This is a genomic window from Allobosea sp., assembly GCF_051860145.1.
GTDB lineage: Bacteria > Pseudomonadota > Alphaproteobacteria > Rhizobiales > Beijerinckiaceae > Allobosea.
Genome location: NZ_JBHYEM010000001.1, coordinates 454,325 through 568,264, shown reverse-complemented (window position 1 = coordinate 568,264; position 113,940 = coordinate 454,325). Strand labels below are relative to the sequence as shown.

The 113,940-nt window shown below is 66.6% G+C and carries 98 protein-coding genes, 1 tRNA gene and 1 pseudogene (2 of these 100 only partly in view); 34 read left to right on the top strand and 66 right to left on the bottom strand.

The annotated features are described in order from the left end of the window. The 6 genes in view from ACTIF2_RS02605 to ACTIF2_RS02580 are tightly spaced (at most 46 nt apart) and all read right to left on the bottom strand, a layout consistent with a single transcriptional unit that may run on beyond the window. On the bottom strand, positions 1–486 hold the 5' portion of the coding sequence (locus ACTIF2_RS02605) for an ABC transporter permease (protein WP_439495455.1). 483 nt of this gene lie to the left of the window's left edge; only the first 486 of its 969 coding nucleotides appear in the window; the start codon lies at positions 484–486; its stop codon lies beyond the left edge, outside the window. 46 nt (positions 487–532) lie between these two features. Further along, the gene (locus tag ACTIF2_RS02600) at positions 533–2,110 is read right to left on the bottom strand and encodes an ABC transporter substrate-binding protein (RefSeq protein WP_439495454.1); all 1,578 of its coding nucleotides are present in this window, start codon (positions 2,108–2,110) and stop codon (positions 533–535) included. Between the two features lie 43 nt (positions 2,111–2,153). Next, the gene (gene ggt, locus ACTIF2_RS02595) at positions 2,154–3,761 is read right to left on the bottom strand and encodes a gamma-glutamyltransferase (protein WP_439495453.1); all 1,608 of its coding nucleotides are present in this window, start codon (positions 3,759–3,761) and stop codon (positions 2,154–2,156) included. A 13-nt stretch (positions 3,762–3,774) separates the two neighbouring features. Next, a complete protein-coding gene (locus ACTIF2_RS02590) occupies positions 3,775–5,178 on the bottom strand; it encodes a dipeptidase (RefSeq protein ID WP_439495452.1) in 1,404 nt (467 codons plus the stop codon). Beyond that, positions 5,175–5,555 carry an AtuA-related protein gene (locus tag ACTIF2_RS02585; RefSeq protein ID WP_439495451.1) on the bottom strand — a complete coding sequence of 127 codons (381 nt, stop codon included), beginning with the start codon at positions 5,553–5,555 and terminating at the stop codon, positions 5,175–5,177. Before ACTIF2_RS02585 ends, ACTIF2_RS02590 begins: the two co-directional genes overlap by 4 nt. Further along, positions 5,552–6,928 carry an acyclic terpene utilization AtuA family protein gene (locus ACTIF2_RS02580; RefSeq protein ID WP_439495450.1) on the bottom strand — a complete coding sequence of 459 codons (1,377 nt, stop codon included), beginning with the start codon at positions 6,926–6,928 and terminating at the stop codon, positions 5,552–5,554. The genes ACTIF2_RS02585 and ACTIF2_RS02580 overlap by 4 nt, the downstream gene beginning before the upstream one ends. Before the next feature lie 141 nt (positions 6,929–7,069). Between ACTIF2_RS02580 and ACTIF2_RS02575 the strand changes: the two genes are divergently transcribed. Then, entirely contained in the window at positions 7,070–7,972 is a 903-nt protein-coding gene (locus tag ACTIF2_RS02575; RefSeq protein WP_439495449.1) for a LysR family transcriptional regulator, read from the top strand. A 61-nt stretch (positions 7,973–8,033) separates the two neighbouring features. Here ACTIF2_RS02575 and ACTIF2_RS02570 read toward each other — a convergent pair whose 3' ends face one another. Genes ACTIF2_RS02570 through ACTIF2_RS02535 form a run of 8 tightly spaced genes read right to left on the bottom strand, consistent with a single transcriptional unit; the run spans position 8,034 to position 14,920 of the window. Then, entirely contained in the window at positions 8,034–8,855 is an 822-nt protein-coding gene (locus tag ACTIF2_RS02570) for a polysaccharide deacetylase family protein (RefSeq protein ID WP_439495448.1), read from the bottom strand. A gap of 14 nt (positions 8,856–8,869) precedes the next feature. Continuing rightward, positions 8,870–9,622: an SDR family NAD(P)-dependent oxidoreductase gene (locus tag ACTIF2_RS02565; RefSeq protein WP_439495447.1), complete on the bottom strand. Its 753-nt coding sequence runs from the start codon at positions 9,620–9,622 to the stop codon at positions 8,870–8,872. Next, positions 9,615–10,391, bottom strand: coding sequence for an SDR family NAD(P)-dependent oxidoreductase (locus ACTIF2_RS02560; RefSeq protein WP_439495446.1), 777 nt, complete (start codon positions 10,389–10,391; stop codon positions 9,615–9,617). Before ACTIF2_RS02560 ends, ACTIF2_RS02565 begins: the two co-directional genes overlap by 8 nt. A 47-nt stretch (positions 10,392–10,438) precedes the next feature. Further along, positions 10,439–11,155 (bottom strand): ABC transporter ATP-binding protein, encoded by a 717-nt coding sequence (locus tag ACTIF2_RS02555; RefSeq protein ID WP_439495445.1) that lies wholly within the window; start codon positions 11,153–11,155, stop codon positions 10,439–10,441. Beyond that, on the bottom strand, positions 11,142–11,927 hold the full coding sequence (locus tag ACTIF2_RS02550; RefSeq protein ID WP_439495444.1) for an ABC transporter ATP-binding protein: 786 nt from the start codon (positions 11,925–11,927) through the stop codon (positions 11,142–11,144). The genes ACTIF2_RS02555 and ACTIF2_RS02550 overlap by 14 nt, the downstream gene beginning before the upstream one ends. Beyond that, a complete protein-coding gene (locus ACTIF2_RS02545; RefSeq protein WP_439495443.1) occupies positions 11,924–12,859 on the bottom strand; it encodes a branched-chain amino acid ABC transporter permease in 936 nt (311 codons plus the stop codon). Before ACTIF2_RS02545 ends, ACTIF2_RS02550 begins: the two co-directional genes overlap by 4 nt. Next, positions 12,856–13,746 carry a branched-chain amino acid ABC transporter permease gene (locus ACTIF2_RS02540; protein WP_439495442.1) on the bottom strand — a complete coding sequence of 297 codons (891 nt, stop codon included), beginning with the start codon at positions 13,744–13,746 and terminating at the stop codon, positions 12,856–12,858. The genes ACTIF2_RS02545 and ACTIF2_RS02540 overlap by 4 nt, the downstream gene beginning before the upstream one ends. Before the next feature lie 22 nt (positions 13,747–13,768). After that, positions 13,769–14,920: an ABC transporter substrate-binding protein gene (locus ACTIF2_RS02535; RefSeq protein WP_439495441.1), complete on the bottom strand. Its 1,152-nt coding sequence runs from the start codon at positions 14,918–14,920 to the stop codon at positions 13,769–13,771. 319 nt (positions 14,921–15,239) lie between these two features. Here ACTIF2_RS02535 and ACTIF2_RS02530 point away from each other — a divergent pair, with 319 nt between their 5' ends. Both ACTIF2_RS02530 and ACTIF2_RS02525 read left to right on the top strand, forming a co-directional pair. Further along, positions 15,240–17,579, top strand: a complete 2,340-nt coding sequence (locus tag ACTIF2_RS02530; RefSeq protein WP_439495440.1) for a penicillin acylase family protein — start codon at positions 15,240–15,242, stop codon at positions 17,577–17,579. 29 nt (positions 17,580–17,608) lie between these two features. Continuing rightward, on the top strand, positions 17,609–18,712 hold the full coding sequence (locus ACTIF2_RS02525; protein ID WP_439495439.1) for an NADH:flavin oxidoreductase/NADH oxidase: 1,104 nt from the start codon (positions 17,609–17,611) through the stop codon (positions 18,710–18,712). Between the two features lie 15 nt (positions 18,713–18,727). On the opposite strand, the gene ACTIF2_RS02520 is transcribed toward ACTIF2_RS02525, so the two are convergent. The 5 genes from ACTIF2_RS02520 to ACTIF2_RS02500 all read right to left on the bottom strand — a co-directional run bounded on the left by ACTIF2_RS02520 (position 18,728) and on the right by ACTIF2_RS02500 (position 23,640). Then, positions 18,728–19,504, bottom strand: a complete 777-nt coding sequence (locus ACTIF2_RS02520) for an IclR family transcriptional regulator (RefSeq protein ID WP_439495438.1) — start codon at positions 19,502–19,504, stop codon at positions 18,728–18,730. Between the two features lie 152 nt (positions 19,505–19,656). Next, positions 19,657–20,925, bottom strand: coding sequence for an NAD(P)/FAD-dependent oxidoreductase (locus tag ACTIF2_RS02515; RefSeq protein WP_439495437.1), 1,269 nt, complete (start codon positions 20,923–20,925; stop codon positions 19,657–19,659). A gap of 21 nt (positions 20,926–20,946) precedes the next feature. After that, positions 20,947–21,270: a 2Fe-2S iron-sulfur cluster-binding protein gene (locus tag ACTIF2_RS02510; protein WP_439495436.1), complete on the bottom strand. Its 324-nt coding sequence runs from the start codon at positions 21,268–21,270 to the stop codon at positions 20,947–20,949. Between the two features lie 36 nt (positions 21,271–21,306). After that, entirely contained in the window at positions 21,307–22,530 is a 1,224-nt protein-coding gene (locus tag ACTIF2_RS02505) for a cytochrome P450 (protein WP_439495435.1), read from the bottom strand. 237 nt (positions 22,531–22,767) lie between these two features. Continuing rightward, positions 22,768–23,640, bottom strand: coding sequence for a tetratricopeptide repeat protein (locus ACTIF2_RS02500; RefSeq protein ID WP_439495434.1), 873 nt, complete (start codon positions 23,638–23,640; stop codon positions 22,768–22,770). Positions 23,641–23,765: 125 nt separating this feature from the next. Between ACTIF2_RS02500 and ACTIF2_RS02495 the strand changes: the two genes are divergently transcribed. From ACTIF2_RS02495 to ACTIF2_RS02470, 6 genes are all read left to right on the top strand, one after another. Further along, positions 23,766–25,151 (top strand): leucyl aminopeptidase family protein, encoded by a 1,386-nt coding sequence (locus ACTIF2_RS02495; RefSeq protein ID WP_439495433.1) that lies wholly within the window; start codon positions 23,766–23,768, stop codon positions 25,149–25,151. An 81-nt stretch (positions 25,152–25,232) separates the two neighbouring features. After that, positions 25,233–25,586 carry a MarR family transcriptional regulator gene (locus ACTIF2_RS02490; RefSeq protein ID WP_439495432.1) on the top strand — a complete coding sequence of 118 codons (354 nt, stop codon included), beginning with the start codon at positions 25,233–25,235 and terminating at the stop codon, positions 25,584–25,586. A 5-nt stretch (positions 25,587–25,591) separates the two neighbouring features. Beyond that, the gene (locus tag ACTIF2_RS02485) at positions 25,592–25,945 is read left to right on the top strand and encodes a hypothetical protein (RefSeq protein ID WP_439495431.1); all 354 of its coding nucleotides are present in this window, start codon (positions 25,592–25,594) and stop codon (positions 25,943–25,945) included. An 80-nt stretch (positions 25,946–26,025) separates the two neighbouring features. Next, the gene (locus ACTIF2_RS02480; protein WP_439495430.1) at positions 26,026–26,880 is read left to right on the top strand and encodes a C40 family peptidase; all 855 of its coding nucleotides are present in this window, start codon (positions 26,026–26,028) and stop codon (positions 26,878–26,880) included. A gap of 68 nt (positions 26,881–26,948) precedes the next feature. Then, a complete protein-coding gene (locus ACTIF2_RS02475) occupies positions 26,949–27,206 on the top strand; it encodes a type II toxin-antitoxin system ParD family antitoxin (RefSeq protein ID WP_439495429.1) in 258 nt (85 codons plus the stop codon). After that, positions 27,196–27,483 carry a type II toxin-antitoxin system RelE/ParE family toxin gene (locus ACTIF2_RS02470; RefSeq protein ID WP_439495428.1) on the top strand — a complete coding sequence of 96 codons (288 nt, stop codon included), beginning with the start codon at positions 27,196–27,198 and terminating at the stop codon, positions 27,481–27,483. The genes ACTIF2_RS02475 and ACTIF2_RS02470 overlap by 11 nt, the downstream gene beginning before the upstream one ends. A 3-nt stretch (positions 27,484–27,486) precedes the next feature. On the opposite strand, the gene mutS is transcribed toward ACTIF2_RS02470, so the two are convergent. Beyond that, entirely contained in the window at positions 27,487–30,243 is a 2,757-nt protein-coding gene (gene mutS, locus ACTIF2_RS02465) for a DNA mismatch repair protein MutS (protein ID WP_439495427.1), read from the bottom strand. Between the two features lie 103 nt (positions 30,244–30,346). On the opposite strand from mutS, the gene ACTIF2_RS02460 reads away from it, so the two are divergent. Then, positions 30,347–32,179, top strand: coding sequence for a methyl-accepting chemotaxis protein (locus tag ACTIF2_RS02460; protein ID WP_439495426.1), 1,833 nt, complete (start codon positions 30,347–30,349; stop codon positions 32,177–32,179). A 150-nt stretch (positions 32,180–32,329) separates the two neighbouring features. Further along, positions 32,330–34,615: an NADP-dependent malic enzyme gene (locus tag ACTIF2_RS02455; protein ID WP_439495425.1), complete on the top strand. Its 2,286-nt coding sequence runs from the start codon at positions 32,330–32,332 to the stop codon at positions 34,613–34,615. Between the two features lie 149 nt (positions 34,616–34,764). Here ACTIF2_RS02455 and ACTIF2_RS02450 read toward each other — a convergent pair whose 3' ends face one another. Beyond that, complete coding sequence (locus ACTIF2_RS02450; RefSeq protein ID WP_439495424.1) at positions 34,765–35,067, bottom strand: plasmid stabilization protein; 303 nt, start codon at positions 35,065–35,067, stop codon at positions 34,765–34,767. A 221-nt stretch (positions 35,068–35,288) separates the two neighbouring features. Here ACTIF2_RS02450 and ACTIF2_RS02445 point away from each other — a divergent pair, with 221 nt between their 5' ends. Continuing rightward, entirely contained in the window at positions 35,289–36,350 is a 1,062-nt protein-coding gene (locus ACTIF2_RS02445; protein WP_439495423.1) for a class I SAM-dependent methyltransferase, read from the top strand. Positions 36,351–36,368: 18 nt separating this feature from the next. Here the strand turns inward: ACTIF2_RS02445 and ACTIF2_RS02440 are convergent, their stop codons facing one another. The 5 genes from ACTIF2_RS02440 to ACTIF2_RS02420 all read right to left on the bottom strand — a co-directional run bounded on the left by ACTIF2_RS02440 (position 36,369) and on the right by ACTIF2_RS02420 (position 41,085). Next, positions 36,369–36,575: a hypothetical protein gene (locus ACTIF2_RS02440; RefSeq protein ID WP_439495422.1), complete on the bottom strand. Its 207-nt coding sequence runs from the start codon at positions 36,573–36,575 to the stop codon at positions 36,369–36,371. A 77-nt stretch (positions 36,576–36,652) separates the two neighbouring features. Beyond that, positions 36,653–37,711, bottom strand: a complete 1,059-nt coding sequence (locus ACTIF2_RS02435) for an HlyD family secretion protein (RefSeq protein WP_439495421.1) — start codon at positions 37,709–37,711, stop codon at positions 36,653–36,655. A gap of 14 nt (positions 37,712–37,725) precedes the next feature. Then, positions 37,726–39,357, bottom strand: a complete 1,632-nt coding sequence (locus ACTIF2_RS02430; protein ID WP_439495420.1) for an MFS transporter — start codon at positions 39,355–39,357, stop codon at positions 37,726–37,728. Beyond that, positions 39,354–39,812, bottom strand: a complete 459-nt coding sequence (locus tag ACTIF2_RS02425) for a MarR family winged helix-turn-helix transcriptional regulator (protein WP_439495419.1) — start codon at positions 39,810–39,812, stop codon at positions 39,354–39,356. Before ACTIF2_RS02425 ends, ACTIF2_RS02430 begins: the two co-directional genes overlap by 4 nt. 127 nt (positions 39,813–39,939) lie before the next feature. Beyond that, positions 39,940–41,085 carry an amidohydrolase gene (locus ACTIF2_RS02420; protein ID WP_439495418.1) on the bottom strand — a complete coding sequence of 382 codons (1,146 nt, stop codon included), beginning with the start codon at positions 41,083–41,085 and terminating at the stop codon, positions 39,940–39,942. Positions 41,086–41,339: 254 nt separating this feature from the next. On the opposite strand from ACTIF2_RS02420, the gene ACTIF2_RS02415 reads away from it, so the two are divergent. The 8 genes from ACTIF2_RS02415 (at position 41,340) to ACTIF2_RS02380 (ending at position 49,445) form a co-directional block, all read left to right on the top strand. Continuing rightward, entirely contained in the window at positions 41,340–42,473 is a 1,134-nt protein-coding gene (locus ACTIF2_RS02415) for a mandelate racemase/muconate lactonizing enzyme family protein (protein WP_439495417.1), read from the top strand. Beyond that, complete coding sequence (locus ACTIF2_RS02410; RefSeq protein WP_439495416.1) at positions 42,460–43,506, top strand: ABC transporter ATP-binding protein; 1,047 nt, start codon at positions 42,460–42,462, stop codon at positions 43,504–43,506. The genes ACTIF2_RS02415 and ACTIF2_RS02410 overlap by 14 nt, the downstream gene beginning before the upstream one ends. Continuing rightward, positions 43,503–44,489 (top strand): ABC transporter ATP-binding protein, encoded by a 987-nt coding sequence (locus ACTIF2_RS02405; RefSeq protein WP_439495415.1) that lies wholly within the window; start codon positions 43,503–43,505, stop codon positions 44,487–44,489. Before ACTIF2_RS02410 ends, ACTIF2_RS02405 begins: the two co-directional genes overlap by 4 nt. Beyond that, positions 44,470–45,447, top strand: coding sequence for an NAD-dependent epimerase/dehydratase family protein (locus tag ACTIF2_RS02400; protein WP_439495414.1), 978 nt, complete (start codon positions 44,470–44,472; stop codon positions 45,445–45,447). Before ACTIF2_RS02405 ends, ACTIF2_RS02400 begins: the two co-directional genes overlap by 20 nt. Continuing rightward, positions 45,440–45,898, top strand: coding sequence for a RidA family protein (locus tag ACTIF2_RS02395; protein WP_439495413.1), 459 nt, complete (start codon positions 45,440–45,442; stop codon positions 45,896–45,898). Before ACTIF2_RS02400 ends, ACTIF2_RS02395 begins: the two co-directional genes overlap by 8 nt. Positions 45,899–45,941: 43 nt before the next feature. Further along, entirely contained in the window at positions 45,942–47,534 is a 1,593-nt protein-coding gene (locus ACTIF2_RS02390; RefSeq protein ID WP_439495412.1) for an ABC transporter substrate-binding protein, read from the top strand. 98 nt (positions 47,535–47,632) lie between these two features. Continuing rightward, positions 47,633–48,577 carry an ABC transporter permease gene (locus ACTIF2_RS02385; RefSeq protein ID WP_439495411.1) on the top strand — a complete coding sequence of 315 codons (945 nt, stop codon included), beginning with the start codon at positions 47,633–47,635 and terminating at the stop codon, positions 48,575–48,577. Between the two features lie 7 nt (positions 48,578–48,584). Beyond that, complete coding sequence (locus ACTIF2_RS02380; RefSeq protein WP_439495410.1) at positions 48,585–49,445, top strand: ABC transporter permease; 861 nt, start codon at positions 48,585–48,587, stop codon at positions 49,443–49,445. Between the two features lie 18 nt (positions 49,446–49,463). Here the strand turns inward: ACTIF2_RS02380 and ACTIF2_RS02375 are convergent, their stop codons facing one another. Continuing rightward, positions 49,464–50,183, bottom strand: coding sequence for a FadR/GntR family transcriptional regulator (locus tag ACTIF2_RS02375; protein ID WP_439495409.1), 720 nt, complete (start codon positions 50,181–50,183; stop codon positions 49,464–49,466). Between the two features lie 175 nt (positions 50,184–50,358). Between ACTIF2_RS02375 and ACTIF2_RS02370 the strand changes: the two genes are divergently transcribed. From ACTIF2_RS02370 to ACTIF2_RS02355, 4 genes are all read left to right on the top strand, one after another. Beyond that, positions 50,359–52,053: a thiamine pyrophosphate-binding protein gene (locus ACTIF2_RS02370; RefSeq protein WP_439495408.1), complete on the top strand. Its 1,695-nt coding sequence runs from the start codon at positions 50,359–50,361 to the stop codon at positions 52,051–52,053. A 36-nt stretch (positions 52,054–52,089) separates the two neighbouring features. Next, the gene (locus ACTIF2_RS02365) at positions 52,090–52,968 is read left to right on the top strand and encodes an alpha/beta hydrolase (protein ID WP_439495407.1); all 879 of its coding nucleotides are present in this window, start codon (positions 52,090–52,092) and stop codon (positions 52,966–52,968) included. 52 nt (positions 52,969–53,020) lie between these two features. Further along, positions 53,021–53,644: a hypothetical protein gene (locus ACTIF2_RS02360; RefSeq protein ID WP_439495406.1), complete on the top strand. Its 624-nt coding sequence runs from the start codon at positions 53,021–53,023 to the stop codon at positions 53,642–53,644. Between the two features lie 138 nt (positions 53,645–53,782). After that, complete coding sequence (locus ACTIF2_RS02355; protein WP_439495405.1) at positions 53,783–54,097, top strand: hypothetical protein; 315 nt, start codon at positions 53,783–53,785, stop codon at positions 54,095–54,097. A gap of 73 nt (positions 54,098–54,170) precedes the next feature. Here the strand turns inward: ACTIF2_RS02355 and ACTIF2_RS02350 are convergent, their stop codons facing one another. From ACTIF2_RS02350 to ACTIF2_RS02335, 4 genes are all read right to left on the bottom strand, one after another. After that, positions 54,171–55,448 carry a TRAP transporter large permease gene (locus tag ACTIF2_RS02350; protein WP_439495404.1) on the bottom strand — a complete coding sequence of 426 codons (1,278 nt, stop codon included), beginning with the start codon at positions 55,446–55,448 and terminating at the stop codon, positions 54,171–54,173. Between the two features lie 136 nt (positions 55,449–55,584). Continuing rightward, positions 55,585–56,097 (bottom strand): TRAP transporter small permease, encoded by a 513-nt coding sequence (locus tag ACTIF2_RS02345; protein WP_439495403.1) that lies wholly within the window; start codon positions 56,095–56,097, stop codon positions 55,585–55,587. After that, positions 56,094–57,080, bottom strand: a complete 987-nt coding sequence (locus ACTIF2_RS02340) for a TRAP transporter substrate-binding protein (protein ID WP_439495402.1) — start codon at positions 57,078–57,080, stop codon at positions 56,094–56,096. The genes ACTIF2_RS02345 and ACTIF2_RS02340 overlap by 4 nt, the downstream gene beginning before the upstream one ends. A 47-nt stretch (positions 57,081–57,127) precedes the next feature. After that, positions 57,128–58,279: a mandelate racemase/muconate lactonizing enzyme family protein gene (locus tag ACTIF2_RS02335; RefSeq protein WP_439495401.1), complete on the bottom strand. Its 1,152-nt coding sequence runs from the start codon at positions 58,277–58,279 to the stop codon at positions 57,128–57,130. A gap of 108 nt (positions 58,280–58,387) precedes the next feature. Between ACTIF2_RS02335 and ACTIF2_RS02330 the strand changes: the two genes are divergently transcribed. Further along, positions 58,388–59,296 carry a LysR family transcriptional regulator gene (locus ACTIF2_RS02330; RefSeq protein ID WP_439495400.1) on the top strand — a complete coding sequence of 303 codons (909 nt, stop codon included), beginning with the start codon at positions 58,388–58,390 and terminating at the stop codon, positions 59,294–59,296. 5 nt (positions 59,297–59,301) lie between these two features. Here ACTIF2_RS02330 and ACTIF2_RS02325 read toward each other — a convergent pair whose 3' ends face one another. The 3 genes from ACTIF2_RS02325 to ACTIF2_RS02315 form a co-directional block, all read right to left on the bottom strand. After that, positions 59,302–60,111, bottom strand: coding sequence for an enoyl-CoA hydratase (locus ACTIF2_RS02325; protein WP_439495399.1), 810 nt, complete (start codon positions 60,109–60,111; stop codon positions 59,302–59,304). Positions 60,112–60,125: 14 nt separating this feature from the next. Then, the gene (locus ACTIF2_RS02320) at positions 60,126–60,911 is read right to left on the bottom strand and encodes an enoyl-CoA hydratase (RefSeq protein WP_439495398.1); all 786 of its coding nucleotides are present in this window, start codon (positions 60,909–60,911) and stop codon (positions 60,126–60,128) included. Between the two features lie 93 nt (positions 60,912–61,004). Next, a complete protein-coding gene (locus ACTIF2_RS02315) occupies positions 61,005–62,201 on the bottom strand; it encodes a CaiB/BaiF CoA transferase family protein (protein ID WP_439495397.1) in 1,197 nt (398 codons plus the stop codon). Positions 62,202–62,300: 99 nt separating this feature from the next. Here ACTIF2_RS02315 and ACTIF2_RS02310 point away from each other — a divergent pair, with 99 nt between their 5' ends. The 4 genes from ACTIF2_RS02310 to ACTIF2_RS02295 all read left to right on the top strand — a co-directional run bounded on the left by ACTIF2_RS02310 (position 62,301) and on the right by ACTIF2_RS02295 (position 66,131). Continuing rightward, positions 62,301–62,993 (top strand): FCD domain-containing protein, encoded by a 693-nt coding sequence (locus ACTIF2_RS02310; protein ID WP_439495396.1) that lies wholly within the window; start codon positions 62,301–62,303, stop codon positions 62,991–62,993. Between the two features lie 61 nt (positions 62,994–63,054). Next, complete coding sequence (locus ACTIF2_RS02305) at positions 63,055–64,023, top strand: Bug family tripartite tricarboxylate transporter substrate binding protein (protein WP_439495395.1); 969 nt, start codon at positions 63,055–63,057, stop codon at positions 64,021–64,023. Positions 64,024–64,109: 86 nt separating this feature from the next. Continuing rightward, positions 64,110–64,574 carry a tripartite tricarboxylate transporter TctB family protein gene (locus ACTIF2_RS02300; protein ID WP_439495394.1) on the top strand — a complete coding sequence of 155 codons (465 nt, stop codon included), beginning with the start codon at positions 64,110–64,112 and terminating at the stop codon, positions 64,572–64,574. A 51-nt stretch (positions 64,575–64,625) separates the two neighbouring features. Further along, entirely contained in the window at positions 64,626–66,131 is a 1,506-nt protein-coding gene (locus ACTIF2_RS02295) for a tripartite tricarboxylate transporter permease (RefSeq protein ID WP_439495393.1), read from the top strand. Between the two features lie 85 nt (positions 66,132–66,216). On the opposite strand, the gene ACTIF2_RS02290 is transcribed toward ACTIF2_RS02295, so the two are convergent. Further along, positions 66,217–67,140, bottom strand: coding sequence for a CobW family GTP-binding protein (locus ACTIF2_RS02290; RefSeq protein WP_439495392.1), 924 nt, complete (start codon positions 67,138–67,140; stop codon positions 66,217–66,219). A 4-nt stretch (positions 67,141–67,144) separates the two neighbouring features. Then, a complete protein-coding gene (locus ACTIF2_RS02285) occupies positions 67,145–68,638 on the bottom strand; it encodes an amidohydrolase family protein (RefSeq protein ID WP_439495391.1) in 1,494 nt (497 codons plus the stop codon). Positions 68,639–69,007: 369 nt separating this feature from the next. On the opposite strand from ACTIF2_RS02285, the gene ACTIF2_RS02280 reads away from it, so the two are divergent. Continuing rightward, a tRNA-Arg gene (locus tag ACTIF2_RS02280) sits at positions 69,008–69,084 on the top strand. Positions 69,085–69,490: 406 nt separating this feature from the next. Here the strand turns inward: ACTIF2_RS02280 and ACTIF2_RS02275 are convergent. From ACTIF2_RS02275 to ACTIF2_RS02190, 18 genes are all read right to left on the bottom strand, one after another. After that, positions 69,491–71,512 (bottom strand): hypothetical protein, encoded by a 2,022-nt coding sequence (locus ACTIF2_RS02275; protein ID WP_439495390.1) that lies wholly within the window; start codon positions 71,510–71,512, stop codon positions 69,491–69,493. Next, a complete protein-coding gene (locus tag ACTIF2_RS02270; protein WP_439495389.1) occupies positions 71,460–73,430 on the bottom strand; it encodes a hypothetical protein in 1,971 nt (656 codons plus the stop codon). The genes ACTIF2_RS02275 and ACTIF2_RS02270 overlap by 53 nt, the downstream gene beginning before the upstream one ends. Next, positions 73,427–74,107, bottom strand: a complete 681-nt coding sequence (locus ACTIF2_RS02265) for a hypothetical protein (RefSeq protein WP_439495388.1) — start codon at positions 74,105–74,107, stop codon at positions 73,427–73,429. Before ACTIF2_RS02265 ends, ACTIF2_RS02270 begins: the two co-directional genes overlap by 4 nt. 276 nt (positions 74,108–74,383) lie before the next feature. Continuing rightward, positions 74,384–75,055 carry a hypothetical protein gene (locus ACTIF2_RS02260; RefSeq protein WP_439495387.1) on the bottom strand — a complete coding sequence of 224 codons (672 nt, stop codon included), beginning with the start codon at positions 75,053–75,055 and terminating at the stop codon, positions 74,384–74,386. A gap of 11 nt (positions 75,056–75,066) precedes the next feature. Next, positions 75,067–75,210, bottom strand: coding sequence for a hypothetical protein (locus ACTIF2_RS02255; RefSeq protein WP_175506986.1), 144 nt, complete (start codon positions 75,208–75,210; stop codon positions 75,067–75,069). A gap of 464 nt (positions 75,211–75,674) precedes the next feature. Beyond that, the gene (locus ACTIF2_RS02250) at positions 75,675–76,196 is read right to left on the bottom strand and encodes a phospholipase D-like domain-containing protein (protein WP_439495386.1); all 522 of its coding nucleotides are present in this window, start codon (positions 76,194–76,196) and stop codon (positions 75,675–75,677) included. A gap of 83 nt (positions 76,197–76,279) precedes the next feature. Next, the gene (locus ACTIF2_RS02245) at positions 76,280–78,526 is read right to left on the bottom strand and encodes a hypothetical protein (RefSeq protein WP_439495385.1); all 2,247 of its coding nucleotides are present in this window, start codon (positions 78,524–78,526) and stop codon (positions 76,280–76,282) included. After that, a complete protein-coding gene (locus ACTIF2_RS02240) occupies positions 78,523–82,881 on the bottom strand; it encodes a helicase-related protein (RefSeq protein WP_439495384.1) in 4,359 nt (1,452 codons plus the stop codon). The genes ACTIF2_RS02245 and ACTIF2_RS02240 overlap by 4 nt, the downstream gene beginning before the upstream one ends. After that, entirely contained in the window at positions 82,878–85,631 is a 2,754-nt protein-coding gene (locus ACTIF2_RS02235) for a hypothetical protein (RefSeq protein ID WP_439495383.1), read from the bottom strand. The genes ACTIF2_RS02240 and ACTIF2_RS02235 overlap by 4 nt, the downstream gene beginning before the upstream one ends. After that, positions 85,621–87,138 (bottom strand): N-6 DNA methylase, encoded by a 1,518-nt coding sequence (locus ACTIF2_RS02230; RefSeq protein WP_439495382.1) that lies wholly within the window; start codon positions 87,136–87,138, stop codon positions 85,621–85,623. The genes ACTIF2_RS02235 and ACTIF2_RS02230 overlap by 11 nt, the downstream gene beginning before the upstream one ends. Positions 87,139–87,402: 264 nt before the next feature. Further along, positions 87,403–88,737 (bottom strand): tyrosine-type recombinase/integrase, encoded by a 1,335-nt coding sequence (locus ACTIF2_RS02225; protein ID WP_439495381.1) that lies wholly within the window; start codon positions 88,735–88,737, stop codon positions 87,403–87,405. 99 nt (positions 88,738–88,836) lie between these two features. After that, entirely contained in the window at positions 88,837–89,157 is a 321-nt protein-coding gene (locus ACTIF2_RS02220) for a hypothetical protein (RefSeq protein ID WP_439495380.1), read from the bottom strand. An 81-nt stretch (positions 89,158–89,238) separates the two neighbouring features. Continuing rightward, entirely contained in the window at positions 89,239–90,291 is a 1,053-nt protein-coding gene (locus ACTIF2_RS02215; protein WP_439495379.1) for an NAD/NADP octopine/nopaline dehydrogenase family protein, read from the bottom strand. Between the two features lie 13 nt (positions 90,292–90,304). Beyond that, entirely contained in the window at positions 90,305–91,426 is a 1,122-nt protein-coding gene (locus ACTIF2_RS02210) for an NAD(P)/FAD-dependent oxidoreductase (protein ID WP_439495378.1), read from the bottom strand. Between the two features lie 40 nt (positions 91,427–91,466). Then, positions 91,467–92,261 carry an ABC transporter permease gene (locus ACTIF2_RS02205; protein WP_439495377.1) on the bottom strand — a complete coding sequence of 265 codons (795 nt, stop codon included), beginning with the start codon at positions 92,259–92,261 and terminating at the stop codon, positions 91,467–91,469. Next, positions 92,258–93,121, bottom strand: coding sequence for an ABC transporter permease (locus tag ACTIF2_RS02200; RefSeq protein WP_439495376.1), 864 nt, complete (start codon positions 93,119–93,121; stop codon positions 92,258–92,260). The genes ACTIF2_RS02205 and ACTIF2_RS02200 overlap by 4 nt, the downstream gene beginning before the upstream one ends. Beyond that, positions 93,114–94,187 (bottom strand): ABC transporter ATP-binding protein, encoded by a 1,074-nt coding sequence (locus ACTIF2_RS02195; RefSeq protein WP_439495375.1) that lies wholly within the window; start codon positions 94,185–94,187, stop codon positions 93,114–93,116. Before ACTIF2_RS02195 ends, ACTIF2_RS02200 begins: the two co-directional genes overlap by 8 nt. A gap of 75 nt (positions 94,188–94,262) precedes the next feature. Continuing rightward, positions 94,263–95,306, bottom strand: coding sequence for an ABC transporter substrate-binding protein (locus tag ACTIF2_RS02190; protein WP_439495374.1), 1,044 nt, complete (start codon positions 95,304–95,306; stop codon positions 94,263–94,265). Between the two features lie 193 nt (positions 95,307–95,499). Between ACTIF2_RS02190 and ACTIF2_RS02185 the strand changes: the two genes are divergently transcribed. Next, the gene (locus tag ACTIF2_RS02185; RefSeq protein ID WP_439495373.1) at positions 95,500–96,405 is read left to right on the top strand and encodes a LysR substrate-binding domain-containing protein; all 906 of its coding nucleotides are present in this window, start codon (positions 95,500–95,502) and stop codon (positions 96,403–96,405) included. A 36-nt stretch (positions 96,406–96,441) separates the two neighbouring features. Here the strand turns inward: ACTIF2_RS02185 and ACTIF2_RS02180 are convergent, their stop codons facing one another. Genes ACTIF2_RS02180 through ACTIF2_RS02150 form a run of 7 tightly spaced genes read right to left on the bottom strand, consistent with a single transcriptional unit; the run spans position 96,442 to position 103,933 of the window. Further along, entirely contained in the window at positions 96,442–97,812 is a 1,371-nt protein-coding gene (locus ACTIF2_RS02180; protein ID WP_439495372.1) for an FAD/NAD(P)-dependent oxidoreductase, read from the bottom strand. After that, positions 97,809–98,099 (bottom strand): (2Fe-2S)-binding protein, encoded by a 291-nt coding sequence (locus tag ACTIF2_RS02175; protein WP_439495371.1) that lies wholly within the window; start codon positions 98,097–98,099, stop codon positions 97,809–97,811. The genes ACTIF2_RS02180 and ACTIF2_RS02175 overlap by 4 nt, the downstream gene beginning before the upstream one ends. A gap of 4 nt (positions 98,100–98,103) precedes the next feature. Then, the gene (locus ACTIF2_RS02170) at positions 98,104–99,024 is read right to left on the bottom strand and encodes a 2-hydroxyacid dehydrogenase (RefSeq protein WP_439495370.1); all 921 of its coding nucleotides are present in this window, start codon (positions 99,022–99,024) and stop codon (positions 98,104–98,106) included. Beyond that, a complete protein-coding gene (locus tag ACTIF2_RS02165; RefSeq protein WP_439495369.1) occupies positions 99,021–100,133 on the bottom strand; it encodes an NAD(P)/FAD-dependent oxidoreductase in 1,113 nt (370 codons plus the stop codon). Before ACTIF2_RS02165 ends, ACTIF2_RS02170 begins: the two co-directional genes overlap by 4 nt. 8 nt (positions 100,134–100,141) lie before the next feature. After that, positions 100,142–101,713 (bottom strand): FAD-dependent oxidoreductase, encoded by a 1,572-nt coding sequence (locus ACTIF2_RS02160; protein WP_439495368.1) that lies wholly within the window; start codon positions 101,711–101,713, stop codon positions 100,142–100,144. Positions 101,714–101,718: 5 nt separating this feature from the next. Then, entirely contained in the window at positions 101,719–103,278 is a 1,560-nt protein-coding gene (locus ACTIF2_RS02155) for an ABC transporter substrate-binding protein (RefSeq protein ID WP_439495367.1), read from the bottom strand. Positions 103,279–103,327: 49 nt separating this feature from the next. Beyond that, on the bottom strand, positions 103,328–103,933 hold the full coding sequence (locus ACTIF2_RS02150; RefSeq protein ID WP_439495366.1) for a helix-turn-helix domain-containing protein: 606 nt from the start codon (positions 103,931–103,933) through the stop codon (positions 103,328–103,330). Positions 103,934–104,116: 183 nt separating this feature from the next. Here ACTIF2_RS02150 and ACTIF2_RS02145 point away from each other — a divergent pair, with 183 nt between their 5' ends. The 3 genes from ACTIF2_RS02145 to ACTIF2_RS02135 are packed head-to-tail and all read left to right on the top strand — an operon-like array spanning position 104,117 to position 107,287. Then, positions 104,117–105,058 carry an ABC transporter permease gene (locus tag ACTIF2_RS02145; protein WP_439495365.1) on the top strand — a complete coding sequence of 314 codons (942 nt, stop codon included), beginning with the start codon at positions 104,117–104,119 and terminating at the stop codon, positions 105,056–105,058. Beyond that, positions 105,055–105,924 carry an ABC transporter permease gene (locus ACTIF2_RS02140; RefSeq protein WP_439495364.1) on the top strand — a complete coding sequence of 290 codons (870 nt, stop codon included), beginning with the start codon at positions 105,055–105,057 and terminating at the stop codon, positions 105,922–105,924. Before ACTIF2_RS02145 ends, ACTIF2_RS02140 begins: the two co-directional genes overlap by 4 nt. Positions 105,925–105,937: 13 nt before the next feature. Continuing rightward, positions 105,938–107,287 (top strand): MmgE/PrpD family protein, encoded by a 1,350-nt coding sequence (locus ACTIF2_RS02135; RefSeq protein WP_439495363.1) that lies wholly within the window; start codon positions 105,938–105,940, stop codon positions 107,285–107,287. A gap of 283 nt (positions 107,288–107,570) precedes the next feature. On the opposite strand, the gene ACTIF2_RS02130 is transcribed toward ACTIF2_RS02135, so the two are convergent. The 5 genes and pseudogenes from ACTIF2_RS02130 to ACTIF2_RS02110 all read right to left on the bottom strand — a co-directional run. Further along, positions 107,571–109,403 (bottom strand): ABC transporter ATP-binding protein, encoded by a 1,833-nt coding sequence (locus ACTIF2_RS02130; RefSeq protein ID WP_439495602.1) that lies wholly within the window; start codon positions 109,401–109,403, stop codon positions 107,571–107,573. Between the two features lie 90 nt (positions 109,404–109,493). Beyond that, positions 109,494–110,165, bottom strand: a pseudogene (locus ACTIF2_RS02125) (ABC transporter permease); the annotation flags it as partial. Between the two features lie 143 nt (positions 110,166–110,308). Continuing rightward, positions 110,309–111,262 carry an ABC transporter permease gene (locus tag ACTIF2_RS02120; protein ID WP_439495362.1) on the bottom strand — a complete coding sequence of 318 codons (954 nt, stop codon included), beginning with the start codon at positions 111,260–111,262 and terminating at the stop codon, positions 110,309–110,311. 35 nt (positions 111,263–111,297) lie between these two features. Next, positions 111,298–112,863, bottom strand: coding sequence for an ABC transporter substrate-binding protein (locus tag ACTIF2_RS02115; RefSeq protein WP_439495361.1), 1,566 nt, complete (start codon positions 112,861–112,863; stop codon positions 111,298–111,300). 142 nt (positions 112,864–113,005) lie between these two features. Continuing rightward, positions 113,006–113,940: the 3' portion of a hydantoinase B/oxoprolinase family protein gene (locus ACTIF2_RS02110; protein ID WP_439495360.1), read on the bottom strand. Its footprint extends 826 nt past the window's final position; only the last 935 of its 1,761 coding nucleotides appear in the window; its start codon lies off the right edge, out of view — the gene reads right to left on this strand; it ends in the stop codon at positions 113,006–113,008.

The window sequence follows — 113,940 nt, the reverse complement described above, 5'->3', positions numbered from 1 at the left end:
CGGTAGCCAGCCCAGTTGGACGGAGAACAGCATGATCATCACGAGGCCGACCCAGAAGGTCGGAAGCGAGAATCCGAGGATGGAGCCCGCCATCAGGGCCTTGGCGGTGGCAGAGTTGGGCCTGACCCCGGCATAGAGACCGAGCGGGAGACCGATCAGCACGGCCAGCAGCATGGCGGCGACGGCCAGTTCCAGAGTCGCCGGCATGCGCTGCAGGATGACGGACAGCGCCGGCTCGCTGAACACGAAGCTCCGCCCGAGATCACCGCGCAACGCGCCTGCCAGGAACGAGGCGTATTGCTCCCAGAGCGGGCGATCGAGGCCGAACGCGGCAATGACGCGCAGGCGCTCCTCGTAAGTGGCGTCCGGGGGCAGGAGTACTGCTACCGGGTCACCGATCACGTTCACGCCGATGAAGACGATGACGGTCATTGCGAGCACGACCGCCACCGCCTGGGCCACACGCTTGGCAAGCCAGCTGATCATGGGACTTTCCTGTCAGCGGCGGGCTCCGGGGAGCCCGCCGGCGATGTCACTTTGCGGGATGCGCATCCATGGCCAGCGTGCGTTCGTCACGGCGGGCGTCGATGCTGATGCCTTTGCGCGTCACCCAGGCATTGTCGAGGACGTAGAGCGGGATGATCGGCAAGGTGCGGGCGAAGGTTTCCGTCGCAGCGACGAACAGCGCCTCGCGCTTGTCGTCGTCGATGGTCGCGAGAGCGTCCACGATCTGCTTGTCGAGGGCCGGGTCGCTGTAGCGGCCATAGTTGAAGACGCCGAGACCGCGAGACGGGGTGTTGGTGGCGACGACGTTCGACAGGAGATAGCCGGCCTCGCCCGTCGGGCTGCCCCAACCCCAGAGGCCGATGCCGAATTCCTGCTTGCCGCCGCGGCTGGCATAGGAGCTCCAGGGCAGTGTTTCGACCGCCGTCTTCACGCCGATGCGCGTCCACATCTGCGCGATCGCCTGCGTCGTCGCTGCGTCATTCGGATAGCGGTCGTTCGGCGAGAACAATGTCACCTTGAAGCCGTCGGGGAAGCCGGCTTCTGCGAGCAGCGCCTTGGCCTTGTTCGGGTCGTAAGCCGGGACCGGGACGTTCTTGGCGTAGGAATAGGTGCCGGGCGGCAGCCACTGTCCCGTGGGGCGAGCCGTCTTCTGCATGATGCGGTCGGCCAGGCCCTCCCGGTTGATGGCGATGGAAAGCGCCTGCCTGACCTTGACGTCCTGGAGCGGGTTCTTCGTGAAGGGCTTGCCGTCATTCGTCGTCACCGTCACGGCGACCGGTTCCTGCGAATTCAGGGCGAGATAGATGACGCGCAGGCCGTCGGTCGCCGAGACGCTGACCCGCTGGTCGGCTCTCAGCTTCTCAAGGTCGCCGGCCGGCGGCGTGTCGATGACGTCCACGTCGCCCGCCAGGACCGAGGCCACGCGCGCGCCGGCATTGGTGATCATCCGCAGCGTGACCTTATCCCAGGGCTGCTTCGGCCCCCACCAGGCATCGTTGCGCGTGAGCTCGACGCGATCGCCCGGCGTGTAGCTGACGAACTTGTACGGCCCGGTGCCGATCACGGCCTTTCCGGTGTTGTAGCCCTCCGTCGTCGCCCCTTCGCCGACATGGCGCGAGATGATCGGCACGAAGGCGAGCTCCCGCGGCAGGTTCGGGGCGGGTTCGCCGGTGTCGATGCGCAGGGTCAGCGGATCGACCACCTCGACCTTCTTCACCGCCCGCAGGAAGCCACCGAATCCGCCGGGGCTGTTCGGCACGTTGCGGGCGCGCTCATAGGTGAAGGCGACATCGTCCGCCGTGAACGGCTTGCCGTCGTGCCAGGTCACGCCCGGCCGCAGCTTGAACTCCCAGACGGTGTCGGAGACGGTCTTCCAGCTCAGGGCGAGGCCGGGCTTCAGGCTGACATCCGGCGCGCGGTCGACGAGACGGTCGAAGACATGCATCGCGACCGAGTGGTTCGGCGTCGCGTTGTAGAAATGCGGGTCCATCGAGGTGAAGGCGCCGCCGATGGCGATCCGCAGCGGCTCTGCCTGAGCCAGGCCCAAGCCTGATCCCGACCAGACGACGCCGGCGACGAGCAGCCCGCGCATGAAGTGTTTCATCGGTTATCCCCTTCCGTTTTCTAGGATTTCACGGTCGCCGGGCTCAGCCCCGGAGCCACATGCCGTCGCGTTGCGGATCGGCACCGGCCGACAGCCGCCCGCCGTCATTCAAAACGGCGTGCAGGGCCGCGAAGGCGAAGCCCTGATAGGAGCGGGCCACGCGATAGCCGTCGCGCTCCAGTTCGGCGGCGACGTAGCGCGGAATGCGGTTGGAGATGTCGATCGTGTTGCTCGTCACGCTGATCCGTGGCGCGGCGACGGCCTCGAAGATTGCCATGCCGAAATCGACGACATTGCTGATGCCCTGCGCCATCGCCGGCAGGATCGCCGTGCCGCCGGGCGCTCCGATGACGATGAAGGTCCGGTCGTCCCGGAAGACGATGCTCGGCATCTGCGAGCTCGTCCGGCCCTTGTTGGGCGCCAGCGATCCGGGTCGGCCGGGCCGTGGATCGAAGGCGCTCATCAGGCCGTTATACATGAAGCCGAGGCCGTCGCTGATGACGCCGCTCGGGATGTTCAGCGTGTGGGTGAGGGTGACGGCGTTCCCGTCCTTGTCGATGACGCAGACCTGCGTCGTGTCCTTGGGCTCCTGCTTCAGCGTCATGCGCTCCAGGGACGCTTTCTCCCCGCGCCGGATGCTGGCGGCGAGCGATGCCGCATAGTCCTTGGACAGAAGCCTATCAACCGGCACCTCGACGAAGTCGGGATCACCGATATGCGTGTCCTTGTCGATGGTGACGCGCTTCAGCGCCTCGGTGAGGATCCGGAGATGCTCGGCTCCATTGTGCTCCAGCGCGCCGATGTCGAAGCCTTCGAGCACATGCAATAGCTGGATCAGCGAAACGCCGCCGCCGGGCGGGCGGACGCTGGCGATCCGGTGATCCCGGTAGCTGCCCCAGACGGGTGCGGAGCGCCGCAGCTCGTATTGCGCCAGATCGTCATAGGAGAGCAGGCCGCCATGGGCTGCCATGTCGGCTGCGATCTGCTCGGCGATCTCGCCGCGGTAGAAGATCTCGGGCCCGGCCGCGGCGATGCGTTCGAGCGTACGGGCGAGATCGGGATTGGCGACGATGTCGCCCGGCCGCTTCAGGCTGCCGTCCTTGCGGTAGTAGATCTCGCGTCCCGTCGCGCTGAAACGCAGCAGCTTCTCGTTTGGCACGCGACCCATGGCCGACTGGTCGAGCGTCATGTAGTAGTGCATGTACGGGCGGATCATGAAGCCGTCCCGTGCATGGGCGATGGCCGGCTGCATGATGTCGACGAGGTCCATCGTGCCGTAGTCGGCCAGTGCCGTCGTGTATCCCTTCAGATTCCCGGGCGATCCGACGGCCTGATAACCGATCTCGTTGACCTGCCCCTCGACGACGAAGGAAAAGCCGTCCGGCGCCTCGCCCAGGACCTTGTCGGCCCACATGTCGGCGCGAACGGCACGCGGGCTGCGCGCGTAGAATTCCAGCACCTCATGCACGCCGCGGCGCGGCATATAGATCTGCATGGAGCCGTAGCCGGCGATGCCGGTCATTTGCGGATCGACGACGCTCTGCACGAAGGCGCAGGCGATCGCGGCATCGATGGCGTTGCCGCCCCGGCGGAGAACCAGTGCTCCCGCTTCGACGGCCTCGGGCTGTGCGGCGACGATCATTCCGGCCATGGCTGCGATCTCCTCATCCGGCCTGTTGGCGGAATGCCGAGGGGCCGAATTGCGCCAGTTCCTGAAGCAGCATCGGCCAGGCCTGCAGGCCCAGCGCGATCGACGGGATGTGGAAGAACTCGTTGGGCGCGTGGACATCCTCGTCCGGCAGGTTGAAGCCGAACATCAGCGTGTCGAGATCCAGCATCTCCTTGAAGATGGCCGTGATCGGCACGGTCGCGCCGAGCCGTACATGGACGGGCTCCTGCCCCGATGTCTTTCGCAGCACGGTGGCCGCGGCTTGCACGAGAGGATGGTCCGCCGCCAGCGTGGACGCGGGCGAGCCGCCGCCGATCGCCTCGAACCCGATCCGAACACCCGGCCGTGCCACGGCAAGGATGTGATCCTTGAGGGCCTGACTGGCCTGTTCGGGATCCTGTCCCGGCGCCAGGCGGATGGTGATCTTGGCGCGGGCCTCGTCCGGGATGACCGTCTTGGAGCCCGCTCCCGTATAGCCGCCCCACATGCCGTTGACGTCGATCGCGGGGCGCAGCGTCAGCCGCTCGCGGATGCTGTAGCCCGGCTCGCCGGCGGCGATGCCGCCCACATCCGCGACGAAGGCCGCCTCGTCGAATGGCAACGCCGCCGTATCGCGCCGGTCGCGCTCCGACAGGGGGCGGACGGCGTCCATCAGGGCCGGGATGGCGATAGCGCCTTGCGCGTCGTGGATGGAGGCGACGATGGCCGCAAGCTCATGCAGCGCATTGCGGACGGAGCCGCCATAGCGGCCGGAATGCAGCTCCTTCTCCGCCGTCCGGACGACGAGCTCGAGCTTGGTCAGGCCGCGCGCGCCGACATTGATCGTCGGCACGGTTGGGCTCGCCCGGCCGCCATCGGCGGAGATCATCGCATCCGCTCGAAGGAGATCGCCATAGCGACGGACGATCTCATGCAGGCTCGGGCTGCCGGTTTCCTCTTCGCCCTCGATGAACAGCTTGATGTTGACCGGGCAGCGCCCATGCACGGCGAGGAAGGCCGCGACGGTCTCGATCGCGATCGTGGTCGAGCCCTTCACATCCGAGGCGCCGCGGGCATAGAGCCGCCCGTCGCGGATCGTCGGCTCGAAGGGGGGCGATTTCCACAGCGGCAGCGGATCCGGCGGCTGCACGTCGTAATGACCGTAGACGATGACGGTCGGCGCATCCGGCGCGCCGAGCCAGGCACCATAGACTGCCGGCTGTCCGCCGCCATCGAGAAGCTGGACGTCGGTCAGGCCGATGCCCTTCAACCAGTCGAGAAGGAAGGCGCGCGTATCCGCCATGCCTTGGGAATAGGCCGGATCGGTACTTACGCTCGGCAGCCTCAGGAAGGCGTCGAGCCGGTCCATCACGGCGGCGTGACGGTGCTTCAGATAGTCGACGACAGGTTCGGCGCTCATGGCGAGCCTCCGGGCATGAGTTCGTGAGAGCGCTTTTCAGCCGGTTCCAGCGCGTCGGCCGGGATCCCGATGGCGGCGGAGAGCAGCAGGAAGGAGAGCGTCTTGCCGTGGCCATCGAGCCCGAGGCTACCGTTGACGCCGCCATCGAGAACCTCGTCGAGCACGAAGTTGAAAGCGTGCAGCTTCGGCAGCTCGTAGCGCCTGACGGCCGTGGGCCTGCGCTCACGGAAGACGCCCGCCACGAAGTCTTCCGTCAGCCGCTCGCGCAAGGGCTCGAAAAATCGCGGCTCGCGGCAGATGACTGCGATGTTGAGCCGGTTGCCCTTGTCGCCGGATCGGGCATGGGCGAGTTGGTAGAGCGAAACAGCGCTGGTCATGCCGTCTCCAGAAGCGAGATCTGCGGGGTGACGAGCTTGCGGTCCACCAGGCAGGACGCGCTGCGCAGCCGCGGGGTCAGGTGCTTGCGAACGCCGCCGCCACCGGCGGGGCCGGCGCAATACAGCGCCTCGACTTCGTCGAGCAGGTATGTTGCCGCAGCCCGGTCGGCCGTCTCCGCCGCGAAACGGACGCGCAGGTCGCCGTCCCCGAAATTCGGGATTTCGGCGTTCAGCAACGAGCCGGCCGTATCGCCAAAGACACTGACGACCCCGATGACATCGGCACGCACCTGCAGGGACGGGTGAAGACGGGCGACGCGCTTCACCACCGTGTCGATGGCCAGGGCGGCGCGGGATTTCGCGTTGGGGCCGGCATAGGAAATCTCGGCTTCGGCCAGCAGGCCACCGTCGAAGCAGATCGTCGCCTTCAGCGTCTCGGGCCGGGCGCGGCCCCGCGCTCCGCTCACCTTGATGCGGTCGGGGCCTATTTCTGCGAGTTCGACCTGCGTCAGATCGAGGATCGCGTCGGGCGTCAGATAAGCCGAGGGATCGTGGATCTCATAGAGGATCTGCTCGGTGACCGTCCGGCGGTCGACGAGCCCGCCCGTCCCAGCCGGCTTGGTGATGATGAAGGTGCCGTCGGGATCGACCTCGGCGATCGGGTAGCCGAGCACGTCCATACCCGGCACGTCCTTGACGCCGGGATCGGCGAAATAGCCGCCCGTCACTTGCGATCCGCACTCGAGGAGATGGCCTGCGAGGATCCCGGCTGCCAACCTGTCCCAGTCGTCATCCGCCCAGCCGAAGCTGTATTTGAGCGGGCCGAGCACCAGGGCCGGATCGGCGACGCGTCCCGTCACGACGACGTCGGCCCCTTCGTTCAGTGCCGCGGCAATCGCATCGGCACCCAGATAGGCATTCGCCGAAATGACGGCGGGTTCGCCCTGCAGCAAGGAACCATCCGTCTCGAGGCGGGCAAAATCGGCCGCCGTCATCATGTCCCGCAGGTCGTCGCCTGCGACCACGGCGATCTTCAGATCGGAGCAGCCGAGTTCAGCAGCCCAGGCCCTTATCTTGGCGGCCGCGCCGAACGGGTTCGCTCCGCCGAAATTCCCGATGATTTTGATGCCCGCAGCCGCGCATGGCGCCAGCGCCGGCCAGAGCAGGCGTCTCAGGGTCGGAACTTCGCCACGCGACGGATCTGCCAGGCGGTCGAGCTGCGCAAGGGCAAGGGTGCGTTCCGCCAGTGTCTCGAAAATCAGGAAGCGTGGTCCGTCATGATGCGCGAGCGCTTCAATCAGAGGACCCGAAGCGTCGGGGCGATCGCCCGCGAAGCCGGCCGCTGCTCCGATCCAAACCTGCTTTGCCACCACTGCGTTCCGCCCTGCCCGCGCAATTCATGGTGCGCGACCGAGGTAACAAACGCCCAGGAGTTAAAATGTCAAATAATGGCTATTAATTTATACATAGGGTTGGTTTATGAAGCTTGCGTACATTTTGCGGCGGCTCCCGTCATGAACCTGACCCTGCGCCAACTCGAGATCCTCGTCGCCATCGGCGATACCCTGAGCCTGACGGCCGCCGGAGAGCGGCTCGGCGTCTCGCAACCCTCTGTCAGCGAAACATTGAGACGCGTCGAGGGCGAGCTTGGCTGCAAATTGGTTGATCGGACGACGCGACAGCTTGCCCTGACCTATGAAGGTCAGCATGTCGTGGCCAGCGCGCGCGAGGCGATGCGAAGCCTGGCAGGAACATTCGAGGCCATCGCGAGACGAGGCGACGGAGTGCACGGCCGCCTGGCCATAGCCGCCCTCCCTTCCGTCGTCTGCACCCTGCTTCCGCCGGTGCTGCGCGCGTTCCGTGAACGCTATCCGGGCATCGAGGTCGCGGTGCGCGATAGCTTGCAGGACCGGGCGATGACGATGCTGGAAGATGGAAGCGCCGATCTCGTCATTGCCGGCCGGCCGGCAGGGCAGGGCTCGTTCGTTTTCGAAGAGATTGCGAGCGATCAGCTCACGCTGGTCGTGTCGCGCCGGCATCCACTGTCCGGGCGCAGCAGCGTCGATTGGAGCGAGCTGGCGCAGTTCGACTTCATTGCGATGTCACCGTCGTCCTCTGTCCGGCGTCTCACCGATGCCGGCTTCATCCACGCCAACCTGCCGACCGCGCCGACCTATGAGGTCGATCAGATTTCCTGCGCCGCGGCGCTGGCTGCAGCCGGTCTCGGGGTGACGGCGCTGCCGACGATGACCTTCGCCATGTTCAGCGATGACGAATTGGCCCTGATCCCCCTGGCTGCGCCGACGATCCAGCGCAGCATCGGCATGGCTTGGTTGAAGGATCGCCCCCTCTCGGCAAGCGCGATCAAATTCGTCGCTGTCTTGCGCTCGGCCTGCGCTGACCTTCCGGGCAAATGACCCGATATCTGCGCGAGGCCGCCATCGTGCTCTCGTGCGCCGGCACTGCGCCGCAAAAGGCCTACTCGTATGCGCTGGACCAGGCTTCCGCGACCTCCGTGCCGGTGGCAAACCAGACGTCCGGAAACGTACGAATGAAAGCGATCAGCTCGCGGATGAGCGCGATGCGGCTTGGCCGGCCGCCGAATTGCGGGTGGAAGATGATGTCGTACAGCCCGCCCCAGCGATAGATTTCGCGGAACTCGGCCTTGTAGATCGAGAGCAGGTGCTCGTTGGTGCAGATCGTGCGCGGCGTCTTGGCCGAGAACATCGCATAAGGCGCGTCGTCCAGGCTCCAGTGCCAGGGCAGCTCGATCGGACCCTTGGATCCGTCCTCGAGCACATGGCGGTAGGGGTTGATGTCGTCCATCAGCGAGGAATCGTAGAGGAAGCCGTGCTTCTGCAGCAGCTTGAACAGGCCGGTCGAGACCTCTCCGGCCGGCGAGCGGTAGCCCTTGGGAACGACGCCGACGGTCCGCTTGAGCGCTTCGAGCCCCTTCTCCATCTCCTCGACTTCGCCGGCCGGATCGTCGCTGACCCATTTGTGCGAATAGGAGTGGTGGCCGACCTCATGGCCGTCCTTCAGGATCATCTCGACGCGACCGGTGTGGTTCTCCGCCGTCCAGCCGGGAACGAAGAAGGTCGCCTTGATCTCCTCGTCGCGCAGGGTGTCGAGGATCTTTGGCACACCGACCTTCGCGCCATAGACGCCCTGGCTCAACACGCCGGGACGCGTCGCATTCTCCGGATCGCGCGAGGTCCAGAGCGTCTGGGCATCGAAGTCGAAGGTCAGCATCACGGCGCAGCGGGCGCCGTTCGGCCATTTGACGCTCATGTCGTGCATTTGCATTCTCCTGTTCAAAGCTTGCCATGGCGCGCGGCCAGATAGCCGCCATCGACCGGCAGCACCACACCGGTCACGAAGGCTGCGTCGTCCGAAGCCAGGAAGGCGACCGGCCCGGCGACGTCCGCCGGCTCCCCCATGCGCTCGAGCGGGATCGGCTCGACCACGACGCGCATGTAGAACGGGTTCTCCCGGTGGGCGATCGTCATCGGCGTCTGGATGACGCCGGGCGCCACCGCATTGACGCGGATGCCGTCCGGGCCAAGTTCGCCGGCGAGCTGCCTCGTGAACTGGGCCACGCCCGCCTTTGCGACGGCATAGGCGGTGGTGCCGGGATAACCGGCGAGACCAAAGGTCGAGGAGACGTTGACGATCCGCCCTCCCGGGCGCGGCAGATGCGGCGATATCTCCCTCGTCACCCGCAGCACTGCCGACAGGTTGGTGTCGATCAAGCGCTCGATCAGGGCGTCGTCGGAATCGGCCAGGCGCTTCGAGCCGCCGATGCCGGCATTGTTGACGAGGATGTCGATCCGGCCAAAGGCGGCCAGCGCCGCCTGCGCGATCGTCTCGCCGGCCCCGCGCGCGACGACATCGCAGACCAGGCTCTTCTGGCCCAGTCGCGTCGCCGTGTCGGCGACATCCCTTAGCAGGTCGACGAGCAGGACCTTCGCGCCCTCGGCGACGAAACGCGTCGCGATCGCCTCGCCGATCCCGCGCGCCGCGCCGGTGACGATCGCGACCTGTCCGGTGAAGCGCTTCTCAGGCAACGCGGCCTCCATCGACAGGCAGTGCGACGCCGGTGGTGAAGCCGGCCTGGTCGCTGAGGAGATACATCACGGCGCCGGCGACCTCTTCCGGCGTGCCGAAGCGGTTCATCGGGTGACGCGACTTCTGGAAGGCGGCGCGCGCCGCCTGCGCATCTGCATCGCCGGCCTGCGCGATGGCGCGGTCGTTCATCGGGCTGTCGATCGTGCCGGGACAGACGCAATTGACGCGGATGTTCTCGGTGGCGTGGTTCAGCGCCAGGCTCTTGGTCAGCAGCGTCACCGCGCCCTTGCTCGCCGAATAGGCGGACAGCACGGCCGAGCCCTGCAGGCCCGCCGTCGAGGAGAACAGCACGACGGAGCCGCGCCCGAGCGAGCGCATCTGCGGAATGAAATATTTCGCCGCGAGCCAGCTGCCCTTGACGTTGACGTCGAAGACGAGATCCCATTCCTCCTCGGTCACGTCGATGGCGAGCTTGGAGGGGCCGACGAGGCCGGCCGCCGCGACCAGCAGCTCGACCGGCCCGAGCTCGGCGAGTGCCTTCGCCGCGGCCCGTTCGACATCGGAGGCGCTGGCGGCATTGCCGGCAACCGTGATCGAGCCGGGGCAGAGGCCGGCGGTGACGGCAAGGCCCGCCGCGTCGCGATCGAACAGCAGGAGTTTCGCACCTTCCTTCGCCAGCGCAGCGGCGCTTGCACGCCCCAGCGCGCCGGCCGCGCCCGTCACCGCCGCTACGCGGTCCTTGAACCGTCCTGTTGCCCGTGCGCTCATGATCTTGACCTCGTGGGTGATGGCGGGAACGGCACGGCTCGCAGGCGCTAGTGCTCGCTTCCGCCGAGGTAGAATTCCTGGAGCTCTTCCATGGCGACGCCGTCCCCGACCTCGCGCTCATAGGCGATGCGCCCGCCGCGGATGACGTAGATGTGGTCGGCGATGTCGAGGGCCATGCCGACATTCTGCTCGACCAGCAGGAGCGTCAGGCCGAGATCGCGCAGGCCGAGAATGGCCTCGGCGATCTCCTCGACGATGCGCGGGGCCAATGCGGCCGAGGGCTCGTCGAGCAGCAGCACGGAAGGCCGCGCCATCAGCGAGCGGCCGATCGAGAGCATCTGGCGCTCGCCGCCCGAGAGCATGCCGGCATTGACCTTGCGCCGCTCGCGCAGACGCTTGAAGCGCACGTAGACGGCCTCGAGGTCCTGCGCGATGCCGGCGCGGTCGGAGCGTCGATGATAGGCGCCCATCAGGAGGTTCTCCTCGACGCTCATCGCGGCGAAGACCTCCTTGCCCTGCGGCACGAGCGAGAGCCCCAGCGCCGAGCGCTTCTCGGGTGGAACGTCGTTGACGACCTGGCCGTTGAGCTCGACCTTGCCCTCCTGCACGCTAACGAGACCGACGCAGGCCTTCAGCGTGGTCGATTTGCCGGTGCCGTTGCCGCCGAGCAGGGCGACGAGGCCGCCGCTCGGCACCGTGAGGCTGACGCCGTGCAGGATGCGGGTGCGGCCATAGCCGGCGACGATGTTCTCAAGCCTGAGCACGGCGCTTCCATCCCGATCCGATATAGGCCTCCACCACGACCGGGTCCTTCACCACCGCATCGGGCACGCCTTCGGCGATCTTCTTGCCCGAATCCAGCACGACGACGCGGTCGCAAAGGTCCCGCACCACGCGCATCACGTGCTCGACGAGCAGGATCGAGATGCCGAACTCGTCGCACAGGCGCCGTATCAGGGCGATCAGCTTGTCGACATTGGGGGGCGAGAGGCCGGCGGCCGGCTCGTCGAGCACGAGCAGCGTCGGTTCGCTCATCAGCCCGCGCGCGATCTCGACCATGCGCTGCTGGCCGATCGACATGGCGGTGACGGGGCGCTCCGCGAAATCCTGCAGGTCGAACAAGGCGAGCAGCTCGCGCGCCTTGGCGCGGGCGCGGGCGTCGTCCGCCCGTGCCGGAGCGCGGCCGAGGAAGGAATCGAGCACGCTCGTCTTCATCCGCATGTTGCTGGCGAGTACGAGATTCTGCTCGACGCTGAGCGAGTGGAACAGGCGCAGCATCTGGAAGGAACGGGCCATGCCCGCCCGGGCCCGCCTGTGCAGCGCCATGCGCGAGATGTCGGTGCCGTTGAAGGCGAGCCTGCCCTCGTCGGCCATCATCTCGCCGGAGACGAGATTGACCATGGTCGACTTGCCGGAGCCGTTCGGGCCGATCAGCCCGACGATCTGTCCCTTCTCGACCGCAAGGTCGACCGCATCGACAGCCACCACGCCGCCGAAGCGCTTGGTGATGCCCCTGGCCTCGATGATCCTGCTCATCGGGCGGCCCTCTTGCGCAGCCGGCCGATCACACCCTCCGGCATCAGCGTGATGGCGAGCACGAGCAGGACACCGTAGATCAGCATCTTGTATTCGGCGAACTTGCCCAGCAGTTCGGGCACCAGCACGAGGAAGACGGCGCCGAGGATCGGTCCGACGAAGGTCCCGCGCCCGCCGAGCACCATCATCGCAACCACGGTGGCGGAGATCCAGATCGTATAGTCGTCCGGCGTGACGCCGCGCAGGGCGTGAGCGGTCAGCACGCCGGCCACGCCGGCGAGCGCGGCCGAGGCGATAAAGGCGGAGAGCTTGCCGCGGGTGGTGTCGATACCGACCGCGGCAGCCAGCGTCTCGTCGTCGCGGATCGCGACCCATTCGGAGCCGAGCCGGGAATGGACGAGGCGCCAGGCGACGAGCAGGCAGACCACCGAAACCGCCAGGGTCAGCCAGTAATAGGAGCGCAGCGAGCCGATCTCGATCGTGACGATGCCGAAGAGGTTCAGCGGCGCCGGATTGGCCAGGCTCAGGCCCACCTGCCCGCCGGTGAAGCTCGTCCATTGTGAGATTGTCAAATAGACGATGGTCTGGAAGGCGATGGTCACGATGGCGAGGAAATGCCCCTTGAGCCGGAGCGCCGGAATGCCGAGCAGCAGGCCGAACAGCCCCGCGACGAAGGCGCCGGCCGGCAGGTTGAGCCAGATCGAGCTGCCCAGGTCGCGGTTCAGGATCGCCGCAGTGTAGGCGCCGAGCCCGTAGAAGGCGCCGGTGGCGAAGGAGAACTGGCCGCAATAGCCGGCGACCAGGTCGAGACCGACGGCGAGGATGACGAAGAACAGCATCATCATCAGCACGTTCGTCTCGTAGCCACCGAGCATGAAGGGCGCGAAGGCGAGCGCGACCGTGACGCAAAGACCGACGAGATAAGGCTTCATGAGCGCTCGGCCGCCTTGCCGAAGAGACCCTGCGGCCTGAACAGCAGCACGAGGATGACGATGACGAAGCCGACGATGTCGCGCATGCCGTTGGCGAGATAGGCCGAGGTCAGGGACTCGGTGATGCCGAGCAGAAGGCCGGCGACGGCCGCGCCGGCGACACTACCCATGCCGCCGAGGATGACGACGGTGAAGGCCTTGAGCGCAATCATGTTGCCGACGACCGGATAGACGAAGAAAATCGAGGACATCAGCATGCCGGCGATGCCGGCGAGCCCTGCGCCGACCATGAAGGTCACCACCGCGACCGATTGGACGCGCACGCCGCAGAGCCGCGCGACGGTGGGGTGCTGGGCCATGGCGCGCAGGCTGCGGCCGGTCCAGGTGTATTTCAGCACCACGTAGAGCACGCCGATCAGGATCACCATGGTGAGCGGGATCAGCGTGCGCTGCTGCGGCAGGAAGACGGGCCCGAAATCGGTGGGGATCGAGGACAGGATCGGGATACGCGAGACGTCGAGGTTGAGCCGCTGCGGCTGTGGTCCCATCACCACCAGCGCGGCGTTCTGCAGTGCGACCGCGAGCCCGAAGGAGGAGATGATCGAGTTCGTCGCATCGTGGCTCTTGAGCGGCTTGTGCAGGATCGCCTCGGCCAGGAGCCCGACGACCGCGGCGGCGGCGAGGACCAGCGCGATCGCGGCGAACACCGGAAGCTTGAGCAGCGTGATCGCAAGAATCCCGGCATAGCCGCCGATCATGTAGAACTCGCCATGGGCGAAGTTCACCACGCCGAGGATGCCGAAGATCAGTGTCAGCCCGACCGCGACGAGCACATAGGTCGAGCCCGTTACGACGCCGTTCGCGACGTATTGAAGAAACAGATCCATGATCGCGTCCGGCCGAGCAGGTTCAGAGGTCGAGCCGGCGCTTGCCGTCCTTGATGACTGCGATGAAGTTCAGGAACTTGACGCTGCCCTTCTCGTCGAAGGCTGCGGTCGTGCCCGCCGGCCCCTGCACGATCGGGAAGTCCTTCATCCCGCCCTTCAGCATCTTCTGGATCTCGAGCCCATCCGGCTTGCCGGCGCGGCGCATCGCTTCGATTGCGATGTTCGTCGAGTCGTAGCCGAGCGAGGAGAAGGTGTTGGCGTCGAAGTCGTGCTGCTTGCGCCAGCGCTCTGCAAAGGCTTTGCCGACGGGATTGGGCGTTGAGGCTTCGTACAGGCTGGCGACCGCGAAGCCCTCCGAGGCCGGGCCTGCGAGCTTGATGAAATCGTCCGACAGCATCGAGCCGGAACCGACGAACTGGGCCTTGAGGCCGATCTCGGCTGCCTGGCGCAGGATGTTGGCGCCGTCTCCCGCCCAGCCGCCGATATAGACCGCCTCGGGCTTGAGGCCACGCAGCCGCGTCAGCATCGAGGAAAAGTCCTGCTCGCCGGCGTTGAAGCCGTCTTTCGAGACGATCTGGCCGCCGACGGCGCTCACCACGCGCGTGACCTGTTCGGCGAGGGTGACGCCGTAATTGGTGTTGTCGTGGATGATCGAGACCTTGGTCTTCTTGAACTTCTCGACGATCGCCCTGGCGGTATCCTCGCCCTGCGCGTTGCTGTCGGGCCAGGAGCGGAAGAACCAGGGGTCGCCGGGCGTATTCTGGTCGGTGGCGCCGGCGCCGGTCGAGCCGCCCGAAAGCATCGGCACCTTGTATTCGGCGGCGACTTTCGAGGCGGCGATCGCGACCGCGGAAGCGTAGGTGCCGATGATGAAGGGCACCTTCTCGCGCTCGATCAGGCGGCGCACCGCGGTTACGCCCTTGGTCGAGTTGCTTTCGTCATCCTCCACGACGAGCTCGAGCTTGCGGCCGAAGACGCCGCCCTTCTCGTTCCACTCGGCGACGGCGAACCGGAGGCCCTGGACGATCTGGCGGCCCTCGATGCTCGCCGGGCCGGAGAAGGGCAGCATGCCGCCGATCTTCAACGGTTCGTTGCTCTGCGCGCGGACGATTGCGGGCATGGCAACGGTGGTGCCCATCGCGGCGAGGATTTGACGGCGAGACAACAGCGTCATGATGCAACCCCAAAAGATCGTATCGAACAACGATACTTCTATATCGATAATGTTACGGCTGCCCCGGCCCTGTCAAATGCCGAATGAGGCCCGGGAGCAAAAAAACTCTCCATGGCGCCCAATCTGGCGGCAGCGAACCTCGCCCTTGCCAAATCGCGAGGGAACGCTTCATAAAAGGGATAATCGAGACGATCGTATTGATATACAATACGACACGCCACTATTCGGCCCAGCCTGACGACAGCGCCAGAGGTAGAATTCAATGAACCAGCAGAATCCCGCCGCGGTTCGGGAAGAGATTTCCGTCGAAGGCCTTGGAATGGCCGCGGAGATCGTCATCGACCGTTGGGGCGTTCCCCATCTGCGGGCGGAGTGCAAGGCAGACCTCTTCTTCCTGCAGGGCTTCAACGCTGCACGCGACCGGCTCTGGCAGATCGACCTCTGGCGCAAGCGTGGCCTTGGTCTGCTGGCTCGCGATTTCGGGCCCGGTTACCTCGCCCAGGACCGAGCCTGCCGTGCCTTCCTCTTCCGCGGCGACATGGACAAGGAATGGATCTGCTATGCGCCGGATACGCAGGAGATCGCGACCGCCTTCGTCCGCGGCATCAACGCTTATGTCGAACTGACCGAGCGCGAGCCGGAGCGGCTGCCGCCCGAGTTCGGGATCCTCGGTACGAAGCCGGACGCCTGGGCGCCGGAAGACGTCGTCCGCATCCGCAGCCATGCCTTGACCCGCAACGCGCTGTCCGAAGTGCTGAGGGCGCAGGTCGCGCCGCGCGCCGGAGACGACGCCGATCTGTTGCGCAAATTTCTCGAGCCGGCGCATCGACCGCAGGCCGCTGACGGCATCGACCCGGCCGAGATCCCGCTGGCAGTGCTCGACCTGTTCAAGCTCGCGACCGCGCCGGTGACGTTCGCGGCCGATCGGCTCGACGCCACGATCGGGCAGGCGGAGGGCTGGACGAAGATCAATGACCTGCAGGCGGTCGTCATGGATTCGGAGTGGATCGGTTCGAACAACTGGGCCGTCGCCCCGCATCGCACCGGCACGGGGCGGGCCCTGATGGCGTCCGATCCGCATCGCAACCATTCCGTTCCGGCGCTGCGCTACATCGTCCATCTGACCGCGCCCGGCATCGACGCGATCGGGGCGGGCGAGCCTTGCCTGCCGGGGATTTCCGTCGGGCATAACGACAGGATCGCCTTCTCGCAGACGATCTTCGGTTCGGACCAGGAGGACATCTACGTCTATGAGCTCGATCCCGCCGACCATGGCCGCTATCGCTTCGGCGAAGGCTGGCGCGCGTTCGACGTCCGCGAGGAGCGCTTCGCGGTCAGGGGGGCATCCGATCAGGTCAAGGCGCAGCTCTATTCGCATCACGGCCCGGTGCTCCATGTGGATGCCGTTCGGAACAGGGCCTACGGCATCCGCTCGGTCTGGTTCGAGCCGGGCAGCTCGGCCTATCTGGCGGGGCTCAGCTCGATGCGCGCCGGGAATCCCGATGAATTTCGCGACGCGATAGCGCGCTTCGCCACCCCCTCGCTCAATCATCTCTACGCCGATGTCGACGGCACGATCGCCTGGCTGCCTTTCGGCATGACGCCGAAGCGCCGGAACTGGGACGGGCTTCTGCCCGCGCCGGGTGACGGCCGCTACGAGTGGAACGGCTTCTTCTCGCTCGACGAAATGCCTTCGAAGGTCAATCCGCCCGAAGGTTTCGTCTATTCGGCGAATGAGGCGAACGTTCCGGCGGAGTGGCGCGGCGAGGATGTCGAGATTGGCTATGAATGGCTGGAGAAGAGCCGCGCGCTGCGCATCGCCCAGGTCCTCGAGCGGGACGACAAGCACGGCATCGCTGCGGCGGCCGCGCTTCAGACGGATGTCTTTTCCTGGCCGGCCCTGCGCTTGCGTCCGTTGGTCGAGGCATTGGCCTCGGCGTCCGGCAGCGCGGGCAAGGCGCGCGACCTGCTGCTCGGCTGGGATTGCGAGCTGAAGGCCGATTCGGCGGCCGGCGCGCTGAGCGAGCTCTGGTTCGCGCTGCACCTGAAGCCTGCGCTTTTCGAGCTGCTGGTACCGGACGCCGGCCTGCGCGCGCTGCTTGCGCCGGGCGATGTCGAGGGCATCCTGACGGCGCTCGCGAATCCGGACGGGCGCTTCGGCCCAAAGCCGCGAGAGGCTCGTGATGCGCTGCTGCTGAAGACGCTTGCCGGCGCCTGGGACGACGCTTGCCAAAGGCTCGGTAGCGAGCCCGGGACCTGGAGCTGGGGAGCCCTGCACCATGGCTTCTTCGAGCACGCGCTGTCGCCGGTCGTCGCCCCTGATCAGCGGGACGTGATCGATGTCGGCCCGCTGCCCAAGGGCGGCAGCGCGTCGACCGTGATGCATGCCGCTTATCGGCCGCAGGATTTCCGCGTTGTCACGGGCGCGTCCGTCCGCCTGCTGATGGATGTCGGCAATTGGGACGAGAGCCTGTGCATCAACGCGCCGGGCCAGTCTGGTGACAGCCGCTCGCCGCACTACAGCGATCTCGCGCCGCTCTGGGCGCGTGGAGAGTATGTGCCCTTGCTCTATTCGCGCGACGCGGTGGACGGTGCCGCAATGCGTCGCATTACGCTGCGCCCCACCGGCCGCGACCGGCTGCGCGATGCCGCCGAATGACCAAGCCCCTCCAAAACGATGGATTTGCCATGGCTGCAAAGCTCTTCGAGCCGATTTCACTCGGCCCGCATCGGTTCGCCAACCGTATCGCGGTGGCGCCGATGGCCCAGTACAGCGCCGTTGATGGGGCTGCGACCGACTGGCATCTGATCCATTGGGGCGGGCTTGCCTCTTCCGGCGCCGGGCTCGTCATGATCGAGGCGACGGCGGTCAGTGCGGATGGGCGGGGGACGCCCGGCGACTTGTGCCTGTACGACGACTCGCATGAGGCCGCGCTGAAGCGGGTCGTCGCTGCGGTTTGCACCCAGCTTCCCGCACGCTTCGGTATCCAGCTTTGCCATGCGGGCCGGAAAGGTTCCACGGATGTGCACTGGCTCGGCGGCAGGCCGCTTCCGCGCGCGAATGGCGGCTGGCGCATCGTCGCGCCATCGGCCATTGGCTTTGGCGACTGGCCGGCGCCGGAGGCGATGACCGTTGCCGAGATCGCGCAGCTTGTGGCCGATTTTGCGAAAGCGGCTGCTCGCGCCGCACGCTCCGGCATCGAGGTGATCGAGCTTCACGCCGCTCACGGCTACTTGCTCCATAGCTTTCTGTCGCCGCTCTCGAACCAGAGGACCGACGACTATGGCGGCTCCCTCGTCAATCGCATGCGCCTGCCGCTCGACGTCTTCGACGCGGTGCAAAAGGCGGCTCCCGACGTCACCTTGGGGGTGCGGCTGACCGGTTCGGACTGGATCGAAGGCGGCATCTCGCCAGGCGAGGCGATCGCCTTCGCGACCGCGCTGGCCGAACGGGGCTGCCATTATGTCGATGTCTCCTCCGGAGGGCTCGACCCGCGCCAGAAGATCAGTGTCGGTCCGGGGTACCAGCTCGATTTCGCCGCCGCGGTAAAGCGCGCGGCCGGCATTCCGGTCCGGGCCGTCGGCTTGATCGTCAATGCGCGACAGGCCGAGGACGCCATCGCGGGCGGCAAGGCCGATCTCATCGCGATCGGCCGCAGCCTGCTCGCCAATCCGCGCTGGGTCTGGCAAGCCGCCGCTGAACTCGGGGCGGCCATCGAATTGCCGCCGCCCTATGCCCGCGCCGGTCAGGGTGTCTGGCCGGGCTGGAAGCTGCTCGCCGAGGGCGCATGAGACGAGAACGCGCGCTCAGCCGCTGAGCGCGCGCGCCGCCTCCACCGCCAGCGGCGCAAGTCGCTGGCGGAAATCGGAAATCGTCCATTCGCTCAACGAACCGGCGATATGGACGGCGCCAACGGGCCTCTTGTTGAGGTCGAGCACCGACGCCGCGACCACGATCTCGCCGATCAACGCCTCCTCGGCCGCATAGGAATACTCGTTGGCGCGCGCCTCGTGGATCTTCTCCCAGATCAGCGGGATGTCGGTCAGCGTCTTGCGCGTCAGCGGAATCCGGTCGGACCGCGTGAGAATGTCGTCGACCTCGTCGTCGGGCAAATGGGCGAGACAGGCCCTGCCGCCCGACGAAACGAATGTCGGAATCCGGCGGCCGGGCAAGGTCGCGTAGAAGGTCTCGCGTTTGCTCTGCAGGCGGATCGCGTAGACCGTGCTTGTATCGTCCAGCAGGCTGAGGTCGACGCGCTCGCCGGTGCGCTTGCGCAGCTCGTTCAGCATCGGCGTCGCCCGCTCGACGAGCGGGTTGGATCGCAGATAGTCGAAGGAACGGTCGAGCAGGCGCTTGCCGAGCGTCAATCCGCCGCCTTCGCCCTTTTCGAGATAGCCGCGCGCCAGCAATGTCTGCCCGATGCGTTGCGCCGCGCTCTTGTTGAGGCCCGCCGTCGCCGCGATCTCGCCGAGCGATTTCGGGCGCGGGCTGTCGGCGAAAGCCTCCAGCACATCGAGCGCGCGCGCGACCGACTGGAGGAAGAGGCGCTCGTCAATTCCGGCAATTGCAGAAGGCTTGCTCATTGGTTCGGACATGGGCCTTTGGATAGCGTGCATGCTCGGCGGTAGCGACCACCGCTCGCGTCACGGGGAGCGCTGTCGCGCGGTCAATACAACAATACGCTCATATTGAAAGTGGCAAGCCTTGGCTGGCGCGGATAAGGGCATCGGCTGCTTCAGGCGGGCGCCGGCCCGCAGGTTGCGAGAGCCTTGAGATCGAAGCTTGCAGCCTCGACCTCGGCGAAGGTCATTGGCCCGGGTCTCGCCAGGATCCGCCGCGCCAGCATGGTGTCGGCGGGACGATTGACCGACTCGACGCCGACGAAGACGTCGTTCCGGAACGCCAATAAGGACAGCCGGCGTTCGTCTCGCGAGCCGATCTCGACAGTCCGGTCGGCGCCTGCGACAAGCCCCGCCATTTGCAGCTTCAGGGCGCCCTGGTCTGACCAGAACCACGGCACCGCGCGATAGGGGCGGGGCCTGCCGGCGAGCCTCGCGGCGACGGCGCGGCCCTGATCGATGGCGTTCTGCACCGATTCGATGCGTGTCCGGCAGGCGGCGAAGACGTTGGGATGGCTGGCGCAGTCCCCGATCGCGGAAATCGCCGGATCGGCGGTCTGCAGCATTTCGTCCACGACGATGCCCATCTCCACCGGAAGCCCGGCCGCGGCGGCGAGTTCGTCGTTGGCGACGCCGCCGATGCCGATCAGGACGAGGTCGGCCGGCAGCATTCGGCCGTCATCCAGGTGGACGCGCGCGACCTTGCCGTCCTCACCCTCGAGGCGCGCCACCCGCGCCTTCAGATGCATCGCGACGCCCGCCTGCTCATGCCAGCGCCGGAACAATTCCGACATCGCCGGGCTGACGGCGCGCGCCATCGGCCGTTCGGCCGCTTCGACGACGTCGACCGCCAGGCCGGCCTTGGCTGCGACCGCCGCGAATTCCAGTCCGACGAAACCGGCCCCGATTATCACCGCCCTACGGGCCTGCGTCATCCGGCTGGCGAGGACGGCGGCGTCGGCGATGCTGCGCAGATAGACGACATTGTCCAAGTCCGCCCCCGCGCCGGCCCAGCGCCGTGCGCGAGCCCCCGTCGCCAGGACGAGATGGCCATAGGAATGGTGTTGTCCGTCCGCGAAGAGGAGCGTCCGCTGCGCGCGTTCGATCGCGACCGCGCGCGCATCGCACAGCATGTCGATCCGCAGGTCTTCGAGCAGTTTCCTCGGGCGTAGAACGAGACTTTCCGCCGATGCCGTGCCCATGAGGTAGCCCTTCGACAGCGGCGGGCGCTGGTAAGGCAGGACGGGCTCCTCGCCGATCAGCCGGATCGAGCCGTCGAAGCCCTCCTCCCGCAGCGAGACCGCGGCCTGAAGCCCGGCCTGGCCCGCGCCGAGGATCAGGATGTCGCTATAGCCGCCGGAGCCGGCGAGGGGGGCTCGCATCATGGTTTCGGGTCACCCGGCGGTTCAGATCTGCGCTTCGGGCAGGTGCAGCACCAGCCCGTCGAGAGCGCCCTCGATCGGTATCTGACAGGAGAGCCGGGAATTTTCCTGGCGCTTGACTGCGGTGGCGTCGAGGAGGTCGTTCTCGGCCTCGCTCATCGCAGGCAGTCGATGGAGCCATTCCGGCTCGACGAAGACATGGCAGGTCGCGCAGGTCAGTGAGCCGCCGCACTCGCCGAGGATTCCGTTGACCCGATGCCCCACGGCCGCGAGCATCGCGCTTTCCGCGCTGCCCGCTTCGACGTTGATGCGCTCGCCGTCGGCGCGAATGAAGGTGATGGTTGTCATGGCGGGTGCCTGAGGCCGTCGTTTTCGTCGCGGCTGCTACGCCCGGGTGACGGCGAGCGGCAGCGTTGCGAGGCTGCGGAGATTGTTGTTGAGCGCGCGGGTCGGCTCGCCGGTGAGTTCGAGCTTGGAGACGCGCGAGACGAGCGCCTTGAGCAGCACTTCTCCCTCGAGCCGGGCGATCATCTGGCCGATGCACATGTGCACGCCCGTGCCCAGCGCCAGATGCCCCATGGTCTGCCGCGTGACGTCGAAGCGGTCGGGATTTTCCCATCGCTCCGGATCGCGGTTGGCGGAGGCGAGGATGATCAGGATCTTGGAGTCGTTCTCGACCGTGACCCCGTCGATCTCGACCTCGCGCATCGTTTGCCGGCAGACGTTCTGGATCGGTGTCTCCAGCCGCATCGCCTCGTCGAGCGCGCCCCTGATCCGGGCAGGATCCTCGCGCAGCAACTGCCATTGCGCGGGATCCTTCGCGAGGTACCACAGCGCTGCGGAGATCATGCTGGAGGTGGTGTCCAGCCCGCCGCGCAGGAATGAGCGAACCAGCAGCGGCGCCGTTTCCGGCTCGATCTCGCCGGCATCCGCCGCCTGGAATATCTTCTCGCCGAAGCCGCCGGGCAGCATCGCCTCGCGCTTCATGCTGTCGAGATACCAGTCCCAGATCGAGTCGGCCTTGCGCTGCGTCGCCTCGTAGCGCTCGTTCCGAGGCCCCTGTCCGTCGAAGTTGAGCGCGCCGAGCAGGAACAGGTTTTCGCGGCGCTGCGGAGAATCCGCCAAGCCGAGCGCGGTTGGAAAGGTGGTCGCGACGAATGTCTCGGCGAAGTCTCGCACCCCGCAGAACGAGCCTCGCGCCGCAACCTCGTCCGCGAGACGCTCGGCCTCGATCTCGAAATCCTGGCGCCACTGCCGGATCACGGCAGGCGACAGGATGCGCTGCAGCGCGGTGCGGACCTGCGTGTGCTGCGGCGGATCGACCTCGACGATCGGGCTGCCCGGCCGCCATGCGCCCGGCTTGCGGATATCGGCAAGGCCGGAGCCGCCGGTCGAGGAGAAGCTCTCCCAATCCTTGAGCACCGGCATGATGTCCTTGTGCCGGCCCATCACGTGGACGCCGTACTTCGACAACCACCCGACCGGTCCTGCAGCCCGCAGCGCGGCATGCATCTCGAAGGGATTTTCCAGAACCTCGTCCGCATAGGGGTCGAGATCGAGCACGGGTGCCGTCCGTCCGGAGGCTTGGGTGGAAGCGAGATCGGACATGGAGCTTCCTTCTCGGCGGGCTAGAGACTACGGATGAAGGGCGTATCGTTTGTCGATACGATGATATCGATAAGAATGCGGGCGCCATTGTCGGCTGTCAATGCGGGATCGCGCATCGGCTTCGAAAATGCGGCCCTGCTCCACGCGTCGAAGCGAAAAGGGCCGAAGCGGCTGCTTCTGCCCTTTTCATTCGGATGTGCCTGGCCGCTCGGGCCAGGTCTGCGCAGACGCTGCGCTTTATCCTTGTGGAGGGTCCTGCGGCGGAGTGGCGGCCGGGCGGGACGCGACGGCCTTGCCCTTGTTGCCCTTGAGCATGTCCCAGCTATTGGTCTGGCTGACGCTGCGTTTCAGATAGGCGATGGTCGCTGCCGCCTCGGTCGGTCCCTGGTCCTGCCGAGCCAGTTGCTCGGCTTCGCCGAACCGGCCTTGCAGGCCGAGGATCAGCACCAGGTTCTGCCGGACCCGCGCATCCGCGCGCCCCGAGTTCGTTGCTTCGCGCAACACCTTCTCGGCCTCGGGCAGGCGCTTGGAGAGCGCGAGCGAGAGGCCGAGATTGGACATCACGGTCGGTTCGCCCGGCGCCAGCCTGAGTGCGGTCTCGTAGATCTTCTGGGCGCGGGCATGCTCGCCGAGTTGGTCGGCGACGGTGCCTTGCGCGGAGAGGATGCGCCAGTCCGGGCGCTCCGGCGAATGTGCGCGCGCCAGCACCTCGTCGGCCTCCTTCAGCCGGCCGTTATCGGCGAGCGAGCGGCCATAGGCGCCGAGCATCTCGCGATCCTCGCTATGGGTGAGGACGGCGTTCTGCAGCACGGCGAGCGCCTGCGCGTTCTGGTCGAGCGCGCGCAGCGCGCGGGCATAATAGAAGGCGGCGTTGCGGTCCTTCTGGTTCGCATCGTAGCGCTTGCCCCATTGGTCGGCCTCGCTGCGCCATTGCGCCGGGCCGCGCGGCTGGCTCACTGCGGGCTTGCCGATCGAGCCGGTGATGTCGCCGAGCCCGCCGCTGCTCTGGCAGCCGGCAAGGGCCAGCGCTCCGAGACAGATCGCGGCAAGAAGTGCGGGACGGAGCGCCACGCCGGGGCGGGCGGGGCGCGGTGTCAGGCAGTGAGACATGGGCCGGATCGCCTCGCTCCATTGGAAAACCTGGTCGCTCCGGTGATAAAACGTTAACCCTAATGCTTCCTTAACCGGCCGCTTCCAGCCGGCTTTCCCACTCCCTCCTGAACGGGTCTTCCACCGTGCACAGCTTGCTCCTTGCCTCCGCGCCTGCCGCCATTCCGATCCATGTGGTCTCGAAGACGGGATGGCCGGCGCTGGCGGAGCGGCTGGCGCCCGAGGCCGGGCGATTTGCCTCGGCGCAGGGCTTCGCGGCACGGCCCGGGCAGCATCTCGTCCTGCCCGATGCCTCGGGCGCGCTCGCTGCCGTCCTGCTCGGCGTCGAGCCCGCCAGCGCGCGCCGGCGCGACCCCTTTGCGCCCGGCCGGCTCGCCGCCCTGCTGCCCGAGGGCGATTACAGGCTCGAGGGCGAGATCGACGATTTCGGCCTCGCCGCGCTCGGCTGGCTGCTCCAGGCCTACCGCTTCGAGCGCTATCGCAAGCCGCAGCCCGCCAGGGCGCGCCTCCTCCTGCCGGAGGGCATCGATGGCGAGGAGCTGAGCGTTCTCGCGAGTTCGGTCGCTCTTGCCCGCGACCTCGTCAACACGCCGGCCAGCGATCTCGGCCCGGCCGAGATCGAGGCCGCGATCCGCCAGCTCGGCCAGGATTGCGGCGCGACCGTCGTCAGTATCGTCGGCGACGACCTGCTCGAGCGCGGCTTCCCGATGGTTCATGCCGTCGGCCGCGCCTCGCCGCGCGCGCCGCGCCTGATCGATCTGGTCTGGGGCGACCCGTCCCATCCCAAGGTCACACTGGTCGGCAAGGGCGTCGCCTTCGACACCGGCGGGCTCAACCTCAAGACCGATGCCGGCATGCTGCTGATGAAGAAGGATATGGGCGGCGCGGCGGCGGCGATTGCCGCGGCGCGCATGATCATGCTGGGCAAGCTGCCGGTGCGGCTGCGCCTCATCGTGCCGGCGGTCGAGAACGCCGTCTCGGGCGCCTCCTTCCGTCCGGGTGACGTGCTGGCGAGCCGCAAGGGTCTCAATGTCGAGATCGGCAATACGGATGCCGAGGGACGCCTCGTCCTGGCCGACGCGCTGGCCTTGGCCGACGAGGAAGCGCCGGAGCTGCTGATCGACTACGCCACCTTGACCGGCGCCGCCCGCGTCGCGCTCGGTCCCGACCTGCCACCTTTCTATACCCATGACGAGGGACTGGCCGCCGAGATCGCTCGTCAGGCCATGGCGGTGAACGACCCTGTCTGGCGCATGCCGCTCTGGCCCGCCTATGACGGACTGCTCGATTCCAAGGTCGCCGACCTCAACCATGTCTCCGGCGGCTCCTTCGCCGGCTCGGTCACGGCAGCGCTCTTCCTCAACCGCTTCGTCGAGAAAAGCGCCTCCTACGCCCATTTCGACATCTATGCCTGGAATCCGACAGCCAAGCCGGGCCGGCCCGAAGGCGGCGAATGCCAGGCCGCCCGGCTGACCTACGCGCTCGTCAGGCAGCTTTACCCTGTCGGTTAAGCGTCTTGCGCGAAGGCGATTGCGCAGTTCGAGCGCGGCGATAATGATACGGACCCGTAACGATCGGGGTCGGTTTCAGTCATGGCGTTGGAGATCAGGCCCTCGCAGGCGCTCAGGCTCTGGCGGCAGGTGCATCTCGACCTGGTGCGCGACGGGCAGGCCGATCTCTCGGCCCGCCAGACCGCGATCCTGCTGACGATCTATCTCGAACTGCCGCCCCATACCGTGCGCGGCCTCGCCCAGCAGCTCGGCGTCACCAAGCCGGTGATCACCCGGGCGCTGGACACCATGGGCAAGCTCGGCCTCGTCACCCGCCGGCGCGACGAGTTCGACAAGCGCAATGTCGTGATCCAGCGCACCGTGGCAGGCGCGCTGGCGGTGGAGCGGCTGGCGGATATGATCACGCAGCACACGCGCGAACTGAGCGGAATCTAACGACCATGTCACTTGCCGATCTCACGCCGCGCGAATGGATCACTGTGGCCGCTGTTGTTGCTGCCGCCGTGGCTCTGCTGACGACCGTCCCGTGGCAGTATCAGCATTCGGCTTGCACCACGAAGGTCGTCGAGACGCGAACGGCCCTGGCGCGGTCGAACGACGAGATGCAAGCAGCCGAGGCGGCAGGCCAGACCGCAAAATGCTCCGCTTGGCGAAAGCGTGCCGATATCCTCAAGGAGGTCGCCGTCGTCGCCGGCACATGCGGCCCGCCTCAGCAGACCAGAGGTGCGGCGCGACCACAGTTCGACTCGGAGCTGGGTTTCTATCGACGCCTCGTCGCGGAGCAGTGCGGCTGACCGCAGGGACCTGCGAAGAGAGCCCAAGGGTCGCCCAAAACCACGCAGGATTTCCGGCCCGGATAGGTTAGGTTGCCGCCATGAGCACGATTCTCGACCGCCGCCTGACCCCCGCCCGTCCCGACCTTGCCGCCCGCCATCTGATCGGACAGGTCGAGGCGCGCGCCTTCGCAGACCCGGTGGCGATGCGCGTTGTCGCGCCCTCGGCGCCGTTGCGCCGCGAGCCGCGCCCGGACGCTGCGCTCGACACCGAAGCGCTCGCCGGCGAAAGCGTGCAGATCTACGAGCAGCATGAAGGCTGGGCCTGGGGCCAGCTCACCAGCGACGGCTATGTCGGCTACCTGCCCGACGACGCCCTGCGGCTCGATGCGCCCGCCCCGACGCATCGCGTCTCGGCGCTGCGGAGCTTCGTCTATCCCGGCGCCTCGATCAAACTGCCGCCGCTCGCCGCGCTCTCGCTTGGCGCCGGCGTGGCCGTGGCTGGCGAAGCCGGCGATTTTCTCGTGCTCGCCGATGGCGGTCATGTCTTCGCGCCGCATCTTAAGCCCCTCGACAAGGTCGAGGCCGATTTCGTCGCCGTCGCCGAGCGCTTCGAGCACGTGCCCTATCTCTGGGGCGGCAAGACCAGCCTCGGGCTCGACTGCTCGGGCCTGACCCAATTGGCGCTCGCCGCCGCCGGCATCGCCTCGCCGCGTGATTCCGACATGCTGGAGGCGATCGGCGCGCCTGTCGGGTTCGACGACAGTCTCGCCGGGCTAAAGCGCGGCGATCTCGTCTTCTGGAAGGGCCATGTCGGGATCATGACCGACGCCGAAACCCTGCTGCACGCCACGGCCTATACGATGAGCGTGTTCCGCGAGCCGCTGCGCGCGGCGCGCGACCGCATCCAGGCGAAGAGTTTTGGCGCGATCACGAGCATCCGCCGGCCGGTCTGAAAGCGGGCTCTCGTCCAATGGCAATCTTTGTCAAATTATGTCATGCTATCGCGTGAAAGGAATGCGCGATGGCGACGATGAACGTGTCCTTGCCGGGCCCGATGAAGGACTGGGTCGAAGAGCAGACGAAAGGCGGCCGATATGGCAATGCCAGCGACTATGTGCGCGATCTGATCCGCCGCGACCAGGATCGGCAGGGGAAGATTGCCGAGTTTCAGCGGCTGGTCGACGACGGGCGGGCAAGCGGTATCAGTACGCGAACACTGACCGAGATCAGGGAGGCGGCGCGCAAGCGAGCGCGGGAACTGGGCGTCGATGGCGCTTAGGCTGACGGCCGCCGCGGATCGCGACCTGGAGGACATCTACGTTTATGGGGCGCTGGGCTTTGGGCTCACCCAGGCCGAACGCTATGTCGACGGCCTTTACGGGTGTCTCGAATTGCTCGCCACGGCGCCGCGCATGGGGCGCGAGCGAACCGAAATCGTCAAGCCCGTATGGGTCCACCCGCACCGAAGCCATCTCGTGGTCTACGAGATCAAAGGCGGCGACGTGCTGGTGCTGCGCATCCTGCACCAGCGCAGCGATTGGGAGCATGCGCTCTGAGGCTCACGCCAACCCCTTCAGCCGATACAGCGCCTCCAGCGCGGCGCGCGGCGTCATCTCGTCGAGGTCGAGTTCCGCGAACGCCTCGCGCAAGGCGTCCGGCGCTTCGGGTTCGGCGGCGGCGGCGGCAGGGGCCGCGCGCCTGACGGGCGCGGCGAACAGCGGCAGGTCGTCGACCAGCGAGGCCACGGGCTTTTCGCGCTCGGTCTTTTCCAGCTCGGTGAGGATCGCGCGCGCGCGCTCGACCACCGCCGGCGGCAGGCCGGCGAGCTTGGCGACCTGGATGCCGTAGGAGCGGTCGGCCGCGCCGGGCACGACCTCATGCAGGAAGACCACCTCGCCATTCCATTCGGTGACGCGCACGGTGGCATTGGCGACGCGCGCCAGCCGGTCCCCGAGCGCGGTCAGCTCGTGATAGTGCGTCGCGAACAGCGAGCGGCAGCGATTGACCTCGTGCAGGTGCTCGATCGCCGCCCAGGCGATCGAGAGCCCGTCGAAGGTCGCCGTGCCGCGGCCGATCTCGTCGAGGATGACGAGCGCGCGCGGACCGGCCTGGTTGAGGATGGCGGCGGTCTCGACCATCTCGACCATGAAGGTCGAGCGCCCGCGTGCCAGGTCGTCGGCCGCGCCGACGCGCGAGAACAGCCGGTCGACGATGCCGATATGGGCGCTCGCTGCGGGCACATAGGAACCCATTTGCGCCAGCACTGCGATCAGTGCGTTCTGGCGCAGGAAGGTCGATTTACCGGCCATGTTCGGGCCGGTGATCAGGCAGATGCGGCCGCCGTCAGTCGCGGCGCCCGGCGCCGAGAGCTCGCTGTCATTGGCGACGAAGGGCTTGCCGTCGCGCTTCAGCGCTGCCTCGACCACCGGATGGCGCCCAGCCTTGATCATGAAAGCCGCGCCGTCGTCGACCAGCGGCCGTGTCCAGCCCTCGCTCGCGGCGAGTTCGGCCAGCGCAGCGGCAACGTCGATCTCGGCCAGTGCCAGCGCGGCGGCCTTGATCGGCTCGGCTTCCGCCAGCACGGCTGCGCTGAGCGTCGCGAAGACTGATAATTCCAGCTTCAGCGCCCGGTCCGCGGCCGAGGCGATCTTGGCTTCGAGCTCGCCGAGCTCGACCGAGGAGAAGCGCATCGCGTCCGACATGGTCTGGCGATGCACGAAGGTGGCGCGCCAGGGCTCCTTCAGGAAATCCTCGCCGGCAGCCTGCGGCACCTCGACGAAATAGCCGAGCATGGAATTATGCTTGATCCGCAGGGTCCGGCAGCCGGTCTCGGCCGCATAGCGCGCCTGGAGCTGGGCGATGACCTTGCGCGAATCGACCTGGAGCAGGCGCAGCTCGTCGAGCGCCGGGTCGAAGCCGTCGCGCACGAAGCGCCCGTCGCGGCGGTTCAGCGGCAATTCGTCGGCCAGCGCTTCGGTCAGCCGGGCGGGCAGGGTGGGATCGGTGGCGGCCAGTGTCCGCCCGGCCTGCACCAGCCCGCCCGGAAGATCGTACTGGCCCGCCAGCCTCTGCGCGATCGCGCGCGCCGCCGTCAGCCCGGCGCCGAGGGCGGTGAGGTCGCGCGGGCCGCCGCGATCGAGCGAGAGCCGGGCCAGGGCGCGCGCGATGTCGGGTACCTGGTCGAGCTCGCGGCGCAGCTCCTCGCGCAGCGTCGCGTCGCCGTACAGCACCGCTACGGCATCGTGCCGCGTCGCGATCGCCTCCGGGTCGGTCAGCGGCCCAGCCATGCGCTCGGCGAGCAGCCGCGCGCCTCCGGGCGTCACCGTGCGGTCGATGCAGGAGAGCAGGCTGCCATTGCGCTCGCCCGACAGCGTGCGCGTCAGCTCGAGATTGGCGCGCGTCGCGGCGTCGATCAGCATGGTCGCGCCGCCGGCGTCGCGCACCGGCGGCGACAGCGGCGGACGGGCGCCGAACTGGGTGCGCTCGACATAGGCCAGCGCCGCGCCGGCCGCCGCGATCTCGGCGCGCGAGAAGGCGCCGAAGGCGTCGAGCGTCGCAACGCCGAAGAATTCCTTGAGCCGGCGTTCGGCTGAGGCGGCGTCGAGCCCCTCGCGCGCCAGCGGCGTCACCGGCATGCCGAGCTCGCGCCAGAATTCCTTCAGCTCCGGGTCGTCATGGATCGCCTCCGGACAAACGATCTCGCGCGGCTCCAGCCGCGCGAACTCGACGGCGAGCCGCTCGACGGGACATTCGACGACGGTGAAGCGCCCGGTCGAGATATCGACCGCCGCAAGCCCGTACATGGCGCTGGCGTCGTTGAGCTTGCGCCGCGCCACGGCGACCAGAAGGCTGGCGCGGCCGGGATCGAGCAGCCGCTCCTCGGTGATCGTGCCGGGCGTGACCAGCCGCACGACATCGCGCTGGACCACCGACTTGGCGCCGCGCTTCTTCGCCTCGGCCGGGTCTTCCGTCTGTTCGCAGACCGCGACGCGATGGCCGGCGCCGATCAGGCGCTGGAGATAGTCGTCGGCCCGGTCGACCGGCACGCCGCACATCGGGATGTCGTCGCCGAGATGCTTGCCGCGCTTGGTCAGCACGATGCCGAGCGTGCGCGATGCGATCTCGGCGTCGCGGAAGAACAATTCGTAGAAATCGCCCATCCGGTAGAACAGCAGGCAGTCCGGATTGGCCGCTTTGATCTCGACATATTGCGCCATCATCGGCGTGACCCGGGCGGCATCGGCCGGAGCGGGCGCCTTCACGGTGGAAAGCGGCGCGGCGAGGGCGGTCGGGGAATGGGGATCATCATGGCGCATGGCCGGCGGACGCTATCAAAATCCGCGCCCGCCGCCATCCGTTAGGAAGACTTTCAACAATTGAACGCACCGTCGAATCGCCATCCCGGCGCAAGGCGCGTTCATGCTGCTTCTGATCGACCTCATTCAGAGCCTGTCCTTCCTGCTGTTGGCGGCCCTGATCCTGACGGTCGTCGCGCCCTGGATCGATGGCCGCCCGTGGCTGCGCCAGATCGTGGTCGGTGTCCTCTTCGCGGTCGGCGCCTTGCTCAGCATGGCGAACCCCTTCGTGCTGCAGCCCGGCGTCGTCGTCGATTCGCGCAATGTCTTCGCCATCCTGGCCGGCGCGGTCGGCGGCCCGCTCGCAGCCCTGCTCACCGCCGCTCCCCTGGTGGCGATGCGCTATGCCAATGGCGGAGCAGGCATGGCGACGGGAATCGCCGGGATCGTGCTTCATGCGCTGGCGGGCGTCGCCTATGCCGCCTGGCTGGCGCGCCGCAGGCGGCCGCTGGCCTTGCGCGACCTTGCGGCGCTGAGCGTGATCGGCGCCGGCTGCCTGCTCGCCTCGATTGTCGTCATGCCGAGCTGGGCGGTTGCCGAGCGTTTCCTGCGCGAGGCCGTGCCGACCATGATGGCGGTCAGCGCGGCCGGCACGATGCTGGTCGGGCTGGTGATCACCAATGACCGCGAACGGCGGGAGACAGCCTATCGGCTGCGCACGCTGATGCAGCGGGCGCCAGGCACGCTCTATCAGCGCGTCGTCCGGCCGGACGGCTCGCTGAGCTATCAGTTCGCCTCCTTCGCCATCGACCGCCTGCTCGGCATCGGCAAGGAGGAGGTCGAGCGCGATCCGGAGGTCTGGCTCGGCAAGATGCTGCCGGAGGACCGCGCCCGCTTCGAGGCCCAGAGGGCCTCCCCGCAGCAGGCCGCCGAGCTCTGGCGCTTCGAGGGACGTTATCAGGCGCCGGAAGGCAGGATCGTCTGGCTGCGCAGCGAGGCCACGATGCGCAGGCTCGCCGACGGAACGATGATCTGGGACGGTATCCTGCTCGATGTCACCGACGAGAAGTCGCTGGAAGCCCGGCAGCAGGATTTCGAGGAGCAGCGCAAGGCGGCGCTGACCGAGCTCGCTGGCAATCTTGAGGTCACCGTCGGCAAGGCGCTGGAGCAGGTCGGCATCTCGGCGCGCGACATGCACGAGGCCGCGAGCCTGATGGCGCAGAACGCCAACCGGACGGCATCGCGCGCCGTCGATGTCACCCGCCAGGCCGAGAGCGCCTCCCAGCGCGTCGGCAGCGTCGCCACCGCGGCCGAGGAGATCGACGCCTCGATCCGCGAGCTGACGCGCCAGACCATGCATGCCGACGAGACCGCTCGCGAGGCGGCGAGCTATGTCCGTTCGACCCGCCGCGACGTCTCGGGGCTGACCGAGGCGGCCGACAAGGTCAGCAGCGTGCTCGCCTTCATCGAGGACATCGCCTCGCGCACCAACCTGCTGGCGCTCAACGCCACGATCGAGGCCGCGCGCGCCGGCGCGGCCGGGCGCGGCTTCGCGGTCGTGGCGGGCGAGGTGAAGAACCTCGCCGAGCAGACGCAGAAGGCGACGCGCGACATTGCCGAGACCTTGCAGGATATCCGCTCCGCGGCTGCGACCGCATCGGACGCCATCGCCCATATCGAGGGCACGATGAGCGTGATCGAGCAGACCTCCGGCACGATCGCGGGTGTCGTCGGTCGCCAGGCCGGCATCGTCTCCACCATCGCCTCCGACGCCCTGCTCGTCGCCGGCAGCACCAATGCCGTCAGCGCCAGCGTCGGCAGCGTCGGGGACGAGGCGCGCATCACCGGCGAGACGGCCGTGCGCGTGGTCGAGGTCGCGCGCCAGGTCAGCGACCAGACCGTGGCGCTCGACCGCTATGTCGGCGATTTCGTCCGCAGCGTACGCGGCCGGCTCTAGGCGTCCCTCGGGCCGCAAGGCGGCGCGCGCCGCTGCGTCATTTTCGCTCCCTCGTCATGACGCCTGATCCGCGATCGCGCCTTGTGGAGCGCCGCCGCGCTGCCTTAAGGTCCGCCTCCCCTCAGGAAACGCTCACAAAAAGAATATCGCATGACCGACCAGCCGCCGATCAAACGCGCCCGCCCGACCTTCACGGACCAGGAGGCGTTGCTGTTCCACTCCCAGGGACGGCCCGGCAAGCTCGAGATCGTGCCGACCAAGCCGATGGCGACGCAGCGCGACCTGTCGCTGGCCTATTCGCCCGGCGTCGCCGTGCCGGTGCTGGCGATCGCCGAGGATCCCTCGAAGGCCTATGACTACACGACGCGCTCCAATCTCGTCGCGGTGATCACCAACGGCACGGCCATTCTCGGGCTCGGCAATCTCGGTGCGCTCGCCTCCAAGCCGGTGATGGAAGGCAAGTCGGTCCTGTTCAAGCGCTTCGCCGATGTCGACTCGATCGACCTCGAGATCGACACCGAGGACCCGGACAAGTTCATCGAGGCGGTGCGCTATCTCGGCCCCTCCTTCGGCGGCATCAATCTCGAGGACATCAAGGCGCCGGAATGCTTCATCATCGAGCAGCGCCTGCGTGAATTGATGGACATCCCGGTCTTCCATGACGACCAGCACGGCACCGCGATCATTGCCGCCGCCGGCCTGATCAACGCGCTCGACCTGACCGGCCGCGACGTCAAGTCGACCAGGCTCGTGATCAACGGCGCGGGCGCCGCCGCCATCGCCTGCACCGAGCTGCTCAAGGCGATGGGCTTCAAGCCCGACAACGTCATCCTCTGCGACACCAAGGGCGTGATCTATCAGGGCCGCACCGAGGGCATGAACCAGTGGAAATCGGCCCACGCGGCCATCACCGACCGGCGCACGCTCGCCCAGGCGATGGAGGGCGCCGACGCCTTTTTCGGCCTCAGCCAGAAGGGCGCGGTCACGTCCGAGATGGTCGCCTCGATGGCGAAGAACCCGATCATCTTCGCCATGGCCAATCCCGATCCGGAGATCACCCCGGAAGAGGTCGCGGCCATTCGCAGCGACGCCATCATGGCGACGGGCCGTTCCGACTACCCGAACCAGGTCAACAACGTCCTCGGCTTCCCCTTCATCTTCCGTGGCGCGCTCGATGTCCGCGCCACCACCATCAACATGGAGATGAAGATCGCCGCCGCCGAAGCGCTCGCCTCGCTGGCGCGCGAGGACGTGCCCGACGAGGTCGCCGCCGCCTATCAGGGTGCGCGCCCGCGCTATGGCAAGGACTACATCATCCCCGTCCCCTTCGATCCGCGGCTGATCCATGTCGTGCCGATCGCCGTCGCCAAGGCGGCGATGGAGACCGGCGTCGCCGGCAAGCCGATCGTCGACATGGTCGCCTACAAGGCGCTGCTCTCGGCGCGGCGCGACCCCGTCGCCGGTACGCTCAACCGCATCTTCGAACGCGTCCGCCGCTATCCCAAGCGCGTCGTCTTCGCCGAGGGCGAGGAGGAGCAGGTCATTCGCGCCGCGATGTCCTTCGTCAATCAGGGACTGGGCCACGCGATCCTGGTCGGCCGCGAGGACCGCATCACCGAGACCGCGACCTTCCTCGGCGTCGATCTCGAATCGCGTGGCATCGAGATCCAGAACGCCAGGCTCTCCCATCGCAACAGCGCCTATGGCCAGTATCTCTACGAGCGGCTGCAGCGGCAGGGCTACCTGTTCCGCGACTGCCAGCGCCTGATCAACCAGGACCGCAACCATTTCGCCGCCGCCATGGTCGCGCTCGGCGATGCCGACGCGATGGTGACCGGCGTCACCCGCAACTACTCGATCGCATTGGAGGAGGTCCGCCGCGTCGTCGATGATCGGCCGGGTCATCGCCTGATCGGCGTCTCGATCGTTCTGTCGCGCGAGCGCACCGTGCTCGTCGCCGACACCGCCATCACCGAGATGCCGACCGCACAGGAACTCTCCGAGATCGCGATCGAGGCGGCCGGCGTCGCGCGCCGCCTCGGTTATGAGCCCAAGGTCGCCATGCTCGCCTTCTCGACCTTCGGACACCCTGCCGGCGAGCGCTCCGAGAAGGTGCGCGAGGCCGTGGCCATCCTCGACCAGCAGCGCATCGATTTCGAGTATGACGGCGAGATGGCCGCCGATGTCGCGCTCAATCGCGACCTGATGAGCCAGTACCCGTTCTGCCGGCTCACCGGCCCTGCCAATGTCCTGATCATGCCGGCGTTCCACTCGGCCTCGATCTCGACCAAGATGCTGCAGGAGCTCGGCGGCTCGACCGTGATCGGGCCGCTCATCGTCGGCCTCGACAAGCCTGTGCAGATCGTGCCGCTCGGCGCCAAGGATTCCGACATCGTCAACATGGCGGCGCTCGCGGCGTTCAACATCGGCGGGTGAGGTATCTGCGCGTCGGGGAGGGCACGGCGTCATGCTCGGGCTTGTCCCGAGCACCCACGTCTTGAACGGCTGTTACGGGCGAAGACGTGGATGGTCGCCACAAGGGCGACCATGACGGAGCAGGTCGCACCGCTCGGAGAAACAGGGCCTCAGGACGCCTTCTTCTTCCGGGTCTCGGCCGCCTTCTTGGCCGAGGCCGAGCGCTCCGCCGCTGGTCTGGAGGCCGCGGCCTTGCCGCCGATCTTGCCGCCGCGCTTCGAGGCGCTCTTGGTGTCGAGTGTGCCGCGGCCCGAGCCCGATTTGTTGCCGCCGCCGCTTTCCTTGTTGACGGTGGCCCAGGCGCGCCGCTCGGCCTCGTCATGCGAGACGCCGCGGTCCTCATAGTCTTCCTCGATATGCTCGGCCTTGCGCTTCTGCTTGTCGGTATAGGCGGATTTGTCGCCGCGCGGCATGGCTGCCTCCTGCCTGCGGGTCTTCGCTCGCAACGCGATGAACGCGACGAGGTTCCCGTCCCCGGAGGCGGGCGGCAGGTCTTCCAGGAGGCTTGGTGTTGCGTCCTGAAATTGCCATCGACAGGGCGGAGCATCGCCGCGCTGGCCTTCCCGATAACCCAAATCAAAAAGCGGGATTCACTCGCTCAGGCCGGTGAATCCGCATCGAACGGGAGGATACGATGCGCGAACCTGACATGCAGAAGCTCGATGCCCTGATCGGCAACCTCGTCGGCGATGTCGGCGCCTCGGTCTCCGGCGCCCTGGTGGTGCTGGGCGACCGCCTCGGCCTGTTCAAGGCGATGGCCGACGGGACGCCCGTCAGCCCGACCGAACTCGCCGAGAAGACCGGCCTCAAGGAGCGCTATCTGCGCGAATGGCTCTCGGCCCAGGCGGCGGCCGGCTACGTGACCTATGACGAGGGCGAGGATCGTTTCAGCCTGACGCCGGAACAGGCCATGGTCTTCGCCGAGGACGACAGCCCGGCCTTCTTCGCCGGCGCCTTCGAGATCGTCCAGTCCATGTGGGTCGATGAGCCGAAGGTCGCCGAGGCCTTCCGGACCGGCAAGGGTTTTGGCTGGCACGAGCACAGCAATTGCCTGTTCCGCGGCACCGAGCGCTTCTTCCGGCCCGGCTACAACACCCATCTCGTGGCGGACTGGATTCCGGCGCTGGACGGCCTCGCCGAGCGCCTCGAGGCCGGGGCGCGCGTCGCCGATGTCGGCTGCGGCCATGGCGCCTCGACCGTCCTGATGGCCAAGGCCTATCCGAACTCGCATTTCACCGGGTTCGACTATCACGAGCCGTCGCTCGAACGCGCCCGGGCCGCGGCCGACGAGGCCGGGCTTGGCGATCGCGTCAGCTTCGCCCGGGCCAGCGCCAAGGATTTCCCGGCCGGCCCCTGGGACCTGGTCGCGATGTTCGATTGCCTGCACGATATGGGCGATCCGGTCGGCGCCGGCCGGCATGTCAAGGAGACGCTCGCTCCGAACGGCACCTGGATGGTCGTCGAGCCCTTCGCCCATGACAGCCTGAAGGACAATCTCAACCCGGTCGGGCGAATCTATTACGGCGCCTCGACCCTGATCTGCACGCCGGCCTCGTTGTCGCAGGAGGTCGGCCTCGGGCTCGGCGCCCAGGCCGGCGAGATGCGGCTGCGCAAGGTCGCGCTCGATGCCGGCTTCAAGCATTTCCGCCGCGCCACCGAGACGCCGTTCAACATGGTCTTCGAGGTGCGAGCCTGAGCCCGGGTCGCCTGCGCCTCAGCTGGCGACGGCCGCGTCGTAGGCGTCCTGCAGCATCGCGCGGCAGGCCTCGGCCTGCTCGCGCGCGGAGGCGAGCGTGATGTGCTGCGCGATCTCGGCGAGGTCGCGCAGCGCCACGTCGACGGCGGTCAGGAGGTCGATGTCGAGCGGTTCCGGAACAGCGATCGGCTGCAGAGGCACGCGGAACTGGAGGACTTGACCCATGGGCGAACTCGAACTGGTTGCGAATCGAGCCGCCAGTGTCCTCGCCTTGCGTCAGGAAGAGGTTAACGCCGGGCCGCTCACGACGAGCCCGGCTCCGCCGCCGCGGCGGTGTCGATTCTGACCACGACCGACATGCCCGGCGCCAGCTGGGCTGCTTCCGGCTGCCCCTCGTCGATCGTGATCCGGACCGGCAGGCGCTGCGCGATCTTGGTGAAGTTGCCGGTGGCGTTGTCGGCCTTCAGCACGCTGAACTCCGACCCGGTCGCGGGCGAGAGCTCCTGGATGTGGCCGGTCAATGTCTGATGGCGCAGAGCATCGACGCTGAAGCTCACCGGCTGGCCGGTCCTCATGCCGAAGAGCTGGGTCTCCTTGAAATTGGCGATCACCCATTTCCGCTCCGGCACGAGCGTGGCGAGCTGCGTCCCGGCGGCGACATACTGGCCGAGCCGCGCGCCGATCTCGCCGAGCTTGCCGTCCTGCGGCGCCAGGATGCGGGTGTTCTGCAGGTCGATCTCGGCGAGCCGCACCGCGGCCTCCGCATTCTGCACGGCCGCCTCGAGCGACTGCCGGTTGACGACGATCGACTGCAGATCCTGCCGCGAAACCTCGAGCGCGGCCTCGGCCTGGCGCAGGCCTGCGCGTGCCTGGTCCTGCGTCAATCTCGCCTGGTCGGCCGTGCTCTGCGTCGAGATTCCTTTCCCGAGGAGCGAGCCGACCCGCCCGGCATTCGCATCGGCTGTCCGGAGTGCCGCCTGCGCGCTCGCGATCTGGGCCTCGCTCGCGCCGATCTTGGCCCGCGCCGAGCTCGCGCTCTGGTCGGCATTGGCCAGGTTGGCCTTCTGGCCCGCCAGCGTCGCCTGTGCTTGCTTGAGCTTCTGGTCGTAGATCCGGTCGTCGATCTGGATCAGCAGGTCGCCGGCCCTGACCGTCTCGAAGTCCTGCACGGCGACCGTCTTCACATAGCCGGCGAGCTGCGGGCTGACGATCGTCACCTGCCCTTTGACATAGGCGTTCTCGGTCGTCTCGATCGCACTGCGGAAGGGCGGCAGCTTCCAGGCGTAGAGCACGAGCAATGCGCCGGCGAGGGCGACGAGAAGGGCGATGGCGGATGCGGGCGAGCGAAGTGTTTTGAACATGGCTGGGGTCGGTTCTAGGCGGTGACGGGCTGCGGATCGGCAAGCGCCCGGCGCAGCGCCAGATAGAGGAGATGGGCGAGGAGCGCGGCCAGGGCGAGGCCGGCGATCCAGCTGATCAGCAGGAAGATGTCGTTATAGGCGAGGATGTTGGCCTCGCGCCGAGCTTGCTGGGCCAGCAGCGCCACGCCTTCGGCGTTCAGGAGCTGCGGGTCGTTCAGAACCCCCGCATAGGCTCGCCCGAGCTGGCGGACGCGCTCCGCGACGGCCGGGTCGGTGAGCATCAGGCGCTCGACCAGATGGCTCGAATGGAACTGCTCGCGCAGCACGACGAAGCTGCCGAAGAAGGCCGAGCCGATCAGCCCGCCGAGGCTCTGCGTGAACAGGAACACCACGATGAAGCTGGTGATGTATTCCGGCCCGCGCTTCAGGGCGGCCGTCAGCCCCCGCAGCAGCGAGGGCGGCAGGAACAGCGCGCCGCCAAAGGCGATCAGGCCCTGGCTGAGATACATGTTGGCCGGCCGCGTCAGGTTCGTGGCCTGGCTGTCGAGATAGGCGCCGGCGCAGATGCAGAGCAGCGCCACGGCATGCAGTCCCGGCACGCGCTCCGGCTTGAGCAGGGCCCCGCAAGCGATGCCGCCGGCCGCCGAGGCGAGCAGGATCACGACATAGAGGCCGGCGCTCTGCTCGTTGAGCAGGCCGAGCGTCTGGAACAGGCCGATCGCGCCCGATGTCTGCTCGGACAGGACGATGCGGAAGACGAGCAACACGGCGGTGAGATGCAGCACCTCCCGGCTCATCAGCCAGCGCACGTTCATCAGCGGCGTCTCGCGATTGGCCTCGATCGCGGCGGCGAGGCCGAGCGCCAGGATCGAGGCCGCCAGGCACCAGCCGATCCAGTTCGCCTCGAACCACCAGTAATAGCGCCCGAGCACGAGGACGACGGCGAGCAGCCCGAAACTCAGCGCGATCAGCGGGTAGCTGACGAAGTCGAGCCTGTGCAGCACCTTGGCATGGACGATCGGGGTGAGCGGCAGCAGGTAGACCACCGGCAGCGCGATCAGCGCCAGGCCCATCTCCATCACATAGAGCCCGTGCCATTGGCCGAGATCGAGCAGGGCCGGCGACAGCAGGCGCGCCAGCATCGGCGTCGCCGAGGAGCAGGCGAGCGCGAGGCTCAGGCCCCATGACATCTTCCGGGCCGGCGGGAAGGCATCGAGCATGTAGAGGAAGCCGAGCGTCGACATCGGCGAGCCGGCGATCCCCGCCAGGAACCGGATCGCCACGGCCGAACGCAGGTCCTGGACGAAGAGATGCAGGCTCGATGCGAAGACGAAGATGCAGAGGCTCAGCAGGGCGAAGCGGCGCAGGCCGAACTGGGTGCGCACCTTGGTCAGGATCAGGGTCAGGCTGACATTCGGCGCCATATAGGCGGCGATCAGCCAGGTCGTCTCGGTCAGCGTCGCGCCGAGCGCACCCTGGATCTGGGTCGTGTTGGCGGCGACGAAATTCATCCCCAGGCCCTGCGTCGTCCAGAGCAGGAGCGAGGCGGCGATGCAGGCGGCCGAGCGCAGCAGCGGGATCTCGGCCGGCGGCAAGGCGGGAGCCGGTTGCGTGGCCGGTGCGGAGTCGGAGGGGCGGTCGCTCATGACGGGACATGGCCGTCCATGGCGGCCTCGATATTCTCGACGACGCGGCCGAGCACGCGCAGCGCGATGCCGAGATCCGCCTCGTCGACGCCGCGCAGCATGAAGCCGCCGACGACGCGCGAGAGCGCCTCGATCTGCTGGACCTCGCTGCGGGCGGTCTCGGTCAGCGAGAGCTGCTTGGCCCGGCGGTCTCCCGCGCTGGCGCCGCGCTGGATCAGGTCCTGCTTCTCCATCCCGTCGAGCAGCCGGACCATGGTCGGGCTTTCGATCGCCAGGATCTTCGCCAGCTCGCTCTGGTTGATGCCGGGATTGCGGGAGATCTGGACCAGTGCCCGCGCCCTGGCGAGCGTCAGCCCGCGCTGCCGGAGCAGGCTGTCGAAGACGGTCTGCATCTTGCGGCTGCTGGTCGAGAGCCCGGTCACGAAGTCGAGCTCGAGCGTTGGGCGGGATGTCATGATAATTTATGTAGCATGCTAATTACGTGACATGCACATAATTGCAGCGACGCGATGTTGCAAGCGCCGCAGGTAGAGGGCTGCGACGCGCTGATGGTCTCCGCAAGGTTGGAGGTTGTTCGGACCCTCAGCCGAGCAGGTTGCGCAAGGTCCGCATGAAGACGCGCGAGCCGGGCTCGATCAGGGCGTCGGGAAAATCGAAATCGGGATTGTGCACGGGAGGCGTGTCCTCGCCGGAGCCGAGCAGAAACATCGCCGATTTCGCCTGGCGGCCGAACAGGCCGAAATCCTCCGAGCCGCGCTGCGGCGAGGTCGGGCCGTGCGGCAGCTTCTCGTCCTCCATGGCGCGGCGCAGATGCGCCACCGCCTCCGCATCGTTCTCGCAATGGTGGAAGACGTCGTGATAGCCGGTCTCGACCGAAAGGTCGGCCTCTCGCGCCGCGTCTCGCACCAGCGTCTCGGCGCCGGTGCAAAGCGCGCTCATCTGCGCGTCGGTCAGGGTCCGCAGGGTCGCCCAGATCTCGGCCCGGCCGGGCGTGATGCCGAAGGCGGCCTCGCCCATCGTCGCATGCGTGATGGTGACCAGCGCATAGCCGGCATCGAGCGTGCCGCCGCGGCCGAGCGCCGTCAGCGCCGGCATCAGCGCCGACAGCGTCCGCATCGGCGAGATCGCATGTTCCGGCGTGGCGGCATGTGAGGTCCGGCCGTTCAGCACGATCCGCAGCCCGCGCGAGGCGCAGTTCGCGGGGCCCTCGGAGACCGCCATATAGCCGAGCGGCAGGCCCGGCTTGTTGTGCAGCGAGAAGGCGTAGTCGGGCGCGATCTCGGCGAATTTCGGGTCTGCCAGCACCGCGGCTGCCCCGGCGCCGGTCTCCTCCGCCGGCTGGAACAGGAGGACGGCGCGGCCGCGCTGCGGTCGTGCGCGACCGAGCCCGCGCGACAGCGCGGCAAGAATCGTCATATGCCCGTCATGGCCGCAGAGATGGCCCCTGCCCGGCACTTGCGAGCGATGCGCGAGCTCGGCGATCTCCTCGATCGGCAAGGCGTCGAGCTCGGCGCGCACCATCACGGTCGGCCCCGCCTCGCGCCCCTCGTAGATCGCTGCCACGCCATGGCCGCCCAGCCCGGTGACGACCCGGTCCGGCGCGCTCGGCGAGAGGAAGTCGACCACCATTTGCGCCGTCTCGCGCTCCTCGCCGGAGATCTCCGGCTTGCGGTGCAATTGGTGTCTCAGCGCAACCAGTTCGACCATATCCGTGTTGGTGAGAAACATGCGGGCAGCCTCTTGCGATCGACCTGTTCGGGCGCGCGGCGCGCCCCGACCACAGGTTCATCAAGTTTTCCGCCGCGACAAGCCTCGCCGGCGCAGGCCGGGGGTCGAACGAGCGCCGTCCCGGGCTGGGCAAACCGGCCGCGCCAGCCGGCGATGGCGGCCGCGGCCGCTGTTGCGCTGGCTGATAAATTGGTTCATGATTGGCTCGAATTGATCCGGTATTGGCCGGGCACGGCACGCGGCGGAGAGCGTATATGCTGATCGACGATATCTCGTTTGTTCCGCTGCAGTCACAGCTTCCTGCCGGCGGCGCCTACGGAATGTCGAAATCGCTCGCCACCGCGCGGGCGACGACGCTGGTTCGGCTCAGGCTCGCCGACGGCACCGAGGGCATCGGCGAATGCTGGGGCATGCCGCAGGTGAACCTCGCGACCTTGCCTTTGCTGAAGGGCTATCTGATCGGAACCAATGTGCTCGATATCGAGCACTCCTTCTCCCTGATGCTGGCGCGTCATTATCATTTCGGCGTGCAGGGGCCGATGACCTGGTGCATCTCCGGCATCGACATGGCGGCCAAGGACGCGGCCGGCAAGGCGCTTGGCCAGCCGGTGCACCGGCTGATCGGCGGAAAGCAAGCTGAGCGGGTGCAGATTTATGCGTCGGGCGGCTATCTGACCGAGAACAGCGAGCGCGATTTCGAGCCGCAGATCGAGGCCATGGCGAAAGCCGGCCACCGCACGGTCAAGATCAAGATCGGCGTTTCGCCGGCCAATGACGAGGCGCGGGTGGCTGCCACGCGCCGCATCCTCGGCCCGGATGTCGAGATCCTGGTCGACATCAACTCGAACTACACGCTCGATCTCGCGCGCGAGAGCATCGCGCGGCTTGCGCCCTACAGGATCGGCTGGGTCGAGGAGCCCCTGGCTCCGCAGGATTTCGCCGGCTACGAGATCCTCCAGCGCTGGAGCCCGGTGCCGATCGCGACCGGCGAGGCGCTCTACACCGCCTTCGACTTCAAGCGGCTGATCGACCGGCGCGCCGTCGACGTCGTCCAGCCCGACCTCTCGCTTTGCGGCGGCTTCTGGCAGGGGCGGCAGATCGCCCAGCTCGCGATGATGGAGCATCTGCGCCTGTCGCCGCATGTCTGGGGAACCGGAATAGGGCTCGCGGCGGCAGTCCATTTCGTCGCCTCGCTGCCGGTCTATCCGCACGCCAACAACATTCCGCGGCCGACGCTGGTCGAGTATGATCTCGGCGCCAACCCGCTGCGCGACTCCATCCTGAAGAACGCGCTGACGCCGGTGGATGGCCTGATCACGGTTCCGGATGCGCCGGGCCTCGGCATCGAGGTCGACTGGGATGCGGTCGAACGCCATGCCCTCCGCTGAAGCCGGTCATGGGAGCGGCCCGGCCGCGCGCCGGCCCGTGCTCGAAATCGATGATCTGAAAACCTGGTTCTACACCGACGCCGGCATCGTGAAGGCCGTAAACGGCGTGACCTTGTCGGTCGCTCATGGCGAGACGCTGGCGATCGTCGGCGAATCCGGCTCGGGCAAGTCGGTGACCGGGCTCACGGTGATGCGCCTGCTCGGCCGCCGCACGGCCAGCACCGGCGGCCGCGTCGAGGGCGGGCGGATCCGCTTTCAGGGCCGCGACGGCCGGCCCGTCGATCTGATCGCGGCATCCGATGCGGAGATGGCACGCGTCCGCGGCCGCGACATCGCCATGATCTTCCAGGACCCGATGTCGAGCCTCAATCCGGTCTTCCCGATCGGCGACCAGATCGCGGAGCCGATCCGCATCCACCAGAAGGCCGACCGCCGGACCGCGCGCAGGATGGCGATCGACCTGCTGCGCGATGTCGGCATCACCGATCCCGAGCGCCGGATCGACGCGTTTCCACATCAGCTTTCGGGCGGCATGCGCCAGCGCGTCATGATCGCGATCGCGCTCGCCTGCGACCCGGCGCTGCTGATCGCCGATGAGCCGACCACGGCGCTCGACGTTACCATCCAGGCCCAGATCATCGCCCTGCTGAAGCGCCTGCAGCAGGAGCGCGGCATGGCGCTGATCTTCGTGACCCACGACCTGAAACTGGTCGAGGAGATCGCCGACCAGGTCGCGGTCATGTATGCCAGCCAGATCGTCGAGCAGGGGCCGGCGGCCGAGGTGTTGGCCCATCCGCGCCATCCCTATACCAAGGCGCTGCTCGCCTGCACGCCGCATGGCGCCGGTCATGGCGCGCGGCTCGTGCCCATCCCGGGCGCCCTGCCGAGCCCGCTCGATCCGCCTCGCGGCTGCCGGTTTCATCCGCGCTGCAGGCTGGCGGTTCCCGAATGTGCCGAGGCGGTGCCGGAACTCGAGAGCGTCGCGGAGGACCATGTCAGCCGCTGCTTCCGCTGGCGGGAACTGGCATCGTGACACAGGCGAGCGTCAAAACCCTCGCCGATCGGAACAGCGGCCAGCCCCTGCTGAAGGTGGCCGGCCTGACCAAGCATTTCGGCGCCCATCCCGTTGTCCGCGCCGTCGAGGACGTCTCGTTCACGCTCGACAAGGGCGAGGTGCTCGGCATCGTCGGCGAATCCGGCTCGGGCAAGTCGACCATCGGCCGGCTGGTGCTGCGCCTGCTGGAGCCGACGGCGGGCGAGGTGGCCTATGCCGGCCAGGAGCTCGGCGCGCTGTCGCCGCGCGAGCACCGGCGCTTTCGCCGCCACATGCAGATGATCTTCCAGGATCCCTTCGCCAGCCTCAACCGGCGGATGACCATCGCCGACATGCTGGCCGAGCCGATCCGGCTGCATCGCGGCCTCGGCAAGGCGGAGGCGGCCGACGAGGCGGCGGCTCTGATCGAGCGGGTCGGCCTGACGCGCGAGCATCTCGGGCGCTATCCCCGCGCCTTCTCCGGCGGTCAGAGGCAGCGCGTGGCGATCGCCCGTGCGCTTGCGTCGAAGCCGGGCTTCATCGTCGCCGACGAGCCGGTCTCGGCGCTCGACGTCTCGATCCAGGCGGAGGTGCTCAACCTCCTGCAGGATTTGCAGCGCGATCTCTCGCTGACGCTGATGTTCATCAGCCATGACCTGTCGGTGGTCGAGGTCATTTCCGACCGGGTGATGGTGCTCTATCTCGGCCGCGTCATGGAGCTTGCGCCGAGCGCGGCCCTGTTCGCGCGGCCGGCCCATCCCTATAGCGCGGCGCTGATGCACGCGGCGCCGGGCGCGCGGCCGGCCGGCGAGCGCATCGTCCTGAAGGGAGAGATTCCGAGCCCCAGCGCGCCGCCATCCGGCTGCGTCTTCCGGACGCGCTGCCCCTTCGCCCTGTCCGACTGTGCCGAAGCCGTTCCGCCGCTGCGCGAGACGGCGCCCGGCCATTGGAAAGCCTGCATCCGTGACGACCTCACCCTCTGACATGCCGGCTCGCGGCGTTCTGGTGGCCGGCGGTCGCGGCTTCGTCGGCTCGCATGTCGTGCGCGCGCTGGTCCGTTCCGGGTATCGCCCCGTCCTGTTCGGCCCGGCCATGGCTGAGGACAGGCTCGCCGACCTCTCCGGCCTCTATGACGAGGTCGAAGGCTCGATCGAGGACAGGGAGGCGCTCGCCGCGGCCTTCGGCCGGTTCGGGCCGGAGTTGGTCGTATCCTGCGTGGCGCATGGCGTCGGCAGGCTCGGTCTGATGCGCTCCGGCGAGGCCGAGGCGGACGCTGCTTTCGCCGTCAATGTCTCCGGCCATGGCAAGCTCATCGACGCCGCCTGCGCGGCCGGGGTGAGCCGCATCGTCTGGACCAGCTCGACCGTCGTCTACGGTCCGGCTTTCGACTATGGCGATGCCCGCGTCGACGAGGACGACCGCTCCGCGCCGACCACCGTCTATGGGCTGACCAAGCAGATGGCGGAGGCGCTCTCGGCCTTCCAGGCGCGCCGGCACGGCATCGACATTGTCGGGCTGCGCCTGCCGCTGATCCTGGGGCATGGCCTCTGGTATCAAGGCGCCGCCAGCGCCATCGCCGATGTTTTCGCGGCGGCGCAGGGGGGTCGTGAGACGCGCGTGGCGTTCCACGACCGGCCGGTCGACCTGATGCATGTCGCCGATGTCGCCGATGCCGTCCTGGCGGTGCTCGGCCATGCCGGCCGGCTGGAGCCGGTCTATAATCTCAAGGGTTTCGAGGCGAGTGTCAGTGAGCTCATCGCCGAAGTGCGGCGCTTGAAGCCCGAGTCGCGCATCACGCTCGATCGCGTCGAGCCGGCGCTGCTGTTTCCGCTGATCGACGGCAGCCGGCTTGCCGCCGCGACCGGCTTTGTCGCCCGCCATGATCTCGGCGGCCTCGTCCGCAGCCTTCTGGTTCCTGAATTGGAGCACGCCCATGATTGAGCAACGCCTGAGCGAACTCGGCCTCGTCTTGCCGGACGCCGCATCGCCCTCCTTCAACTATGTGCCGGTGACACTGCATGGCGGCGTCGCCTATCTCGCCGGGCAATTGCCGAAGGTCGATGGCGAGGTGAAGCTGCGCGGCAAGGCGGGCGGCGCCGTTTCGCTCGAGGCGGCGCGCGGGGAAGCGCGGATCTGCATCCTGCAGGGGCTCGCCTGTCTGAAGCAGGCGCTCGGTTCCCTCGACCGGATCGAGCGTATCCTCAAGGTCACCGGCTTCGTCGCCTCGGCTCCGGGCTTCAACGACCAGCCGAAAGTGCTGGACGCCGCCTCCGACCTGCTCGGCGAGATCTTTGGAGAGGCGGGCCGCCATGCGCGTTCCGCCGTCGGTGTCGCCGAGCTGCCGCGCGACGCGGCGGTCGAGATCGAGATGATCGTGGCCTATCGCGACTGAATCCGGCTCCGGGGAGCGGAGCCCAAATGAAGGGGAGAAGACCATGTCCAGTTCCGATTTTTTTGACCTGATCGACCGGCGTACGCTGCTGGCCTTCGGCGGTCTCGCCGCTGCGGCAGCGATCGTCGGGCCCGCCAGGGCGGCCGAGCTCTATGGGCCGAAGGCCGACGGCGCGAAATCGGGCGGCACCCTCAATATGGGCCTCCTGGTCGAGCCTCCCGGCCTCGATCCGTTCCACCAGGCCGCCGATGCCCGGATCCGTCTGACCGTGCTGATCTATCAGGGCCTCTTCTATGAAAGCCCGGACGGCCAGCCCATGCCACTGCTTGCGGAGGGCTTCGATCTCTCGTCCGACCGGCTCGTCTACACCGTGCGCCTGCGCAAGGGCGTGAAGTTCCACACCGGCCAGCCGATGACCGCCAAGGACGTCGCCTATAGCTACAACTATATCCGCGACCCGAAGAACGGCTCGCCGGGCGCCGGCGACTTCGCCATGATCACCTCGGTCGAGGCGACGGACGACGCGACCGTCAAGATCACCATCTCGGCGCCCAACGCCGCGCTGCCGATGACGCTCGGCAACAAATATGGCGGCGTCGTCCCGGCCGGCTATTTCGACGCCGCCGACGCCAAGACGAAGCTCAACCAGGCGAGCGTCGGCACCGGCCCGTTCAAGCTCACGGAGTTCAAGCCGAACAGCAATGTCACGCTGGCGCGCAATGGCGATTACTGGGAGCCCGGCGTTCCCTATCTCGACAAGATCAACTTCGTCTTCGTGCCGAATGCCGCGAGCCTCCTGGTAGGCCTGCGCAACAAGCGCATCGACATCGCGACCCTGACCCGTCCGCAGGACGTCAAGCAGGTCGAGGGCGTCGCCGGCCTCGTGATCGAGCGCAAGCCCTCGTTCAACCAGAAGGCGATCGACCTCGGCGCCGAGCTGAAGCCGCTCGACGACGAGCGGGTGCGCCGCGCCATCGCGCTCGCCGTCGACAAGGACGAGATCATGCGCGCTTCGATCGGCGGGCTCGGCAAGGTGATCGGCACCATGGTCGCCGGCATGCAGGAGAGCTGGGGCGTGCCGCTCGACAAGCTGCCGAACCAGAAGCTCGATATCGCCGCGGCCAGGAAGCTGCTGGAGGAAGCCGGACACCCCAACGGCTTCGACCTGACCCTGACCTCGATCATCGGCTATGACTGGATGGACGCCGCCGCCGTCACCTTGCGCGAGCAGCTCGCCAAGATCGGCATCAGGCTCGCCATCCAGCGCGTCGAGCTCGGCGTCTGGGTCAAGAACTTCCAGTCGAAGCAGATGGGCTTCACCTTCAACGACTGGGCGACCGTCCCCGATCCGAACCTCCTGTTCTACCGCCACTTCCACAAGGCGCCGGAGGGCGCGGATTTCCGGAACTGGAAGAACGAAGCGGCCAGCGCCCTGCTCGACGAGGGCCGGGTCGAGAACGATCCGGCCAAGCGCCGCGAGATCTATGCGCGCTACCAGCAGGCGATGGCGCAAAGCGTGCCGACCATCATGCTGTTCTCCGCCGACCATATCGTCGTCAGGAGCGAGAAGGTCCGCAACTACGACCAGCATCCGACCGGCTGGTATTACGGCCTGGCGCGGACCTGGCTGGCCTGATTTTCCAATCGCGTGCGGCGCCATGCGCGCCGCACGCAGTCCCGGCGCGGAGCGATGATCGCTTCGCGCGGACCTCTTTCTGAAAGCCGCAAGGTGCGATGGGCGCTTATCTCGCAAAAAGGCTGGCAGCTTCGGTCGTGACCGCGATCCTCGCGTCCGTCATCGTCTTCCTCCTGGTGCGCTCCGTGCCGGGCGACGTCGTCGGCCAGATGCTCGGCCAGACCAGCGATCCGGTCGCGGCCAGGGCGCTGCGCGAGTTCTTCGGCCTCGACCAGCCCGTCTGGCAGCAATATCTCGGCTGGCTCGCCCGTGTCTTCACGGCGGATTTCGGCACGAGCTGGACCCGCGGCCAGCCGGTGCTCGGCATGATCGGGTCGGCGCTCGGCGTGACCTTGCAGCTCGCCTTCGCGACGCTCGCGCTCGCCACGCTGATCGGCGTGCCGCTCGGCGTTCTCGCCGGCATCTACGAGGGCCGGCCGCTCGACCGCGCCATCCAGACCTTCAACCTGCTCGGCCTCGCGGCGCCGGTCTTCTGGTTCGGCCTGATGCTGCTCGTCGGGGTCTCTGCCGCCTTCGACTGGTCGCCGCCGCTGATGTATGTGCCGCCCACCGAGTCGCTCGCCGACAACCTGTCGATCATGGCGCTGCCTGTCCTGAGCCTCGCGCTGCTGCAGGCGGCCGCCTATAGCCAGTTCGTCCGACAGAGCGTCGTCTCGGCCTTTGGCGAGGATTATGTGCGCACCGCGATCGCCAAGGGCGTGCCGACGCGGACGGTCTTCTTCAAGCACCTGCTGCGCAATATCGCGATCCCGCTGATCACCTTCATGGGCCTGATCCTGATCCAGATCCTCGGCGGGGCGGTCATCATCGAGAGCCTGTTCGCGCTGCCAGGTCTCGGCAGGCTCCTCCTCTCCTCGATCGAGACGCGCGACTACCCCGTCTTGCAGGCCGGCCTGCTGGTCGTCGTGGTCATCGCCATGCTGACCAACCTCGCCGTCGATCTCTTCTACCGGATCATCGATCCGCGCGTCCGGCTGAGCTAGGCCCGTCATGAGCGTCTCCTCCATCGCATCCTCCCATCCCGGCCGCCTGGCGCGACTCGCAAAGCGCGCCCGCCGCGAGCCGGATCTCGCCTTCGGCCTCGTCATCGCCGTCTTCGTGCTGCTGGTCGTGCTGTTCCCCGGCCTGTTCACCGCCCATTCGCCGGTGGCGATCAATGTCGACAAGGCGATGGAGGCGCCCTCCGCCCAGCATCTGTTCGGCACCGACGATGTCGGCCGCGATGTCTTCGCTCGCATCGTCTACGGCGCCCGCATCACGCTCTCGATCTGCGCCTCGGCGTTGGTCGCGGCGGCGCTGATCGGCGGCGGCTTCGGCCTCCTGTCCGGCTTCGTGGGCGGGCGCGTCGACATGCTGCTCGGCCGCCTGATCGACGTGATCCTCAGTTTCCCGCCGATCATCCTCGGCGTGATGGTGACCGGCATCCTCGGCCCGAAAACGCTCAACCTCGTCTTCGCCCTGACGGTGGTCTATGTCCCCGTCTTCTTCCGCATCGCCCGTTCGGGCGCCATGGCGGAGGCCGGGCTGACCTATGTCGAGGCGGCGCGCAGCCTCGGCCTGTCCGAGCCCTGGATCCTGTTCCACCACGTCACGCGCAACGTTCTGCCGCTGGTCCTGGTGCAATGCATGGTGCTGTTTCCGCTGGTGCTGCAGATCCAGGCGGCGTTGGGTTTCCTCGGCCTGGGCGTGCAGCCGCCGACGCCGGACTGGGGCGCCATCCTGCAGCAGGGCAAGGACTACATTCTGCTCGCGCCCTGGATGTCGGCCTTTCCGGGCCTGGCGATCCTGATCACGGCGCTGGCGCTGATGCTGGTCGGCCGGGGCCTGCAGCGGCGGATGGACCAGCGCTGACAGCCGCAGTGGCCGTCTTCAGCTGTCGCTGACCGACATCAGCGTGCGCAGCAGATAGGTGCTGATCAGCTCGCGGGCCGCGGTGGCGTCGCGCTTCCTGAGAGCCTCGACGATCGCGGCATTGTCGCGCGCCGCGGCTTCGCGCACGGCGCTGATCGGCAAGGGATGGCCGCCCGGCCGGCCCCAGCCGGCCTTGCGGCGCGACGCGATGATGGTCTCGAAGACCGAGATCAGGAAGCTGTTGCGCGAGGCGCGCACGATGGCGAGGTGGAGCGCGTATTTGGCTTCCTTGAATTCCGTCCAGGTCGCGGCGTTGCGCAGCGCCTCCAGATAGGCCGACAATCCGGCGAGGTCTTCGCTGCTCGCCCGCTCCGCCACCAGCTCCGCCAGCATCGGCTCGAACATCAGCCGGGCCTCGAGCAGCTCACCGAGACTGAACTGCGCTTCGTCCACGGCACTCGCGACGCCCTTCGCATGATCGCGCGCGACGAAGGTGCCGCGGCCGACATGGCGGATGATCAGGCCCTCGTCGACGAGCTGGTTCATCGTCTTGCGCACGGTGTTGCGCGCGGCCCCGAAGCGCGAGGCGAGCGCCCGCTCGGTCGGCAGCCGCGTGCCCGAGCGCAGCCGTCCCTCGACGATCGAGCTCCGCAGGCTCTGATAGATGGCCTGGCTGTCGGAATCCGATTTGAGCCGCGTGCTGGTCTCGTCCGGGTATTTGGCCAGATTCTCGAGCATGTTGGTCTGATTTGGTCCTGCCAATGCCGCCTATCGATACATCATCTGATTTGATTGTTCAAAAGCGATCGCCCTTCACGGTCGCCGGTCAAGAAACGGTTGGCTATTGGTTGAGGTTGGGTGATATTGGTCTGAAGTCGCCTGGCGACATGAACCAATAGCGAGGACATGCGCCATGACGCAGCAAGCGGGCCGGACAGGCGGACAGATTCTGGTCGACTGCCTCAAGCTGCAGGGCGTCGATCACGTCTTCTGCGTGCCCGGCGAGAGCTATATCGCGGTGCTCGATGCGCTCCATGACGCCGGAGACGAGATCAGGCTGGTGGTCTGCCGCCAGGAAGGCGGCGCCGCCAATATGGCGGAGGCCCATGGCAAGCTGACCGGCCGGCCGGGCATCTGCTTCGTGACGCGCGGCCCGGGCGCGACCAACGCCTCGATCGGCGTTCATACCGCCTTCCAGGACTCGACCCCGATGATCCTGTTCATCGGCCAGGTCGGGCGCGAGTTCCGCGATCGCGAGGGTTTCCAGGAGGTCGATTTCCGCGCCATGTTCGGGCCTCTGGCGAAATGGACGGCCGAGATCGACGATGCCGCGCGCATTCCGGAATATCTGCATCGCGCCTTCCAGACGGCGATGGCCGGCCGACCGGGGCCGGTCGTGCTCTCGCTGCCGGAGGACATGTTGACCGATCTCGTCGAGGGCCGGATCGATCTCGGACGCCGCGCCGAACCGATTCCTGCGGCGCCGCGCCAGGATCAGATCGACGCGCTCATGGAACGGATCGGCGAGGCGAAACGGCCGCTGCTCATCGTCGGTGGCGGCGGCTGGACCAGCCAGGCCGGGCGCGATCTCGCCGGTTTCGCCAATCGCAACCGGCTGCCGGTGGCGGTGGCCCTGCGCTGCCAGGATTACCTGTCGAACCACGAGCCCTGCTTCGTCGGCCATTTCGGCATCGGCGCCGAGCCGAGCCTGGTGAAGCGGCTGGGCGAGGCCGATCTGGTGATCGCGATCGGCCCGCGCTTCGGCGAGATGATGACGGCGGGCTATACTTTGCTCGCGCCGCCTCGGCCCGAGGGCAAGATCATCGTTCATGTCCATCCCGATCCCGACGAGCTCGGCCGGGTCTATCAGGCTGAGCTGCCGATCAATGCCGCGGCCGCGACGGTGGTCGCGGGCCTTGCCGCCCAGGCGCCGCTGGCCGAGCAGCCCTGGGCCGAGTGGGCGCAGGCCTGCCGGGCCGATTACGAGGCGAGCCTTGCGCCCTTGCCGCAGCCGGGCGGCGTCAATCTCGGCGAGGTGATCGCGCAGCTCCGCGCCGCGCTGCCGGACACGACGATCGTCTGTTCGGGCGCCGGGAACTATACCGGCTGGCTGCATCGCCACTGGCATTTCACCGACTACCGCACGCAGCTTGCGCCGACATCGGGCGCGATGGGCTATGGCGTGCCGGCGGCGATCGCCGCGAAGCTGACATTTCCGGACAGACAGGTCGTCTCGGTCGCCGGCGATGGCTGCTTCCTGATGAACGGGCAGGAACTGGCGACGGCCGCCCGCCATCGCCTCAAGATCCTGTTCATCGTGGTCAATAACGGCATGTACGGCACCATCCGCATGCATCAGGAGCGCAATTATCCGGCCCGCGAGAGCGGCACCGCGCTGACCAATCCGGATTTCGTCGCCCTCGCCAGGGCCTATGGGCTCAGCGCCGAGCGCGTCGAGGCGACGGGCGATTTCGCCTCGGCGCTCTCCCGCGCGCTTGGCGCCGAGGGCAGCGCGCTGATCGAGCTGGTGACCGATCCGGAAGCCCTCTCCGTGCGCAGCACGCTGTCGAAGCTCCGCAGTTCGGCGCTGGCGCGCCTCGCCAGCTGACCCAGCCCGATCGCATCCCAACGAAAGAAGGCCGACATGCCTCCAGATCAGCCGCTTTGGTCGACGCTCACGCCGGAGGAGCATGAATTCCAGTATAATCCGCAGGCCGCCTTCCCGAATTTCAAGGATGCGCAGGCGAGCCGGAACGCGGTCAATGCCGGGGCGCTGGCGCGGCTCGCGCGCCATGCCGACCTGGCCTATGGCGACCATCCCCTTCGCAAGCTCGACATCTACCCGGCGAGCGCGGGCGAGGCTGGCCCGGCTCCCGTCCATGTCTTCTTTCACGGCGGCTACTGGCGCGCTCAGGACAAGCAGAACTTTGCCTTTTTGGCCGAGCCGCTGGTCGCCGCCGGCATCACGACCATCGTGGCCAATTACGAGCTCTGCCCGGGCTCGACCCTCGACGGGGTGGCCGAATCGGCCCTCGCGGCGGTCGGCTGGCTGCGCCGCGAGGCGGCCGGCTTCGGCGGAGATCCCCGGCGCGTCAGCCTCTCGGGCCATTCGGCCGGCGCGCATCTCGTCGCCGAATGCATGGCCCATGACTGGTCCGCCGAGGGCGTCGATCCCTCCTTCATCACCGGCGCGGTGCTGATCAGCGGCATCTATGATCCGCGCCCGGTGATCGGCACCAGCGTCAATGCCGAGGTCCGCCTGACGGAAGAGGTCGCGCTGCGTCGCGATGTCGAGCGCCGCCCGGTCTTCGCCCGATGCCCGACCGGGCTCTTCGTCGGCGGCCTCGAGCCCTGGCACTGGATCGACCAGACCTACCGCTACTCCCATCACCTTCATCGCAGCGGCCTGAACCCGGAGGTTCACACCCTGCCGCGTTGGGGGCATTTCGACATCCTGAGCGAGTTCATCGAGCCGGGAAGCCCGATCCTCGAGGCGGTGATCGGCCAGGCAAAGGCCGCGTGAGCCATAACCCGAGCGATCGCCAGCGCAGCAGGATTCAGCCGGAGGCAAGGCAATGAGCAGGCAGCAATGGCGGATCTCCGTCTATGATCTCGGCGCCGGGAAGAGCTGTGTGGTCGCGGCCGCCGGCCATGCCTTCGCCTATGCGGCGGGCGGCGACGCGACGGTGGCGGGAGCGACTGTCGCGGCCGGCGATGGCGCCTTCGCCGCGGGCGGTGAGGCCGTCACGAGCTCCGGAGGCGCCTGGCTCTACGAGATCGCGCCCGGCGCGGCGCCGCCGCGTATCGAGGACGGCCTGTCGCCGGTCCTGTCCCGCCTCGCGGTTCTCGGCGAGGGCGAGCACATGCTGCGCGCCGACAGGGTCGAATCCCAGGCCGGCGCCCGCACGCCCGCCCATCGCCATCGCGGCCCGGGCATTCGCCGGCTGGAAAGCGGCCTGCTGATCGCGGAGGTCGGAGACGATCTCGACCGGATCGGGGCAGGGGGCGCCTGGTTCGAGACCGGGCACGAGACCGTCGTCGGCAGCAATATCAGCGGCGGCGTCAACGTCTTCATCCGGGTCATGCTGCTGCCCGTGGAACTGGCGGGCGGCAAGAGCTCGTTCATCGCGGCGACGCCGGCCGATGCAGACAAGCCGCGTGCCGTCAATCTCAGGCTGTTCGGCGAGCGCCCGATCTGAAGCCCGCCCCCCCGGCGCGCTGCCGCCTTGCCGAAGCGGCTGCGATCGGTCAGCCTCGCCGAATTCACTGCGTCCGGAATTGTGGCTCCAGCCTGACGCGGGCTTGCGGCGGAGCGGGATATTTTAGAGGGTCGAGATATGAGAAGCATTGTTGGTGTCGCCGGCGCGGCTGGCCTGGTCATCCTGGTCTCCGGCTGTGTCGGATCGCAGCGAATCGCCACCCCGACTCAGAATGTGGGCCCGGGCCCCGGCGCCAGGGATGCGAAGCATATCGCCAATGACGGGGCCGGCGGCCTGGTCCTTCCCGATGGAACGCGCGTCGCCGTCGACCGCTCGGGCGGCTTCACGCTGCCGAACGGCGCCTATGTCAGCCGGGATCGCTCGGGCGCGCTGAACCTGCCCAATGGATCGCGCTGCCTGCCAGACGGCGGGAACGGCTATAACTGCCCCTGATGCGAGCGCTGGGGTCCATGGCCGCTGCGCGCAGCGTGGCCATGGACCTGGCCCGGCGCCGTGCCGGTCGCCGCTACCTGTAGACGAGATCTCTCAGCGCGAGCGAGATCCACGGCACATAGGTGATGATCATCAGGCACACGAGCACGATGCCGATGAAGGGCAATAGCGAGCGTGTCATGCGGTCGAGCGAGATGCGCGCCACGGCGCAGGCGGCGAAGAGGTTCACGCCGAAGGGCGGCGTGATCATGCCGAGCGCCAGATTGACCACCATCACCATGCCGAAATGCACCGGGTCGATGCCGAAGCTCGCCGCCACCGGCGCGAGGATCGGGGCGAGCACGATAATCGCCGCCGAAGTCTCGATGAACATGCCGATGACGAACAGGAACGCGTTCACCGCCAGCAGGAACGACCAGCCGCTGTCGAAGCTCGCGATGATATAGGCGCCGATCTGGGCCGGAACGCCGGCGCGCGTCAGCAGGAAGCTGAACAGACCGGCCATCGCGATGATCATCATGATCACCGATGACGAGACGACGGATTTGCGCAGGATAGCGATGACGGTCGCGAGGTCGAGTTCGCGATAGATGAAGCAGCTGACGACCAGTGCATAGAACACCGCGACGATCGAGGCCTCGGTCGGCGTGAAGACGCCGCCATAGATGCCGCCCAGGATGATCACCGGCATCATCAGCGCCAGCGCCGCATCCTTGGTCGCGGCGCCGACCGCCATCCGGCCTTCCTTGTCGTTCTTGCCGTAGCCGCGGATGCGGCACCAGACCCAGACCGAGACCATCAGCGCGGCGCTGACCAGGATGCCCGGCCCGAACCCGGCGACGAAGAGCTCGCCGATCGAGACCTCGGCCGCGACGCCGTAGAGGATCATCGGGATCGAGGGCGGGATGATCACGCCGAGTTCCGCCGCGCTCGCCTGCAGCGAGGCGGCAAAGGAGATCGGATAGCCGTGCTTGACCATGGCGGGGATCAGGATCGCGCCGATCGCGAAGGTGGTCGCGACGCTGGAGCCGGACACTGCCGCGAAAATCATGCAGGTCAGGATGCAGGTGCAGGCGAGCCCGCCCTGCACGCCGCCGACCAGGCTCTTGGCGAAATCGACGAGCCGGCGCGAGATCCCGCCCTCGCCCATCAGGTTGCCGGCGAGGATGAAGAACGGCACGGCCGCGAGCGGGAACTTGTCGAGCGCCGCGAAGGCCTGCTGCGCGACGAGCACCAGCGGCAGCGAGGTGAACAGGCCCAGCCCCGCCACCGCCGCCAGCCCGACCGCGATCGCGACCGGGACGGAGAGCATGAACAGCGTGCACATGGTCACGAGCATGGTCGCGGTCATGACGTTGCTTCCTCAGAGCAGGATGCGAAAAAGTGGGAGCCGGTTTTTCGCATTGATCCGGCTCCAACTTATGGGGGAGAGACGGATTCAGCTTTCAGGTGGATCGCCGTGCGGTCCCACCTGAAAGCATCCGGCTCTAGACGGCCGTGTCGAGTTCGTTGCGCCGCGGATCGAAGAACTGCGCGATCACGGCGAGCATGGAGAGCGCCGCGCCCGTCGGGATCGCGGCATAGGCGTAGCTGATCGGGATCTCGAGCCCGGCCAGGTTCTGGAAGCGGACGCGCGCGACGAGATCCCAGCCGAACCAGAACAGGATCCCGAGCAGGGTCAGCGTCGCCAGCGCGATCGCCCCTTCCAGCAGCCGGCGCTGCCGGCCCCGCGCCAGCCGGTAGAGCAGGTCGACCGAGATCAGCGAGCCGGCGCGGATCGCCGCGGCCAGGCCGAGATAGGTCATCCAGATCAGCAGCATCCGGATCAGCGGCTCCGACCAGGTCGCCGGCTCGTGCAGCACGAACCGCGTCACCACCTGGAACAGGCCGGAGCAGGCCGCCGCCGTCAGCATCAGGCAGGCGGCGGCGAGGCTCGCTTCGGTGACGAGACGCTCGGTGCGCAGCAGCAGCGCGACGGCCCTGTTCGACTGCGTCCTCATTTCTGGTCCCGGATGCGGGCCAGCGTCGCCTCGCCGAAGCGCTTGCCGAGCTCGGTGAAGGCGCCCTTCAGCATCTCCTGGAACTTGGCGGTGTCGACCTTCTCGACGACCTGGAGGCCCTGCTGCCGCAAGGCGTCGACGCCGGTCTTCTCGACCTTCGCGACCTCCTCCTTGCAGATCTGCATGGCGCGCCGCGCCGCTTCGAGGAAGAGCTTCTGGTCGTCGGCCGAGAGCGCCTCGAAGGCGCGCGGGGCCATGACGAAGCCGACCGGCGTGAAGGCATGGTTGGTCAGGGTCAGGTATTTCTGGACCTGGCCGAACTTGTTGTTGAGGATCGCGCCGATCGGGTTCTCCTGCCCGTCGACCACGCCCTGCTGCAGGGCCGTGAACACCTCCGGCAGCGCCATCGGCGTCGGCAGCGCGCCGAGCGCCCGCCAGACCTGGAGATGGATCTGGTTCTCCTGAGTCCGGATCTTGAGGCCCTTGACGTCCTCCGGGCCGTTGACCGGCCGGCGGCTATTGGTCAGCTGGCGAAAGCCGATGCCGCCAAAGGCGAGGCCCTGCAGGCCCTTGGCCTTGAACTTCGCCAGCATCTCCTGGCCGACCGGGCCGTCGAGCACCGCCTGGGCATGGTCGAAGTCGCGGAACAGGAAGGGGATGTCGAAGACCTGGACCTCGGGCACGAAATTCGCGATCACCGAGGTCGAGGGCACCGTGAGGTCGACGGTGCCGAGCTGGAGGCCTTCCAGCACTTCGCGGTCGCCGCCGAGCGCGCCGCCGGGATGGAGACGGATCTCGATCCGGCCATTGGTCTTGGCCTTGATCTCGTCGGCGAAGGCCTGCATCGCGATGCCTTCCGGCGCCGTCGAACGCCCGACGAAGCCGAGATTCAGGACCTTCGCCGATTGCGCCGCGGCCTGCTGCGCGATGCCCAGGCACAGGCCGCTCACCAGCGCCAGCCGCAGGATGGAATTGAGCTTCATGGTCGTCTCCTCTGGTGTTTGGAGGCCGGTTGGCCCGGCCGTTGCGGTTATTCGGTCGTCCAATGCCGGGTCACGAAGGGCGCGAGCCTTTCGGGCGTGAGGTCGAGGCCGAGGCCCGGTGCATCCGGCACCGCGACGGCGCCTGACGCATCGAGCGGATGGCTGCCGAAGGCGCTGCGCAGCGGGTTCTCGGACGGGTCGTATTCGAACAGCGGGAAGCGCAGCCGGCCGCGACGCTCCGGCAGGCAGGCGGCGAAATGCAGCGAAGCCTGGAAGTTCACGATCGAGCCCCAGACATGCGGCACCAGCGCGGTGTCGAAGGCGTCGCACAAGGCTGAGATGCGCATGCCCTCGCTCAGGCCGCCGCAGAGCCCGAGATCGGGCTGGACGAAATCGAAGACCCCGGCGGCGAGATAGTCGCGGAAGGCGCGCAGGCCGAACAGCGCCTCGCCGCCGGCGAGCGCGACCGGCAGCGCCGAGGCCAGGCGGCTGTAGCCGGGCAGGTCGTCATAGGCGATCGGCTCCTCGAGCCAGACCGGGTCGACTTCGGCGAGACGCCGGCCGACCGCCAGCGCGCCCTCGACGCTGAAGCCCTCATTCAGGTCGATCATCAGCGGCATCTCGGCGCCGATCAGCTTGCGGATGCGCTGGGCGGTCGCGCCGTCCTGGCGCGGCTCGGTGCCCATCCGCACCTTGATCGCGCGAAAGCCGGCGTCGAGATAGCCGGCGATGTCCGCGTCGAAGTCGCGGTAGGGATCCTGGCCGGGCTTCATGAACGGGCCGCTGACATAGGCGGGAATCGCGCTGCGCAGCTTGCCGCCGAGCAGCGCGTGCACGGGCTTGTCCGCGATCGTCCCGGCGAGGTCCCAGAGCGCCACGTCGAGCCCACCCATCGCCATGGTCGAGATGCCGCGGCGGTCATAGCCGAGCCCGGCATTCATCCGGTGCCAGTTGGCGCGCGGGCAATCCGCCGGCTGGCCGAGCAGATGCGGCGCAAAAATCTCGCGGATCAGGGCAGTGGCCGCTGCCGGATAGGCCCAGGTCTCGCCCCAGCCCGTGGCGCCGCATTCGCTCGTGACGGCGATCAGGAGCGCGCTGCGCCGGTCGAACATCTGGCGGGAATTGCCGATCGGCTCCCGCAGCTGGCAGGCGATCTCGTAGCCGTCGATGCGGGCGATCTTGGGGGGAGCTGACAGCATGAAATCCGGTATCTGGCGAACCTTGAGGAACGCCGATCCCTTAAGCAGCTTTGCGAAGATCAATCCAATTTGATTATCTGCTGGCTAACTCATCAGGATTCCTGAATTATGCGCCTGACGCTCGCTCAGCTCGATGCCTTCTATTGGGTCTCCCAGCTCGGTTCGGTCCAGCTCGCGGCGCGCCAGCTCAACCTGGCGCAACCGACGATCTCGCTCAGGATCAAGGAACTCGAGCAGAGCCTCGGGCGCGATCTCTTCGAGCGGGCAGGGCGTGGCCTGCGGATCACCGATGCCGGCGTCGACCTGCTCGAGCGCGCCCATGTCATTCTCGCTGAAGTCGGGAAGATCCGCGAGGAGCGCACCGTCGAGGTCAGCGGGACGATCCGCATCGGTTTCGCCGAGGGCGTCGCCATGGTCTGCCTCGCGCCGTTCCTCGAGGCGCTGCGCCAGGATTATCCGGCCCTCAAGGCCGAGCTCTACGTGGCCACCAGCTCGGCCCTCGAACGGGACATGGGCGCGCATCGCCTCGACCTCGCCTTCCTGGTCAATCCGGTCGGCCAGGCGGGTTTGCGGATGCTGCCGCTCGGGGCGCAGCCGACGGTCTGGACGGCGTCGCCGCGCTGGGGTCTGGAGGGGCGGGTGCGGCCCGCCGACTTGCGCAGCGTGCCGATCATCTCCAATCCGCCACCCTCGGCGATGTACCGCCAGATCGTCGACTGGTTCTCCAGCGCCGGGTTCGAGCCGGCAAGGCTCGATCTCTGCACCAGCGTCACCGTCGTCGCCCATCTCGTCGCGTCGGGCGTGGGCGTTGGCCTGCTGCCGCTGAAGATGATCGAGACGCAGCTGCAACAGGGCGTCCTGCTCGTCCTGAACACGCAGCCGCAGGTCGAGCCCGGCCGCCTGTTCTCGACCTTCTGGGAGGCCGGGCAGACATCTGCCGTGCACGCGGCGATCCGGACGCTCAAGGCAGTGATCTCGCGGATGGACTACCTGGTTTCCGAGAGTTCCGCCGGCTGACCGCGCTATGGATGCCGCCCTGAAAACTGCGGCGCGCGCTTCTCGAGGAAGGCATTCATGCCTTCCTTGAAATCGTCGCTCATGTAGCACATCAGGATCAGGCGATCGCCGTCGTCGCGCGGGATCGCGGGCCTGAGGCGGCGCAGCGCCTGCTTCGTCGCCTGCAGGGTCAGCGGCGCATGCCCGGCGACGAGGCGCGCCAGCTCCTGCGCGCGCGCCATGATTTCGGCAGGCTCGGCCACGACTTCGCTGACGAGCCCGATCGCGAGCGCCTCCTGCGCCTCGAACAGCCGCGCCGTGAAGATCAGCTCCTTCAGCCGCGCGGTCCCGAGCAGCTCGGCGAAGCGGGCATAGTTCGACATCGACAGGCAGTTGCCGAGCGTGCGCGCGATCGGGAAGCCGAACCTGGAATTGCTCGCCGCGATGCGCAGGTCGCAGCAGCCGGCGATCGCCGCTCCCCCTCCGGTGCAGGCACCGGCGATCGCCGCGATGGTCGGGGCGCGGCAGGTCTCCAGCGCGCCCAGCACGCGGTCGATGCGCGCCTCGTATCCGAGCGCGTCTTCCGGAGTGCTGAAACTGCGGAACTGCGCGATGTCGGTGCCGGCGGCGAAGGCGCGCCCGCCCGCGCCGGTGAGGATCATGGCCCGGATCGAGAGGTCGGCATTCACCGTCTCGCAAATCTCGATGAGCCGCTCATACATCTCGAAGGTGAAGGCGTTGCGCGCGTCGGGGCGGTTGAAGGTGACCGTCGCGATGCCGTCCGCAACGTCGTAAAGGATCGTAGGCAGGGCTTGCGTCTCGGCGCTGTCGGACATCGTCGTTTCCTCGCTCAGCGTCCCTTGAAGTTCGGCTTGCGCTTCTCGGCGAAGGCGCGCCGGCCCTCGGCATAGTCCTCGCTGTCGAAGCAGGCTTTCACCAGCCTGTCGCAGAGGGCGAGATCGCGCTCCGCCTCGTCCTTCAGCGCCTCGTTCACGATCTGCTTGATCGCGGTCACCGTCAGCGGCGCATTGCCGGCGATGGTGCGGGCATAGTCGGTGACATAGGTCTCCAGCTCGGCCTGCGGGACGATGCGGTTGGCCAGCCCCATGGTCCGCGCTTCCTCGGCGTCGAACTGGCGGGCCGTGAAGAAGATCTCCTTGGCGAAGGAGGGCCGCACCACCTCCATCAGCCGCCGGATGCGGGCATAGCCGTAGCCGAGGCCGAGCTTGGCGGCGGGGATGGCGAATTTCGCCGTCTCGCTGCAGATGCGCAGGTCGCAGCAGACGGCGAGATTCGCGCCACCGCCGATGCAATAGCCCTGGATCATCGCGATGGTCGGCTTCTCGATGGCCCGGAGCGCGCTATAGGTGCCCTCGGTCGCCTCCTCATAGCGCTTCACCGCCTCTTCCTGCGCGCGCTCATCCTCGAATTTCGAGATGTCGGCGCCCGAGACGAAGGACTTTTCGCCGGCCCCGCGCACCACCACGACCCGCACCTCCGGATCGGCTCGGAAATCGGCGATGATCCCGATCGCGGCCTCCCACATCTCCAGCGAGACGGCGTTGTGGCGCTCGGGATTGTTGAAGATCAGCCAGCCGATGCCATCGGCCTTGCGGGCGATCATCTTGTCGGTCATGGGCGAAAATCCTGACTGCGGTCGCTTCGGTTAGAGCGTTTTCGAGCGAAGTGGACACCGGTTCGCGTGAAGAAAACGCGGCAAAACAAGAGCCTAGATCGTGCCATTGGCGCGGAAGGCGGCGATATCCGCAGGCGAGAAGCCGATTTCGCCGAGGATCTCGTCGGATTGCTCGCCCTGTTCCGGCGGCGGCACGCAAATCGAGCTCGGCGTGTCGCTGAGCTGGACCGGCTGGCCGACGAGCGTGATGTCGCGCGCGAGCGCTGGCGAATGGATGCTCTGCGCGATTCCGACATGCTGGACCTGCGGGTCGGCAAAGACCTCGTCGATGCTGTTGATCGGGCCGCAGGGCACGCCGACTTCGCTGAAGCGCGCGATCCAGTAGCTGCCATCCTGCGTCTTGAGGATCGCGTTGATCTCCTGGCCCAGGGCATCGCGGTTGCGGGAGCGCAGGGCCGCACTGGCATAGTCCGGATGCGTGATCAGGTCGGTGCGATCGACCGAGCGGCAGAAGCGCTCCCAGATCGCCTGGCCGGTCACGGCGATGTTGATATGTCCGTCGGCCGTCTGGAAGACGCCGGTCGGGATGCTGGTCGGGTGGTTGTTGCCCGCCTGCTTGGGGACGTCGCCATCCATCAGCCAGCGCGCCGCCTGGAAATCGAGCATCGCGATCTGGGCCTGCAGCAGCGAGGTCTGGACCCACTGGCCCTTGCCGGTTTCCTCGCGTGCCAGGAGCGCCACCATGATGCCGAGCGAGCAGTAGAGCCCGGCGGTGAGGTCCGCGACCGGGATGCCGACGCGCACCGGCCCCTGCCCGGGCAGGCCGGTGATCGACATCAGCCCGCCAAGGCCCTGCGCGATCTGGTCGAAGCCGGGCCGCGTCGCATAGGGCCCGTCCTGCCCGAAACCCGAGATGCTGGCATAGACGAGGCGCGGGTTGAGCGCGGCCAGCTGCTCATAGGCTATGCCGAGGCGATGCTTCACATCGGGGCGGTAGTTCTCGACGATCACGTCGGCCTTTTCGACCAGCCTGTGCAGGACCGCCTTGCCCTCCGCCGATTTGAGATTGAGCGTCAGGCTGCGCTTGTTGCGATGCAGGTTCTGGAAATCGGGGCCGTGGCGCGGGCCGCCCGGCCCCTCGCCCGGCTCGAGCTCCGGCGGCGTCTCGATCTTGATAACGTTCGCGCCCCAGTCGGCGAGCTGGCGCACGGCGGTCGGTCCGGATCTCACGCGGGTGAGATCGAGCACGGTGAAGCGGGACAGCGCTAGCGAGGCGGGTTTGAAAGGCATGGCCTTCTCCTTCGCCGCAACCTGCCGAGCAGAATGCAAACTGTCAACAATCATACGTCAACTGTTGACAGTTGTGTTTTGTGGGTGGACGATCAGGCCATGAACGACGTGATGTCAGCCATCGCCCAGCGCCGCACCCAGACCCTGACCGGTATCGTCCAGGACGAGATCGAGCGCATGATCCTGAGCGGGGAGCTCGCGGCCGGCGAGCGCATCAACGAACAGGCGCTCGCCGCCCGCCTCGGCGTCAGCCGCGGGCCGATCCGCGAGGCGACGCGCGGACTGGTCCGCTCCGGCCTGCTCAATTCGGTCGTCAATCTCGGCGTGTTCGTCCGCCAGATTCCCGACGACGAGGCCAATGAGATCTACGACGTGCGCGCCGTCGTCTTCGGTTTCGTCTGCCAGAGACTGGCCGGGCGGATCACGCCGGCGCAGCGCGAGGCGCTGTCGGGGCTGATCGCGCAGATGGACGACGCCATCGAGCGGGACGGGGGCGCGAACTATTATCGCCTCAACCTCGAATTTCACGACGCGATCCTGGATTTCGCCGCCCATGGCCGCGCCAGGCAGACCTATGAGGCGCTGATCAAGGAGACCCATCTCCTGCGTCAGAGCGCGCTCAGCACGGCGCCGCGCATGCGCGAATCCAATGCCGAGCACAGGGCGATCGTCGCGGCCATGGCCGCCGGCGATGCCGATCGCGCCCGCCTGCTCGCCGAAGATCACGCCCATGGCGGCAAGCGCCGCTGGCTGGTCGCGCGCCAGGAAGCGGAGGACGGCAAGACGGCCTGAACACAGGATGGGGACGAGCCCGAATGGGGCCGACCCAAAGGCAACGGAGGAGGAAACGACAATGCCAGCACACCGGAAGACGTGCCTCGCGCTGGGCTTCGGCCTCGCGCTCCTGGTCGCGGGCGCAGCCCAGGCCCAGGAGGCGTTTCCGTCCAAGCCGATCGAGGTCGTCACCCATGCAGGCGTCGGCGGCGGCACGGACATCACCGCCCGCATGATGATGGTCCAGGCGCCCGCCGCGTTGAAGACCGAGCTCGTGGTCGCCAACAAGACCGGCGGCAGCGGGTCGGCCTCGCTCGGATATGCCGCCTCCCGTCCCAAGGACGGCCACACCATCATGCTGATCACGCAGACCCATCTGCTGACCCTGCTGCAAGGCAAGGGCGGGGCGGTGAAGGTCGGCGATCTCGTCGGCATCGCCCGCGCCACCGAGGACCCGCAGGTCCTGATGGTCGGGGCCAGCAGCCCCTACAAGACGGCGCAGGACTTCATCGCGGCGGCCAAGACCAAGCCCATGAAGTTCGGCACCACGCAGATCGGCAGCGTCGATCACATCGCCGTCGTCGGCTTCGCCGAGAAGGCCGGCCTGCAGAAGCCGACCGTCGTGCCCTTCCGCGGCGGCGGCGACATCGTCGTCAACCTCGTCGGCGGCAATCTCGATGGCGCGCTGCTGAACTATGCCGAGGCTGAATCGCAGATCAAGGCGAATGAGGTCCGGGCGTTGATCGTCTTCGCCAAGAGCAAGATGGACTCGTTGCCGCAGACCCCGACGGCGGCCGAGATCGGCATTCCGGCGGTCTATTCGACGACGCGCGGCTTCGCCGTCCTGAAAGGCACGCCGGAGGACCGGATCAAGGTGCTCGAAGAGGGCCTGGTCAAGGCGATGCAGGGCAAGATCTACCAGGATTACCTGAAGAGCTCCGGCCAGTCCGGGAGCAGCGTCGTCGGCCGCGCCGAATGGCAGGCGGAGATCGACGAATTCCTGAAGACCGGCGACGCCGCCCTGACCTCGCTCGGGATCAAGAAATGATGGCCCGGCAGCTTCCGTCGCCGGCAACCACGCTTGCGGCACCGACGACGGAGGGTGGCGACGAAACATCCGCCAGGGCCGGGCCCGTGCCCGGCCGTGCCCACCCGGATGTCGTGACCGGCCTCGTCGTCGTTGCGCTCTGCCTCGCGGTCTGGGGCCTGACCCTGGCCTTCGACGATGTGCCTGCGGCGATTTCCACGGGCATGGCTCCGGCGACGTTTCCGCAGCTTGTGCTCGGCGTCATCATCGTGCTGGCCTGCTGGCTCGCCTTGACCGCGAGCAGCCGCTGCCAGCCGGAGATCGAGGCGGTGCATCCGATGGTCTACGCCACGGCCGCCGCGATCGGCGGCGTGATGGCGGCCATGGCCGTGTTCGGGATCCACGGCGCGGTCGTCGCGTCGATCATCGGCATCGGCCGTCTCTGGGGCGAGCGGCGGTTGTGGCTGCTGGCGACGATCGCCGTCGGCATGTCGCTTTCCCTCCATTTCGCCTTCGTGCGCGGCTTCGGCATCGGCCTGCCCCGCGGATTTCTTCAGACCTGGCTGAACTGAGCAGCCGGCACGTCGCGCCTGCCACAGCATTGCACCACCGGCGAGGACCAGATGGACGCTTTTCTCGCCGGCATGGCGATCCTCACCGACCCCTACATGGTCGGCATCATCCTGGCGGGGACGGTGCTTGGCGTCATCGTCGGCGCGCTGCCCGGCCTCAGCGGCAGCACGACGGCGGCCCTTCTGCTGCCGATCACGATCACGATGAGCCCGGTGGCTGGCATCGCCTTCCTGGGCGCGATCTATTGCGCCGCCAATTTCGGCGGCTCGATCACCGCCATCCTGATCAATACGCCGGGTGACCCCTCCGCCTCGGCGACGGCCTATGACGGCTATCCGATGGCGCGGCGCGGCGAGGCGGGACGAGCCCTTGGCATGTCGACGATCGCAAGCGCGATCGGCGGCATCTTCAGCGTCTTCGTGCTGATCGTCGCGGCCCCGCTGCTGGCGAAGGCGGCCTACAGCTTCGGCCCCCCTGAATATTTCGCGCTCGCGATCTTCGGCCTGTCGATGCTGGCTGCCGTCGGTAGCTCGACGGGCATCAAGAACCTGATGGTCGGAGCCTTCGGCGTGCTGCTGGCGACGATCGGGCTGGATCTGATGACGGGCGTCGACCGCTTCACCTTCGGCGTGCCGGAATTGAGCGAGGGTCTCGGGCTGGTGCCCGTGCTCACCGGTCTGTTCGCGATCAGCGAATTGCTGGTGCAGGCCGGCCGGCTGCAGATCATCCCCGAGCGGCTCGGCCTCAGCGCGATGAAGCTGCCCTCCATGGCCGATTATCGCAAATGCGCCAAGGCGATCGGCCTGTCGAGCGTGCTCGGCACCTTCATCGGCATCCTGCCGGCGCTGGGCGCGACCACCGCCGCCCTGATCTCCTATAACGAGACCAGACGCTGGTCGAAATACAAGGACGAGTTCGGCAAGGGCTCGATCGAGGGCATCGCCGGACCCGAGGCCGCCAACAACGCCGCCGTCGGCGGCAGCATGGTGCCGACGCTGGCGCTCGGCATCCCGGGCAGCGCGACCACGGCCATCATCCTGGCCGGCCTGATCGTGCAGGGCGTGCGGCCCGGCCCGCATCTGTTCAACGAGCAGCCGGCTTTGCTCTATGCCGTCTTCGCCTCGATGCTGGCCTCGAACCTGATGTATGTCGTCCTCGGCCTGTTCGCCGCCAAGCTTTTCGCCCGGATCACGCTGATCCCCGACGCGATCCTGTGGCCGGGCGTGCTGGTCTTCGCGATCGTCGGCGCCTACGGCCCCAACCAGTCGCTGGTCGATGTCTGGGTCATGCTCAGCTTCGGCGTGATCGGCTATGTGATGCGCCGCTACGGCTTCTCGCCGGCGCCGCTGGTGATGGGCCTGGTGCTCGGCACCATGGTCGAGGAGACGCTGAAGCAGTCGCTGCTGATCTTCGACCACAACTGGCTGCTGTTCTTCACCCGGCCGATCGTGGTCGCGCTGTTCGTGGTGACCGCCCTGAGCATCTGCGCCCCCTGGCTGGCGCGGGCAATCAGGAGCGCAACGAAATCATCGCGCCTGCGCGCCGCCGAGAAATAGCCGCCCGGCGGCGGAGGTCGACTCGGGCTGGCGGCTGGCCATTGCCGCTCCGCTACCGATCCCTCGCAGCCGAAACCGCAGGCGGTTATCCGGCCCGCATGGTCTGAGCCATCAAGCCGTCGATTTCGGATTGGGTGATTTTCCCGCTTTCGGCGATGAAGACGACGCGTGTTTCAGCCAGCGTCGACTTGTCCTGATCGAAAGGCGACAACGTCGCCCTGCCGCCCGCGAACTGAAAGAGAGAGCGGCGTTCCGGTTGCTCTACGGCTGCGAGAAAACCTTTCGCACGGGCAAGGCGGGGCGCAAGCCGGCCGATCACCTGCTGAAAGGCTTTGAGCGAGATCGGCTCGTGCGCTGCCCAGCTGAAGCTTTCAAATCGATCGAGACTCGGCCGCTTCGGTCGCGTCGCTCGTGCTCGGATAGTGACGACTTCCGGAAGGGCGAGCTCGAGGGGGATGTCGCCGTCCTGAACCTCGACGATGACGGCCCTGCCGTTGATATCCGCGAGGGCCTGGCGCCGATCGCTTCGCATGGCGGCGCCGACCAGGTCGATCTTGCTGAGGGCAAGGATGTCGGCCGCGCGCAACTGGCTCAGGAACAGCGGGTCGCGATAATCTGCCTCCGATGACCCTGCATCGACAACGCACAGCACCGTTTCCAATGGAGCTTCGCGCCAGATGACGGGGTCCATCAGGTTGCGGATGATGTCCGCGGGATCCGCGACGCCGCTCGTCTCGATGACGATCGCCTCGGGGCGTGGCGAACGCCGTAGGAGATTGGCGAGCGTCCGCAGCAGGTCTCCTTCCAGCGTGCAGCAGATACAGCCATTGGCAAGGCTGATGACGCCATCCTTCGTGCCGGCGATGAGCTCCGCATCGATGTTGATGGCGCCAAAATCATTGACAACCGCCGCGATGCGCCGGCCGCCGGCCTGGCTCAGGATGTGATTGACCACCGTTGTCTTGCCGGCCCCGAGGAAGCCCGTGACCAGCAATATCGGAACCGGCATCGGCTTACGTCGTCGATTGAACGGGTCGGCGCACGGGCCGGCCTGGGCGGGCCGCCACGTCCATCATGCCGTCGCTGATCACCGGCTCGCCGCTGACGATGAGATGCCTGACGCCTTCGGCCGGGCGGTTCATCGCCGAGAATTCGGCCCGGTCCGTGAGCGTCTCCAGGTCGAACATGACGATATCGGCGTCGGCTCCCGCCCGCAGTCGCCCCTTGTCGCGCATGGCAGGCGTGCTCGCCGCGAGGATCTCGGCCGGGATCAGGGTGCATTTCGCGATGCCGTCGAGCAGCGGGATCGCCTGCCGCTCCCGAACCCAGTGACGCAGGAAGCGCGTGAAGGTGCCCGATGAGCGCGGATGCGACGTCGCCTCGTCAGGCAAGGGCCAGGCATCTCCGGTATAGGTCGCGCCATCCGGCATCGACCAGGGCATCGCATCCGAGGCGATGGCGCCGTCCGGATAGAGCACCGAGATGTCGAGCATGTCGCGGTGGCGCGCATTGTTCTCGGTGTCCAGCACATGCCAGAGAACGAGCTGCGAGGGATCCTCGGATTGCGTGGCCAGCAGATCCTCCCGGCCTCGCATCCGGCGTCCGCTCGCCACGAGCTGGATCTGCTCGTAGCTGGTGTCGTTCCGGCTTTCGAACTCGGGGTCGCTGAAGAAGGCGGCTGCGATCACCGTCGAGCCGGTGCCGTATGGGTAGGCCTCAACCGTGATCGGCAAGCCTTGCGCCTGGGCTTTCCTGATCAGGCGCGCGCAACGCTCCACGTCGGTTTTGCTCGAGCTGTTGAAGTGGCAGATATGCATATGCGCGCCGGTCGCGCCGGCATAGCCGATCAGGCGGATATAGGCTTCTGCCGCACTTTTCGGGTCCGTGTTCGCCATATAGGCGATGTGGGTGAAGGTCGGAACGCCGCGGTCGGCAGCAAGCTGGCAAAGCGCGGTAAGCTCCTGTACGCCGGCGCCGGGGGCATAGGCGTTCAGGATGCCGATGCCGATACCGCCTTCGTCGAGCCCGCCTGCAATGCGGTCGAGGATGTTCTGCTGCTCGGCGCTTGACGAGACATTGTCCATCCAGCGCGGATCGCGCATGGCACGTCCGAACGACTCCAGCGACGATTCCTCGTTGATCCCGATCATCGCGCCAATGCGGGCGAACGCCCAATTCGTTGCGGCGCCATAGTTCAGGATGCGGCCCTGCTCGGCTTGGCGGCGATACCAGGATGAGACCGGCAGAACGCCCGCTTCGAGATCGAGCGTTGTGGTCACGCCGTCGAAGGCCTGCATCCGGTCTGCCGGAATCGACTGGCCATGGGCGTGAAGGTCGATAAAACCTGGTGCGACGATCAAACCCCGGGCATCGATCATCCGCTCGGCACTGCCAAGCCCGGTGCCGACCGCGACGATCTTGCCGTCGACGATGGCGACATCCGCTACCTCGTCATGATGGCTTTCCGGATCGGCAACCCGCCCGCCCGTGATCAAGAACCCGCTCATGCGTTAGTCGCCTCCTGCTCGTCGGCATAGCCTGCCTTCGCATCGGCTCAAGGCCGCGGCACAGTTTGGAATCGAGTCCGGCGGGAAGTCCATCGCCGAGCGACTTCTTCAGATTGTCACCACGCGATTGACGGCGCGAGAATTTCCCACGCTCCACTTCTAATTTGGTCGGCTGGCGATGAGGTGAGCCATTCGCCCAGTGGCCATTCACCGGCAAGTTCGGGTTTGCATGAGACGCTGTCGGCATGATGGGCGCGTCTACGAGATTCAGGCCATCGACGCCTTGCACCCGTTTGCAGGGTCGACCCCGGCAGGCCAAATCCCTCGTTGCCGAAGCCGCGGCAATCGTTTATCCAGCCTGCACGGTTTGCGCCCGTAGCTCAGCTGGATAGAGCGTTGCCCTCCGAAGGCAAAGGTCACACGTTCGAATCGTGTCGGGCGCGCCATTTTCCCTAATTAAATCAATGCATTAGAGGACTGCCCACCCTTTTCGAACCTCGATAGCCCCTCCCCGCGGAAGCGATGCGTCGCGTTTTATGCATGACGAAAAAGGGGCGCCGGACGCGTTTCTAGGGATTCGAGGGTTCCCTGTTGTCATTCTTGGCGAAAGCATTTCGGCTTGAGACACAGCGAATCCCTCAAGCGTTGCCTACGTGGGCAACGTTCGTCGCAATTGGCGTGCACCAATTTCCGACAGGTGGACCGCAAGAGCGCTTGTCCGCAGGCGGCCCCATTTCCGACTCTCAGAGCGTCCGGTTTCCGGCCGTCCAATGGACGTGCGTCTCACTTTCCTGGCGGCCATCAATCTGTCGCGCTCGTCGCGCGAGGAACTGCTCTAGCACCGCTTTTGGTTCAAGCGCTTTTCGATTTGGGCGCCGTCAAAGCCGACTTGCCTAGGTCGGACGGTGTGTGACGCTTGCCCTGGACGCGGAACAGCACCACCGTCTTCTGGACCGAACTGTCCGCTAAGGTTCGATGGTGAAGCGAGATCTGATCCCTGATGTCGGGCTGGGCGCCCATTCTGTCGAAAAGATCGAGAACCATCAGAATGGCAAAGCTGACATTGGTGCTCTGATACGCGATTGCTTGGGGCCCGTACTCGTCAACGAGCTGATCTGATGATCGTTTGGGGAGTGATCGTTTGAGCTCGGCCGTGGTTTTCATCCACCGGAACGTGAAAAGGACATCGACGCGACCTCCACCGAGATCTCTCGCTTCTGGGGTGCAGATTTGCGCGAGTGTCGAGCCCATGAGGAAATTGACAAAGTCGTGCTGGAGATCCGCTTCCAGCGGAGGGTTATCGGTGCTGCGGTTGAACAGGTAGGCAACCAAGGGAAACGTCGCGACACTCAAATCGTGACGCGCGACGAGGAAGCGGGTCGTATGCAGCAGGACTACGTCGAAGAATCTCCGAGCGTCCTCGTGCTTTGCGTAGTCGCCATTCTCCATGAGCCCGTTGGTTGCGGCCTCCAGAACCTCAATGAAGCTCCGGGATACTGTCTCATTCAAGATCGATAGCGCGTCCGCCTCGATCCGCGCCACGATCGTCGCCTGCTCGCTCGCTGGCAGGCGCTCAATGATGGCGGCGGTCGGTGAGCTGCCGACCACCGCCCCCGAAGGGCGGTGTGCAACGAGATCTTCTCGGGCGTGGACGACCAGCTCTCGGAGGGCGTCTGCATCCGGCAGCAAGCCAGACGACGAATTCTCGGCGATCCATAGTTCCAGAATATCGAGAGAGCGGAGCTCCTTCTGCATGCTGCCCACGATCCGCGGCCGTAGCAACTCCTCGAGGCCGCCAGCAGTGCTCCGTCGAAACATGCTCCGACTGGCGGTGTAAATCGAAAGGAGCTCATCCTCCAAGGCGGCAGCAACGCTGATCCAGGCGGAGTGGGACAGCTTGCCGGCCAAGCTTTCAAGCCGCAGCGCGAGCGACGACCAGTGGACGCGCTCGCAATCCTTGACCGACAGCCAGGAGCCGGTCTCCGCATCGCGATCTGATCGCATCAGATAGGCCGTGTACTCGAAGGCGGCTTGCTGGATCGCCTCGACATAGGTGGTCAGATCGCCATCCTGACCTGTGTGGAAATCGACCAGCACATCGAGGCAGCTTCTGTAGAGCTTGGCATCGACGCGGCTCTCGGACGCCTGTTCCGCGCGCTCGAAGAAGGCTTGCGCTTGGCGAAATTCTGATAGAGCGGCTTCCGGAGTTGTCGCCTCCATGCCAGCACGAAGAGCGTCGAGGCCAAGCTCGAAAAGCGCTTCGTCCATCGCCTCCTTGACGTTCGCGAGACGCGTCAGGAGCTCCCGCAATTCCTCAAGGGGGGCGTGTGCGTGGATAGCACCTGCGATACGCGCTGCATGGCGCAGATAGTTGCCGTCATCGGTAGCCTCGAGGCTGATGAGATCGGCTTGCAGGCGCAACCTCAATCCGGCTTCGCTTTGGGCGAGGATCATCGCCGCCTTGAGTGCCTGCGCGCGCACCCCGTAGTGATCCGACGCATTCGCCGCGCGCTTTCGAAACGCCTCGCCGACTGCCTTGCGGCTGGATGGGGCGATCAGCCCTCCACGACCAAGCCATGACGCGATCTCCATCATGGCGAGAACATCGGTCGCGTGGATTGCTGCCAGCAAAGCCTTCTCGGTCAGGTCGGTGCGAGGGTGAGATGCGAGAGCCGCGAACAGCTGCGCCTCCTCGACCTCGCCGGCAAGCGCGCTCAACGCCAATGCGACATCGTCGGGCGAGGAATTGCCGAAGTCGAACCGGGCTCCTGCACTCAGGAGCCCGTCAAGGAGGGCGTTAGTCGACACGGTCTCGCGGCCGTCAGAAGAGGAATCGTTGGTCTTGAGCGTGGGTCGTATGGTCGCCAGGGACAACCTGGAGCAGCTGCGGACGAGCGACAGCGCCGACTATAATCTGGATGTCGTCGGCGTTCTCGATCGCCTCCTGAACGGAGGACAGGAGGGTGGCAAAATCACCGGCGCTCATTTCCTGGGATCCCGGGCTATCGAGGACAAGAAGTCCTGGGTGGCGGCCATACATGCGGCGGCGCGAAACCTCGATGATCGCGAGCGCGGCCGCGATTCTCACACGGAGGTTTTCACCCGGCGAAAGTTTGCCGAAGCTCGTCTGCGTAGCGCCTTGGATGATGCGTAGCGCTCCGCCAGTACCCCATTCCATGCTTTCGAGATTTTGCACGCCGAAGAGTTTGGACAGGCGTGTGATTTCTTCAGAAACCTCCCGAAGAATGTCGCGAGCCAGGCCGTCGTAAAGCTCCTTGGTGATCTCTTCCGCCGCTTTCAAAACGGCCTCGTCATCAGCAGTTTTGTCGCCTTGGTTAGGCTCGACCTCATCCTCACCCGCTATGAGACTCTGGAGCTCGGTCTTCTGTGCTTCCAGGCCCCGAATTTCCAGTTCGAGATCGGCCTCAGCCTCAGACGACAGGTCCTTTTCCAGCGACTTCAGCCTACTCGCGGCCGCTGAAACAGCCTGAACAGCCGCCTTCTCGTTGTCTTTTGCTTGGTCGAAGGCGTCCTTTAACAGATCGACCTGCGACGTGGCGTCCTTCACATCGTCTTCGAGATCGCTGATGCGGATGCCGCTTTCATCGTCCTGGTCACGATCTTCGGTGCCGCACAGCGCGCAAATCGCCTTTTTGCTTGCGCTCTCATGACGATTCAAATCAATGCCGGCGTCGCAGGATGGACAGCAGACCGGCCGCAATGAGCGGAATACGAGCCCGGCGTTCCGGTCATCCGTCAGTTGCTGCAGAGATCGCCTCGTTTCGGCCAAAAGTGTCTTGGCGCCCTGCCATTGCCTATCCTGGTTCGCCGACTGATCCCGAGCGCGGTCCGCCGCCTTTCGAAGCGCTATCAGCTCTCCGTCCAGGACGAGGATCTGGGCCCGGATGGCACTGCGATCGATATCCGGCCGAACCTGACCGCGTTTCTCCTCTAGCGCCTCCTCCACCTTTTGGAGGCGCGCCGCCAACCTGTCCAGGAAGCCCTTGTTGAGGGGCGCGCGTTCCGATTTGCTGGCTCGAATCCGCTTCAGTGCCGTCGACGCTGCCGTGTAGGTACTGACCCATGGAAGTCCCATGAACATCTGCAGGAGCCGCAGCGGGATCGCGTCGATCAGGACCTCTCCAAAGATCGCCTTTCCGGGCCCATTGACGAAAAGTGCGGCCGCGATCGCCGGCCAGCCATGGGTATGGCTCCCGTCCCGGTCATTGTGAGCATGGAATCTGGCAAAGCCGAACTCCGCCAGCATGGCATCTTCCATAGCCCGCTCAAGCGGATCGCCTATGGGTCCCTCGTAAAGCGGAAACCAGGTTTCGCCCTGTTCGCGAGCAAACTGGGCCTGCCCCTCCCGTCGCTCGTCGCCAGATTTCTTGGTGATGACGAGCCGATGCTCGATCTCGTTGGCCTGGAAGACCACCTCGACATGGCTCAACCAACGCCAGATGTCAGGCTTCACGCGGTCAGGCAGATCTCCGCGTATGCCACCTTGGATCACGCCGAGCAGCGTGGACTTTCCGCGCGAGTTTTGATCCGAGAGAATTGCCCACAGGCCCTGTCCGAAGCGGAAAGTGCTGTCGAATGGGCCGTTCTCGGCTGCTCCTTCCTTGACGCCCTGTAGCCTGACTGACCGGATCCGCAAATGCTTGCGTCGCGGGAGCGTCGATTGCGGTTCGATGCCATACCGGTCGAGTGTCTCCTGCACCGTGCTAGCAGTAAGCGAGGACTTGCTGGCAATAGCCTCAACCCAGTCCGCTGCTGTGACCTGATGATTCATCCGCGCCGCCTCAAGGAATCGAGCCTGGTGAGAACGCGTCCCTTGATAGACGGGATTTCGGTACCGTGAGGCGCGTCGCGATATTCAGGATGGAGGTACTGATCGTCCTTCAGGCTGGAACCGCTGCGGAAGCCCGCGAGCGTCATGACCAACTGTACGCGATCGCGATACCAGGTTAGACTCGGTTGTTCGCGTTCGATCTTCGCGACGAATGCCAACGCGGCCTGTGTCACGATGAAATCGTGACGTTTGTGCCCTACCGTTTGCTTCAGCGCGCGGACAAGCCCATGAGCCGTTAGGATCGAGAGTGGCATCTCGATGTTCTGGAATGCACCCCGGCGCCAGCGAACCATGGCAACGGTACGGACATCTGGTTCGTCCCGCTCGAATATCTGCCTCGCGGCCTGGAGGCTGGCGAGGTCCTTCTCACGCTCGTATCGGTTGAGCAATTCGTCAGCGAGATAGTCCGGATATCGTACGAGGAAATCCATCGCCATCGCGCGCTTCTCGCCGCGAAAAATGCGCTCGCCGTCTTCAGCCTCTTCGCTGCCGACCACAAGGATGAACAGCAAACGGATGGCATCGCGGTGATGAAACCCGATCTGCTGAATATTCCGATCGGCGCTGAATGCTGCGCCCGAGATGGCTGACGCAGGATGATCAGGCTGCCCTGGCATATTGCAACCTGACAGTAGAAGCAGCGAAATAGCTGGCGTTCACAGCGGATGATCCCCCAACATCCATTCTGCTCTACCCTAGATTGTCGTGCTGGGAAAAATCCATAGGACAAAAGCGCAAAGCTGATCGGTTGAAGCCCAGCGCGTTCGAGAGTGCGGCGCTCCGCTCGCGCTACCTTCACCATCTTCCGAAACCTGGTGAATGGGCGCTTCAGGAACAGGCATAGCGAATGTCCGATTCCCGGCAACGGCCCAATTTCCGAAAGTGGCGCAGGGTCAACTGCCGAATAGTGCTGCATCCATGCCGCGCCCTCGGGTACCCATATGGATGTGCGGCTCGATGCCAGTCAGCCTGTACGCATTGGAGATGCCGAACTCGTTCTTGGCGCTGGGCACACGCTCGACATGCGCCAGGTTGTTAATCGCCAGGACACTCAGGCCGGCTTTGATGTGCTCACGGACGATGCCGGAATATTCGGTGATCTTGTCGTAGCTGATATTCGCCATGTTGGTGTCGTCACCACGGCGAGCCGCGAAGAGCAGATAGAGCTTCAACGCATTCAGTTCGGCGGGTTTCCGCAAGGTGAAGTCGTCGAAGAACGCCATGCGATCGCCGTGATAGAGCGACTTGCACGGCAGCTTTGCCCAGTCCCTGGTCGGATCAAAACGCCGCAGCCCATAATAGCTGCGCCCTCCACCCTCGCGCTCGATGATGCTGCGCTCCTCAAGGATGGCCAGGCCCCGCGCCAGCTTGGCACGGCTTCGCCCGATCAGCATCTCCAGCAGATCGTATGTGATGAAGCCCACGCCCGACTGATCATCGGCGTGATGGGCAAGCGCGATCAGCGTCATCAGCGCTGTCGTGTTGTCGGCATTGCTACCGGCCTTGCCCACCCACCGAAAGTTTTGCAGGCCGCCCTCGTTGATCCACGCAGACGGCAGCTTCACCCAAGGCTTTCTCATTTTTGCCGGTCCTTGGCGATGGTCATGACGGCGTGAATGGCGAACGCCGCGAGGGCAAAGGCCGCGATGACCGCGACCCAGGTGATGACGTCCGGAGGAATGGTGGCGACCGCCGTGATGGTGGAAGGCAACTGCGACATCGAAGGAACTCCGTTTTGTTTTTTCGATGCGATTTTTTTAAACGGACTATCCAATTATACTCTAGAGACAGTTGCCGCACAATTGGCAGCCTTCGATGGACATTAACTGTTCAATATCATATATATAGACCTTCCAAATTTAGTTCATATAGGTTCCTGAAACAGTTCACGAAGGCCGTTTCATGTACGATGCAGGCCTTGGGCTGGTCTTGGCCGGCTTTAACCGGGGCATCGGAACAGCCGCGATCCCTGTGTTACTCTGCGCGCGCGTGACTGCTCCAGCTATGCGAAGGTCCGTTGAGGGTCAGAATCCGAATAAGCCGGCGTCTGAAGTCATGCTCGCGCGGCGCGGCGAAACAGGTCCACGTAGTCCACCGACGCGAGGTCCGACAGACCGCAGGCATCTTCGATCGAAAACCAGGTCAGCTCAGTGTGCTCGTCGTCCATGATTGCGGGTTCGCCCCTTAGCCGACGTTAGGAAGGTCCGATCTTGGATAAGTTCCTAACGGTTGTGCTGGTCGAGCGACAGCAAGCACACTATCGACCAGAACGCTGACGGCGAGAGCCCCTGGCCCGTCTACTAGCATGCCACATTCCAGATTCGCGTGCCGCGATCGACGAAGGAGATTGGCAGAGCCCACATAGGCACTCACACCATCAGCCAGAACGATTTTGGCATGGAAGGTCTCGCCCAGCGTGGTCTCGTCGCCTTCTTCGGAGAAACTGTAGTCGAAAATCCCGGTCGTGAGGGTTCTCAGATGGAATCCGTGTTGCCCGCAGCCCATCAACTGGGAGGTGTCCCGGAGAATCAAGAACCGTTCTGTCGCCGCCGTAGACTCGAAAAGCTCGACCGCCCACGCCGCGCCGGCCTTGTCGATGAAGGGCACCATAATGACGAGGCGGTCGACCGCACGACGCGCAATGTGGGTAAAGGCGTCGTGGGTGTCGGTGAGGGTAGTGAAGGCTGCGCCGGCATGGCGCTTCAACGCGTCTGCGAAGCGGCTCTGCTCGCCGGGCAGGGTGACGACAAGTCGTGTCGTACCCTTTGGCGAAACGAGGTCTCGCGCCCTCATGTCCGCACGCGCGGGTCGAAGAACCCGACGATGGGCGGCGCCGTCGCGGCCTCCCAGTTCGGCGCCGGTCCACCGCGCAGGGCGGCGCGGGATAGGAGTTGGTTGGAGGCGACGCAGGTCGTCTCGCTGACCATGATGCAGGCTGGGCAGGCGCCGCCGCGCGCATCGCACAGCGAACCCGAGCCGCAACGCAGAAGGCGAGGATCGATCGCGCGCCGCAGGTAGTCTTCGGCGTGGTTTCGCCACATGGCGGAGATGTTACCCAGGTCCGGCGTCATCCCCTTGCGATAGAGAACGAATGCGAGGTCAGCCGGGAAGAGGTGTTCGCCTAGACCGTCTGCATCGAGGCCGGACAGGTCTGCCAGCGAGTGCATCAACTGGTGGGCCAGGCTGTGAAGCAGGAGATAGACGTAGGCGCCCAGCGATCTCGGCGTGCCGCCCCGCTCGCGGTCCTTGTAGTCTTCCAGGAACGGCCCGAAGTCCTGGTAAGTCTCAATCAGGAGTTGACCGATATGGACCCCTGCGGGCGGCGTATCGGGGACCTGGTTCAGTTCAAGCCAGCGCCGGACCTTGGCCTCGTCCAGCCTGAAATACAGCGCTTCGTTGCGTTGTCGTGTGACGTAGATCGGGTGCTTGCGTGCGCCTTGAATCGGCAGGGTATCGAAGGCCTTGAGACGAACGGGCATGGACACCGAGCGCCCCTGTGTCTCGCGCTGGTAGATCGGGCCAGACGACACCCGCGAGTAGCCGAAGCTGAACTCGCAGATCGGCAGTCCGCGGATCAAGACCGTTCGCTGAACGCCCATCGTGTCGAGGAGCGGTCCGATCGTGCCGCGATAGCGGGCTAGGGCGGTGGGATCGCCTGCGACATCGGAGAGCTGTGCGTCAGGCGTCATGACATCAACGGCCTCGAACACCGGAAGCCGTTCGGCGATGTGCTCTTCGACGAAGGCGCTGTGCTGTAGCGCCAGGCGGATAGGATCGTAGCGGCGCGCCCAACCCTCCCGGTTCAGCGCCGCACGAACTAGGGCTGGGCTCTGGATCTGCCCGCGCTCGACGACGCCGCTTTCGTACCAAGTCTCCCGGGCTTGGGTGATAGCGCCGCGCCAGCGGAGAATTCCTTCTTCCGACCCGCGCTCTTCGGCGCGCCGCAGCATGTCGACAAGATCCTGGTAGTCTTCCCATTCCGTGGTCCGCCCCGCGTTGCGAAGCGCGGCCTCGATGTCGGCGTCGCTCGGCTCGGCGAACGGGACATCGTAGATGCGCGCAAGTGCGCGGGAGAGGTCGAACCGCCGACCTTCGGTCAGCAGGTCGACTACGTCGGCGTTGCGGAACTCGATGAAATTTCCGCGCTGAGGATAGAAGGCCGAGTTCGCCCGGTACGAGACCGGAAGCATGTTCACTTCAATGAATTCGTACTGCCGCCCGCCGGCTTGGCGATCAGCTTCGAGGATTTCGTAGGTGTCGTGGTCGGGCTTCTTCAGCTCCTTGGCGACGCCGCACTCGTTGCAGACGAACCGCCACTCCGAGAAGACCGGCGCGCCGTTGCGCAGCGAGTAGTTCCGGGCCCCGCAGGTGCAGACATCGATGCGATGCACACGGGAATCGGCGGGATCGAAACGATAGCCGCTGGGGCTCAAAGGCTCGATGCTTCCGGACCAATGGGCATAGACGACATCGACCTGGGCCCACCTGCCGTCATGGTCGCCGCAACGGCGCGGCAGCGGCTGGCGGTCGAGTTCCTCGACCGACGCGAACTCGCGGATGCGGCTGCAGACCCCGCACTGGAACATCAGCGGATAGGGCACATAGCCCACCACGCTGGGGTCCGTGGTCTCGAAATGCTGGCGATCGATCTCCACCTGGCCCGTGCGGACATTGTAGAAATCGGAATCGAGAGCCAGGGCCGGGGCGACTTCGCCGGCCGGCCGGACGGACAAGGCCCGGGACTGCCAGTTCTCGGCGAACTCGCGGATGCCGTCGAAGATCTGGTTCTCGGTGGTCCGGTCCACCTGCACCGGCTTTCGGATCGGGACGGACCGACAGATGCCTTTGCCGCCTTCCCAGGTGAGCAGAACGCCTGGGGCGTAGGAGGTCGCGAGTTGGACCCGGGAGCGCACCATCTTCGGCGGCTCCAGATCGGGATTGGCGGGCGGTTCGAAGCCGCCACGGATGGCGGCCGGGCGGCGATCGCGCCAGCCGTCGTCCCGCTGCGGAGGACGGCCATTGGGCGGGCGGCTCACGCGTTTTCTCCATCAAGCTCGGCGTCGGTTTCCGCCACGGCACCCCGCTGACTGCGGATGGCGCGCATCACCCGCGCGAGGGCGGCCGGTTCCACCCGCGTGTTGTTGGTCCTGGAGGCCGGGTCGTAAGCAGAGCCTACGATCATGCCGGCCTCGTCCACGTCGCGCAGCGAGGTCATTGGCTTCTTGAAGACCGCGGTCTGGTCGGCCCAGTAGTCGCGCAGCCGGCTCTCGGTGGATTGTGCCTTCATGGAGTTAGAAAACTCCTGCGAGGCCCGGTCGACGAGGCGGCGATAGGGTTCGTCGTAGACAGGCCGGCCGACGTGATCGCGACCACGCCCTTCGAACCCAACGGCTCTAAGGATGAAGTTGCCAATCTCGTCGGGGAACCGAATGGGTTCCCGGCGCGCGTCGCCGCCGAGCCGTCCCACGTAGTCGAATTGCGGTGCGCGTTCCTTAATCGCGTCGGCGGTGCGGATGAACTCGACGCCTTCTTTGGTGATCGCCCAGGCTTGGATGTAGGAGGCGAACACGCGGCGAATGGCGTTCTCTGCCCAGCGCTCCACCGCCGGCGGCGCGATCATCCGCTCCAAGAACCGATGGAAGATGTCGTGCGTCTCGACGACGTAGCGGTCGCGGCGGCTCTGCGGCGTGGGCAGCAGCATGACGAAGCCGACGTGGGTCCGGCCGACCCGGCTGGACGCTTGGATGTACTCGGCGATGTCGGACGGCAAGCCGGCGAAGAACATGCTGTTGAAGCGGTCGACGTCGACGCCATGGCTGATCGCGGAGGTGGCGACGATGTTTCGGACCAGGCTGTCAAGCAGCGGGTATCTTTGGCCGGCGAAACTGCGCTCGGCGTCGCCCATGACGGTCTGGATGTCCTTCATGTCGACGCCGCCGGAGATCAGCCGGCTGTCGAAGTGCTCGATGGGCACGCCGGCCGCCTGGTGTCCGAGACGCACTGCGGCGTCGAGGGCGTCCATGATCTGGTCGCCGCCCTTCTTGTTCGTGACATAGGCGAGCGCGATGCGGTGAAGGTCGATTACCGCGAGGACATCCTCATCGCGACCGTCGGCGACACAGCGATCAATGGCGGCCCGACGCCAATCTCCAGCCCGGCCTGGGCTGATGGCCGCTCGCAGGCGGGCGACCGCTCTGGCGCGGGTCTCTTCAACGACTAGGTCAGCCCAAAGCTCGCTGATCAGGGTGTGGAAGACGCCGAGCACATGGACCGACGTTACCGTGTGGGTCGCGTCGTTGGTCATGAGCGAGACGTAGAGCCTCATCCAGGGCGATGTTGCTTCAGGCGCCTCCCAGGACGGAAGCCCCTCGGCCAGCTGCTGCCGGTCGGGATTGCCGCCCGGCGCGGGCGCCGGCTCGGCGAAGAAGGAGTGGTAGATGTCGGGACCGGGATATGGGAATCGAAGCGCTCGCCGCTGATAGAGGACTTCGATCTGCCGGTCCGGGTCGGAGATCGTAGCGGTTGCCGCGATCACCTTAGGCATGCGGGCCGCGCCCCAATCATCGCCTCGCCAAGCCCGCGCAAGCTGCAGGTCGTCGCCCGCGGCGGCGTCGATCTCTTGGAACACATGCTCGAGGAGGGTGTCGAACAGACCGCTGAAGGTGCCGAGGCTTTCCTCCAGAAGGTGCGCCTCGTCCTGGATGATCAGGGCGGGGAACGGGTCATGGAAGACCCTCTGGCCGTTCCGATAGGCAGGAAATACCGGCGCATAGCCGGTAGCGCCCGGCCCGTCGCGCAGGTCATCGGTCCGGCGCGGCGTGTCCAGGTGACCGGTTGGCCCAACCCATCGCGCGAGGCCGAACATGCCGACCACCTTGGCCACCGTATTGGTGTCCTGGCCGAGCATCGCCAGCTTGTCGACAGTACCGAGCAGGACTGAGGGTGCTCGGGCGTAGATCGTGTCGTCTGTCAAAAGGAACGGGAGCGGCGTCGGCTGACCGTGGGCTTGGTTCCAGGAGCAACGGCGATTGAAACAGAGGATCGCAAGGCGTTTGGCCGTAGGTCCCTCGACCTCGTACCGACGAAGGCCCGTCTGCGAGCCGCAACATGGGCAGGTCGGCACCTTGTCATAGGCCGTCCGAAGCTCGCGATAGCGTCGTCCGCGATCCCGTATGGCGGGGGGCTCGTCCGCGCCGTCCTCCAGCCGCGTATCGTCCGCAAAGTCGGAGTCGCCGGCGAGCGGCACGTCGGCGCTGACAGCCGCATACCGATTAGGAGTGTTCGACGCACCAACCCAGAAGCCAATCTCGAAGGACCAGCTTCCGATCCCTTCCCGTCGCCGGATCAGTTCGGCGTTGATCAGAAGGCGGAGGAGGCGCTGCGCCTGCTGCAAGGTCAGGAGCCGCAGTGGATAGCGGATTAGGACGCTGACGCCGCGATCCTTGCCGCGCAGACGGTCGAGGAAGAGCCCGAATAGGAGCGTCCCATAGAAGGCCTCCGACTTGCCGCCGCCGGTGGGGAAGTAGAGGAGGCTGACCGCATTCTCGTCCAGGCGGGCGTTATAATAGATTCGGTACTCCGGCATCCGCGACGCCAACGTCGGGATATGGGCCAGGACGAACGCCAGTTGAAACAGGCGCCATCCTCGGCCGACGTCGGCACCATCGCGCTCGAAGAACGCGCGGTTCATCAAAAGCCAGGCTTCATAGGGCGCAGCCCGCAGACGCAGCGCGGCGGCGTTCGGCCCGTCTGGGGCCGCCGCCAGTTGCTCGGAAGCGGCCTGCGCCTCGACCAGGAGCTCGACGCCGCGCCGAATGAAACCGGCCTCATCCGACTGGCCGGACTCATCGACCGCGAGACGCCCCGTTTCGATATCGGCGTCCTCGGGTGACAGGCCATAGCGAACCTGGTCGCGCAGACTGCTGACATGGTCGCGAATCCAAGCGGTGTAAGCAGCCGGCAAGGCGTGGAGGTCGCCGACCCGGAAGGTCCGATCCGCTAGGCGTCCAAATTGGGTCGGGACATCGGCGCTTCGCGGAATGATCCGCGGCTGGACGAAGCGAGGCGCCCAGGTGGTTGTGAGTCTGACGGTCTCGGGGCCGACCTCGGCATCGACGCCGCAGTTCAGACCGATCGCCGGATACTCTAGGAAATGACGGAACCGATACGACGGCTCCACGCGATCCAGGTGGAGCGGGAGGTGCGCCGCGTTGGGTAATGCTACCCGTAGCGCGCAGCCGAACAGGGCGTGGCAGCGCATCAGCGTCTGGCGCAATGGGAGATCCGACGCCTGGTTGTCGAAGGTCAACCTGTAGGACTGGACAGTCGGATCGACGAAGTCTTGTTGTCGCTCGACCGTGACGGTGAGCTGGGAGAGGTCCGGCGCCACGTCCGCGGCATTGACCGGGAGGGCCTGGACCGCCGCCAGGAAGGTGTTATAGGCCGCCTCGTCCTGCGCGTCGGCTGGCCGGATGACGACATTGCGCCAGGCCGTGAGCCGTCCTTCTTCGGAGGCCAGCCAAGCGGCGACGCTGGCGGCTGCGGCCAGGCGCACCTGGTCGCGGTAGGTGGCGACCGCCGCGGCCAGCGCATCCGCGTCATCCTCCAGCCGGAGGTTCCCAGTCGGCAGAGCGAGCGGCAGCCGTATCCATTTGCCCGGCAGTTGCGCCGGATCGATGAGTCCGTAGGGAATGCGCCGGCCTTGCCGAAGCAAGGTCGCGATCCGAGGGCGCGGTTCGGCTTCGGGCGGTTGCGCTGGGTCAGAGCCGGGCGGGCCGGGTTCGGGTGGCGCCTCCTCGACGACAGCGCCGTCCATGTCGCCGCGCACGAGCTCGATATTCTGTGCGCGGTATGCTTCGATCCGCACCTGTTCCTGGATTTCGGAGCGGCGGCGCCGCACCTCTGACCGGGCGGTCTCGGTCAGATCCCGCCAGCGCGGCCGGTCGAGCCCCTGCTCGACGAAGAGCTGCTGACGGCGCGTGCGGATCGCCAGATCGATCGCCGTTTGTGTCGCCGTGTTGAGCCGAAAATCGATCTCGAGGCCGTTGCGAGGGTCCTGCAGCTCCTCCCAAGTCGGCAAGGCTCGAATGTAGACCGCAGCGGAGGGCTGGATCGTCAGATCCCCGCCCATGCCGGACCGCGTCGTAAAGTCGAGGCCGATGGCGGCGATGCGAATATCCGAGGTTTCGTCTTCCTGGCCGCTGTCGTCGAAGCGCGGCAGGAGCTGCCCGGAGAAAATTGCGCGCCGAGGCGACCGGCCGAAGATCACTCGTCCCTGCTCATCGGCGCCCGACACCCGGTCGACGATGAGATTGACCAAGGCATCGCAGACGGCCTCCTTCACCTCCTCGCCGATGCCGCGCAACTGGGTCGCCGAGAAGCCGTTGCTCATCCTCGGAACTCCCGGCGGCCGGTGATGGTGGCGACAAACTGCTCAGCGGCGGAGCGGACCGCCTTCACGCCAGACAGGCGGTCGAGTTGGGAGGCGTCGGCCCCATGCGGGTCCACCAGGATGCTACGATAGGCGTCGTAGAGCACTGAGCCGACACGCTGGCGGACGGAGCGCTGTTCGATGACCGCCCAAGCCCAGAAGCGGCGCGCCGTCCCCTCCGAGACGCCCAGGGCTTTCATGAACCGCAAGAAAGTATCGCGCTCACGCGGCGCGTGCGGCACGACATCGTGCAGGGCTTTGTCGGCCTCATCGTTGAGGGTGACCCAGTATCGCATCTTCGCGGGATCGACGCGCGGTTCGCCCATGCGCTCGGAGACGACCCGCAGGCGCGCCGAGACGGATTGGCCAGGGATGTCGCGAAACCTCTCCAGGACGACGTCGTGGTAGCTGCGGATCTCCTCGGCGGCGACGGCGGAGATGTTCAGCAGCGGACGCATCTTCTCGATAAAGGCCTGGCCCATGACGCAGATCTCGTCGCCTTCGCCCACCTTCGATGCCTCGGTTTCTCCGTAGCTGACGAGCGCCTGGCTCGGCAGCCTGGACACGAGGCGCGTGCGCGGCCGAGCGATTACCTTCAACTCGTTCGACAGAGTGAACTCGATCAGGTCGCGCGGCGTGCGCGAAGGGCCGGCCATATCGACCACGGTTCCCACCGGAAGGTCGACGTCGGGAAGCGGCGTCTCCAGGGAGTCGAGATTGATCGTGGCCCCGCCAAGGCGTCCGGCGGTCTCGGCAGTCTTCTGGGCCAGCAGGTCCAGCCGGCGCTTCAAAAGCGCGAATTCGGGATACCGCGACAACCGAAGCGCATCGCGGCTGGTCGCGCGCATCGTGTCGAGATCGAGCAGGATCAGCAGCTCCTTAGGAAGCCACGGCTTGGCCATCCAACCCAGCAATTGGCCGCGTGTCGGCCCCACCAGGATCAACCGGTAAAACTGATTGCGCTCACCATCTGGTAGGTTGGCGATGTCGGCAGCCCCTTGCACGTCGGTGAAGTGGATCATGCCGTTGTCGATCCGGCCTTCGAGGTCGGGCATCCGCGCGACCAGGTCTTCGTAGGCAAGCTCAGCGATCAGGTCGCTCTGAAAGACGAAGAGGCATTTGGAGCTGGAACCGAGGAAGCGCTGCACGGCCTTTTCGAGAAGGCCGGACATGGGCGTAGCCCTGGCCACGGCTTCACGCAGAGCTCGGGCCTTCGCGATCGACGCGGTCAGGTCGTCGTAGGCGACTTGGGAGAGGACCGAGCCGACTTCGGTCAGATCCGAGATCAGCCCATTGACCTCGTAGGCCGCGACCTGCTCGGCAGCCACGGCGAGGCCCATCTCGGAGGTGACGTAGGCGCTCAGAGCGCCAAGCGAGGCCGGCAGGGACGCCGCGCTGCGCAGCCGTCCCATCAGTCGGCGCACGGTCTCGGCTCCACGGGCGTCGCCCGCGTCATTGGCGGTCGTGGCCAGGGCACGAAGCTGCGCCAGTTCGGTGACGAGTTCGCCGCCGAAGCCTTCGACCGAGACGCGCTCGCAGCCTCGCCATTCGACCGCGGCTCCCTCTGCAGGGATCGCCACGGCGCTGTCGGTGGCAAACACCACTTCAGAAGGGCAGACCTTACGGTCGACCTTCCCGCGCACCTTGGTCTCCGTCGCCAGAGCGTCGAACCGGACGGCGTCGAACGTCCAGGGATCGTCGGTCAGGGCCACCACGCCGATCCCGCGATGCGCCGCCTCGACCTTCGCGACGAGCTCGCGGACCCGGTCGCGCCAGATCAGCCCAAGGCGAGCTCGCCCCCTGCGGGTGAGGTCGATCAGCAGGACATCGATCGGCAAGGTCGCGGCATTGATCTTCGCGTTCGCCACATCGGCGGCGCGAAGCGAAAACGAGAAGAACGGCGCCGCCTTTGGATCGTCTGCCAAGCCCGTACGGCTCTGCACGCGCAGGTCGGTCTTGGCGCGCGCATGCCAAAGCAGATGACCGTGGTCGGGCACCGGGCCATTCAGGGGGCCACTGGCCACGACCTCGTCGAGGTTGGGATGGCAAAACTCGTCGTAGACCCGTCCGTCCCGCGCCCTCCCGGTTAGGGTTTTCACCCGCGACAGCGCCTGGTGATAGTCAGCGAGGCCCGCCTCAGCCTGCTGGCGTATCGCCCGGACATGGTGCCGGGTATGGCACCGGCTGATCGTCTCCTTGTCCGCGTAAATGTCTTTGAGTGGGCGATGCGCCGTGCTGGCGGCTGGGAACAACAGTGTGCGCAGGCCGATCGGCGTCGACAGCGCCGAAACCGGCTCGCCGTCAAACACCACCTGTATAGGCGCAGCGGAGAGGCAATCGGCGAGGCACGTCAAGACTGCGCCGGCGGCCAGCGAGATTTCCGAGGCCGGCCAAAACAGCGCCGTCCGCCGTCCGCCTTCGCTGGCCGACCTGGCGATGATCTCCACGAGCTTGCGGTAGGCCGGCGAGACACCGAGCGACTGCTGGCTGCCGACTTGATGTAGCGGAAGCGTCCCGAGCGCATGGGCGTAAGCGGCGGCCGGCCGTTGCGGACGCGGCGGTGGCGTGGCGGCTGCAACGCGTTTGGCGAGCGAGTCCGCCATTTGCCGGGCGAGCTGGCCCCGCTGGCCCACCGCCGCCTGGCGTTGATCAAAACGCGTCCGAAACCCCGCCTTCGGCCCGCGACCGCGACTATCCCAATCACGCGACATGGCGGCCTTCTTGCTGAAGGGCGGAGGCCTCATAGGCTGCGAGAGCAGCGTTTTCGGGATCGGCGTGGATCTTGGTCGCTGCCGCTAGGCATTCGGGTTTGGGTAGGTCGAGGGTTCGCAACAGTTGCACCGAAACCGAGGCCGTTCCCGATAGCGCGCGGTAGCGCGCATCCGCAGCCGCGGTGTTTAGGAGTTGGCACACCTGGGCAACGTCTGCCGCGGAATCCCCCGTCAGGACGATGGTGTGGTTCTCCGTCACAAAGCCGCCCCATCGTGCATAGACTGCGGGATCGACGACGGCTGCCACGAGGCGGCGGGACTGCTTGTTGTTGGTTGTGCGCTGCAGCACGGCCGCAGGCTGCTGGACAATCGCGGTCGACGTTCCCTCGAAGCTGACGAAGTCTGCGGCCTTGCCATCCTTGCCTGCAGGCCAGCAGAGTTGACCCGGCCTGACGTTTTTCGCCCAGATCAGCGGATAGGCGTCGGCTTCTTCGACCTTGCGTAGGCGATCACCCTCTCGGTTCCAGACGAAGTAGCCGGCCTTGGCGGCGATCCCGTAGTCCGCGAGCGTGGCACCGCCGCGCGGCGTGGCGTTTAGGGTCGGGCACGGCCAAGGCTCCTCCTGATCCCGCGGTAGGGGGTAGGCACCGATGTCCGTGACCCCGGCGGTCGCGTCGATCGTGCAGAAGCGGGTGTCCGCGCGTTGCGCCAAGCTGGTCTTGCGCAGCAGGAGGACGCTGACATCCTGGGCCACGTCGGCGAAGACTTCGTCCCGCGGGCCAACGTCCCCGACGCATAGCACCTGAGCCTCGGCCTGCAGGTAGCCGCGAAGCTTCGTGTAGAGCGGACCGGTCCGGAAGCTTGATGGAATGACGAGGGCGACTAATGCCCCCGGCTTGGCGGCACGCAGGCAGAGCTCGACGAAAACGGCGTATTTGTTGATGTTGCCGCTGTGAGCGACCTTCTTCCAGTGGTCGCCCACCAACATCGCCGGCGTTACACGCCCATAGGGCGGATTGGCCACGACCAGGTCAAACTCGGGCTCCCAACGGCGGCAAAGCGCATCGCCGACCTGCATGTCGATGGTGGAGACCCCGCCAACCCCCAGTCGGTCGGCGATCAGGCCGCGGGAAATCCGCGCCAGACCGGGATCGATGTCCACGCCATGGAGGCGACTTGCGACCTGATCCGGTTTCGCACCGACCGTCGTCATTCGCGCGGCGATAGTCGAAAGGAACGCGGCGCCGCCTGCGGCGGGATCAAGCACGGATCCTACCTTGAGGTCGAACCCGTACTCGACCGCCAGGTCGAGCACAGCGTTTGCCAGATAGGGAGGGGTGAAATAGGCGGCTTGGTCGCGCCGCACCTCGGCTGGGAGCAACAGGGTGTAGAAGACGCCGACCCAATAGTGGCGCTCGTCGACGCTCAGGGTAGAAAGCGCGCGAGCAAAGCTTCCAAACTCGGTGTTGCCATCATGGGTATGGAGAAGGTCTCCGGCGAGACGCACACGTGCGGCCTCAGCGCCGCTGGGAGCTTCGACCTCCTTTGCAGCTCGCCTTGCGTGCGCAAGAATTGCGCGTCCCCCCTCTCGCCAAGCCACCATTCTAATTTATGCCCCCCGGTTACCTTCGCGCGGAGCAGAATTCTACGCAACTATTCCGAGCACCACTTCGATATCGATATCGATATCGATATCGGCGATGCCAGCGCTTGCCCAAGGTCCGGTTCCCGGCAACGACCCAATGTCCGAAAGTGGCGCACAGGAGATCGATCAATCCACCTCAACCGCCACCGGCTTCTCCGTTCCGAGAAAATGCGCGAGCGATGCCTTCCGCGAGGCCCGGTCGAGCGCATATGACGTGTGGCTGAAGGCGACACCGTCCAGCAAGCCCTGGATGTAACCGGCGATATTGTCCGCCGCCATGATGAGCGCGGTATCCACTGTATGAATGTAGCGGCTCGTCACAGTGCCACGCGAATGGCCGATCAGCGCGGCAATGGTCGCTTCAGTGAAACCCAGGTCGTTGCCGATGCTGGCGAAGCTGTGGCGCAATACGTGCGGCGTGATGTCGGCGAGCTCAGTCTTGCCCAATATCTTCGTCCAGTGGTTCGGAAAGCTTCCGAAGGCCGTGTCATCGGCCCAGCCGGGAAAGGCAAAGCCTTCCGCGCCTTCCTCATGCCGCCCCTCGAAATGTTCCAGCACGGATAGGCCGACCGGGCGCACCGACGCGCCCTCCTTGCTGTCGGTGAGACGCAGACAACTGCCTTCGAAATCGACCTCGTTCCAGCGCAGCTTGATGATCTCGCTGCGCCGGCAGCCGGTCAGGGCAAGAACGCGAATCATCTGCGCCGCGGTCGCATACTGCCTGTCCTCGGCTGCCTTCCTGAGAATTTCGCCGAGCGCGCGATATTCCTGTTCGCTCAGCCGGCGGCCGTTGATGTTGTCCTTCGGTTTGCGAACACCGTGTGCGGGATTACGCTCGATGATCCCGAGTTCGACTGCATAGCTGAGGATGCCGCCGAGAAGCCCGATCGTGCGCGTTGCCGTGCCGACGCCTCCGCGCACGATCGCCCGGCCGCGCAGCTTATCGGTCTTTACGTCCGCGCGGGTCTTGCCGGCCATGATGTCCTTCATGGCCTGGGTGATGTCGGCCTTGATCAGATCACGAACCCGCCGGCCACCGAGCAAGGGGATCAGGTGGCGTTGGATGCGGCCCGTATCCGTAACGATGGTCGTCGCCTTCTTCGGGCGGCCCCGCTTGCCGAGAATGAGGCCTTGCTCGAGATCGTTGAGATAACGGGTGCAGAGCTCCTTGACGGTGATCGCCTCGCGATCGAGCTTGCGATCCTCTGAGGGATTGCCGCCTCTTGCGACCTGACCCAGGAGGACCTTAGCTTCGCGCCGAGCCGCCTCGGGCGTCCAGACTCCGTGCAGGCCGATCGTGTACCGTCGTGACCGCCCGGCAGCGCGATACTGCACAAGGTAGCTGCGCTTCCCGGAAGCAAAGACACGAAGCCCAAAACCAGGCAGATCCTCATCCCAGATGATATAGTCCGTCTCGCCCGCCTCGGCGTTGTCGACGGTTCGTTTGGTCAGCTTCGCCATACTTGGATCTCTTCTCGGCAGCCTCCTCGCGTAAGCAATACGGAAGCACGACAAGGAAGGAATTCGGCCGTCCCATCGTACAAGCGGCGCGGTCGGATATCAAACTTCTTTTTGTATTTCAGTGCTATAGCGTGCATTCGGTTGAAATCGGATAGTTTCGGCGAAGTATACTATCCTTGCTCCGAAGGCAAAGGTCACACGTTCGAATCGTGTCGGGCGCGCCATTTCACTTTCTCCCCTGCCGAGACCTTCTAACACCTTGAAGGGCAAGGTGGTTTTTGCGGTTCGAAAACCGTTTTCAGGGCAATAGGCCAGGCGGTCCGCAAAGGTCAGTCTGAGCGCCAGTTTCTGATACTCGAACTTGCCAAGTTTCCAGATTTTGGAAGGGCTTGCGAGGAACTGGCAGGCGAGTTCGGACAACTCCTCAAAGGTGCTCTGCCGCTGGCCGCATTTTTGGCGCCCGGACGCGAATCCCGGCAACGCGGCATTGATGACGATCGCCTAGGCGGACAGCTGCTCGCGTGAAAGCCCGGCCGCCATCATTTGCGGAAGGATGTCATTGTCCAGGGTGAGATCGCGTCCGTAGAGGGCGGAGAAAATGTCCAGGCCCGCCTTGTGCAGTGGCATCGGTACATTTGCCATCCGCCCCAGTTCAATCAACGGCAGCAGGCCAAAGGGCACATCCTCCAACGTATAGCGGGTATCGATGGTCGCAGGCCCCAGAGTGATCGGCTGCGTTTCGGCGAGCATTCGCGCGGTTTCGCTGAGCGGAGCGTCGGGCACGCCGTAGGTCAGGGAATAGTGCTCGCGCATCGTCCGAACCGTGACGCCGAGGGCCGAGGCGAGGGCAAGCCGCTCGGCATCGATGGCTTCCAGCAGCCGGCCGACCGAGGCCGTCATGTGCTCGCTCTGGCCCCAGGCCTCCGCTTTTTCCATGCGGGTGAAGTTGCAGAGTGCCAGTGCCATGTGGCTCTGCGGATTGACGTTGCTCAAGGCCACGGCAAGCAGGCTGTCGACCTGTCGGAAGCGCTCTCCGAACAGCGTGTTGCAGAGCGCCAATCCGCGCCCGCCGAGGCGCTTCGGCAAGGTGGCGAGATCGACCTTGCTGCGGATGGTCGCGATCTTCACCTGAGCCTCGCCGGTCCGGCGCGCCCGCAGGACGGTCGTGCTCAGCCCGACGATCGGAAGCTCGACACCACGCTCGGCCAGGCGCTGCGCGAGATAGAAGCCGCCGAGCGAGGCATGCGAGGAGATGACGACCACCTGGTCCGGCACAAGCACCGACGCCATCGCGTCCATGACGAGCTTGTGGCCATTGGCGGGCAATGCGATCAGCACCGCGTCTGCACCGACGAGCGCCGCCTCGCAACTCGCTGCGATTTCTGGCCGGAACTCACCGGTGATCTTGCCCTCGCTGACCAGCGGCTGGCCGGCCGCGAGAGCGGCCGTGCTGCGGCCGGAGGGCGACCAGAGCACGGCTTCGTGGCCGCGCTCGATCAGGAAGGCCGCGCTCGCGAAGGCGACGGCTCCGGCTCCCATGATGGCTACGCGCATGACCGGGTTCCGTTCAGCTGAAGAAGCGGCTCGGGCGGAACTCGGCGAGTTCCTCCCGCGAGCGCCCGTTGATGAGTTCGTCGGCGACTGCCTCGCCGAGGAAGGCGCCCAAGGTCACGCCGCTATGGGTGACGACCGCGTAGTAGTTGCCGAGGCCCGGCACCGGGCCAACGGCGGAATAGCTGTCCTTCGGGATCGGGCGGGTTGCGATCCTGACGGCCTCGACCTGCACTTTTGCCAGCGTGGGGATCGTCCTGGCCGCGCGGCGCATCAGTTCCTGAGCCTGAGGGTGAGCCGGAACCGCGTCCTCGTCGGACTGCAGCAACCGATCGAGCTCGTTGGACCGCAGCAGGAAGCGGCCGCCTCCATCGGGACGCATATTGACGAGCGGCGTCCTGAGCGCGCTGCGCAGTCGCGCGCCTGAAGGCGGCGTATAGGCGACGATGCCGAGCGTGGGAGCCAGCGGGATCCGATGCTCGGGCCGCTCGATGAACGCGTTGAGCCAGCGCCCCGCGCAGTTCACGACCCAATCAGCGGTCAATGTCCGGCCATCCGCGAGCACGATGCCGTCGCAGCGCTCTTCGGCGAGCACGAGACGCTCGGCCCGGCCCTCCACGAGTTGCGCGCCATGCCGTTCGACCGCAGCACCGACCAGGGCCCCCGCATAGGGAACCGGGTCGAGCCAGCCATCCCGCGGATAGTGGATCACCGGCGCATTGCCGATCGCCTCGGGTGCCAGATCGGGCTCCAGCTTGCGCACGTCATCGAGGCTCAGCACCTCGGCCGGATAGCCCCACGCGACGAGCTGGCGCAGCTTGGCCAGCGGGTCCGTGCCGTCGCGGCCACCGGCCTCGGCCTCCGCATCCTGCCATTGCAGCACGCCGGGCCGATGATACCAATCCGCGCCGGGAAACTCGGCCAGAATGTCCTCGTGCGCCTGCCGACCGGCAAAGTTCAGCTTGAAATAGGCATGCGATGTCAGCTTCTCGCAGGCATTGACCCAGGCATAGGTCACGCTGGAGGTGCCTCCACCCGGGCGGCGCTCCTCGACGATGGTGACATCCGCGCCCGCCTGCGCGAGCCGATAGGCCACCGATGCGCCGACGACGCCGGCTCCGACCACGATCGCTTTCATGGGTTTTGTCCTCAAAGATCAGAAATGTCCGGCAGGGCTCTCAGCCCTTGCCCACCAGGATTCGGTCCAGCCCGTAGATGCGGTCGACGATCGCCATGAGCAGGAAGGTCAGAAGGATCACGACGGTCGAGACCGAGGCGACCAGCGGATCGATCGATTCCTCGATGTAGTGGTACATGCGCACCGGCAGCGTCATCGAGGATGGCGTGGCGACGAAGACCGTCATCGTCACTTCGTCGAAGCTCTGGATGAAGGAGATCATCCAGCCGCCCGCCACGCCGGGGATCATCAGCGGCAACAACACCCGGCGGAAGACGGTCCATTGCGAGGCGCCGAGCGAGATCGCGGCGCGCTCGATCGCCGGATCGCTCGCCGTCAGTGCGGCCAGCACCAGACGCAAGCCATAGGGAAAGATCACCAGCACATGGCTGCCCAGCAGGCCGATGAACGAGCCGGTGGTGCCGATCTGGGTGAAGAAGCGCAGGAAGGCGACGCCGAGGACGACATGCGGGATGATCAGCGGCGACAGGAACAGCGCAACGAACGCGTCCCGGCCCGGAAAGCTGTGCCGCGCCAACGCCAGCGCGGCGGGAACGGCCAGCAGCATCGCGATGGTGGCCGCAATGACACCCAGCAGGATGCTGAACCAGAACGCCTCCAAAAACTGCGAATGGCCCAGGATCGCGCGGAACCAGCGCAGCGAAAGCTCCGTGGTCGGTAGCGAAAGCAGGTTGGATGGCGTCAGCGACATCCACATCACCACCGCCAGCGGCGCCAGCATGAAGGCGACAAAGAGGCTGTGGAACAGCACCGCGAAAGGGCCGTTGCGGCTCATTGTGCAAACCTCGAATAGCGGCGCTCGACGATGCGGTTGTAGGTCAGCATGATCGTGGCGTTGACCACGAGCAGGACGACGGCAACGGCCGCGCCGAGCGGCCAGTTCAGCGTGCCCAGGAACTCGTCATAGGTCGCCGTGGCGACCACCTTGAGCTGCCGGCCGCCGATGATCGCGGGCGTTGCGAAGGCGCTCGCCGCCAGCGCGAAGACGATCAGCGAGCCGGAGAGGATGCCGGGTGCGACCTGCGGCAGCACGATGCGCCGGAAGATCGTGAACTCACTGGCGCCCAGCGACTGCGCGGCCCGGATCACCCGCGGATCCAGCCGCTGCAGCGAGGCCCAGACCGAGATCACCATGAAGGGCACGGCGACATGGACGAGCGCGATGATCACGCCCTGCACCGTGTAGAGCATGGGGATCGGCCCCGAAGCGAGGCCGAGCGCCGCGAGCACCTGGTTGATGACGCCGTTGCGGCCGAAGAGCAGCGCCCAGCCGAGGGTGCGCACGACGACCGAGATCAGTAGCGGGCTTAGCGTCACGATGAGGAAGATCGAGCGCCAGGGCGCCTTCATGCGCGAGAGGAAATAGGCTTCCGGCGCGCCGATGAGGATGCAGATCAAGGTCGTCGCCAGCGCGATGCCGAGCGTGCGCAGGAAAATCCCGTGATAGTAGGAATCGCCGAGCGTGTCGGCGTAATTGCCGAGCGTCAGCCCCTCGATACGGCCGGTATTGAGGTCGTAGGCCTGGAAGCTCAGTCCGACGATCATCGCGAGCGGCGCCAGCAGCAGCGCCGCGAAGATCAGCAACGCCGGCAGGCTGAGGAGATAGGGTGCGCGGCGGCGCGTGGCATCAGCCATGGCTGTGCTCCGGCACGACGGTGGCGTCGTCGGCTCGCCAACTGACGGAGACGGCGTCGCCCTCGCCGAAGCGCGGCACGCCGCGATGCGGCTCGGACGCCAGCACGGCGCCGACCGGCGTCTCGATCGCGAAGAGCCAGGCATTCCCTTGGAAGACCCGCGAGACGAGACGCCCGTCGATCGCGCCTGCCCCCGCGGCCGCAACCTGCACCTTTTCAGGCCGCAACGCGATCAGCACCGGAGATCCACCGGGAAGCGGGCCGTGGATTCTGCCGCCGACTTCGCCGGCCACACCGTCGATCCGCAGGCGTGCCACCTCGCCGGCCACCGAGACGATGGTCGCGGCGAGCTGCGAGGAGCGCCCTACGAAGGCAGCGGCGAAACGGCTTGCCGGCGCATCGTAGAGCGTCAGCGGATCGGCGAACTGGACGATACGCCCGCTATCCATCACCGCGATCCTGTCGCATGTCGCCAGCGCCTCGGCCTGGTCATGCGTCACCATGATGGTCGTGGTGCCGACCCGGCGCTGGATGGCGCGGATCTCGATCTGCATCTCCTCGCGCAGCTTGGCATCGAGATTGGAGAGCGGCTCGTCGAGCAGGAGCAGCGCCGGCTCGATCGCAAGCGCCCGTGCCAGCGCGACGCGCTGCTGCTGGCCGCCGGAGAGCTGACGCGGATAGCGATCCGCCATCGACGAAAGATGGACAAGGTCGAGCGCTTGTCGGACCTTGTCCTCGCGCTCGGGGCGGCCGATGCCGCGCATCTCGAGCCCGAAGGCGACGTTCTCCGCCACCGTCATGTGCGGAAACAGCGCATAGCTCTGGAAGACGATACCCATGCCGCGCTTGTTGGCGGGCACACCGACCAGGTCGCGGCCATCGAGCAGCACGCGCCCGCTGCTGGGCGCTTCGAAGCCCGCGACGATGTTGAGCGTCGTGGTCTTGCCGCAGCCCGAAGGGCCGAGTAGGCCGACGAATTCCCCAGGCTCGATCGCAAGATCAATGCCGGCGAGCGCGGTGAAACTCGCGAAACGCTTGGTGAGCGCCTCGACTGCAATCTTCGCCATTGTCTGGGACAGTCCGTTTGGAAGGAAACGTCCGGCAAGGTCATCCCCGGCCGGACTGGGAGCCGTGTGATCCCTCTAGCGCTCGATCTCGCGGTTCCAGCGCTGCGTCCAGGCGGCGCGGTTCTGGTTGACCGTTGGCCAGTCGATCTTGGCGAGCTTGCCGACCGCTTCGTCCCCGACGGCGAGCCCGGCCTTCTCGTCTTCGCTGAGTTCGGTCTTGCGGTTGACCGGCCCGTAGCCGGCCTTGGCGAAGGCCTTCTGGATCTCGGGCGAGAGCATGTGCTGCACGAATTTCTGCGCCTGCGCCGGCACATCGCTGTCGACCACCGGGCACATCGTCACCATCAGGGCGGCGGCTCCTTCCTTCGGCTCGACCGTCTCCAGCGGCAGGCCTTCCTTCTTCAGGGCCACCGCGCGGGAGCGCGAGACCACGGTAAGCGCGATCTCGCCGCTCTGGAGCAGTTCCTCCAGTTTTGGCGCCGACGGTGCGAAGGTCACGATGTTCGGGCGGATGCCGTCCTTGAAGGCCTTGAAGCCGGGCTCGATATTGGGCTCGCCACCGCCTGTGGCGCGCGCGACCATGATCAGCCCGTGCAGGCCGGTGGTGCTGGCCGCGCCGAGCAGGGCGAGCTGTCCCTTGTAGGCGGGGTTGCCGAGATCGGCCCAGGAGGTCGGGACGGGAAGCCCCTTCTCCTTGAAGATCTTCGCATTGTAGACCGGGGCGGTGACACCAATGCCGAAGGCGACCGCTTGGTCGGCGAGCTTTGCAATCGGATAGACGTCGTCGAGCACCGGTGCCTTCTGGATTGGCGCGCAGAAGCCGAACTGCACGGCCTGGTACATCGGCCCGTCATCGACGATCGCGACGTCGATTTCCTGCTTGCTCCGCTGGGCCTGGAGCTTGGCCAGCGTCGCCGTCGATTGCCCGGCGACATACTCGACCTTGACGTTGTTCGCCTTCTCGAAGGACGGAATGACCTGCTCTCGCATCAGGCGCTCGAACGAGCCGCCATAGCCGGCAACATACATCGTATCCTGCGCGGAGACCCGGCTTGCGACCAGCCCGGTCGCAAGAAAGGCGAGGCCGACGGCGGCCGGACGGCGGTAACGCTTCTGCATCTCGATCCCCTCGTTTTTTTGTCCTGATAGCGATCAGGGTTCGGATGCGAGGGGGTATCTGTCAATTCACTAACTATGGATCGGTCGATCCGGATTTGATATGGGCATGCCTCGTGGCTCGGCAAGCTACTGCCGCCGGTTCCGTTGCGTCCGGTCAAAGTGTCTGTCCGATCGAGAACCGGAGTGCCTTGATTTGGCGCAAATCAGTCACAAGCACTGGGAAGCGTTCAATGCGGTTCTGCATGTCGGCAACTTCACAAAGGCCGCACGCCTGCTGCGCACCTCCCAGCCCTCGGTCTCGCGGCTGCTGAAGGAGCTTCAGCAGCGGCTGGGCTTCGCGCTTTTCACGCGCATCGACGGCATGACCTTGCCGACGGCGGAAGCGGTGGCGCTGCATGACGAGGTGGAGCGCAGCTTCATCGGGCTCGACCGCATCGCGGAGCGCGCGACGCAGATCAGGCAGCAGCGGGTCGAGAACCTGCGGATCGTCAGCATGCCGGCACTCGCGCACCGCTTTCTGCCCACGATGCTTGCGCGCTTTCTGGAAACCCGCCGCGGGGTCGCGGCAAGCTTGCAGGTGCAGCGCTCGGAGACGATCGCGTCGTGGGTCTCGACCCGGCAGTTCGACATCGGCTTCGCCATGCTGCCGATGGAGAAGCCCGGGGTGGAGATCGAGTTGTTCGACCCCGCACATGGGGTCTGCGTGATGCGCCCCGAACACCCGCTTGCCGCGAAGAGCATCGTGACGCCGCGCGATCTCCACGGCCTTGCCTTTGTTGGCAAGGGGCCGGATAGCTACGCCCACCGCGTGCTCCAACAAGCGTTCGATGAGGCCGGCGCGGTGCCGGATGTCAGAGTGGACACCTCGATCGCTGCCGTCGCCTGCGAACTGGTCGCCAGCGGCGTGGGCGCCACCATCGCCGATCCGTTTACGGCGCAGGCATTCGAAAGCCGAGGGTTGGTCTGGCGTCCGTTCAGACCGGATGTCGCCTATAATTTCGGCGTGCTGTTTCCGTCTCACAGCTTGCGCTCGGCTCTCGTGGAAGAGTTCGTCGCGTTTCTCCGAATCCAAGCGGCTACGGTGGCAGTTAGGTCTTAATTCAGGCCGCTGGCCTCCGATCCGGCGCCGGACCCGCTACCGCACGTCCTGAGCGGAAGCCAAGGCAACTGGCTTAACGGGCGCCTGTGCTCGTATGCGACCGCTTTCCTTGACATGGCGGCCGTTGATGCTGGCCAATATCTCAGCCGCGGCCACACCGCAGATGCGCCCCTGACATCGCCCCATGCCGATGCGGCTCAGAGCTTTGAGCCGATTGACATCGACCACCCCGAACTGTTCCGCGGCCTCCTGGACGGCTCCCGCTTCGATCTCCTCGCAGCGGCAGACGATCGTGCTGTCGGCGCATTGCTCGATCCAGTGAGCCGGAAAGGGGAAGGCGCGCTCGAGCAATGCGCGGAAGCGCGCGATCTTCTTGAGCTGACGCTCGAGCTGCACGGCTCTCGCCCGATCCACGCTCAGGCCCCGGTCTTCGAGCAGCGCCAAAGCGGCGCGTTCGCCTGAATACTCGGCCGCATCGGCTCCGGCGATGCCCGCCCCGTCCCCGGCAAGGTAGACGCCGGCGATGGTGGAACGGCCGGCATCGTCGCGCTCCGGCAGCCACGCCCGGTCGCGCGCGTCGAAGCCGAACCGGCAGCCGGCGAGGTCGGCGAGCTGTGTCTCGGCGCGCAGGGCCAGGCCATAGCTCGCGCCGTCGCAGGCGATGCTTCGACGCTTCTGCCCGGAGCGGAACGAGACGCCGGCCAGCCGTTCCTCTCCCTCGAAGCGCAGCTCCGTCACGCCATGATGGATCGGCACGCGGTTCCAGACGAGTTCGGCGACGAAACGAAAGCCGCGCGTGACGACCGTGGGAAAGTCCGCAAGGCCGGCGAGAAGGGCAAGGGACGCGCCGAACGGTGCGGTGTCGAGCACGGCGGCGACGTCGACGCCGGCCTTGAGGTATTGCCAGGCGACCAGATAGAGCAACGGCCCGGTCCCGGCGAAGACGACCCGTTGCCCGATGGCGCAATGCTGCGCCTTGAGCGCGATCTGAGCTCCGCCGAGGGTAAAGACGCCCGGCAGGGTCCAGCCCGGAACGGGCAGGATGCGATCCGTCGCGCCGGTCGCGAGAACAACGCCGTCATAGGTGATCCGGCGATGGCTGTCCGAGACGACAATATCCGCAACGCCGTCCCTCAGGTTCCAGACCAGTGCATTGGGGAGATAGTCGAGCCGTGGAATGATCGCGGAAAAGTCGCGGTGCAGCCTGTCCGCCTTGGCCGCTTCGGAGCCGTAGCGCATTGCGGAAGGTCGCCCGTCCGGGACAAGAGGCTGCCGGTAGATCTGCCCGCCGCAAGCGTGCCCTTCATCGACCACGATCGGACGGAGCCCGGCTGCGACCAGAGCCTGGGCTGCGCGGACACCCGCGGGTCCCGCGCCGACGACGAGCGGCTGGGCTTTCTTCGTCACGGCGTTTCCTCCCATCCGGTCAGCACGCTCATCCCCGCGGCGAGCGGGGTCGTGCAGGCCCGCACCTTGCCGCCTTCTGCGAGGAGGACCCAGCAGTCCTGGCAGGCTCCCATCTGGCAGAACCCGGCGCGGGGCTCGCGCGAGAAGTCGCTTCTCCGCAGGACCTCGCCCTGACTGAGGATAGCCGTCAGAAGCGTGTCGCCCGGCCAGCCCTCGCAGGCGACGCCATCGACGCGGAATGCGATGGCCGGGCCGCTCTTCGGCGACAGGCGATGGATGAGCGCCATCGCATCAATATCCCGTCGCCCGATCGACCAGACCACGGGGCCTGGCGCCGGCGTCGATCGCGTCGATCGCCTGCACGACGTGCCGGGCCGCCGTGGCGGGTTCGGTCCATCCTGCAACATGCGGTGTGACCGTGATGCCGGGCGTCGTCCAGAAGGGATGATCCGGTGGGAGCGGCTCCTTGCGGAAAGCGTCGAGCGTCGCGCCGGAGAGGTGCTCCTCCGCGACCAGTGCGATGAGGTCGGCATCGACGACATGGTCGCCCCGCGCGACATTGATGAGATAGGCGCCGCGCGGCAGCATCGACAGCGTACCGCGATCCAGAACATTCGCGGTGGCGGCGGTCTGCGGCAGCAGGCAGACCAGGATGTCAGAGCGCGACAGGAAGGCCGGAAGCTGCTCCGCGCCGGCGTGAACCTCGACGCCGGGCACGGGCTTGCCGTGGCGGCTCCAGCCGGCCACCGCATATCCCAACGCGGCCAGCTGCTCCGCGCAGGCCCTGCCGATCTCTCCCAGGCCCATGATGCCGACCTGCATGTCCGGCAAGGACGGGCGCTTCCACAGGCTCGCGGCCTGATTGGCCCTCATTTCGTCCAGGCGGCGGTGACGGGCGAGCACGGCCAGGACGACATATTGCACCATGCGGCGCGTCAGCGTGTCGTCGATCATGCGCACGACCGGCAGATGCCGCGGCACCGTCGCGTCCGTGAGGACATGGTCGACACCCGCGCCGAGGGACAGGATGCCCTTCAGCTTCGGAAAGCTCGCGATCACGCTCGGATCGGCGGCCCAGCTCAGGACGTATTCGACCTCGTCGACCGGCCCCGTATCCGGCCAGACATGGACGCGCAGCTCCGGCGCAAGCCGGGCCAGTGCCTCCAGCCAAGCCTCGGCCGACGCTGTCTTGCGGATGATCACGAGGCTCACGGGCAGGTTCCTTGGAAACGGTCGGGGCGGAAGGCCTCGAGCGGGGTCGGACTGGCACCGTCGCAAACGAGTTCGGCGAGAACCTCGCCGACCGCCGGCGCGATCTGGAAGCCGCCGCCGCTGAAGCCGAAGGCGTGGAACAGGCCGGGCAGGCGCGGGCTCTCGCCGATGAAGGGGTTCTTGTCGGCGGTATAGCCTTCGATGCCGGCCCAGACGCGGATGACCTGGGCGCCGCGCATCGCCGGCATGATCGCCGCGCCGTGCTCGCCGATCCGCGAGATCGCCTGCGCGTCTGGACGAGCCGTGTCGTTGCCGGTGTCGATGCCGAAGCCGCCGCCCATGACGAGGTTGCCGCGCGAAACCTGGCGTCCGTAGAAGCCGCCGCCCTCCACGCCGAGACTGACTGACAGCAGCGCGGGCAGCGGCTCGGTGACGAGAATGGTCGGGTAGTCGACCCGTATCGGCATGTCGTCGCCGAAGGCCGCGGCGATTTCGCCGCCCCAGGCACCAGCGGCATTGATCAGGCATGGCGAGCGGATCTCGCGCCCGTCATCGGCCCGCAGGCGAAAGCCGCCGCCGTGCTCGAATCCCGAGATCCGGCATTGCTCCAGCAGGCTCGCGCCCGCCGCCAGCGCCGCGGCCGCATAGCCGGCCGCGACGAGACGCGGATTCGCGTGCCCGTCGCCGGGACACAGCGAGCCGCCGACGATCTGCGGGCCGAACCCAGGGAAGCGGGCGCGAAAAGCCGCCCCTTCGAGGATCGTCAGCTCCAGGCCGAAGCCGTCGACGCGCTCAGCGTAGGCGGCCAGCGACTCGAGGTCGGCCCGGCTTCGCGCGAGCTTGAGATGGCCCGAGCGCACGAATTCGCCATCGATCCCGATATGGCGGCGCAGATCCGCCCAGATCGGATGTGCCCGGGCGGAGAGATGAAGCTGCGCGGCCGAGCGCCCCTGGCGGCGCACGCCGCCGAAATTGACGCCGCTGGCGCGTGCCCCGCCATAGTCGCGCTCGATCAGCGCGACGGAAAGGCCGCGCCGGCGCAGCGCCAGGGCGGCCGAGGCGCCGACGAGGCCGGCGCCAAGGATCGCGACATCCGTCTCCAGAGGCATGGGATGCTTCAGCCCGTCACGGCCTCCGGGGCGGGCTGGTCGAGCGGCGGCACACCATGGAGATGGGCCATGCCCTTCTGATAGGCCGCGATCTCCCGGGCGATGCGCGCCTCGTCCCAGCCGAGGAGTGGCGCCATCGCTCCGGCTGCGGGGCGGGCGGCCGCGAAACCCTGGTCGCTCGACCAGGCCAGGCCGGTGCGGCGCGAGAGGACATCGTCGAGAGTACGGGCCTGCTCGCGTCTCACGGCCTCGATGACATCGGCGCGCGTCACGGCATGCGCAGGATCGAGCCGCGGACTGTTCTGCCGATCGGGCAGTGGCGCCGCGGCACGGGAGAGCGGCGCCGGCGGATGCGAGGGCCGGACATGGCGCGCAGCAACCGCGAGCACGTCCCTGCCCGTGGCGCGATGCGCGCCGAGCGAACCGTTCGAGAGCGTCACCAGCCCTGCCGCACCTTCCGACGCTGCATCGGAGATCTGACGCGCCCGCGCGCCCATCGGCTGATCGGCGGCAAAGGTCAGCGGGCGGATGCCGGCCCAGGTCGAAACGATGTCGCTGCGCCTGATCGGCAGCCCAGGGAGCAGATGATTGCTCTCGGCCAGCAGGAAATCGAGGTCGGCGGCATCGACGAAGACATCGTCGGGATCGCCCTCGTAGAGGGTCTCGGTCGGCCCGAAGAAATGCAGGTCGCGCCAGGGCATGCAGTAGAACGGGCGGCCGCCGCGGTTGACGCCGGCGACGCCGTGGCCGTGGCATTCCGGCGGCAGCCTGAGGACGATATGCGCGCCCTTGGTGCCGGTGATCCTGCGCGAGACCGGCTGCGGCATCAGCGCGTTGACCCGGTCGACCCAGACGCCGGCGAGATTGAGCACCACAGCGGCCCGCAACTGCGCACGTTCGCCGGTCTCGGCGTCGGCCACGGTCACGTTCCAGCCGGCCCCGTCGCGGGCGAGCCCGACCACGGGAGAATAGTTGCGCGCCAGCCCGCCCAGACGTTCCAGATCGAGCACCATGTCGATCGCGACGCGCTCGGGCCAGTCGATCTGGTACTCGGTGTAGCAGGCGACCGCCCGCAGCTTGTCCTGATCCCTGAGCCAGGGGATGAAGGGCTGTTCGGTGCGGGCCCGGGCGGCCGAGACACGCCGGTAGTCGAGCGGCACGCCGCGTTCCCCGAGGCCGCGCAGCAGCAGGAAGGCGCTGTCCACCTGCCAGGGCGCGTAGGGGCCGTCGGCATAGATCGGGTAATGCATCCGGATCGGCTTCACCCGCTCGGGCTGCGTCTTCACGAAATCGCTGCGCACGGCCATCGACCGACTCACCGTCATGACGGCGCGCAGGAAGCGATCGGGATGGCGCAGGAAGGTGGTCAGCGGCCCGCCGGGCACCAGATAGCGCAATCCGCAATGCAGCAGGCGGCTCGAGCGTGCCGTGGCGCCCGAGCCGAAATCGCCCTTTTCGAACAGGGCGACATTGTAGCCCTCGGCTGCGGCTGCCTGGGCGGCGGCGGCTCCGTTGATACCGCCGCCGACGACCACGATGTCGAAGCTGCGACCTTCGAGGGAGGCGAGCGAGGCGCGCATGGTGACTACTTCGTCAGCGTGGTCTGTTCGGTGATCAGCGGCCCGTAGGACAGCGAGCCCTCGAGCTTGTAGCCGTAGTCGAGGCCCTTGCGACGGCCCCAGACGAGCTTCTGCTCGAAGAGCGGCACCGCGCAGAGCTGCGCGACGATCTTCTCCTGCGCCGCTGTCCACAGCGCGATCTGGCGCGCCTGATCGACCTCGTCGGCAGCGGCGTCGATATCGGCGTCTCCGGCATTGCAATGCGAGAAGTTGGTCACCGCCGTCGGCGTGCCGACGGTGCTGCGGGAGTGGTAGAACTCCTTCAGATAGTTGTCGGCGACGGGGAAGCGTGCCGCGCCGTAGACGACGATGTCGCTCAGGTTCTGCCGGATCTGCTGATGGTAGGTCGCGTGCTCGACGACATCCATCTCGATCTCGATGCCGACCTTCTTGAGCTGCGCCTGCACGATCTGAGCGGGGCCGAGGCTGGTGATGTTCTGGCTGGCGACGACCTTGAGCTTCAGGCCCTTCTCGAAGCCGGCTTCCTTGAGCAGCGCCTTGGCCTTCTCCGGATCATAGGCCGGCAGCTTGGCCGCAAGATCCGCACCGAGCGTCGCGGCGGGGAAGATCGTCTTGGGCGGGAAGGAGACGAGCGCGCCCTTGTAGGCGACCACCTGCCTGACGTCGATCGCATGGGCGATGGCCTGACGCACCCGCAGATCGTCGAGCGGCTTGTGCGACATGTTGAGATAGGCGGCGCCCTGATAAGCCGGCTCGATGACGTCGAGCTCGGTGTCCTTCACCGCCTGCATGCGCTCGGCCCATTTCTGGTCCTGGCGGCCATAGACGAGATCGATCTCGCCCGAGGTGTAGGCGAGGTCGCGGCTCGCATCGGAGCGGATGTAGCGATAGACGATCTGGCCGATCTTCGGAGCGCCGCGGAAATAGCCCTCATGCGCCTTGAGGGTGACCGATTGGCTCCCCTTGTAATCGGCGAAGGCGAAGGGGCCGGTGCCGACCGCCTTCAGCTTGAAGTCGGCGCCATAGGTCTCGACCGCCTTCTTGCTGACGATGTAGCCGCCCTGGAAATCGACCAGCGCGTAGAGCAGCGAGGCGGAGGGCTTTTTCAGCGTGATCTTGACCGTCAGCGGATCGGCGGCCTCGATCGTGTCGATGTTCGCGAAGTCGGCCGAGAAGGTCGATTGCTGCGGATCGGCGGCGCGCTTCAGCGAGAACACCACGTCCTCGGCGGTCATCTGACCGAAATCGCCGTGGAACTTGACGCCGTCGCGCAGCTTGAAGGTCCAGGTCTTCTTGTCGTCGGAGATCGTCCAGCTCGTCGCCAGGTCCGGCTCGATCGAATCGAGGCTGACGGAACCCGGCTTCAGCCGCACCAGCCCGTTGAACATCCAGGCCAGCAGGATCTTTTCCTGCGTCGCCGCGCCGCGATGCGGATCGAGCGTGCCGAGATCGGACGCGGCCATGCCGACGTTCAGCGTCGGACCGTTGGCGAAGGCATGCGAAAGCGGCAGCCCGGCAAGTGCCGTTGCGAGGCCGAGCGCGGCGAGGCTGGAACGCAAACTCATTGGTGATCCCCTGTCGTTGCTTGTCTGGCTTGGACGATTCTGCGGCGCGTCATTCGCCGAGCGGCACGGCCGCCACGATCCAGATGACCTCGGCCTGAGCGGAGCCGGGATTGCGCCAGCGATGCGGCATCTTGCTGTGGTAGCGGAAACTGTCGCCGGGATTCAGGAAGAACGCCTTGTCCTCGAGCCAGAGCTCGAGCCGCCCCTGCAGGACGAGGCCGACCTGCTCGCCGCGCTCGATGGTGAAGAGCTCCTCGCCGGTCGAGCCGCCCGGCTCGATGAAGGCGCGATAGACATTGATCCCGGCCGAGGGCTGGGGCGTCACGATGACCTTCTCGATTCCCTTCTCGGGAGCGTTCAGGGCCGGATGGCTACCGGCGCGGGCGACGACGCCCTTCTCGTCGGCGGCTGGCGCCTCCCCGAATTTCAGCAGCGTTTCGGACGGGACCTGCAGCGCATCGGCGATCAGCCGCAGCACGCGAACCGAAGGCGAGCTCAGGCCGCGCTCGATCTGGCTGATCAGCCCGACAGAGAGCTCGCACTGCTTCGCCAGCGTGGCGATTGGCATTCCCAGTCGCTTGCGGGCCTGCCGGATCTGCTGGCCGAGCCAGAGATCGGCCACACTGCGCGCCTCGAAACTCGCGGTTTTGTTCATAGCCTCGCCATCGCCTCTCGATGCCGAAAAGCTCGCATTCTTGATTACATCACACAAGTGAAATTTTCATATTGACGATGACATCATCAGACCGCTAGCGTTCGCGCTCTCCAGCGAGCGGTGAAACATGTCTTCGATTGCAGCGATCCCTGCCGGGCCGTCCGGCGCGCCTGGCGGTGCGCCATGCTGAGCTACACGCTGAAGCGTCTGCTCTTCGCGATTCCGTCGCTGCTCGGCGTTCTCACCGTCGTGTTCTTCATCGTGCGGATCGCGCCGGGCGACCCGGCGCTGGTGATCCTCGGCGAATCGGCCAGCGCGCAGGCGCTTGCGGCCCTGCGCGAGCAGCTCGGCCTGAACAAGCCGCTCCATATCCAATATGCCGAGTTCATCTGGTCGGTGCTTCACGGCGATCTCGGCCGCTCGATGATCAGCAACCAGCCGGTGCTCAACGAGGTCTGGCGGGTGCTGCCCTACACCCTGGAGCTGACGCTGGCCGCGATGCTGATCGGCGTGGTGTTCGGCATCCCGCTCGGCGTGCTCTCCGCGCGCTATCGCAATGGAGCGGCCGACTACGTCGTCCGCTTCTTCTCGCTGCTGGGCCTGTCCTTCCCCGCCTTCATCTCGGCGATCCTGCTGCTGCTCGCCTTCGCGATCGCCATCCCGCTCTTCCCGGTGATCGGCGAGGCCGCCTATGACGACCCGGCCCAGCGGCTGCGGGCGCTGGTGCTGCCGGCGCTCAATCTCGGGCTGATCATGGTCGCCTACATCACCCGCGTGACGCGCTCGAGCATGCTGTCGGTGATGGGGCAGGACTATATCCGCACGGCGCAGGCCAAGGGCGCTCCGCCGCGCCGGGTGCTGCGGGTCCATGCGCTCGGCAACGCGCTGCTGCCGATCGTCACCGTGGTGGGGCTGTATCTCGGCGTGCTGATCGGCAATTCGGTACTGACCGAGATCGTCTTCAACCGTCCGGGCCTCGGCAAGCTCATCGTCATCGCGCTCAACCAGCGGGACTATCCGACGCTGCAGGCGATGCTGGTGATCTATGCGCTGTTCATCGTGCTCGCCAACATCGTCACTGACCTGAGCTATGGCCTGATCGACCCGAGGGTGCGCAACCAATGACCGCCGCCGCTGTCGCCACGCGCCCGTCCGGCCTGCGCCGCCTCGGCCGCTTCGCCCGAAAGCAGAAGGCCGCGACCTTCGGCCTTGCCGTGTTGTTCGCGATGATCCTCTGCGCCGTGCTCGCGCCCTGGATCTCGCCCTATGACCCGAACGAGCAGAACATCCTGCTCAACCTCGCCGCTCCCTCGGCCGAACATTGGTTCGGCAACGACACCTTCGGCCGCGACACGCTCTCGCGGATCCTGTGGGGCGCGCGTGTCTCGCTCTTCGTCGCCTTCAGCTCGATCCTGCTCGCCATGGTCGTCGGCGGGATGCTCGGCGTCGTGGCCGGCTATTTCGGCGGCCGCACCGACCGCGCCATCATGGCGGTGATGGACGTGCTGCTCTCCTTCCCGAGCCTCGTGATGGGCCTGCTCGTCGTGGCCGTCCTCGGCCCGACGCTGACCAATCTGATTCTCGCGATCGCCTTCACCGCGGTGGCGCCCTTCGCCCGCATCGCCCGAGCGCCGACGCTCTCGCTCCGCAACCGCGAATTCGTCGATGCGGCGCGCTCCTTCGGCATGTCGGACTGGCGCATCATCCTGCGGCGGATCCTGCCCAACATCGCCGACGAGGTGGTGGTGCTCGGAACGCTCTGGCTGGCGACGGCGGTGCGCACCGAGGCGTCGTTGAGCTTCATAGGGTTGGGCGTGCGCCCGCCGACGCCGACCTGGGGCGGCATGATTCGCGACGGCTTTGAGAACATGCTGGACTCGCCCTGGCTGGTGGTGATGCCGAGTCTGGCGATCCTGGCCGTGATGATCGCGCTCAACATGATCGGCGACGGGCTGCGCGACGCGACCGATCCGCGCCTGCGCCAGGAATGAGCGACGGGCCGGCATGATGTCGAGCGAGCAGGACAGGATCGCAGCAGCGCTGGCCGACTTCGCACTGGCCTTGAAGCCGGCCGCGATCCCGGAGGCGGTGGCCGAGCGCGCCAGGCTGCTGATCCTCGACGGCGCCGGCGTCGCGCTGGCGGCGGCGTCGCGCGGCATGGACCGCCCCTTCGCCGAAGCGTTGCGGATCGCCGGGGGAGACGGCGCTCATCGCGTCATCGGCCGTCGCGATCTCTGGTCGATGCGCGACGCGGCATTCCTCAACGGCATGCTGATCCACGCGATCGAATACGACGACACCCATATGGCGGCGGTGCTGCACCCCACCGCCACGACGCTGCCGGCGGCGCTGGCCGCGGCGGAGCATGTCGGCGCCAGCGACGAAGACCTTCTCGCCGCCTATGTCGCGGGGGTCGAGGTCTCCGCGCGGCTCGGTGCGCTCGCCCCGGGCCGGTTCCAGGCGAGCGGCTTTCATCCGACCGGCGTGATCGGCTGCTTCGCCGCGGCCGTCGCGGCCGGGCGGCTGCTCCGCCTCGACCGGAGGCAAATGATCTCCGCCTTCGGCATCGCGCTGTCCACCGCAGCGGGCTCGATGCAGTTCCTGCAAGGCGGCGGCATCGGTAAGCGGCTGCATGCCGGCTGGGCCGCCCAGAGCGGTCTGACCGCGGCCCTGCTCGCCAGCCGGGATCTCGACGGGCCCCGGCTTCCGTTTACGGGACGCCATGGGCTGTTCGAGAGTTTTGCGCGGGTTTCGCCGGATGCCGACATGGTCGAGGCCAGGCTCGGAGATCTCGGGCGCGGCTGGGAAACGCTCGCTGTCGCGATCAAGCCTTATCCGGCTGCCTTCTACAGCCATGGCTGCATCGAGGCGGCCATCCATCTCGCGACGGTGCATGATCTCGCCGTTCCGGACATTGCCGCGGTGGAGGCCGTCGTGCCGCCGGCAGTCCTGTCGAAGCTCGCCGAACCGCATGCGGCGAAGGCCGCTCCCATGTCGGTCGCCGAAGCGCAGTTCGCCTTGCCTTTCCTCGTCGCCAGCGCGCTCGCCGCACGCCGCTTCGGCCTGCCGCAGCTGGAACAGGAAAACCTCGCCGACCCGGGGACCCGCGCCCTCGCTCGTCTCGTGACCTGCCGAGGCGATGCCGGCATGGACTTCCCGCGGGTCTACTCCGGAGCCGTGACCGTCATCTGCCATGACGGCCGGCAGCTATCGCATCGCGTCGACGTCAATCTGGGAGCGATGGAGCGCCCCGTCGGCGCCCCGTTCATTCTGGCAAAGTTCAGCGACAATCTAGGTCGCTCCGATCGATCACTCCTGGGCCGTATCGGCACCATCGTCGCACCAATGCTCTGAGCCCCGGCGCAGACTGTTTGCAGAGTGCGACAAGGATGATCCGAATGGCGCGTTCCGTTGTGGTGCCGATCAGCGCCGCCTCCTCCGGTGACTTTGATCGGCTCTACACTGACACGAGGCATTTGCGCTTGGAGTGGCCGCGCGCTTCGTCGTCCGGGCCAACGCCGTCACCGGGCCGATTCTAGATCGCCGTGCGTCCTAGCGGACGCAAGGTGGCGATCTATCTCTTTGTTTTAGCATCTGATTTTTCCGAAAAGTGGATTCCACTTTTCGGTCCGATGCTCTATTGCCATTCGTCGCCCCCGATCATCACGGAGTGGCCGGGCGAGACCTCGCGATACTCGCGGACCGGGTGCTCGTAGTCGGCCGGACGGATGGGACTCCTGATCTCTCCAGTGGAGACCGGGCGCTTCTCATGCCGGCGGGCGGGATCGGCGATCGGCACCGCGGCGAGCAGGCGCCTGGTGTAAGGGTGCTGCGGATCGCCGAAGATCGCGGCGCGCGGGCCGATCTCGACGATCTCGCCGAGATACATCACCGCCACGCGATGGCTGACGCGCTCCACCACCGCCATGTCGTGGGAGACGAACAGGTAGCTCAGCCCCATCTCGGCCTGGAGGTCGAGCATCAGGTTGACCACCTGGGCCTTGACCGAGACGTCCAGCGCAGAGACCGCTTCGTCGGCGACGATCAGCCGGGGCTTCACCGCCAGTGCACGGGCGATGCAGATGCGCTGGCGCTGGCCGCCGGAGAATTCGTGCGGAAAGCGGCTCGTCATGTCGGGTTGCAGACCGACGCGCTCGAGAAGGTCGGCGACCTTGTCGCGCGCCTGCGCCCTGGTGGCCAGGCCGTTGATGAGCAGCGGCTCGGCGATGGCCGCGCCGACGCTTTGGCGCGGGTCCAGGCTGCCGAACGGATCCTGGAAGATCATCTGCATGCGCTTGCGCTGGTCGCGCAGTTCGCTGGCGCCCAACCTCATCACATCGACGCCATCGAGCAGGACCGAACCGGCCAGCGGCTCGACGAGCCGCAGAACCGAGCGTCCGGTCGTGGACTTGCCGCAGCCGGACTCGCCGACCAGCGCCAGGGTTTCGCCAGCCCTTATGCTGAAGGAGACGTTCTCCACCGCATGCACCCGGCCCGAGACCCGGCCCATGATCCCCGACCGGATGACGAAGCGCGTGGTGAGGCCCGAAACCTCCAGGACCGGGCGCTCAGCCGTCTTGACCGTGTCCGGCACCTCCGCCGGCACGTCGGACTGGCCTGTGGCGCGGTCGACCACGGGGAAGCGCATCGGCCGGTCGTGACCCCGCATCGCGCCGAGCCTTGGCACCGCCGAGAGCAACGACCTGGTGTAGGGATGCCTTGGCCTTGCAAAGATATCGGCCGTGGCGCCGGTCTCCACCGCCTCGCCGTTGTACATCACCACCGTGCGGTCGGCGATTTCGGCGACCACGCCCATGTCGTGGGTGATGAAGAGGATCGACATGTCCTCTTCCTTCTGCAGGTCCTTGATCAGGTCCAGGATCTGCGCCTGGATCGTCACGTCGAGGGCGGTCGTCGGCTCGTCCGCGATCAGGAGCCTGGGCTTGCACGCCAGCGCCATCGCGATCATCACCCGCTGGCGCATTCCCCCCGAGAGCTCGAACGGGAACTGGTCGAGCCGCCGCTCCGGATCCGAGATCCGGACCTTCTTGAGCATCTCGAGCGCGCGCGCCCGCGCTTCCGCCCGCGAGCAGTCCTGATGGGCCAGGATCGCCTCCGCGATCTGGTCCCCGATCCGGTAGACCGGATTGAGGCTCGTCATCGGCTCCTGGAAGATCATCGCGAGGTCGCCGCCCCGCAGGGAGCGGGCGGTCTCGGCGGAGAGCCGGGCGAGGTCGTAGGTCTTGCCGGATTTCGCCGTAAACGCCATCCGGCCACCGCTGACCCGCGCCACCGACTGGGGCAGGAGCCCGATGATCGACAGGCTGGTCACGGACTTGCCCGAACCGGACTCCCCCACCACCGCCAGCGTCTCGCCGCGGTTCAGCTGGAAGGATATGTCCTTCACCGCCGCCACCGACCCGTTCGGGGTCGCGAACTCCGTGCGCAGCCCCTCCACCGCGAGCTGCATGCCCTCCGGCAGGCTCGCATCCACGCGATCCTCGACCTCGCCTGCAATGTCCTCGGCCACGGGCAGGCCCTTCAGCTTGGCGGTGCGGGGATCGAACACGTCGCGCACCGCGTCGCAGAGCGAGTTGACGATGAAGATCGTCGTCACCAAGGCCGCGCAGGGCCAGACCAGACCCAGCGGGTTCAGCTCCAGATAGGCCCGCGCGCCACGGATCATCAGACCCCAGGAAGGCGTCGGCGGCACGATGCCCAGGCCCAGGAAGCTGAGCCCCGATTCGACCACGATGGCGGACGCGACCACCAGCGAGAACTGGACGAAGAGGGGGGCCGCGACGTTCGGCAGGATCGTCTTGCCCAGGATCCGGAACGAGCCGGCGCCCAGCGCCCGCATCGCCTCCACATATTCCTTCTGCTTGACCGAGCGCACCTCGCCATAGGCGATACGGGCGAATTCGGGAGCGTAGAAGATCGCCAGCGTCGCGATCAGCGTCACCGTCCCCGGACCCGTGAAGGCGATCACCAGGAGCGCCAGCAGGATCGGCGGGAACGACAGCATGAATTCCGCGATGCGCACCGTCAGGATTTCCGCGATGCCGCCGAAATAACCGCCCACCAGGCCGGCGGCGATGCCGATGACCGCCGCCACCGCCCCCGTCGCGAAGGCGACGCTCAGCGAGACCTGGGCGCCATGGAGCAGGCGGCTGAGCACATCCCGGCCGAACTCGTCCTGGCCCAGCCAATGTGCGGCCGAGGGCGGCGCCATCCGGCCCGCGATATCCATGGTCAGTGGATCGAACGGCGCGATCACAGGCGCCTGAACGGCGACCAGGATGAGAACCACGATAGCCAGAAGCGACGGTGCGAGGTGGCGGAACCTGGCGTTCTGCCGGATCGAGGCCAGCCTGTTCATGACCTGCGCACCTGCGGGTCGAGAACCGAATGGAGCACGTCGACGACGAGGTTGAGCAGGATGAACAGCGTCGCCGTCACCAGCACGATGCCCTGGACCTCGGGATAGTCCCGGCTCTCCACGGCCCGCACCAGGAAGCCGCTCATGCCGGGCCAGTTGAAGATGTATTCCACGAGCACCGTCCCGCCCAGCATGGAGCCCATCTGCAATCCGGTCACGGTCAGGACCGGTCCCAGAGCGTTGCGGACCACGTGCCGCCGCAGAACCCGCCGCTCCCGCAGCCCCTTGGCGCGCGCCGTGCGCACCCAGTCCTGCTGCAGCACATCGAGGACCGTCGACCGCGTCATGCGGATGATGATCGCGGAGAAGCCGACCGCGATCGCAGCCGACGGCATCAGCAGAAGCGTCAGGTGCGCGAGGGGCGACACGCCGAACGGAACGAAGCCGCCCGCCGGCACCAGCCGCAGCAGCAGGGCGAAGACCAGCACGAACAAGGTCCCCAGCACGAAGGTGGGAATGGACAGCGCGAAGCTCGTGGTGCCACTCAGGGCCCGGTCGATCCATTGCCCCCGCCTGCGCGCCGCCAGAAGCCCGAGCGGGATCCCGATGAGCAGCGACAGGCCGGTCGCCGCCGCGATCAGCTCAAGCGTCCGCGGCAGGCGCTGGGCGATGTTGTGCAGCACCTCCTCGTCGTCCAGGAAGCTGCGCCCGAGATCGCCTCGCGCCAGTCGCGACAGATAGCTCGCATATTGCGTCGTCAACGGCTGATCGAGGCCCAGGCGCGAACGCATATCCGCCACGGCCGCAGGATCCGGCGTCGTCCCGTCGGACGACAGCATCACCTCGACCGGATCGCCAGGCACCACATGCAGGATCATGAACACTGCGGTGGCAACCATGAATATCATCACCGCGGCCACGGCACTGCGTCTCACAAGATAAGCGAGCATTACGTCCTCGGATCTACAGGTTCAGAAATGCCCGCTCAGGAGACGTATACCTTGTCGAACTCCATGCCCGTTTGGCTGAGCATCTGGTTCGGCAGCGCCTTGAAGTCCTTCACGCGGCTGCGCACGCCCCAGCCCTGCAGCCGGTAGTTGATGAAGGTCACCGGAGTGCTTTCCTGAACAGCCCGCTGGAGCTCGGCGTAGATCTGCACCCGCTTGGCCTGATCGGGTTCATAGCGGCCGCTCTTCAGCAAAGTGTCGAGATTGGAATCGAACAGCCCAAAGGAGCGGCGGTAGGAATCCGAACCCGAACCGAACAAGGCCGTCAGGTCATCGGGGTCGCCGAGATCCGGCGAGCCGCCATTGATGGCGAAGTGATACCGGCCCTCATTGCCCTGGTTGACCCGCACGCCCCACTCCGGAAGGGCAAGCTTGATCTGCATGCCGACCGCCGCGAGCTGTTGCTGCATGATCTCGGCGATGTCCTTGTGGAAGCCATAGGTGCTCGTGGCCAGCAGCGTGGCCTGGAGGTTCTGCGCCCCGGCCTCCTTCAGCAGGCTCTTGGCCCGATCCGGATCGTACGGCCACAGGTGCTCGAGCTCCTTCACCTGATAGGGCCCTTCTGGAATTGGGACCCCGTCGAGAACTCTGCCCTGGCCGAAGAAAGCTGCCTTGACGACATCGTCCCGCTTGAGGGCATGGGCCACGGCGCGCCGAACCTTCGGATCGGTGAACGGACCCTGCTTCAGGTTGAACACGATATACATGTAGAGCCCGAGCGGAGACTGCAGGGAGAGTCCCGGCGCCTCCGCTATGCTCTTCATGCTCTGGAAGGGCACGTAGTCGATGATGTCGACATCGCCCGCATTCAGCGCCGCGACCCTCAGGGCGTCGTCCGGATAGGCGATGAAACGCACGGTTTCGAGTTTCGGCAGGCCTGGCTTGTAGAAGTCCGTGCGCGCCTTGAAGGTCAGCGAGACGCCCTTCTCCGAGCTCTCCAGCCGATACGGACCGGCGCCGACCATCGCGTCGAGCCTGTTCATCTGCTTGCTCCATACGATGGGAGCATTCTGCCCGGCGAGCACGAACAGGAACGACGGCGTTGGCTGATTCAGGGCGATGCGGACCGTCTTGGGGTCGACCACCTCGATCGTCTCGACGTCCCGGAATGCCTGCCGGACATAGGCCCATTTTTCCAGTCGGATCGCCTCGAACGAGGCCTTCACGTCATCGGCCGTGACCGGTTCGCCGTTCTGGAACGTCGCGTTCGGGCGAAGCTTGAACAGGTAGGTCTTGGCATCCGGTTGCGACCAGCTCTCCGCGAGTTCGGGGATCACCTCGCCTTTTTCATCGAAGGTGAGCAGGCCCCGGAACATGAGCGCCTTGACGGTTGCTGCCGCAGCGCCCGACCACTCGAACGGCCTCAAGTTCGGCGGATAGGCGGAAAGTCCGTAGGTGACCGTGCCCGCCTGTGCCGCATGCGCGCCTCCGGTGAACAATCCCGGCGCGAGCAGGCCCGCACCGAGGGCGCCGCCACCCAAGAGAAATTCGCGGCGACGAGTAGAAAGAGCCCAGAGATTGTCTATGTTCATGGTGTTTTTCATGTTCCCCTCTCCTGTTTTCAGAAGTTATTCGATTTAGGCGGCGAACGATTCTGTATCCCCGACGTCGTATTCAATCGCGATAAGGTGCGTTGCGCTCCTTAGGTCAGTTCCTGATTGCGAGATCGGGGTGTCCGCTATGCCGCTACGCTGGCAGCAACGCCGGTGGCTTCTCGCTTGTCTCGAGGGCGGCGCGGACGCGATCGGCCCCGTAGTCTCGCTCCGCGGCCGCCTGCGTCACCGTTCCGTCCCGGAGGTCCCGTGCGATCTGTTCGAGCGGGCGGTCATCGCAAGATCCGAAACCGCCACCGCCCGGCGTCTGAAGGCGAATGCTGTCGCCGGCCTTCATCTCGACGTGAGCGATCTTGGAGGGCAGGGCCTTTTGATCGTCGCGGCCGAAATTGCGGATCAGCGAGCTGAGGCCGCCGGTGCCGCCGCCGTCGATACCCGCGGCACCGTGAATGTAGCAGTCGGACCGCGCTGAGAAGGCCGTGGCATCCCGTAGGACGCGGATCTGGCGAACGATGCCGAGCCCGCCGCGCTGGCGTCCTGCTCCGCCTGTATCGACCGCAAGCCCGTAGTGCTCGCAGAGCAGCGGGAACTCGTTCTCCATCGCCTCGGTCGGGAGGTTGAGGCTGTTGGTGACGTGGACATGCGTGGCGTCCATGCCGTCATGGTCCTGCCGCGCGCCGCTGCCGCCGCCGATCGTCTCGCCGGAAACGAAGAAGCTTCCGTCCGCACGCGAGCCGGAGAAATCATAGGAGGGCAGGAGGTTGCAGTGCGACGCGATCCGCCGCTCGGCGGGCAGGACCTCCTGGAAGGCCCCGAACACGGCGCCGGCGATCTTCTGGCAGGTGTTGCTGCGGACGCCGCATGCCGCCGGAAAATTGGGATTTGCGATGGAGCCCTGCGGCGCCGAGATGGTCACGGCCGAGAACATGCCGCTATTGGCCATGAGCTCCGGATCGAGCAGAGCCTTGATGCAATAATAGATCGTCGCGCGCAGGGCGTTGCGGGGCACGTTGAAAGCGCCCTTGGCCTGCGGCCCGGTTCCGTCGAGGTCGATGTCGAGCGTACCGC

Bases quoted from the DNA above. Each gene is read 5' to 3' on its own strand.
- ACTIF2_RS02600 (WP_439495454.1), bottom strand. From the start codon at position 2,110: ATGAAACACTTCATGCGCGGGCTGCTCGTCGCCGGCGTCGTCTGGTCG.
- ggt (WP_439495453.1), bottom strand. From the start codon at position 3,761: ATGGCCGGAATGATCGTCGCCGCACAGCCCGAGGCCGTCGAAGCGGGA.
- ACTIF2_RS02590 (WP_439495452.1), bottom strand. From the start codon at position 5,178: ATGAGCGCCGAACCTGTCGTCGACTATCTGAAGCACCGTCACGCCGCC.
- ACTIF2_RS02585 (WP_439495451.1), bottom strand. From the start codon at position 5,555: ATGACCAGCGCTGTTTCGCTCTACCAACTCGCCCATGCCCGATCCGGC.
- ACTIF2_RS02575 (WP_439495449.1), top strand. From the start codon at position 7,070: ATGAACCTGACCCTGCGCCAACTCGAGATCCTCGTCGCCATCGGCGAT.
- ACTIF2_RS02570 (WP_439495448.1), bottom strand. From the start codon at position 8,855: ATGCACGACATGAGCGTCAAATGGCCGAACGGCGCCCGCTGCGCCGTG.
- ACTIF2_RS02560 (WP_439495446.1), bottom strand. From the start codon at position 10,391: ATGAGCGCACGGGCAACAGGACGGTTCAAGGACCGCGTAGCGGCGGTG.
- ACTIF2_RS02550 (WP_439495444.1), bottom strand. From the start codon at position 11,927: ATGAGCAGGATCATCGAGGCCAGGGGCATCACCAAGCGCTTCGGCGGC.
- ACTIF2_RS02545 (WP_439495443.1), bottom strand. From the start codon at position 12,859: ATGAAGCCTTATCTCGTCGGTCTTTGCGTCACGGTCGCGCTCGCCTTC.
- ACTIF2_RS02540 (WP_439495442.1), bottom strand. From the start codon at position 13,746: ATGGATCTGTTTCTTCAATACGTCGCGAACGGCGTCGTAACGGGCTCG.
- ACTIF2_RS02535 (WP_439495441.1), bottom strand. From the start codon at position 14,920: ATGACGCTGTTGTCTCGCCGTCAAATCCTCGCCGCGATGGGCACCACC.
- ACTIF2_RS02530 (WP_439495440.1), top strand. From the start codon at position 15,240: ATGGCCGCGGAGATCGTCATCGACCGTTGGGGCGTTCCCCATCTGCGG.
- ACTIF2_RS02525 (WP_439495439.1), top strand. From the start codon at position 17,609: ATGGCTGCAAAGCTCTTCGAGCCGATTTCACTCGGCCCGCATCGGTTC.
- ACTIF2_RS02520 (WP_439495438.1), bottom strand. From the start codon at position 19,504: ATGAGCAAGCCTTCTGCAATTGCCGGAATTGACGAGCGCCTCTTCCTC.
- ACTIF2_RS02515 (WP_439495437.1), bottom strand. From the start codon at position 20,925: ATGATGCGAGCCCCCCTCGCCGGCTCCGGCGGCTATAGCGACATCCTG.
- ACTIF2_RS02510 (WP_439495436.1), bottom strand. From the start codon at position 21,270: ATGACAACCATCACCTTCATTCGCGCCGACGGCGAGCGCATCAACGTC.
- ACTIF2_RS02505 (WP_439495435.1), bottom strand. From the start codon at position 22,530: ATGTCCGATCTCGCTTCCACCCAAGCCTCCGGACGGACGGCACCCGTG.
- ACTIF2_RS02500 (WP_439495434.1), bottom strand. From the start codon at position 23,640: ATGTCTCACTGCCTGACACCGCGCCCCGCCCGCCCCGGCGTGGCGCTC.
- ACTIF2_RS02490 (WP_439495432.1), top strand. From the start codon at position 25,233: ATGGCGTTGGAGATCAGGCCCTCGCAGGCGCTCAGGCTCTGGCGGCAG.
- ACTIF2_RS02485 (WP_439495431.1), top strand. From the start codon at position 25,592: ATGTCACTTGCCGATCTCACGCCGCGCGAATGGATCACTGTGGCCGCT.
- ACTIF2_RS02480 (WP_439495430.1), top strand. From the start codon at position 26,026: ATGAGCACGATTCTCGACCGCCGCCTGACCCCCGCCCGTCCCGACCTT.
- ACTIF2_RS02475 (WP_439495429.1), top strand. From the start codon at position 26,949: ATGGCGACGATGAACGTGTCCTTGCCGGGCCCGATGAAGGACTGGGTC.
- ACTIF2_RS02470 (WP_439495428.1), top strand. From the start codon at position 27,196: ATGGCGCTTAGGCTGACGGCCGCCGCGGATCGCGACCTGGAGGACATC.
- mutS (WP_439495427.1), bottom strand. From the start codon at position 30,243: ATGCGCCATGATGATCCCCATTCCCCGACCGCCCTCGCCGCGCCGCTT.
- ACTIF2_RS02460 (WP_439495426.1), top strand. From the start codon at position 30,347: ATGCTGCTTCTGATCGACCTCATTCAGAGCCTGTCCTTCCTGCTGTTG.
- ACTIF2_RS02455 (WP_439495425.1), top strand. From the start codon at position 32,330: ATGACCGACCAGCCGCCGATCAAACGCGCCCGCCCGACCTTCACGGAC.
- ACTIF2_RS02450 (WP_439495424.1), bottom strand. From the start codon at position 35,067: ATGCCGCGCGGCGACAAATCCGCCTATACCGACAAGCAGAAGCGCAAG.
- ACTIF2_RS02445 (WP_439495423.1), top strand. From the start codon at position 35,289: ATGCGCGAACCTGACATGCAGAAGCTCGATGCCCTGATCGGCAACCTC.
- ACTIF2_RS02440 (WP_439495422.1), bottom strand. From the start codon at position 36,575: ATGGGTCAAGTCCTCCAGTTCCGCGTGCCTCTGCAGCCGATCGCTGTT.
- ACTIF2_RS02435 (WP_439495421.1), bottom strand. From the start codon at position 37,711: ATGTTCAAAACACTTCGCTCGCCCGCATCCGCCATCGCCCTTCTCGTC.
- ACTIF2_RS02430 (WP_439495420.1), bottom strand. From the start codon at position 39,357: ATGAGCGACCGCCCCTCCGACTCCGCACCGGCCACGCAACCGGCTCCC.
- ACTIF2_RS02425 (WP_439495419.1), bottom strand. From the start codon at position 39,812: ATGACATCCCGCCCAACGCTCGAGCTCGACTTCGTGACCGGGCTCTCG.
- ACTIF2_RS02420 (WP_439495418.1), bottom strand. From the start codon at position 41,085: ATGTTTCTCACCAACACGGATATGGTCGAACTGGTTGCGCTGAGACAC.
- ACTIF2_RS02415 (WP_439495417.1), top strand. From the start codon at position 41,340: ATGCTGATCGACGATATCTCGTTTGTTCCGCTGCAGTCACAGCTTCCT.
- ACTIF2_RS02410 (WP_439495416.1), top strand. From the start codon at position 42,460: ATGCCCTCCGCTGAAGCCGGTCATGGGAGCGGCCCGGCCGCGCGCCGG.
- ACTIF2_RS02395 (WP_439495413.1), top strand. From the start codon at position 45,440: ATGATTGAGCAACGCCTGAGCGAACTCGGCCTCGTCTTGCCGGACGCC.
- ACTIF2_RS02390 (WP_439495412.1), top strand. From the start codon at position 45,942: ATGTCCAGTTCCGATTTTTTTGACCTGATCGACCGGCGTACGCTGCTG.
- ACTIF2_RS02385 (WP_439495411.1), top strand. From the start codon at position 47,633: ATGGGCGCTTATCTCGCAAAAAGGCTGGCAGCTTCGGTCGTGACCGCG.
- ACTIF2_RS02380 (WP_439495410.1), top strand. From the start codon at position 48,585: ATGAGCGTCTCCTCCATCGCATCCTCCCATCCCGGCCGCCTGGCGCGA.
- ACTIF2_RS02375 (WP_439495409.1), bottom strand. From the start codon at position 50,183: ATGCTCGAGAATCTGGCCAAATACCCGGACGAGACCAGCACGCGGCTC.
- ACTIF2_RS02370 (WP_439495408.1), top strand. From the start codon at position 50,359: ATGACGCAGCAAGCGGGCCGGACAGGCGGACAGATTCTGGTCGACTGC.
- ACTIF2_RS02365 (WP_439495407.1), top strand. From the start codon at position 52,090: ATGCCTCCAGATCAGCCGCTTTGGTCGACGCTCACGCCGGAGGAGCAT.
- ACTIF2_RS02360 (WP_439495406.1), top strand. From the start codon at position 53,021: ATGAGCAGGCAGCAATGGCGGATCTCCGTCTATGATCTCGGCGCCGGG.
- ACTIF2_RS02355 (WP_439495405.1), top strand. From the start codon at position 53,783: ATGAGAAGCATTGTTGGTGTCGCCGGCGCGGCTGGCCTGGTCATCCTG.
- ACTIF2_RS02350 (WP_439495404.1), bottom strand. From the start codon at position 55,448: ATGACCGCGACCATGCTCGTGACCATGTGCACGCTGTTCATGCTCTCC.
- ACTIF2_RS02345 (WP_439495403.1), bottom strand. From the start codon at position 56,097: ATGAGGACGCAGTCGAACAGGGCCGTCGCGCTGCTGCTGCGCACCGAG.
- ACTIF2_RS02340 (WP_439495402.1), bottom strand. From the start codon at position 57,080: ATGAAGCTCAATTCCATCCTGCGGCTGGCGCTGGTGAGCGGCCTGTGC.
- ACTIF2_RS02335 (WP_439495401.1), bottom strand. From the start codon at position 58,279: ATGCTGTCAGCTCCCCCCAAGATCGCCCGCATCGACGGCTACGAGATC.
- ACTIF2_RS02330 (WP_439495400.1), top strand. From the start codon at position 58,388: ATGCGCCTGACGCTCGCTCAGCTCGATGCCTTCTATTGGGTCTCCCAG.
- ACTIF2_RS02325 (WP_439495399.1), bottom strand. From the start codon at position 60,111: ATGTCCGACAGCGCCGAGACGCAAGCCCTGCCTACGATCCTTTACGAC.
- ACTIF2_RS02320 (WP_439495398.1), bottom strand. From the start codon at position 60,911: ATGACCGACAAGATGATCGCCCGCAAGGCCGATGGCATCGGCTGGCTG.
- ACTIF2_RS02315 (WP_439495397.1), bottom strand. From the start codon at position 62,201: ATGCCTTTCAAACCCGCCTCGCTAGCGCTGTCCCGCTTCACCGTGCTC.
- ACTIF2_RS02310 (WP_439495396.1), top strand. From the start codon at position 62,301: ATGAACGACGTGATGTCAGCCATCGCCCAGCGCCGCACCCAGACCCTG.
- ACTIF2_RS02305 (WP_439495395.1), top strand. From the start codon at position 63,055: ATGCCAGCACACCGGAAGACGTGCCTCGCGCTGGGCTTCGGCCTCGCG.
- ACTIF2_RS02295 (WP_439495393.1), top strand. From the start codon at position 64,626: ATGGACGCTTTTCTCGCCGGCATGGCGATCCTCACCGACCCCTACATG.
- ACTIF2_RS02290 (WP_439495392.1), bottom strand. From the start codon at position 67,140: ATGCCGGTTCCGATATTGCTGGTCACGGGCTTCCTCGGGGCCGGCAAG.
- ACTIF2_RS02285 (WP_439495391.1), bottom strand. From the start codon at position 68,638: ATGAGCGGGTTCTTGATCACGGGCGGGCGGGTTGCCGATCCGGAAAGC.
- ACTIF2_RS02270 (WP_439495389.1), bottom strand. From the start codon at position 73,430: ATGAATCATCAGGTCACAGCAGCGGACTGGGTTGAGGCTATTGCCAGC.
- ACTIF2_RS02265 (WP_439495388.1), bottom strand. From the start codon at position 74,107: ATGCCAGGGCAGCCTGATCATCCTGCGTCAGCCATCTCGGGCGCAGCA.
- ACTIF2_RS02255 (WP_175506986.1), bottom strand. From the start codon at position 75,210: ATGTCGCAGTTGCCTTCCACCATCACGGCGGTCGCCACCATTCCTCCG.
- ACTIF2_RS02240 (WP_439495384.1), bottom strand. From the start codon at position 82,881: ATGAGCAACGGCTTCTCGGCGACCCAGTTGCGCGGCATCGGCGAGGAG.
- ACTIF2_RS02235 (WP_439495383.1), bottom strand. From the start codon at position 85,631: ATGTCGCGTGATTGGGATAGTCGCGGTCGCGGGCCGAAGGCGGGGTTT.
- ACTIF2_RS02225 (WP_439495381.1), bottom strand. From the start codon at position 88,737: ATGGCGAAGCTGACCAAACGAACCGTCGACAACGCCGAGGCGGGCGAG.
- ACTIF2_RS02215 (WP_439495379.1), bottom strand. From the start codon at position 90,291: ATGCGCGTAGCCATCATGGGAGCCGGAGCCGTCGCCTTCGCGAGCGCG.
- ACTIF2_RS02210 (WP_439495378.1), bottom strand. From the start codon at position 91,426: ATGAAAGCGATCGTGGTCGGAGCCGGCGTCGTCGGCGCATCGGTGGCC.
- ACTIF2_RS02205 (WP_439495377.1), bottom strand. From the start codon at position 92,261: ATGAGCCGCAACGGCCCTTTCGCGGTGCTGTTCCACAGCCTCTTTGTC.
- ACTIF2_RS02200 (WP_439495376.1), bottom strand. From the start codon at position 93,121: ATGGCTGATGCCACGCGCCGCCGCGCACCCTATCTCCTCAGCCTGCCG.
- ACTIF2_RS02195 (WP_439495375.1), bottom strand. From the start codon at position 94,187: ATGGCGAAGATTGCAGTCGAGGCGCTCACCAAGCGTTTCGCGAGTTTC.
- ACTIF2_RS02190 (WP_439495374.1), bottom strand. From the start codon at position 95,306: ATGCAGAAGCGTTACCGCCGTCCGGCCGCCGTCGGCCTCGCCTTTCTT.
- ACTIF2_RS02175 (WP_439495371.1), bottom strand. From the start codon at position 98,099: ATGGCGCTCATCCATCGCCTGTCGCCGAAGAGCGGCCCGGCCATCGCA.
- ACTIF2_RS02165 (WP_439495369.1), bottom strand. From the start codon at position 100,133: ATGCCTCTGGAGACGGATGTCGCGATCCTTGGCGCCGGCCTCGTCGGC.
- ACTIF2_RS02160 (WP_439495368.1), bottom strand. From the start codon at position 101,713: ATGCGCGCCTCGCTCGCCTCCCTCGAAGGTCGCAGCTTCGACATCGTG.
- ACTIF2_RS02155 (WP_439495367.1), bottom strand. From the start codon at position 103,278: ATGAGTTTGCGTTCCAGCCTCGCCGCGCTCGGCCTCGCAACGGCACTT.
- ACTIF2_RS02150 (WP_439495366.1), bottom strand. From the start codon at position 103,933: ATGAACAAAACCGCGAGTTTCGAGGCGCGCAGTGTGGCCGATCTCTGG.
- ACTIF2_RS02145 (WP_439495365.1), top strand. From the start codon at position 104,117: ATGCTGAGCTACACGCTGAAGCGTCTGCTCTTCGCGATTCCGTCGCTG.
- ACTIF2_RS02140 (WP_439495364.1), top strand. From the start codon at position 105,055: ATGACCGCCGCCGCTGTCGCCACGCGCCCGTCCGGCCTGCGCCGCCTC.
- ACTIF2_RS02135 (WP_439495363.1), top strand. From the start codon at position 105,938: ATGATGTCGAGCGAGCAGGACAGGATCGCAGCAGCGCTGGCCGACTTC.
- ACTIF2_RS02130 (WP_439495602.1), bottom strand. From the start codon at position 109,403: ATGCAGCTCGCGGTGGAGGGGCTGCGCACGGAGTTCGCGACCCCGAAC.
- ACTIF2_RS02120 (WP_439495362.1), bottom strand. From the start codon at position 111,262: ATGCTCGCTTATCTTGTGAGACGCAGTGCCGTGGCCGCGGTGATGATA.
- ACTIF2_RS02115 (WP_439495361.1), bottom strand. From the start codon at position 112,863: ATGAAAAACACCATGAACATAGACAATCTCTGGGCTCTTTCTACTCGT.